At 50.3% G+C, this 115,343-nt stretch carries 103 protein-coding genes, 6 tRNA genes, 1 pseudogene and 1 riboswitch (2 of these 111 cut by a window edge); of the genes and pseudogenes, 77 read left to right on the top strand and 33 right to left on the bottom strand.

The window, feature by feature from the left end:
- The 27 genes and pseudogenes from ilvN to ACO0LN_RS00420 all read left to right on the top strand — a co-directional run.
- A protein-coding gene (gene ilvN / locus ACO0LN_RS00290; protein WP_162059361.1) for an acetolactate synthase small subunit crosses the window boundary here: on the top strand, positions 1–447 show its 3' portion. It extends 45 nt beyond the left edge of the window; 447 of the gene's 492 nt are visible here — the last part of the coding sequence; its start codon lies beyond the left edge, outside the window; its stop codon occupies positions 445–447.
- A 56-nt stretch (positions 448–503) separates the two neighbouring features.
- Complete coding sequence (ilvC, locus tag ACO0LN_RS00295) at positions 504–1,520, top strand: ketol-acid reductoisomerase (RefSeq protein ID WP_110253979.1); 1,017 nt, start codon at positions 504–506, stop codon at positions 1,518–1,520.
- A gap of 441 nt (positions 1,521–1,961) precedes the next feature.
- Positions 1,962–2,831, top strand: coding sequence for a CDP-diacylglycerol--serine O-phosphatidyltransferase (gene pssA / locus ACO0LN_RS00300; protein ID WP_422970438.1), 870 nt, complete (start codon positions 1,962–1,964; stop codon positions 2,829–2,831).
- Positions 2,832–3,226: 395 nt separating this feature from the next.
- Positions 3,227–4,765 (top strand): 2-isopropylmalate synthase, encoded by a 1,539-nt coding sequence (locus tag ACO0LN_RS00305; RefSeq protein WP_422950393.1) that lies wholly within the window; start codon positions 3,227–3,229, stop codon positions 4,763–4,765.
- Between the two features lie 130 nt (positions 4,766–4,895).
- Complete coding sequence (gene rpsO / locus ACO0LN_RS00310; RefSeq protein WP_110253976.1) at positions 4,896–5,165, top strand: 30S ribosomal protein S15; 270 nt, start codon at positions 4,896–4,898, stop codon at positions 5,163–5,165.
- A gap of 225 nt (positions 5,166–5,390) precedes the next feature.
- Complete coding sequence (pnp, locus tag ACO0LN_RS00315; protein WP_422970439.1) at positions 5,391–7,538, top strand: polyribonucleotide nucleotidyltransferase; 2,148 nt, start codon at positions 5,391–5,393, stop codon at positions 7,536–7,538.
- Between the two features lie 125 nt (positions 7,539–7,663).
- Positions 7,664–8,644 (top strand): NAD(P)H-quinone oxidoreductase, encoded by a 981-nt coding sequence (locus ACO0LN_RS00320; RefSeq protein WP_422970764.1) that lies wholly within the window; start codon positions 7,664–7,666, stop codon positions 8,642–8,644.
- A gap of 189 nt (positions 8,645–8,833) precedes the next feature.
- Complete coding sequence (tpiA, locus tag ACO0LN_RS00325) at positions 8,834–9,577, top strand: triose-phosphate isomerase (protein ID WP_422970440.1); 744 nt, start codon at positions 8,834–8,836, stop codon at positions 9,575–9,577.
- 41 nt (positions 9,578–9,618) lie between these two features.
- Positions 9,619–10,011 (top strand): preprotein translocase subunit SecG, encoded by a 393-nt coding sequence (secG, locus tag ACO0LN_RS00330; RefSeq protein ID WP_422970441.1) that lies wholly within the window; start codon positions 9,619–9,621, stop codon positions 10,009–10,011.
- An 85-nt stretch (positions 10,012–10,096) separates the two neighbouring features.
- A tRNA-Leu gene (locus ACO0LN_RS00335) sits at positions 10,097–10,181 on the top strand.
- A 114-nt stretch (positions 10,182–10,295) separates the two neighbouring features.
- Positions 10,296–10,655: an NADH-quinone oxidoreductase subunit A gene (locus tag ACO0LN_RS00340; RefSeq protein ID WP_110253971.1), complete on the top strand. Its 360-nt coding sequence runs from the start codon at positions 10,296–10,298 to the stop codon at positions 10,653–10,655.
- A gap of 6 nt (positions 10,656–10,661) precedes the next feature.
- On the top strand, positions 10,662–11,138 hold the full coding sequence (locus ACO0LN_RS00345; RefSeq protein ID WP_422970442.1) for a NuoB/complex I 20 kDa subunit family protein: 477 nt from the start codon (positions 10,662–10,664) through the stop codon (positions 11,136–11,138).
- Positions 11,139–11,167: 29 nt separating this feature from the next.
- Entirely contained in the window at positions 11,168–11,764 is a 597-nt protein-coding gene (locus ACO0LN_RS00350; protein WP_422970443.1) for an NADH-quinone oxidoreductase subunit C, read from the top strand.
- Positions 11,764–13,017 carry an NADH-quinone oxidoreductase subunit D gene (locus ACO0LN_RS00355; protein WP_422970444.1) on the top strand — a complete coding sequence of 418 codons (1,254 nt, stop codon included), beginning with the start codon at positions 11,764–11,766 and terminating at the stop codon, positions 13,015–13,017. The genes ACO0LN_RS00350 and ACO0LN_RS00355 overlap by 1 nt, the downstream gene beginning before the upstream one ends.
- A gap of 37 nt (positions 13,018–13,054) precedes the next feature.
- Positions 13,055–13,540 carry an NADH-quinone oxidoreductase subunit NuoE gene (nuoE, locus tag ACO0LN_RS00360; protein WP_162041813.1) on the top strand — a complete coding sequence of 162 codons (486 nt, stop codon included), beginning with the start codon at positions 13,055–13,057 and terminating at the stop codon, positions 13,538–13,540.
- A complete protein-coding gene (gene nuoF, locus ACO0LN_RS00365; protein ID WP_422950385.1) occupies positions 13,540–14,835 on the top strand; it encodes an NADH-quinone oxidoreductase subunit NuoF in 1,296 nt (431 codons plus the stop codon). The genes nuoE and nuoF overlap by 1 nt, the downstream gene beginning before the upstream one ends.
- 32 nt (positions 14,836–14,867) lie before the next feature.
- Positions 14,868–17,174: an NADH-quinone oxidoreductase subunit NuoG gene (gene nuoG / locus ACO0LN_RS00370; protein WP_422970445.1), complete on the top strand. Its 2,307-nt coding sequence runs from the start codon at positions 14,868–14,870 to the stop codon at positions 17,172–17,174.
- A complete protein-coding gene (nuoH, locus tag ACO0LN_RS00375; protein WP_422950383.1) occupies positions 17,174–18,238 on the top strand; it encodes an NADH-quinone oxidoreductase subunit NuoH in 1,065 nt (354 codons plus the stop codon). Before nuoG ends, nuoH begins: the two co-directional genes overlap by 1 nt.
- Before the next feature lie 12 nt (positions 18,239–18,250).
- Positions 18,251–18,739: an NADH-quinone oxidoreductase subunit NuoI gene (gene nuoI, locus ACO0LN_RS00380; protein WP_422950382.1), complete on the top strand. Its 489-nt coding sequence runs from the start codon at positions 18,251–18,253 to the stop codon at positions 18,737–18,739.
- 16 nt (positions 18,740–18,755) lie between these two features.
- Complete coding sequence (locus tag ACO0LN_RS00385; protein WP_422970446.1) at positions 18,756–19,403, top strand: NADH-quinone oxidoreductase subunit J; 648 nt, start codon at positions 18,756–18,758, stop codon at positions 19,401–19,403.
- Complete coding sequence (gene nuoK / locus ACO0LN_RS00390) at positions 19,404–19,718, top strand: NADH-quinone oxidoreductase subunit NuoK (RefSeq protein ID WP_162041807.1); 315 nt, start codon at positions 19,404–19,406, stop codon at positions 19,716–19,718. It abuts the gene before it with no gap.
- Positions 19,719–19,823: 105 nt separating this feature from the next.
- Entirely contained in the window at positions 19,824–21,899 is a 2,076-nt protein-coding gene (gene nuoL, locus ACO0LN_RS00395) for an NADH-quinone oxidoreductase subunit L (RefSeq protein WP_422970447.1), read from the top strand.
- A 26-nt stretch (positions 21,900–21,925) separates the two neighbouring features.
- A complete protein-coding gene (locus ACO0LN_RS00400) occupies positions 21,926–23,419 on the top strand; it encodes an NADH-quinone oxidoreductase subunit M (protein WP_422970765.1) in 1,494 nt (497 codons plus the stop codon).
- A gap of 82 nt (positions 23,420–23,501) precedes the next feature.
- A complete protein-coding gene (nuoN, locus tag ACO0LN_RS00405) occupies positions 23,502–24,977 on the top strand; it encodes an NADH-quinone oxidoreductase subunit NuoN (protein WP_232062983.1) in 1,476 nt (491 codons plus the stop codon).
- An 11-nt stretch (positions 24,978–24,988) separates the two neighbouring features.
- Positions 24,989–25,063, top strand: a pseudogene (locus tag ACO0LN_RS00410) (DUF2818 domain-containing protein); the annotation flags it as partial.
- A gap of 123 nt (positions 25,064–25,186) precedes the next feature.
- Positions 25,187–25,447, top strand: coding sequence for a DUF2818 family protein (locus ACO0LN_RS00415; RefSeq protein WP_422970766.1), 261 nt, complete (start codon positions 25,187–25,189; stop codon positions 25,445–25,447).
- On the top strand, positions 25,440–26,006 hold the full coding sequence (locus ACO0LN_RS00420) for an NUDIX domain-containing protein (RefSeq protein WP_422970448.1): 567 nt from the start codon (positions 25,440–25,442) through the stop codon (positions 26,004–26,006). Before ACO0LN_RS00415 ends, ACO0LN_RS00420 begins: the two co-directional genes overlap by 8 nt.
- Before the next feature lie 391 nt (positions 26,007–26,397).
- Here the strand turns inward: ACO0LN_RS00420 and ACO0LN_RS00425 are convergent, their stop codons facing one another.
- Positions 26,398–28,020 carry an electron transfer flavoprotein-ubiquinone oxidoreductase gene (locus tag ACO0LN_RS00425; RefSeq protein WP_422970767.1) on the bottom strand — a complete coding sequence of 541 codons (1,623 nt, stop codon included), beginning with the start codon at positions 28,018–28,020 and terminating at the stop codon, positions 26,398–26,400.
- A gap of 343 nt (positions 28,021–28,363) precedes the next feature.
- Here ACO0LN_RS00425 and ACO0LN_RS00430 point away from each other — a divergent pair, with 343 nt between their 5' ends.
- Both ACO0LN_RS00430 and ACO0LN_RS00435 read left to right on the top strand, forming a co-directional pair.
- Complete coding sequence (locus tag ACO0LN_RS00430) at positions 28,364–29,140, top strand: SDR family oxidoreductase (RefSeq protein WP_422950641.1); 777 nt, start codon at positions 28,364–28,366, stop codon at positions 29,138–29,140.
- Positions 29,137–29,598, top strand: coding sequence for an acyl-CoA thioesterase (locus ACO0LN_RS00435; RefSeq protein WP_422970449.1), 462 nt, complete (start codon positions 29,137–29,139; stop codon positions 29,596–29,598). Before ACO0LN_RS00430 ends, ACO0LN_RS00435 begins: the two co-directional genes overlap by 4 nt.
- Before the next feature lie 80 nt (positions 29,599–29,678).
- On the opposite strand, the gene ACO0LN_RS00440 is transcribed toward ACO0LN_RS00435, so the two are convergent.
- Positions 29,679–30,239 (bottom strand): LuxR C-terminal-related transcriptional regulator, encoded by a 561-nt coding sequence (locus tag ACO0LN_RS00440; RefSeq protein ID WP_422970450.1) that lies wholly within the window; start codon positions 30,237–30,239, stop codon positions 29,679–29,681.
- Positions 30,240–30,420: 181 nt separating this feature from the next.
- On the opposite strand from ACO0LN_RS00440, the gene ACO0LN_RS00445 reads away from it, so the two are divergent.
- A complete protein-coding gene (locus ACO0LN_RS00445) occupies positions 30,421–31,122 on the top strand; it encodes a CoA transferase subunit A (RefSeq protein WP_422970451.1) in 702 nt (233 codons plus the stop codon).
- A gap of 18 nt (positions 31,123–31,140) precedes the next feature.
- Positions 31,141–31,782 carry a CoA transferase subunit B gene (locus ACO0LN_RS00450; protein WP_422970452.1) on the top strand — a complete coding sequence of 214 codons (642 nt, stop codon included), beginning with the start codon at positions 31,141–31,143 and terminating at the stop codon, positions 31,780–31,782.
- Between the two features lie 102 nt (positions 31,783–31,884).
- Here ACO0LN_RS00450 and ACO0LN_RS00455 read toward each other — a convergent pair whose 3' ends face one another.
- Together ACO0LN_RS00455 and ACO0LN_RS00460 are read right to left on the bottom strand one after the other, a co-directional pair.
- Positions 31,885–32,409, bottom strand: coding sequence for a DUF3617 domain-containing protein (locus tag ACO0LN_RS00455; protein ID WP_422970453.1), 525 nt, complete (start codon positions 32,407–32,409; stop codon positions 31,885–31,887).
- Between the two features lie 102 nt (positions 32,410–32,511).
- Positions 32,512–33,306 carry a 3-hydroxybutyrate dehydrogenase gene (locus ACO0LN_RS00460; RefSeq protein WP_422970454.1) on the bottom strand — a complete coding sequence of 265 codons (795 nt, stop codon included), beginning with the start codon at positions 33,304–33,306 and terminating at the stop codon, positions 32,512–32,514.
- A 173-nt stretch (positions 33,307–33,479) separates the two neighbouring features.
- On the opposite strand from ACO0LN_RS00460, the gene ACO0LN_RS00465 reads away from it, so the two are divergent.
- Genes ACO0LN_RS00465 through ACO0LN_RS00475 form a run of 3 tightly spaced genes read left to right on the top strand, consistent with a single transcriptional unit; the run spans position 33,480 to position 36,964 of the window.
- Positions 33,480–34,349: an alpha/beta fold hydrolase gene (locus tag ACO0LN_RS00465; protein ID WP_422970455.1), complete on the top strand. Its 870-nt coding sequence runs from the start codon at positions 33,480–33,482 to the stop codon at positions 34,347–34,349.
- 21 nt (positions 34,350–34,370) lie between these two features.
- Positions 34,371–34,721: a RidA family protein gene (locus ACO0LN_RS00470; RefSeq protein WP_162041795.1), complete on the top strand. Its 351-nt coding sequence runs from the start codon at positions 34,371–34,373 to the stop codon at positions 34,719–34,721.
- Positions 34,722–34,726: 5 nt separating this feature from the next.
- Complete coding sequence (locus tag ACO0LN_RS00475) at positions 34,727–36,964, top strand: RelA/SpoT family protein (RefSeq protein WP_422970456.1); 2,238 nt, start codon at positions 34,727–34,729, stop codon at positions 36,962–36,964.
- A gap of 40 nt (positions 36,965–37,004) precedes the next feature.
- Here ACO0LN_RS00475 and ACO0LN_RS00480 read toward each other — a convergent pair whose 3' ends face one another.
- The gene (locus ACO0LN_RS00480) at positions 37,005–37,940 is read right to left on the bottom strand and encodes a cation diffusion facilitator family transporter (protein ID WP_422970457.1); all 936 of its coding nucleotides are present in this window, start codon (positions 37,938–37,940) and stop codon (positions 37,005–37,007) included.
- A 206-nt stretch (positions 37,941–38,146) separates the two neighbouring features.
- Here ACO0LN_RS00480 and ACO0LN_RS00485 point away from each other — a divergent pair.
- From ACO0LN_RS00485 to ACO0LN_RS00525, 9 genes are all read left to right on the top strand, one after another.
- Positions 38,147–38,223: transfer RNA gene (locus ACO0LN_RS00485), tRNA-Val, on the top strand.
- Positions 38,224–38,450: 227 nt separating this feature from the next.
- A complete protein-coding gene (gene thrS, locus ACO0LN_RS00490; protein ID WP_422970458.1) occupies positions 38,451–40,358 on the top strand; it encodes a threonine--tRNA ligase in 1,908 nt (635 codons plus the stop codon).
- 70 nt (positions 40,359–40,428) lie between these two features.
- Complete coding sequence (infC, locus tag ACO0LN_RS00495) at positions 40,429–40,950, top strand: translation initiation factor IF-3 (protein WP_110253943.1); 522 nt, start codon at positions 40,429–40,431, stop codon at positions 40,948–40,950.
- A gap of 201 nt (positions 40,951–41,151) precedes the next feature.
- Positions 41,152–41,349, top strand: a complete 198-nt coding sequence (gene rpmI / locus ACO0LN_RS00500) for a 50S ribosomal protein L35 (RefSeq protein ID WP_110253942.1) — start codon at positions 41,152–41,154, stop codon at positions 41,347–41,349.
- Positions 41,350–41,377: 28 nt separating this feature from the next.
- Entirely contained in the window at positions 41,378–41,737 is a 360-nt protein-coding gene (gene rplT, locus ACO0LN_RS00505) for a 50S ribosomal protein L20 (RefSeq protein ID WP_110253941.1), read from the top strand.
- A gap of 140 nt (positions 41,738–41,877) precedes the next feature.
- Entirely contained in the window at positions 41,878–42,894 is a 1,017-nt protein-coding gene (pheS, locus tag ACO0LN_RS00510) for a phenylalanine--tRNA ligase subunit alpha (RefSeq protein WP_110253940.1), read from the top strand.
- Positions 42,895–42,968: 74 nt separating this feature from the next.
- On the top strand, positions 42,969–45,395 hold the full coding sequence (pheT, locus tag ACO0LN_RS00515; protein ID WP_422970459.1) for a phenylalanine--tRNA ligase subunit beta: 2,427 nt from the start codon (positions 42,969–42,971) through the stop codon (positions 45,393–45,395).
- 42 nt (positions 45,396–45,437) lie between these two features.
- Positions 45,438–45,851: an integration host factor subunit alpha gene (locus ACO0LN_RS00520; protein ID WP_110253938.1), complete on the top strand. Its 414-nt coding sequence runs from the start codon at positions 45,438–45,440 to the stop codon at positions 45,849–45,851.
- Between the two features lie 8 nt (positions 45,852–45,859).
- A complete protein-coding gene (locus ACO0LN_RS00525) occupies positions 45,860–46,234 on the top strand; it encodes a MerR family transcriptional regulator (RefSeq protein WP_422970460.1) in 375 nt (124 codons plus the stop codon).
- A 119-nt stretch (positions 46,235–46,353) separates the two neighbouring features.
- On the opposite strand, the gene ACO0LN_RS00530 is transcribed toward ACO0LN_RS00525, so the two are convergent.
- On the bottom strand, positions 46,354–48,360 hold the full coding sequence (locus tag ACO0LN_RS00530; RefSeq protein WP_422970461.1) for a methyl-accepting chemotaxis protein: 2,007 nt from the start codon (positions 48,358–48,360) through the stop codon (positions 46,354–46,356).
- Positions 48,361–48,571: 211 nt separating this feature from the next.
- Here ACO0LN_RS00530 and ACO0LN_RS00535 point away from each other — a divergent pair, with 211 nt between their 5' ends.
- The 9 genes from ACO0LN_RS00535 (at position 48,572) to ACO0LN_RS00575 (ending at position 60,599) form a co-directional block, all read left to right on the top strand.
- Complete coding sequence (locus ACO0LN_RS00535; protein ID WP_422970462.1) at positions 48,572–49,336, top strand: CerR family C-terminal domain-containing protein; 765 nt, start codon at positions 48,572–48,574, stop codon at positions 49,334–49,336.
- Positions 49,333–50,751 (top strand): efflux transporter outer membrane subunit, encoded by a 1,419-nt coding sequence (locus tag ACO0LN_RS00540; RefSeq protein ID WP_422970463.1) that lies wholly within the window; start codon positions 49,333–49,335, stop codon positions 50,749–50,751. Before ACO0LN_RS00535 ends, ACO0LN_RS00540 begins: the two co-directional genes overlap by 4 nt.
- Before the next feature lie 31 nt (positions 50,752–50,782).
- Positions 50,783–52,021 carry an efflux RND transporter periplasmic adaptor subunit gene (locus ACO0LN_RS00545; RefSeq protein WP_422970464.1) on the top strand — a complete coding sequence of 413 codons (1,239 nt, stop codon included), beginning with the start codon at positions 50,783–50,785 and terminating at the stop codon, positions 52,019–52,021.
- A 9-nt stretch (positions 52,022–52,030) separates the two neighbouring features.
- The gene (locus ACO0LN_RS00550; RefSeq protein WP_422970465.1) at positions 52,031–55,177 is read left to right on the top strand and encodes an efflux RND transporter permease subunit; all 3,147 of its coding nucleotides are present in this window, start codon (positions 52,031–52,033) and stop codon (positions 55,175–55,177) included.
- 330 nt (positions 55,178–55,507) lie between these two features.
- A complete protein-coding gene (locus ACO0LN_RS00555) occupies positions 55,508–57,814 on the top strand; it encodes a TonB-dependent receptor (RefSeq protein ID WP_422970466.1) in 2,307 nt (768 codons plus the stop codon).
- 93 nt (positions 57,815–57,907) lie between these two features.
- Positions 57,908–59,038: an alpha-hydroxy acid oxidase gene (locus ACO0LN_RS00560; protein WP_422970467.1), complete on the top strand. Its 1,131-nt coding sequence runs from the start codon at positions 57,908–57,910 to the stop codon at positions 59,036–59,038.
- 24 nt (positions 59,039–59,062) lie between these two features.
- Positions 59,063–59,746, top strand: a complete 684-nt coding sequence (locus tag ACO0LN_RS00565) for a Fe2+-dependent dioxygenase (RefSeq protein ID WP_422970468.1) — start codon at positions 59,063–59,065, stop codon at positions 59,744–59,746.
- A 27-nt stretch (positions 59,747–59,773) separates the two neighbouring features.
- On the top strand, positions 59,774–60,055 hold the full coding sequence (locus tag ACO0LN_RS00570) for a PepSY domain-containing protein (protein WP_422970469.1): 282 nt from the start codon (positions 59,774–59,776) through the stop codon (positions 60,053–60,055).
- A 16-nt stretch (positions 60,056–60,071) separates the two neighbouring features.
- Complete coding sequence (locus ACO0LN_RS00575; protein WP_422970470.1) at positions 60,072–60,599, top strand: cytochrome b/b6 domain-containing protein; 528 nt, start codon at positions 60,072–60,074, stop codon at positions 60,597–60,599.
- A 307-nt stretch (positions 60,600–60,906) separates the two neighbouring features.
- Here ACO0LN_RS00575 and ACO0LN_RS00580 read toward each other — a convergent pair.
- Positions 60,907–60,982 (bottom strand) — tRNA-Asn (locus ACO0LN_RS00580).
- Between the two features lie 9 nt (positions 60,983–60,991).
- Here ACO0LN_RS00580 and ACO0LN_RS00585 point away from each other — a divergent pair.
- On the top strand, positions 60,992–61,156 hold the full coding sequence (locus ACO0LN_RS00585; protein WP_422970471.1) for a hypothetical protein: 165 nt from the start codon (positions 60,992–60,994) through the stop codon (positions 61,154–61,156).
- Between the two features lie 17 nt (positions 61,157–61,173).
- Here the strand turns inward: ACO0LN_RS00585 and ACO0LN_RS00590 are convergent.
- From ACO0LN_RS00590 to ACO0LN_RS00600, 3 genes are all read right to left on the bottom strand, one after another.
- Positions 61,174–61,249, bottom strand: a tRNA-Asn gene (locus ACO0LN_RS00590).
- Between the two features lie 99 nt (positions 61,250–61,348).
- Positions 61,349–61,424 (bottom strand) — tRNA-Asn (locus ACO0LN_RS00595).
- A 59-nt stretch (positions 61,425–61,483) separates the two neighbouring features.
- A complete protein-coding gene (locus ACO0LN_RS00600; protein WP_422970472.1) occupies positions 61,484–62,698 on the bottom strand; it encodes an aromatic amino acid transaminase in 1,215 nt (404 codons plus the stop codon).
- A 98-nt stretch (positions 62,699–62,796) separates the two neighbouring features.
- On the opposite strand from ACO0LN_RS00600, the gene uvrB reads away from it, so the two are divergent.
- Entirely contained in the window at positions 62,797–64,887 is a 2,091-nt protein-coding gene (gene uvrB / locus ACO0LN_RS00605; protein WP_422970473.1) for an excinuclease ABC subunit UvrB, read from the top strand.
- A gap of 166 nt (positions 64,888–65,053) precedes the next feature.
- Positions 65,054–65,572 (top strand): hypothetical protein, encoded by a 519-nt coding sequence (locus ACO0LN_RS00610; protein WP_422970474.1) that lies wholly within the window; start codon positions 65,054–65,056, stop codon positions 65,570–65,572.
- A 535-nt stretch (positions 65,573–66,107) separates the two neighbouring features.
- Here ACO0LN_RS00610 and ACO0LN_RS00615 read toward each other — a convergent pair.
- Positions 66,108–67,421: a diguanylate cyclase gene (locus ACO0LN_RS00615; protein WP_422970475.1), complete on the bottom strand. Its 1,314-nt coding sequence runs from the start codon at positions 67,419–67,421 to the stop codon at positions 66,108–66,110.
- A 240-nt stretch (positions 67,422–67,661) separates the two neighbouring features.
- Here ACO0LN_RS00615 and ACO0LN_RS00620 point away from each other — a divergent pair, with 240 nt between their 5' ends.
- Positions 67,662–68,243 (top strand): DJ-1/PfpI family protein, encoded by a 582-nt coding sequence (locus ACO0LN_RS00620; protein ID WP_422970476.1) that lies wholly within the window; start codon positions 67,662–67,664, stop codon positions 68,241–68,243.
- 84 nt (positions 68,244–68,327) lie between these two features.
- A complete protein-coding gene (locus ACO0LN_RS00625; protein ID WP_422970477.1) occupies positions 68,328–68,672 on the top strand; it encodes a ribbon-helix-helix domain-containing protein in 345 nt (114 codons plus the stop codon).
- A gap of 138 nt (positions 68,673–68,810) precedes the next feature.
- On the opposite strand, the gene cphA (ACO0LN_RS00630) is transcribed toward ACO0LN_RS00625, so the two are convergent.
- On the bottom strand, positions 68,811–71,381 hold the full coding sequence (cphA, locus tag ACO0LN_RS00630; protein ID WP_422970478.1) for a cyanophycin synthetase: 2,571 nt from the start codon (positions 71,379–71,381) through the stop codon (positions 68,811–68,813).
- Between the two features lie 173 nt (positions 71,382–71,554).
- The gene (gene cphA, locus ACO0LN_RS00635) at positions 71,555–73,732 is read right to left on the bottom strand and encodes a cyanophycin synthetase (protein ID WP_422970479.1); all 2,178 of its coding nucleotides are present in this window, start codon (positions 73,730–73,732) and stop codon (positions 71,555–71,557) included.
- A 395-nt stretch (positions 73,733–74,127) separates the two neighbouring features.
- Here cphA (ACO0LN_RS00635) and ACO0LN_RS00640 point away from each other — a divergent pair, with 395 nt between their 5' ends.
- Both ACO0LN_RS00640 and ACO0LN_RS00645 read left to right on the top strand, forming a co-directional pair.
- Positions 74,128–76,383, top strand: a complete 2,256-nt coding sequence (locus tag ACO0LN_RS00640; RefSeq protein ID WP_422970480.1) for an ABC transporter ATP-binding protein — start codon at positions 74,128–74,130, stop codon at positions 76,381–76,383.
- 5 nt (positions 76,384–76,388) lie between these two features.
- Positions 76,389–76,859, top strand: coding sequence for a DUF1854 domain-containing protein (locus tag ACO0LN_RS00645; RefSeq protein ID WP_422970481.1), 471 nt, complete (start codon positions 76,389–76,391; stop codon positions 76,857–76,859).
- Between the two features lie 147 nt (positions 76,860–77,006).
- Here ACO0LN_RS00645 and ACO0LN_RS00650 read toward each other — a convergent pair whose 3' ends face one another.
- A complete protein-coding gene (locus ACO0LN_RS00650) occupies positions 77,007–77,519 on the bottom strand; it encodes a GNAT family N-acetyltransferase (protein ID WP_422970482.1) in 513 nt (170 codons plus the stop codon).
- A 299-nt stretch (positions 77,520–77,818) separates the two neighbouring features.
- Here ACO0LN_RS00650 and ACO0LN_RS00655 point away from each other — a divergent pair, with 299 nt between their 5' ends.
- A complete protein-coding gene (locus ACO0LN_RS00655) occupies positions 77,819–79,699 on the top strand; it encodes a methyl-accepting chemotaxis protein (RefSeq protein WP_422970483.1) in 1,881 nt (626 codons plus the stop codon).
- 40 nt (positions 79,700–79,739) lie between these two features.
- Here the strand turns inward: ACO0LN_RS00655 and xth are convergent, their stop codons facing one another.
- Entirely contained in the window at positions 79,740–80,504 is a 765-nt protein-coding gene (gene xth, locus ACO0LN_RS00660; RefSeq protein WP_422970484.1) for an exodeoxyribonuclease III, read from the bottom strand.
- A gap of 257 nt (positions 80,505–80,761) precedes the next feature.
- Here xth and ACO0LN_RS00665 point away from each other — a divergent pair, with 257 nt between their 5' ends.
- Positions 80,762–81,622 carry a substrate-binding periplasmic protein gene (locus ACO0LN_RS00665; protein ID WP_422970485.1) on the top strand — a complete coding sequence of 287 codons (861 nt, stop codon included), beginning with the start codon at positions 80,762–80,764 and terminating at the stop codon, positions 81,620–81,622.
- A gap of 75 nt (positions 81,623–81,697) precedes the next feature.
- Here ACO0LN_RS00665 and ACO0LN_RS00670 read toward each other — a convergent pair whose 3' ends face one another.
- The gene (locus tag ACO0LN_RS00670; protein ID WP_422970486.1) at positions 81,698–83,206 is read right to left on the bottom strand and encodes a leucyl aminopeptidase; all 1,509 of its coding nucleotides are present in this window, start codon (positions 83,204–83,206) and stop codon (positions 81,698–81,700) included.
- A 50-nt stretch (positions 83,207–83,256) separates the two neighbouring features.
- On the opposite strand from ACO0LN_RS00670, the gene lptF reads away from it, so the two are divergent.
- The 4 genes from lptF (at position 83,257) to ACO0LN_RS00690 (ending at position 86,747) form a co-directional block, all read left to right on the top strand.
- Positions 83,257–84,390 (top strand): LPS export ABC transporter permease LptF, encoded by a 1,134-nt coding sequence (gene lptF, locus ACO0LN_RS00675; protein WP_162041765.1) that lies wholly within the window; start codon positions 83,257–83,259, stop codon positions 84,388–84,390.
- Entirely contained in the window at positions 84,387–85,520 is a 1,134-nt protein-coding gene (lptG, locus tag ACO0LN_RS00680; RefSeq protein WP_162041764.1) for an LPS export ABC transporter permease LptG, read from the top strand. Before lptF ends, lptG begins: the two co-directional genes overlap by 4 nt.
- A complete protein-coding gene (locus ACO0LN_RS00685; RefSeq protein ID WP_422970487.1) occupies positions 85,520–85,891 on the top strand; it encodes a sirohydrochlorin chelatase in 372 nt (123 codons plus the stop codon). Before lptG ends, ACO0LN_RS00685 begins: the two co-directional genes overlap by 1 nt.
- Before the next feature lie 88 nt (positions 85,892–85,979).
- Positions 85,980–86,747 carry a substrate-binding periplasmic protein gene (locus tag ACO0LN_RS00690; RefSeq protein WP_422970488.1) on the top strand — a complete coding sequence of 256 codons (768 nt, stop codon included), beginning with the start codon at positions 85,980–85,982 and terminating at the stop codon, positions 86,745–86,747.
- Between the two features lie 19 nt (positions 86,748–86,766).
- Here the strand turns inward: ACO0LN_RS00690 and cobA are convergent, their stop codons facing one another.
- The 7 genes from cobA to ACO0LN_RS00725 are packed head-to-tail and all read right to left on the bottom strand — an operon-like array spanning position 86,767 to position 93,535.
- Positions 86,767–87,489 carry a uroporphyrinogen-III C-methyltransferase gene (gene cobA / locus ACO0LN_RS00695; RefSeq protein ID WP_422970489.1) on the bottom strand — a complete coding sequence of 241 codons (723 nt, stop codon included), beginning with the start codon at positions 87,487–87,489 and terminating at the stop codon, positions 86,767–86,769.
- A 3-nt stretch (positions 87,490–87,492) separates the two neighbouring features.
- On the bottom strand, positions 87,493–88,809 hold the full coding sequence (locus ACO0LN_RS00700) for a sulfate adenylyltransferase subunit 1 (RefSeq protein WP_422970490.1): 1,317 nt from the start codon (positions 88,807–88,809) through the stop codon (positions 87,493–87,495).
- Positions 88,809–89,744, bottom strand: a complete 936-nt coding sequence (cysD, locus tag ACO0LN_RS00705; protein WP_162041759.1) for a sulfate adenylyltransferase subunit CysD — start codon at positions 89,742–89,744, stop codon at positions 88,809–88,811. The genes ACO0LN_RS00700 and cysD overlap by 1 nt, the downstream gene beginning before the upstream one ends.
- Positions 89,745–89,756: 12 nt before the next feature.
- On the bottom strand, positions 89,757–90,470 hold the full coding sequence (locus tag ACO0LN_RS00710; RefSeq protein WP_422970491.1) for a phosphoadenylyl-sulfate reductase: 714 nt from the start codon (positions 90,468–90,470) through the stop codon (positions 89,757–89,759).
- Positions 90,467–90,988, bottom strand: coding sequence for a DUF934 domain-containing protein (locus ACO0LN_RS00715; RefSeq protein ID WP_422970492.1), 522 nt, complete (start codon positions 90,986–90,988; stop codon positions 90,467–90,469). Before ACO0LN_RS00715 ends, ACO0LN_RS00710 begins: the two co-directional genes overlap by 4 nt.
- A 17-nt stretch (positions 90,989–91,005) precedes the next feature.
- Positions 91,006–92,712 (bottom strand): nitrite/sulfite reductase, encoded by a 1,707-nt coding sequence (locus ACO0LN_RS00720; RefSeq protein ID WP_422970493.1) that lies wholly within the window; start codon positions 92,710–92,712, stop codon positions 91,006–91,008.
- Positions 92,713–92,761: 49 nt separating this feature from the next.
- Complete coding sequence (locus tag ACO0LN_RS00725) at positions 92,762–93,535, bottom strand: sulfite exporter TauE/SafE family protein (RefSeq protein WP_422970494.1); 774 nt, start codon at positions 93,533–93,535, stop codon at positions 92,762–92,764.
- Positions 93,536–93,996: 461 nt separating this feature from the next.
- A riboswitch (FMN riboswitch) is annotated at positions 93,997–94,188 on the top strand.
- Positions 94,189–94,297: 109 nt separating this feature from the next.
- Between ACO0LN_RS00725 and ribB the strand changes: the two genes are divergently transcribed.
- The 3 genes from ribB to ACO0LN_RS00740 all read left to right on the top strand — a co-directional run bounded on the left by ribB (position 94,298) and on the right by ACO0LN_RS00740 (position 96,459).
- Positions 94,298–94,990, top strand: a complete 693-nt coding sequence (gene ribB, locus ACO0LN_RS00730) for a 3,4-dihydroxy-2-butanone-4-phosphate synthase (RefSeq protein WP_422970495.1) — start codon at positions 94,298–94,300, stop codon at positions 94,988–94,990.
- Positions 94,991–95,030: 40 nt separating this feature from the next.
- Positions 95,031–95,225 (top strand): hypothetical protein, encoded by a 195-nt coding sequence (locus ACO0LN_RS00735; RefSeq protein WP_422970496.1) that lies wholly within the window; start codon positions 95,031–95,033, stop codon positions 95,223–95,225.
- Positions 95,226–95,535: 310 nt separating this feature from the next.
- Positions 95,536–96,459, top strand: a complete 924-nt coding sequence (locus tag ACO0LN_RS00740; protein ID WP_422970497.1) for a methyltransferase domain-containing protein — start codon at positions 95,536–95,538, stop codon at positions 96,457–96,459.
- 66 nt (positions 96,460–96,525) lie between these two features.
- On the opposite strand, the gene ACO0LN_RS00745 is transcribed toward ACO0LN_RS00740, so the two are convergent.
- Both ACO0LN_RS00745 and yiaA read right to left on the bottom strand, forming a co-directional pair.
- Positions 96,526–97,008 (bottom strand): hypothetical protein, encoded by a 483-nt coding sequence (locus ACO0LN_RS00745; protein WP_422970498.1) that lies wholly within the window; start codon positions 97,006–97,008, stop codon positions 96,526–96,528.
- Between the two features lie 34 nt (positions 97,009–97,042).
- Positions 97,043–97,483, bottom strand: a complete 441-nt coding sequence (yiaA, locus tag ACO0LN_RS00750) for an inner membrane protein YiaA (RefSeq protein WP_422970499.1) — start codon at positions 97,481–97,483, stop codon at positions 97,043–97,045.
- Positions 97,484–97,719: 236 nt separating this feature from the next.
- Between yiaA and ACO0LN_RS00755 the strand changes: the two genes are divergently transcribed.
- Positions 97,720–98,676 (top strand): peptidylprolyl isomerase, encoded by a 957-nt coding sequence (locus ACO0LN_RS00755; protein ID WP_422970500.1) that lies wholly within the window; start codon positions 97,720–97,722, stop codon positions 98,674–98,676.
- A gap of 74 nt (positions 98,677–98,750) precedes the next feature.
- Here the strand turns inward: ACO0LN_RS00755 and ACO0LN_RS00760 are convergent, their stop codons facing one another.
- The 5 genes from ACO0LN_RS00760 to aat form a co-directional block, all read right to left on the bottom strand.
- Complete coding sequence (locus ACO0LN_RS00760; protein ID WP_422970501.1) at positions 98,751–99,149, bottom strand: hypothetical protein; 399 nt, start codon at positions 99,147–99,149, stop codon at positions 98,751–98,753.
- Positions 99,150–99,265: 116 nt separating this feature from the next.
- The gene (locus ACO0LN_RS00765) at positions 99,266–100,309 is read right to left on the bottom strand and encodes an aldo/keto reductase (RefSeq protein ID WP_422970502.1); all 1,044 of its coding nucleotides are present in this window, start codon (positions 100,307–100,309) and stop codon (positions 99,266–99,268) included.
- Positions 100,310–100,324: 15 nt separating this feature from the next.
- Positions 100,325–101,371 (bottom strand): quinone-dependent dihydroorotate dehydrogenase, encoded by a 1,047-nt coding sequence (locus ACO0LN_RS00770; RefSeq protein ID WP_422970503.1) that lies wholly within the window; start codon positions 101,369–101,371, stop codon positions 100,325–100,327.
- 61 nt (positions 101,372–101,432) lie between these two features.
- A complete protein-coding gene (locus ACO0LN_RS00775; protein ID WP_422970504.1) occupies positions 101,433–102,164 on the bottom strand; it encodes an arginyltransferase in 732 nt (243 codons plus the stop codon).
- Positions 102,161–102,877, bottom strand: coding sequence for a leucyl/phenylalanyl-tRNA--protein transferase (gene aat / locus ACO0LN_RS00780; RefSeq protein WP_422970505.1), 717 nt, complete (start codon positions 102,875–102,877; stop codon positions 102,161–102,163). The genes ACO0LN_RS00775 and aat overlap by 4 nt, the downstream gene beginning before the upstream one ends.
- Before the next feature lie 187 nt (positions 102,878–103,064).
- On the opposite strand from aat, the gene ACO0LN_RS00785 reads away from it, so the two are divergent.
- A complete protein-coding gene (locus ACO0LN_RS00785) occupies positions 103,065–104,267 on the top strand; it encodes an ammonium transporter (protein ID WP_422970506.1) in 1,203 nt (400 codons plus the stop codon).
- Between the two features lie 77 nt (positions 104,268–104,344).
- Here the strand turns inward: ACO0LN_RS00785 and ACO0LN_RS00790 are convergent, their stop codons facing one another.
- Positions 104,345–104,914 (bottom strand): NUDIX hydrolase, encoded by a 570-nt coding sequence (locus ACO0LN_RS00790; RefSeq protein WP_422970507.1) that lies wholly within the window; start codon positions 104,912–104,914, stop codon positions 104,345–104,347.
- A 129-nt stretch (positions 104,915–105,043) separates the two neighbouring features.
- Between ACO0LN_RS00790 and ACO0LN_RS00795 the strand changes: the two genes are divergently transcribed.
- Positions 105,044–105,120, top strand: a tRNA-Met gene (locus ACO0LN_RS00795).
- 178 nt (positions 105,121–105,298) lie between these two features.
- On the opposite strand, the gene ACO0LN_RS00800 is transcribed toward ACO0LN_RS00795, so the two are convergent.
- Positions 105,299–106,963, bottom strand: a complete 1,665-nt coding sequence (locus ACO0LN_RS00800) for a methyl-accepting chemotaxis protein (RefSeq protein ID WP_422970508.1) — start codon at positions 106,961–106,963, stop codon at positions 105,299–105,301.
- 312 nt (positions 106,964–107,275) lie between these two features.
- On the opposite strand from ACO0LN_RS00800, the gene ACO0LN_RS00805 reads away from it, so the two are divergent.
- Positions 107,276–107,638, top strand: coding sequence for a VOC family protein (locus ACO0LN_RS00805; RefSeq protein WP_422970509.1), 363 nt, complete (start codon positions 107,276–107,278; stop codon positions 107,636–107,638).
- Positions 107,639–107,721: 83 nt separating this feature from the next.
- On the opposite strand, the gene ACO0LN_RS00810 is transcribed toward ACO0LN_RS00805, so the two are convergent.
- The gene (locus ACO0LN_RS00810; RefSeq protein ID WP_422970510.1) at positions 107,722–108,159 is read right to left on the bottom strand and encodes a hypothetical protein; all 438 of its coding nucleotides are present in this window, start codon (positions 108,157–108,159) and stop codon (positions 107,722–107,724) included.
- Positions 108,160–108,748: 589 nt separating this feature from the next.
- Between ACO0LN_RS00810 and scpB the strand changes: the two genes are divergently transcribed.
- The 5 genes from scpB to infB all read left to right on the top strand — a co-directional run.
- Positions 108,749–109,987 carry an SMC-Scp complex subunit ScpB gene (gene scpB, locus ACO0LN_RS00815; RefSeq protein WP_422970511.1) on the top strand — a complete coding sequence of 413 codons (1,239 nt, stop codon included), beginning with the start codon at positions 108,749–108,751 and terminating at the stop codon, positions 109,985–109,987.
- On the top strand, positions 109,977–112,025 hold the full coding sequence (locus ACO0LN_RS00820) for a pseudouridine synthase (protein ID WP_422970512.1): 2,049 nt from the start codon (positions 109,977–109,979) through the stop codon (positions 112,023–112,025). The genes scpB and ACO0LN_RS00820 overlap by 11 nt, the downstream gene beginning before the upstream one ends.
- A 298-nt stretch (positions 112,026–112,323) precedes the next feature.
- A complete protein-coding gene (gene rimP, locus ACO0LN_RS00825) occupies positions 112,324–112,809 on the top strand; it encodes a ribosome maturation factor RimP (protein WP_186951745.1) in 486 nt (161 codons plus the stop codon).
- Positions 112,806–114,365: a transcription termination factor NusA gene (nusA, locus tag ACO0LN_RS00830; RefSeq protein WP_422970513.1), complete on the top strand. Its 1,560-nt coding sequence runs from the start codon at positions 112,806–112,808 to the stop codon at positions 114,363–114,365. Before rimP ends, nusA begins: the two co-directional genes overlap by 4 nt.
- Positions 114,366–114,412: 47 nt before the next feature.
- Positions 114,413–115,343, top strand: the start of a protein-coding gene (gene infB, locus ACO0LN_RS00835; RefSeq protein WP_422970514.1) for a translation initiation factor IF-2. Its footprint extends 1,976 nt past the window's final position; 931 of the gene's 2,907 nt are visible here — the first part of the coding sequence; the start codon lies at positions 114,413–114,415; its stop codon lies beyond the right edge, outside the window.

The following is a 115,343-nucleotide window of genomic DNA, read 5'->3' on the forward strand; positions in this document are numbered from 1 at the left end:
TTGTCCCGTGTGGTCGGTCTGTTTTCTGCCCGCGGCTATAACATTGAAACCCTGACGGTTGCACCGACTGAAGATGCGACCCTGTCGCGTATGACCATCGTGACTTCTGGCTCTGACGACATCATCGAACAGATCACTAAACATTTGAACCGCCTGATTGAGGTTGTCAAGGTGGTTGATCTGACCGAGGGCGCGCACATAGAACGCGAACTGATGCTGATCAAGGTAAGAGCGGTCGGCAAGGAGCGCGAAGAAATGAAGCGCACCGCAGATATTTTCCGCGGCCGCATCATTGACGTCACCGAAAAGACCTACACCATAGAATTGACCGGCAATAAAGGTAAATTGGATGCTTTCATCGATTCAATCGACCGCACGGCAATTCTGGAAACGGTACGTACCGGTGGTTCAGGCATAGGACGCGGCGAACGCATCCTCAAGGTTTAATATAGTTTCAGGCATACGCCATCCCCTACAAAAATACTTAATTATTAGGATACAAAATGAAAGTTTTCTACGACAAAGATTGTGATCTCTCCCTGATCAAAGGCAAAAACGTTGCTATCATCGGCTACGGTTCTCAAGGTCATGCCCATGCACAGAACTTGAATGATTCCGGCTGTAAAGTCACTGTCGCCCTGCGTAAAGGCGGCGCTTCATGGGACAAGGCAAAAAATGCCGGTCTGAACGTGGCTGAAGTGAACGACGCAGTCAAAGCAGCTGACGTCATCATGATCTTGCTGCCAGATGAAAATATCGCTCAGGTTTACGCTGAAAACGTTGCTCCTCACGCCAAACAAGGCGCAGTGCTGGCATTTGCTCACGGCTTCAATGTTCATTACGGTCAAGTCGTGCCACGTGCCGATCTGGACGTTATCATGATCGCCCCTAAAGCACCAGGCCATACTGTACGTGGTACTTATAGCCAAGGCGGCGGTGTGCCTCACCTGATCGCTGTGTATCAGGACAAATCCGGTTCTGCCCGTGATATCGCCTTGTCTTATGCGATGGCTAACGGCGGTGGCCGCGCTGGCATCATCGAAACCAACTTCCGTGAAGAAACAGAAACTGATTTGTTCGGTGAACAAGCCGTACTGTGCGGCGGCGCGGTTGAGCTGATCAAGGCTGGCTTCGAAACCCTGGTTGAAGCTGGTTATGCACCAGAAATGGCTTACTTCGAATGTCTGCATGAATTGAAATTGATCGTTGACCTGATCTATGAAGGCGGTATCGCCAACATGAATTACTCGATCTCCAACAATGCAGAATATGGCGAATATGTGACTGGCCCTAAAGTTGTTACAGAAGACACCAAAAACGCCATGCGCCAGTGTCTGAAAGATATTCAGACTGGTGAGTATGCGAAGAGCTTTATCCTGGAAAACAAAGCTGGTGCACCGACTTTGATTTCCCGCCGTCGTTTGACTTCCGAGCATCAGATCGAAGAAGTGGGTGCGAAATTGCGTGCCATGATGCCATGGATCGCGAAGAACAAACTGGTTGATCAATCGAAGAACTAATTCTGCAGATCGCCGGGCATCATCTAGCGTGCGCTTGCAGGCGCACGCAGTTCGAAGGCTAAAAGTCGTCCACTTGGACGACTTTTTTTACGCCTTTAAGTGCGCTTGGATTGCTAAAAACAAACTGGTTGATCAATCTAAAAACTAATTTTTAAGATCGCCGGGCATCATCCAGTGCGCGCTAGTAGGCGCACACAGCTCGAACGCTAAAAAATCGCTCGCAGGGGCGATTTTTTACTTTCAGGACCTTATGGTCCCTTACCGGATATGTTTGCATTTAATGTTTAGTTAAATGTGGATGAGGATGTATATTTGATGTTTGAATATGTAGAAGCATGTCCCTGCGTTTGTTTTCATTGCCAATAATCGGGGTTATACTTCGCACACTTTTTCCTTCCTTGCTCTGGCAAGAAATGTACTTCACAGTTTACGATAGCAAGAATGGCACCTATATTAAAACGAAAACCCAAAGGTAGTTTCAAGCTCTTCCCCAAGGGTATGCGCAAGAATACAGCCGCGAGTGTGCAGGAAGTGAGTGATATACGCACCCCAGCCAAACCGAGGCGCGGCATTTATTTATTGCCGAATGCATTTACGACTGCAGCCTTGTTTTGCGGTTTTTATGCGATTGTCATGGCAATGGATCAACGTTTTGACCAGTCGGCCCTGGCAATTTTCGTGGCTATGGTACTGGATAGTCTGGATGGGCGCGTCGCCCGCATGACCAATACCCAGAGTGAGTTTGGGGCGCAATACGATAGTTTGTCAGACATGATTTCCTTTGGTGCTGCACCGGCACTGGTGGCTTATGAATGGTCGTTGAAGGGCATGGGCAAGCTTGGCTGGTTGGCGGCTTTTGTCTATTGCGCCGGCGCAGCTTTGCGTCTGGCACGTTTCAATACCAATATTGGTGTAGTCGATAAGCGGTATTTCCAGGGCTTGCCCAGTCCTGCGGCGGCGGCGCTGGTTGCCGGCTTTGTCTTGCTGATGGAGGACTTGCATTTTCTTCGGCACGACTTGAGCTGGAGTACCTGGAGTATCACCTTGTTCGCTGGTTTGACGATGGTGACCAATGTGCCTTTTTATAGTTTCAAGGACGTGAACCTGCGTAAGTCAGTGCCATTCATTGCGCCTTTCCTCATCGTGTTAGCCTATGTTGCGGTAGTCAGTGATCCGCCCAAGGTTTTGTTTGGTTTGTTTGTCCTGTATGGTTTGTCTGGTTATGTCGTCTTGCTGTGGCGCTGGCGCAAGGGCAGGCCAGTGAGCATAATGCAGACCAGTGTTGATGATCATCACCATGACGATAAATAAGCCGGTATCAAAACTCGCGCTGCCAGATTAAATTCGGTGTTTTTCAAGAAAAGTCGCAATACAGAAAATGTATCGCGGCTTTTTTGCTTTTCTGCCTCATAAAAACAGGATTTTCCTGCTATAAATTCTTGCACTTTTCTGTCTTTAAGCTTATAGTCTTTGGCATGAACTCCGCATCTACATCAATAGCAAAAAACACTATGGCAGGCCTGTCTGGTCTGCTATCGCTATTGCTGGCATCTCTACTAGCGTTCACGCGCTAAATCCCCCTATACCCACATTTCGAGTAGTCTCGCCACCCATGTGCGTCTTGCAAGGGTAGGTCAAAGAATATTCTCAGTTTGCAGTTTTCATCTACAACATTTCAGACTTAAATTCATATCAGGAGCAATAACATGGCCGACAAACTCATCATATTCGACACAACTTTGCGTGATGGCGAACAGTCCCCCGGTGCATCGATGACCAAGGATGAAAAAATCCGTATTGCCAAGCAACTGGAGAGAATGAAAGTTGATGTGATTGAAGCCGGTTTTGCGGCAGCATCTCCTGGCGATTTTGAATCCATCAAGGCGATTGCTTCCATCATCAAGGACTCGACCATCTGCTCTTTGTCGCGCGCCAATGACCGCGATATCGCCCGCGCAGCAGAAGCCTTGCAGGCGGCGCAACGCAAGCGTATTCATACCTTCATCGCAACGTCTCCTCTGCACATGGAAAAGAAATTGCGCATGACGCCGGACCAGGTATTGGAGCAAGCCATACAGGCTGTGCGCTATGCCCGTAACTTTACCGATGATGTGGAGTTCAGCCCTGAAGACGGCAGCCGTTCTGACATGGATTTCTTATGCCGTGTGCTGGAAGCGGTTATTAAAGAAGGTGCAACCACGATCAACTTTGCTGACACAGTTGGCTATGCCGTGCCTGAGCTGTACGGCAATATGTTGAAGTCTTTGCGTGAGCGTATTCCCAATTCCGACAAGGCGGTCTGGTCTGTGCATTGCCATAATGACCTGGGCATGGCGGTGGCCAACTCCCTGGCTGGCGTCATGATAGGTGGCGCCCGCCAGATTGAATGCACCATCAACGGCCTGGGTGAGCGTGCTGGTAATACGGCTCTGGAAGAAATCGTCATGGCCGTGCGCACCCGCAAGGATTATTTTGACCTGCAACTGGGCATAGATATCAGCCAGATCGTCCCGGCGTCCAAGCTGGTATCGCAAATCACTGGCTTTGCCGTTCAGCCTAACAAAGCCGTGGTCGGCGCAAATGCCTTTGCCCATGCATCAGGCATCCATCAGGATGGCATCTTGAAGGCGCGTGACACCTATGAAATCATGCGTGCCGAAGATGTGGGCTGGAGCGCCAACAAGCTGGTGCTGGGTAAATTGTCTGGCCGTAATGCTTTTAAACAGCGCCTGGAAGAATTGGGCATCGCCCTGGAATCGGAAACTGAAGTCAATGCCGCCTTTGCCCGCTTCAAAGAGCTCGCCGACCGTAAGTCAGAAATATTCGACGAAGATATCCTTGCCCTGGTGTCTGATGAAGAGCATGCGCAAAATAACGATGCCTTCCATTATGTTTCTCTTTCGCAGCGCTCTGAAACGGGCGAGTTGCCTTATGCCAAAGTCGTATTTACGTCAGATGGCAAGGAAGTGACTTGTGAGGGGAATGGCAATGGTCCGGTTGATGCCATTGTGAACGCCATCGATTCCAAGGTGCAGAGTGGCGCAGAGCTGTTATTGTTCTCGGTGAATGCAATCACTACAGGTACCCAGTCTCAGGGTGAGGTCACCATGCGTTTGTCTAAGGCTGGCCGCATCGTCAATGGGGTGGGGGCTGATCCTGATATCGTCGTTGCTTCAGTGAAAGCTTATTTGTCAGCATTGAATAAATTGCAATCGAAGACAGAGAAGTTGAACCCGCAGATTTAAAGCAGATTTGATTCTGGCTAAAAACGGTGTTATAGTCACGCGTTCCGTCATTCCGGCGGAATTGTAATGTCACGATAATGATGGTTTGTATGGTTAATATGACTATTGTTATCGCATGTTAAGGAAAATCATGTCTATCGAAAAAAATGCAAAAGCCGCTATCGTAGCGGACAATGCCCGTGGTCAAAACGACACAGGCTCTCCTGAAGTGCAAGTTGCTCTGTTGACTGCACGTATCAATGACCTGAATGGTCACTTCAAGGCACACTCTAAAGATCACCACTCACGTCGTGGTTTGATCATGATGGTTAACCGTCGTAAGAGTCTGTTGTCTTACCTGAAAGGTAAAGACTTGAATCGCTATCGCTCACTGATCGAAAAACTCGGCTTGCGTAAGTAATTCTTGCTGAATTTAGCAAAAGATTTGTAGCAAAAAGCCTGCGTCATTTAACTGTCGCAGGCTTTTTGTCCATCTAGAGTTTTGGTTTTACCTAGTTTTATCCAGTTTTAGCCCGGTTTTTGATGTAAATATTAAAAAACAGGCAAAAAGCAATCCAGGCGGATTGCTCGTGGTGAGGTGAACGACAGCGCCTGAAAATCTGTCGGCAAATAGAAAGGACACATTGTGTTTAATAAAATTACTAAAACCTTCCAATATGGTCAGCACCAGGTAACACTGGAAACCGGCGAAATCGCTCGCCAGGCATCGGGTGCAGTCCTGGTATCCATAGAAGATACCGTTGTATTGGCGACTGTCGTTGCCAAGAAAGATGCAAAACCAGGTCAGGATTTCTTTCCTCTGACCGTGGATTACATGGAAAAAACTTACGCTGCTGGCCGTATTCCTGGCGGTTTCTTCAAGCGTGAAGGTCGTCCATCAGAAAAAGAAACACTGACTTCCCGTTTGATCGATCGCCCAATTCGCCCTCTGTTCCCAGAAGGTTATCTGAACGAAGTTCAGGTCATCATTCATGTCTTGTCCGTCAATCCAGAAATCGACCCTGATATCGCTGCGATGATCGGTGCTTCTGCGGCGATTTCCGTTGCTGGCATCCCATTCAGTGGCCCTGTTGGTGCAGCGCGTGTTGGCTATATTGATGGCCAATATGTATTGAACCCAACTGCAACTCAACTGAAACAATCCAAGCTGGATCTGGTTGTTGCCGGTACTGAGCAAGCCGTGTTGATGGTTGAGTCTGAAGCGCAGCAATTGTCTGAAGAAATCATGCTGGGCGCGGTTGTTTATGGCCACACGCAAATGAAGGCTGTAATTGATGCGATTCATGAATTGGTGCGCGACGGTGGCAAGCCTGAAGTGCAATGGGCTCCTGCTGCAAAAAATGAGCCGCTGATCGCTGCTGTTACAGCAGTCGCAGAGCCTCTTTTGCGCGCTGCGTATCAAACCAAAGAAAAGCAAGCACGTACTGAGCAATTGAAGGCGGCAACTTCTTCTGTTGCTGCGGCACTGGCTGAGCAAGCTGCTGCCAAAGGCGAAGCTGCTCCTGATTCATCTGAAGTTGGCAATATCCTGTTTGATCTGGAAGCGAAAATCGTTCGTTCCCAAATCCTGGAAGGCGAGCCACGTATCGATGGTCGTGATACGCGCACTGTACGTCCTATCACTATCCGCACTGGCGTTCTGCCACGTACGCATGGTACAGCCCTGTTCACGCGTGGTGAAACTCAGGCTCTGGTGATTGCTACTCTGGGTACTGCCCGTGACGAGCAAAAAATTGATGCGCTGATGGGTGAATACTCTGACCGCTTCATGCTGCATTACAACATGCCTCCGTTCGCTACTGGCGAAACAGGCCGTGTTGGCACGCCTAAGCGTCGTGAAATCGGTCATGGCCGTCTGGCTAAACGCGCATTGCAAGCTGCTTTGCCTGATCCGGAAGATTTCAGCTACTCAGTCCGTCTGGTGTCTGAAATTACAGAATCCAATGGTTCTTCTTCCATGGCTTCCGTCTGCGGCGGCTGCCTGGCGTTGATGGATGCTGGCGTACCGATGAAGGCACACGTTGCTGGTATCGCCATGGGCCTGATCAAGGATGGTAACAAGTTTGCTGTTCTGACAGATATCCTCGGTGATGAAGATCACCTCGGCGACATGGACTTTAAAGTAGCTGGTACTGCAGAAGGCATCACTGCCCTGCAAATGGATATCAAAATCCAGGGTATCACTAAAGAAATCATGCAAGTCGCTCTGGCGCAAGCTAAAGAAGGCCGTATTCATATTCTGGGTAAAATGCAAGAAGCCGTACCTGTCGGCAAATCCGAATTGTCTGACTTCGCGCCACGTCTGATCACTGTCAAGATCAATCCTGAAAAAATCCGTGATGTGATCGGTAAGGGCGGTGCGGTGATCCGTGCCTTGACAGAAGAAACTGGCACGCAAATCGATATCAGCGATGAAGGTGTAGTTACCATCGCTTCTGTTGATGCAGCAGCTGGCCAGGAAGCCAAACGTCGTATCGAAGAACTGACGGCAGAAGTTGAAGTTGGTAAAATCTACGAAGGTACAGTCTTGAAATTGCTGGACTTCGGCGCGATCGTACAAATCATGCCAGGTAAAGACGGTTTGCTGCACATTAGCCAAATCGCCAATGAGCGCGTGAATGCAGTTGCTGACTACCTCAAAGAAGGTCAGCAAGTACGCGTAAAAGTGCTGGAAACTGATGACCGCGGTCGCTTCAAGTTGTCGATGAAAGCAGCAGCTTCTGAGTCTGAATCGCCAGCTCAGCCGCAACAACAGCAGCAACAGCAGCAGTAATAAATTCTAAGGTCTTCTGACCTTTCAGAGTTAAAAACGCCCGTCTCGCACGGGCGTTTTTTTATTGGCTTACAATTGCGTAATGTATCGCTGGACCCCTATAAAGGCTGAAGATGAAAACTGAAATGCGCGCAATTGAAATTACCCAATATGGCAAGCCTGAAGTCTTGCAGATTTGCAGCAGGCCTGTGCCAGTGCCGGGTAAGGGCGAACTATTAATCAAGGTTGCCGCGGCTGGCGTGAATCGCCCTGATGTCTTGCAGCGTCTTGGTTTTTATCCTGTGCCGCCAGGTGCTTCAGATTTGCCGGGCCTGGAAGTGGCCGGCGAAGTAGTCGGTGGTGATGTGCAGGGTAGTGGTTTTGAGTTGGGTGACCAGGTTTGCGCATTGGTGCAGGGCGGTGGCTATGCGGAGTATTGCGTGGCACCAGCGGGTCAGTGCTTGAATGTGCCTGCTGGGCTTTCCATGGTGGAGGCGGCTTCTCTGCCAGAAACCTATTTTACAGTCTGGAGTAATGTGTTTCAGCGCGCGCATCTGTCGCCGGGCGAAAGTTTTCTGGTGCAGGGTGGTACTTCGGGCATAGGTGTGGCAGCCATACAAATTGCCAAAGCGTTGGGGCATAGAGTGTTTGCCACGGCAGGCTCGGACGAAAAATGCAGGGCGACAGAAAAACTGGGTGCTGAGCGCGGCATCAATTACAAGACTGAAAATTTCGTCGAGGTCATCAAGGAGTTGACGGCAGGTAAGGGCGTCGATGTCATTCTGGATATGGTTGCGGGCTCCTATGTGCCAAAAGAAATCAATTGTCTGGCAGATGATGGCCGGTTGGCGATTATTGCCCTGCTAGGTGGTAATTCGGCGGAGCTTGATCTGGCGCAGGTCTTGCGCAGGCGTTTGACGGTGACGGGTTCGACACTGCGCCCGCGCTCTGTTGCTTTCAAGGCGAAAGTCGCGGCAGAGTTGCAAGAGCAAGTCTGGCCGCTGCTGGCATCAAAAGAAATAGTCCCCGTCATACATCAGGTTTTTCCTCTGGAGCAAGCTGCTCAGGCGCATGCCATGATGGAAGAAGGCTTGCATATCGGTAAAATCATGCTGGCTCTGGATTAGCTGTTGCTTGTTATTTTTCAATCAAACCTGTGTCTGGATGGGTTAATGTTTGTGGAATTGCCATATTGGTCATAAATTTGATGTGATTATGTCTTTATGGTAACTTCGGAATGTAAAAACTGGTCTTGCTGGTTTGACCCTGTCTGCGGCGAAGGCTACAATAGACGGTTCTTTATATTTTGGCTCACTATGCGACGCACCTTAATAGCCGGTAACTGGAAAATGAATGGTAGTTTTGCCGCCAACCGTTCGTTGTTGTCTGAAGTCAAGGCGGGTTTGCCTGCCAGTTTGCAGTGTGATGTGCTGGTTTGTTCTCCTGCACCTTACTTTGCGCAATGTGCGGAATTGTTGGGCGGTACTGCAGTAACCTGGGGTGCGCAAGATGTATCTGTGCATGCACATGGTGCTTACACGGGTGAAATTTCTGCTTCCATGTTGCAGGATTGTGCTTGTAAATATGCGATTGTCGGTCACTCTGAGCGCCGTGCTTATCATGCTGAAACAAATGAGCTGGTAGCGCACAAGGCGCAGCAATTGTTGAAGCATGGTGTTTTGCCTATCATTTGTGTGGGTGAGACTCTGGAGCAGCGCGAAAGTGGCCAGACGAATGCAGTTGTGGCGGCGCAGTTGAATGCGGTGCTGGATGTGCTGGATAGCCTTAATGGCCTGGTGATTGCCTATGAACCCGTCTGGGCTATAGGTACGGGTAAAACCGCAACACCTGAAATGGCGCAAGAAGTGCATCATTTCCTGCGTCAGCAAGTGGCCGATCGTGATGCGGGTGCGGCAGAAAAAGTGCAGATTTTGTATGGTGGTAGCATGAAGCCGGAAAATGCCAGGGAGTTGTTGGCAATGCCCGATATTGATGGTGGTTTGATTGGCGGGGCTGCACTGAAGTCACAGGACTTCCTTGCAATTATCGCTGCCAGTTAATTGGTTTATTGTAGTACTTAATTTTTACTTGGATGTTTTGAATGCAAACTTTACACACGTTGGTCATCGTTATTCAGATTCTGTCTGCATTGACAATTATTGGTCTGGTTTTATTGCAGCACGGTAAAGGTGCTGATATGGGAGCCTCTTTTGGCTCTGGCGCTTCTGGCAGTTTGTTTGGTGCAACCGGTTCTTCCAATTTCTTGTCCAAGGCAACGGGTATAGCTGCTGCAATATTTTTTGCGGCAACCCTGGGTCTGGCGGTATTCAGTACTGGTGCCCGCAAGCCTTCTGGTGGTGTCATGGAGGGCGTGACTGTAGTTCAGCCTGCGACAAATGCTGCGCCCGCAAGTGCTCCGGCAGCAGCTTCTGCTGCAGCTGCAACATCTGCACCGGCTTCTTCTGCTGGTCAAGCGGGGCAGATTCCAAAATAATTTGATTTTGCTCAGCAAAAAACATTGAATTGCTGCAATTGCGCGTTGAACAATGAGGCTATACATAGTAGAATGCTGGGCTTAAGCCGACGTGGTGAAATTGGTAGACACGCTATCTTGAGGGGGTAGTGGCGAAAGCTGTACGAGTTCGAGTCTCGTCGTCGGCACCAAAAAAATAAGGCCAGTTTTCTTTGCTGGCCCGGTCGAGGAAGTAGTCGTTTCTTGTGGTTTGATCTTAAGAAATGGCTTGCTTCAATCTGGCATTCAATTACAGGTAGCCTAACGTGAACCTCGAAAATTATTTCCCAGTTCTTCTCTTTATTCTGGTTGGTATCGCTGTAGGTGTGGTGCCGCAAATCCTGGGGCGTGTTCTTGCTCCATATAAACCGGATTCACAAAAAAATTCTGCTTACGAATGCGGTTTTGAGGCATTCGAAGATGCGCGCATGAAATTTGATGTGCGCTACTACCTGGTGGCGATTCTGTTTATTTTGTTCGATCTGGAAACGGCATTCTTCTTCCCTTGGGGCGTGGCAATGCGTGATCTGGGCTGGACAGGTTTTCTGATTATGCTCGGCTTCGTGCTCGAGTTCGGCGTTGGATTTTGGTACATCTGGAAAAAAGGCGCTCTGGATTGGGAGTGATGGATTATGGCAATTGAAGGTGTATTCAACGAAAACTTTTTGACGACGTCTGCTGATAAGCTGATCAACTGGACGCGCACTGGCTCCATGTGGCCTATGACCTTTGGTCTGGCTTGCTGTGCGGTAGAGATGATGCATGCTGGTGCGTCGCGCTATGATCTGGATCGTTTTGGGGTGGTGTTTCGTCCCTCGCCACGCCAGTCTGACGTCATGATTGTTGCCGGTACGCTGTGCAACAAGATGGCGCCTGCGTTGCGCAAGGTATATGACCAGATGGCAGAGCCGCGTTGGGTGATTTCCATGGGGTCTTGCGCCAATGGTGGTGGTTACTACCATTATTCGTATTCTGTCGTACGTGGTTGTGACCGTATTGTGCCAGTTGATATTTATGTGCCAGGTTGTCCGCCAACCGCTGAGGCGCTGATGTACGGCATCATACAGTTGCAAAACAAGATCAAACGTACCAATACCATTGCTCGTTAATCGCGCGATCGCTGGGGCAATAATAAATTATGACTACCAAATTGGAAAACCTTGAGGCGGCAGTAAAAAATGTCTTGGGTGAGCGTATTCTGGACTTGAAGAATGCGCTGGGTGAAATCACCATCGTGGTTTCTGCAACTGCTTATCTGGATGTGATGCGCACTTTGCGCGACCATGCAGAAACCAGTTTTGAAGAATTGATCGACCTCTGTGGAGTTGATTATTCTACTTATGGAGATGGTTTGTGGGAAGGTGCGCGTTTTGCTGCCGTTTCACATTTGCTGTCGATTAAGCATAACTGGCGTTTGCGTGTGCGCGTGTTTGCGCCGGATGATGAAATGCCAGTCGTGCCTTCGCTGATTGACATCTGGAATGCGGCTAACTGGTATGAACGCGAAGCGTTTGACCTGTTTGGTATTCTGTTTGATGGTCACAATGACTTGCGCCGTATTTTGACTGACTATGGTTTTATCGGTCATCCATTCCGTAAAGACTTTCCAGTTTCCGGCTATGTTGAAATGCGCTACGACGCAGATCAAAAGCGCGTTGTTTACCAGCCTGTTACGATAGATCCACGCGAAAATGTGCCGCGTGTGATTCGTGAAGAAAATTACGGGATGAAATAATGGCTGAGATTAAGAATTACACCCTGAACTTTGGTCCTCAGCATCCTGCTGCGCACGGTGTGTTGCGCCTGGTGCTGGAGCTTGATGGTGAAGTGATACAACGTGCAGATCCGCACATTGGTCTCTTGCATCGCGCGACTGAAAAACTGGCAGAGCAAAAAACCTATTTGCAGTCCGTGCCTTACATGGATCGCCTGGACTATGTATCCATGATGGCCAATGAACATGCGTATGTCATGGCCATCGAAAAAATGCTCGGCCTGGAAGTGCCTTTGCGTGCGCAGTATATCCGTGTCATGTTTGATGAAATCACGCGTCTGCTGAACCACTTGCTGTGGATAGGCGCGCATGCGCTGGACGTGGGGGCGATGGCGGTGTTTCTGTACGCATTCCGTGAACGTGAAGATCTGATGGATTGCTATGAAGCAGTCTCAGGCGCACGTTTGCATGCTGCTTACTATCGCCCAGGTGGTGTGTATCGTGATTTGCCGGACCAAATGCCTCAATTCACTGTATCGGCCTTGAAGAATGAAAAAGCGATGAAGTTGCTGAATGAAAACCGTCAGGGTTCCCTGCTGGATTTCATTGAAGACTTCACTAACCGTTTCCCAAAATATGTCGATGAATACGAAACACTGTTGACCGATAACCGTATCTGGAAACAGCGTCTGGTTGGTATCGGCGTAGTGTCGCCTGAGCGCGCCATGGCCATGGGTTTTAGTGGTCCTATGTTGCGTGGTTCCGGTATCGAATGGGATTTGCGCAAGAAGCAACCGTATGAAGTCTATGACTTACTGGATTTTGATATTCCAGTTGGTGTCAATGGTGACAGTTATGACCGCTATCTGGTGCGCGTGGAAGAAATGCGCCAGTCCAATCGCATCATCAAACAATGCGTAGAGTGGCTGAGAAATAATCAGGGTCCGGTAATTACTGATAACCACAAGGTTGCGCCCCCACATCGCGTGAACATGAAGTCGAATATGGAAGAACTCATCCATCACTTTAAACTGTTCACCGAAGGTTTCCATGTTCCTACCGGCGAAGCTTATGCCGCAGTTGAACATCCAAAAGGCGAGTTTGGTATTTACTTGATGTCCGATGGTGCTAACAAGCCTTATCGTCTGAAAATCCGTGCGCCAGGTTTCGCGCATTTGCAGGGTTTGGATGAAATGGCAAAAGGTCACATGATTGCTGATGCGGTAACGATCATCGGTACTCAGGATATTGTGTTTGGTGAGATTGACAGATAAAGCGGCGTCCTGAGGACGTCGAATCGAGGCATTAGCTATGGTGTTATCAGAGCAGGCATTTAAAAAAATTGATCGTGAACTTGCGAAGTTCCCGGCTGACCAGCGCCAGTCCGCTGTGATGGCCGCATTGGCTATTGCCCAGGATGAAACTGGCTGGGTATCCCCGGAAGTCATGCAGACTCTGGCTGACTACATCGGCATGCCGGCAGTAGCAGTGCAGGAAGTCGCGACTTTCTACAATATGTACAACACCAAGCCGGTGGGCAAGTTCAAGATTTCGGTCTGTACCAACCTGCCTTGCGCCTTGTCTGGTGGCGAACGTGCAGCACATCACCTGAAGCAAAAACTCGGTATCGATTACAGGGAAACCACGGCCGACGGCCAGTTCACCCTGGTTGAAGGTGAATGCATGGGGGCCTGCGGTGATGCACCTGTGATGTTGGTTAATAACAAGCGCATGTGCAGCTTCATGTCGAATGAAAAAATTGACGGTCTGGTCAATGAATTGAAAGAGGTTAAATAATGACGAGTCTGCATAATCGCCATATTAAGCCTTTGATACTGGCTGGCCTGGATGGCAAAAACTGGCATCTGCAAGATTACGTAGCTCGTGGCGGCTATGAATCCCTGAAGCGTATCCTCAATGAAAAAATCCCTCCTGAGCAAGTCATTGCTGAGTTGAAGGCTTCTTCCTTGCGTGGTCGCGGTGGTGCGGGTTTTCCTACTGGTTTGAAGTGGAGCTTCATGCCACGTCAGTTCCCTGGTCAAAAATATCTGGTCTGTAATACAGATGAGGGCGAGCCTGGTACATTCAAGGATCGTGACATCATCCGCTATAACCCGCATGCCCTGATCGAAGGTATGGCCATCGGAGCTTACGCCATGGGCATCACGGTGGGTTACAACTACATCCACGGCGAAATTTTTGCTGACTACGACCGTTTCGAAGAAGCGCTGGAAGAAGCACGTGCAGCCAATATGCTGGGCGACAAAATTGCCGGTTCTGAATTCAACTTTCAGTTGCATGCATTCCACGGTTATGGCGCCTACATCTGTGGCGAAGAAACAGCCTTGCTGGAATCGCTGGAAGGCAAGAAAGGGCAGCCACGCTTCAAGCCGCCTTTCCCGGCCAGCTTTGGTTTGTATGGCAAGCCAACCACGATCAATAACACAGAAACTTTTGCAGCCGTACCTTTTGTGCTGGCCATGGGCGGTGAGAAATACGCTGCACTGGGCAAGCCAAATAATGGTGGCACCAAGATTTTCTCCATGTCTGGCGACGTAGCAAAACCTGGCAACTACGAAGTACCTATGGGTACACCGTTTGCCACCTTGCTGGAACTCGCTGGTGGCATGCGTGACGGTAAAAAAATCAAGGCAGTGATCCCTGGTGGCTCATCCATGCCGGTATTGACTGGTGATGTGATGATGGCGACTGACATGGATTATGACTCCATCGCCAAGGCCGGTTCCATGCTGGGTTCTGGTGCTGTCATCGTCATGGATGAAACACGCTGCATGGTCAAGTCACTGTTGCGTCTGTCTTATTTCTATTTTGAAGAATCTTGTGGTCAGTGCACCCCTTGCCGTGAAGGTACCGGCTGGTTGTATCGCATGGTGCACAGGATAGAACATGGTCATGGCCGTCCGGATGATCTGGATATGCTGAACTCCATTGCTGACAATATTCAGGGCAAAACAATTTGTGCTCTGGGCGATGCAGCAGCGATGCCAGTACGCGCAATGATCAAGAATTTCCGCGAAGAATTTGAATATCACATCGAGCATAAGCATTGCTTGGTGCCCACTTACATGTAAGCCAGCTTCGGTTAGCACACTTAGAGTAGACCATGGTTGAAATCGAAATAGACGGCAAAAAAGTCGAAGTCCAAGAGGGCAGTATGGTGATGGATGCTGCCAATAAGCTTGGCACTTACATCCCGCATTTTTGCTATCACAAAAAATTATCTATTGCGGCCAACTGCCGCATGTGTCTGGTTGAGGTTGAAAAAGCACCTAAGCCTTTGCCTGCCTGCGCGACACCTGTCACGCCGGGCATGATCGTCCGTTCTTCCAGCGACAAGGCAGTAAAAGCACAAAAAGCAGTGATGGAATTCTTGCTCATTAACCATCCGCTGGATTGCCCTATCTGCGATCAGGGTGGCGAATGTCAACTGCAGGATCTGGCAGTTGGTTATGGTGGCACGGCATCCCGTTACGATGAAGAAAAACGCGTGGTATTCCATAAGGACGTAGGTCCTCTGGTATCCATGGAAGAAATGAGTCGCTGCATACACTGTACGCGCTGCGTTCGTTTTGGTCAGGAAATCGCTGGCGTCATGGAACTGGGCATGCTTAACCGTGGCGAACATTCTGAAATCACTTCTTTCGTTGGCAAAACGGTTGATTCCGAATTGTCAGGTAACATGATCGATCTGTGCCCGGTAGGCGCACTGACATCCAAGCCTTTCCGTTACTCTGCCCGTACCTGGGAATTGTCACGCCGTAAATCAGTCAGTGGTCATGATGGCCTGGGTTCTAACCTGATCGTTCAAGTCAAGAACCACAAGGTCATGCGCGTCGTGCCGCTGGAAAATGAAGAAATCAATGAATGCTGGATTTCTGACAAAGACCGTTTCTCTTACGAAGCCCTGAACAGCACAGAACGTCTGACCAAGCCCATGATCAAGCAGGGCGGCGTATGGCAGGAAACAGACTGGCAGACGGCATTGGAATATGTTGCGCATGGCCTGCGTAACGTCAAGCATGAGCATGGCGCTGATGCCATCGCCGCGGTTGCTGCACCAAGTTCTACTCTGGAAGAACTGACACTGTTGCAACGCGTTGTGCGTGGCCTGGGTTCAGATAATGTCGATTTCCGCCTGCGTCAGTCTGACTTCGCGCTGGATTCTTCTGTCAAGCCTTGGCTGGGTACCAGCATTGCCAGGTTTGGTCAGTTGAAAAACGTTTTCGTCATTGGTTCTTTCCTGCGTAAGGATCATCCTTTGCTGGCAGCGCGTCTGCGCCAGTCAGTAAAAATGGGTGCCAAACTCAGTATCCTGCATGCAACGAATGATGAATTGCTCATCAAGCTGGCGAATAATGCAATCGTAGCTCCATCGCTGTGGACAGCTTTCCTGGCTGAAGTTGCCGTTGCTATCGCAGCCAAAAAAGAAATCGCCAAACCAGCTGGTTTTGAAGCCGTACAAGCATCTGCCAAAGCAGAAGCGATTGCGGCCAGCCTGCTGGCTGGCAATGCAGGCGTATTCCTGGGTAACACAGCGTCTTACCATCCAGAAGCCTCGCAATTGCACGCACTGGCACAATGGATCGCTGAAAACGCAGGTTCAGAATTTGGTTATCTGACAGAAGCAGCAAATACAGTTGGTGGCTACCTGGCAAATGCGATTCCTGCCAATAATGCCAAGCCAGTATTCACTGAAGCCAAAAAAGCTTACATCGTTTTGCACGCCGAGCCTTTGCTTGACAGCGCACATCCGGTACAAGCCAAAACCGCTTTGGATAATGCTGAAATGGTCGTCGTCATGTCGCCATTTAAACACGGTGCTGAATATGCTGACGTCTTGCTGCCAGTTTCTCCTTATACAGAAACTTCCGGTACTTTCGTGAACTGCGAAGGCCGTGCACAAAGTTTCCACGGTGTGGTCAAGCCTCTGGGTGATACCCGTCCTGCATGGAAAGTCTTGCGCGTACTTGGGAATTTGCTGGGCCTGGAGAACTTTGATTTCGAGACAGCAGAAGCAGTGCGTGCAACAGTACTGATGCAAGCTGACCTGACTGCGCAATTGAACAACGCATCCAAGCTGGCTCCGGCAGTTCCTGCCAAGGCTGCTGCTGGCATGGAACGTATTGCTGACGTTGGTATTTACAGCACAGACGCTATCGTACGCCGTGCAGAATCCCTGCAACTGACAGCCGATGCGCGTGCACCGCAAGCATGGATCAGCTCTGCTGACGCCAGCAAGCTCGGCATCGCCGAAGGCGACATGGTCAGGCTGAGCAAAACAGGTTCTACCCTGATCCCTGTCGGAATCGATCGATCTCTGCCTGAAAATGTAGTCAGGATTGCTGCAGGTCATAGCCTGACAAGTAATCTGGACGGCATGTTCGGCGCGATCAAACTGGAGCGTGCATAATGAATTTGCTGCTCTCTATCCATGAATTTGGTCAGCACTACCTGGGCGCTTTTTGGATGCCTTTGTGGACGCTGCTCAAGATCGTCTGCATCACTTTGCCAGTGATGGGTTGTGTCGCCTACCTGACCTTGTGGGAACGCAAGATGATAGGCTGGATGCACATCCGTCTTGGCCCGAATCGCGTAGGTCCGGCAGGTTTACTGCAACCTATCGCTGACGCGCTGAAACTGCTGCTCAAAGAAATCATCATCCCGGCAAAAGCAAACAAAATCTTGTTCGTGCTGGCACCTATCATGACCATCATGCCAGCGCTGGCAGCCTGGTCGGTGATTCCCTTTGGCCCTGAAACTGTCTTGGCAAACGTCAATGCAGGTTTGCTGCTGATCATGGCAATCACCTCGATGGAAGTCTATGGCATCATCATCGCCGGTTGGGCATCAAACTCCAAGTATGCTTTCCTCGGTGCCATGCGTGCGTCTGCACAGATGGTGTCATATGAAATCGCCATGGGCTTTGTACTGGTTATCGTGCTGATGGTGTCCGGCAGTCTGAACATGACGGATATCGTCAATGCGCAAACCAAAGGTTTTGCAGCCAGCTATGGTTTCAACCTGTTTTCATGGAACTGGCTGCCATTGCTGCCTATGTTTGTGGTGTATGTGATTTCCGGTATTGCTGAAACCAACCGCCATCCGTTTGACGTGGTTGAGGGTGAATCCGAGATCGTTGCCGGTCACATGGTTGAATACTCCGGTATGTCTTTCGCCATGTTCTTCCTGGCTGAATACGCCAACATGATTTTGATCTCTGCCATGGCATCTTTGATGTTCCTTGGCGGCTGGTCAGCACCGTTCAGTTTCCTGGATTTTATCCCTGGCTGGATCTGGCTCGGTATCAAGACTTTTGTTGTGGTTTCCATGTTCATCTGGGCACGCGCATCTTTCCCACGCTATCGCTATGACCAGATCATGCGTTTGGGCTGGAAAGTATTTATCCCGCTGACTCTGGTGTATCTGGTGATCGTCGCAGCATGGATGCAAACTCCATGGAATATTTGGAAGTAAGAGGCTAAAAAAATGGAAGCAATCAAGGATTTTTTTGGCAGCCTGATGCTGCGCGAACTGATCAAGGGCCTCGCCCTGACAGGCCGCTATATGTTCGCCCGCAAGATCACGGTGCAATTTCCTGAGGAAAAAACACCACAGTCTCCACGTTTCCGTGGCCTGCATGCCTTGCGCCGCTACCCGAATGGGGAAGAGCGTTGCATCGCCTGTAAATTGTGTGAAGCAGTATGCCCTGCAATGGCCATCACGATCGAATCTGATCAGCGTGCTGACGGTACTCGCCGTACTACCCGTTATGACATCGACCTGACCAAGTGCATTTTCTGCGGCTTTTGCGAAGAATCCTGCCCGGTCGATTCCATCGTGGAAACCCATGTACTGGAATATCACGGTGAAAAACGCGGCGATCTGTATTTCACCAAAGAGATGTTGCTGGCTGTAGGTGATCGTTACGAGCCACAAATTGCAGCAGCGCGTGCCGCTGATGCCACATACCGCTAACTGGACCTGGTTCGATATGGAATTTACTACCGTTTTATTTTATGTTTTCGCAGCGATCATGATAGTCGCTGCGATCCAGGTGATTTCTGCACGTAACCCTGTGCATGCCGCCTTGTTTCTGGTCCTGACCTTCTTCAATGCCGCTGGTATCTGGATGTTGCTGAAGGCTGAATTCCTGGCCATCGTGCTGGTGCTGGTGTATGTCGGCGCGGTCATGGTGCTGTTCCTGTTTGTGGTGATGATGCTGGATATCAATCTCGACAAACTGAGAGAAGGTTTCTGGAGTCATTTCCCATTGGCTGCAGCAGTTGGCGTCATCATCGTGCTGGAAATGTCGGCAGTGTTGCTGCGCGGCTTTTTGCGCCCTGATAACCACACACCAGCAGCATCCGACAAGATAGGTAATACCAAGTATCTGGGTATAGAGATTTTCACGCATTACCAGTTCGCTTTTGAAGTTGCAGCAGCCATTCTGTTACTGGCTATCGTTGCTGCGGTTGCGTTGACTTTGCGTCGTCGTAAAGACAGCAAGTATTTTGATCCTGCTGCTGCGGTCAAAGTAAAAGCCAAGGACCGTATACGTATCGTCAGCATGAAAGCTGAATCCGAGCGCGCTGAGAATAATGCCACTGCTGCGGCAGCTACTGTGAATCCGGAGGCTTAAATGGCTTTGACTTTGAGTTTGACGCACTACCTGATTTTGGGCGCAATCCTGTTTGCGATTTCCATCGTCGGTATTTTCCTCAACCGTAAAAACATCATTGTCTTGCTGATGGCAATTGAATTGATGTTGCTGGCGGTGAATATCAATTTCATCGCATTCTCCCATTATCTGGGTGATGCAGCAGGGCAGGTATTCGTGTTCTTCATACTTACCGTTGCTGCTGCTGAGTCAGCAATAGGTCTGGCGATCCTGGTGGTCTTGTTCCGTAATCTGGATACCATCAATGTCGAAGATCTGGATGCATTAAAAGGTTAATCAGGTTAATGGTGCGGATTGCCGCCTGCTGCGGCAGTCTGGTAGTCCGGTAGTCCGGTATCGGCTGGCGATTTAGAAAAGTAATAAAGCTAACAAAGGGTCATCATGGCGGGGCAACTTAACCCACAATTATTATTGGCAGTACCACTTGCGCCTCTGGTCGGGTCTGCTATTGCAGGTCTGCTAGGAACGAAGTTTTTCGGCAATGTGGTTGGCCGCAAGGTATCCCATACAGTCACCATACTTGGTGTGCTGATTGCATTGATCATCTCCTGCATGACCTTGTCTGCCGTGATGGATGGCGCAACCTATAACGAGACCCTGTATCAATGGATGAAGGTCGGCAACATGAAGCTGGAAGTCGGCTTCATGGTCGATAGCCTGACAGCCATGATGATGTGCGTCGTGACCTTTGTGTCGCTGATGGTGCATATCTACACAATTGGCTATATGGCAGAAGACGAGGGCTATAACCGCTTCTTCTCATACATCTCCCTGTTTACCTTCGCCATGCTGATGCTGGTCATGAGTAACAATTTCCTGCAATTGTTCTTTGGCTGGGAAGCTGTGGGTCTGGTGTCTTATTTGCTGATCGGTTTCTGGTACACCAAACCAACGGCAATCTACGCTAACATGAAAGCCTTTTTGGTCAACCGTGTCGGTGACTTTGGTTTCATCCTGGGTATAGGCTTGCTGGTCGCCAATACCGGTTCCATGAACTATGTTGAAGTATTCGCCAAGAAAAATGAGCTGGCAGCCATGTTGCTGCCGCATACAGACTGGATGCTCATTACTGTTGCCTGTATCTGTCTGTTCATCGGCGCGATGGGTAAGTCTGCACAATTTCCTCTGCATGTCTGGTTGCCAGATTCGATGGAAGGTCCCACCCCGATTTCTGCACTGATCCACGCGGCGACCATGGTTACTGCGGGTATCTTCATGGTGTCACGCATGTCACCATTGTTTGAATTGTCTGACACTGCCTTGTCCTTCATCCTGGTGATAGGCGCGATTACTGCGCTGTTCATGGGTTTCATGGGCATCATCCAGAACGATATCAAGCGCGTCGTGGCTTACTCTACATTGTCACAACTGGGTTATATGACAGTGGCACTCGGTGCTTCTGCCTACTCGGTTGCGGTATTCCATCTGATGACACATGCTTTCTTTAAAGCGCTGTTGTTCCTTGGTGCCGGTTCTGTGATTATTGGTATGCACCATGATCAGGATATCCGCAACATGGGTGGCTTGAGAAAATACATGCCTATCACCTGGCTGACTTCCCTTGCTGGTTCTCTGGCATTGATAGGTACGCCTTTCCTTTCCGGTTTCTACTCCAAGGACAGTATCATCGAAGCAGTGCAGGCCAGCCATTTACCAGGCGCCGGTTTTGCCCAGTTTGCTGTGCTGGCAGGTGTGTTCGTAACAGCTTTCTATTCTTTCCGTATGTATTTCCTGGTCTTCCACGGCAAGGAAAACTTTGGCAAGGCGCATGCGCATGATCATCACGATGATCATAAAACTGCACACAAAGACGACCACCATGCTGCCGATGATCATCATGACGACCATCACCATGGTCTGGCTCCTGGTCAAAAACCACATGAGTCGCCATTAGTTGTCTGGTTGCCTCTGGTTCTGTTGGCGATTCCTTCGCTGTTTATCGGTGCGATTGCAATTGAGCCTATGTTGTTTGGTGGCTTCTTCAAGAACGTCATTTTTGTCAATGAAGCACATCACGCGATGGAAGAACTGCACCACGAATTCCACGGCGCTGGTGCGATGGGTCTGCATTCCTTCATGACGCCACCATTCTGGCTTGCGCTGGCAGGTGTGGTAACAGCCTATGTGTTCTACATGGTCAAACCTGGAATCCCTGCAGCGATCAAGAAGGCAGTCAGCCCACTGTACACCTTACTTGAAAATAAATACTACATGGACCGCTTTAACGAAATCGTATTCGCCGGTGGCGCACGTGTACTCGGTGGTGGCTTGTGGAATATTGGTGACAAAGGCCTCATCGATGGCCTGGTAGTTAACGGCAGCGCAAAACTGGTTGGCTGGGTCTCCAAACTGATACGCCATTTGCAGAGTGGTTATATCTATCACTATGCATTTGTGATGATACTCGGCGTGATGGGTTTCCTGGCTTATACAGTGCTGTTTCCCTTTGCTAAATAAGTGACCACGGCTATAAAAAGATAATTATTATGCAGTCAACTTCTACTCTACTTAGCCTTTCGATCTGGTTACCGATAGCTTTCGGTATCTTCATACTGGCATTCGGGCGCGATAACAATCCAGCCCTGGTGCGCGGTGTTGCGCTGATCGGTTCTATCTGCAGCTTTATCGTGACGCTGCCTTTGATCAAGCTTTTTGACAATACTGCGCACGGTATGCAGTTTGTTGAAAAGTATAGCTGGATAGAACGCTTTAATGTGTTCTATGCACTGGGCATAGACGGTATATCTTTGTGGCTGGTGCCTCTGACAGCTTTCATCACCGTGATCGTGGTCATCGCCGCCTGGGAAGTCATAGAAAAACAGGTTTCCCAATACATGGGTGCTTTCCTGATCTTGTCAGGTTTGATGATAGGCGTGTTCTGTGCGACTGACGGCATGTTGTTCTATGTCTTCTTTGAAGCCACGCTGATCCCTATGTACATCATCGTTGGTGTCTGGGGTGGCCCGAACCGTGTGTATGCTGCATTCAAGTTTTTCCTGTATACATTGATGGGTTCTCTGCTGACGCTGATAGCCATTATCTATCTATACCTGAAAGCAGGTCATTCGTTTGATATTCTGGTTTGGCATAAACTGCCTTTGCCGCTGACTACCCAGATCATGATTTTCTGCGCCTTCCTGATGGCGTTTGCAGTTAAGGTTCCTATGTGGCCAGTACATACATGGTTGCCAGATGCTCACGTTGAAGCGCCGACTGGTGGTTCTGTCGTGTTGGCAGCCATCATGTTGAAACTGGGTGCTTATGGCTTCCTGCGTTTCTCTTTGCCTATCGCACCTGACGCCAGCCATTACATGGCAGGTTTCATGATCACGCTGTCGCTGATCGCCGTTATTTATATCGGCCTGGTGGCACTGGTACAAAAAGACATGAAAAAGCTGGTGGCGTATTCTTCGATTGCGCACATGGGCTTTGTGACTCTGGGCTTCTTCATGTTCAACGACATGTCAGTGCAGGGCTCTATCGTACAAATGATTTCTCACGGCTTTATCTCTGGCGCGATGTTCCTGTGTATTGGCGTCTTGTATGACCGCGTACATTCCCGTGAAATTGCTGACTACGGTGGTGTGGTCAATACCATGCCTAAATTTGCTGCCCTGTTCGTGTTGTTCTCCATGGCTAACTGCGGCTTGCCGGCAACTTCCGGTTTCGTTGGCGAATTTATGGTCATCCTGGGTGCGGTGCAGTTTAATTTCTGGATAGGCATGCTGGCAGCAACGGCTCTGATTTTTGGTGCAGCTTACTCTTTGTGGATGGTCAAGCGCGTTGTGTTTGGCAATATCACGAATGAACATGTAGCCCACCTGAGCGACTTGAACAAACGTGAATTCTTCATGCTGGGTGTGTTGGCAATAGCGGTATTGGTGATGGGTTTGTATCCAGCACCATTTACAGATGCAATGCAGGTGTCGGTAGCTGATCTGTTGCGACATGTGGCAGTCCCTAAGCTGATACCTTGACCGGGAATTTGGATACGCAAGCCACGGCAGTCTGCATCAGATAGTCGTGGCAGCAGATCAATGCTAGTAAAAATTGAATAATATGAACCTGATACCACTTTACCCTGAAATCTTTTTGCTGCTGGCGATTTGCGGCATCTTGCTGACTGATATGTTTTTGCCGGACAGCAAACGCAATGTGACGTATGCGCTCAGCATACTGGCATTGACGATCTGTGGTGTCCTGACAGTGGTATTCGCTGATCCGGTGAAGTCGGAATACGTCAGTAATAATATGTTCGTTTCTGATCCCATGGCCGTATTGCTGAAGCTGTTTTCTTATATCGCAGTAGGCGTGACCCTGATTTATTCCCGTCAATACGTCAGCGACCGAGCAATGACCAATACCCACCTTGGCGGTGAGTACTATGTGCTGGCGCTGTTTGCCTTGCTGGGCCAGATGGTGATGATCTCTGGTAATAATTTCCTGGTGATCTACCTTGGTCTGGAATTGATGTCCCTGTCACTGTATGCCCTGGTTGCCCTGCGTCGTGACCATACCGTTTCTACTGAAGCGGCGATGAAGTATTTTATCCTCGGTGCGCTGGCGTCCGGTTTCATGCTGTACGGTATCTCCATGTTGTACGGTGCTACTGGCTCTTTGCAGTTGAATGAAGTCGTTAAAGTCACTGCAACAGCTACGGCAAATAAAACTATCCTGGTTTTCGGTATCGTTTTCCTGGTTGCGGGTCTGGCATTCAAACTGGGCGTGGTGCCTTTCCATATGTGGGTGCCTGACGTGTATCAGGGCGCACCAACTGCGGTGACTTTGTTACTGGGTGGTGCACCCAAGCTGGCGGCGTTTGCAATTACCTTCCGTTTGCTGGTAGAGGGGCTGTTCCCACTGGCAGTTGATTGGCAACAGATGCTGGTAGTGCTGGCGGTCTTGTCGATGGCGATAGGTAATCTGACGGCGATTGCGCAAACCAACTTGAAGCGCATGCTGGCTTATTCCACCATTTCGCAAATGGGTTTCATGTTGCTGGGCATGTTGTCTGGTGTGGCAAATGGTAATTCTGACCTGGCAGTCGATGCTTACAGCTCTTCCATGTTCTACAGCATCACTTATGTATTGACGACGCTGGGTACCTTTGGCGTCATCATGCTGCTGGCACGTTCAGGTTTTGAAGCAGAAAACCTCGAAGACCTGAAAGGCTTGAACAAGCGCAATCCATGGTTTGCCCTCGTCATGCTGCTGTTGATGTTCTCGCTGGCAGGTATTCCACCTATGATGGGCTTCTATGCCAAGCTGTCAGTTTTGCAGGCGGTTTTATCTACTGGTAAATTGTGGCTGGCTATCGTTGCCGTACTGTTCTCGCTTATAGGTACTTTCTATTATCTGCGTATCGTCAAACTCATGTATTTTGATGATCCAGTAGATAATAGTCCTATCGTTGCCAGTGCTGACATGCGCATGGTCTTGAGCGTGAATGGTCTGATGGTCGTGGTTCTGGGTATCTTGCCAGGTTCGCTGATGACAGCCTGCGTGAACGCCATCTCCAATACACTCAAATACTGATACGGCCAGCAGTGGGTAATTCTGCATCGACCTGGTTGATCATCGTGTTGGCAGTTCTGGCTGCCAACCTGCCTTTTTTGAATGAGCGCTGCTTTGGCATCATTGCTTTGCAGCGTTTTGCTTTCCTTAAATCTATTTTCTTCCGTACTCCTGAACTTGCATCGGGAGTCTATTTAGCCGTTATAGATCCACACGCAGATGGCGAGATAATGTCATCTAGCGATCGTCCGACTTTGAAGAATGAGGTTTTGACTGATGTACCAGCGTTAGTTGTAAAATCATTATGGCTGCGCCTCCTTGAATTGATTATTCTTTATTTCATAGTTGGTGCCATCGCTTTTGTTCTTGAATCTGCCGCTGGTAATCGCTTTCCCCAAGGCTGGGAATTTTATGCGATTAATGCCTGTCTTTTTCTGGTGCTCGCTTTCCCCGGTTTTGTGTACCGTTACCTGAAGCGCAATCATGGCTGAAAAAATCACCAGCAAGCTGGATCTGCAAGAAAACAAGATCAGCAGCGAGCTGGTGTATGAGGGCAGTTTTCTCAAAGTCGATAAAGATGTTGTGTCTCTGCCGGATGGGCAGACTGCTACGCGTGAATACATACGTCACCCGGGTGCCGTGGTTATCATCCCCTTGTTTGACGATGGCCGCATCCTGCTGGAAAAACAGTTCCGTTATCCCTTACATCAGGTCTTCATAGAATTCCCGGCTGGCAAAATAGATGCAGGTGAAGATCCCTTGCTGTGCGCTCAGCGCGAGTTGCGCGAAGAAACTGGCTATACAGCCACTGACTGGTCTTTCGTCTGCACCATACACAACGCCATCGCTTACTCAGACGAGCATCTGAACATCTATCTGGCCAAGGGTTTGACAGCAGGGCAGGCCGCCCTTGATGAAGAAGAGTTCCTCGAAGTATTCACTGCTACACTGCCAGAAATGCTGGACTGGATCAGATCCGGCCAGATCACCGACGTGAAAACTGTCATAGGCACATTCTGGTTGGAGAAAATCCTGGCTGGTAAGTGGTGAGCACAGGTTGGAGTCTTAAAGAGCCTCGAAAAAAAAGCCGCTGATTAGCGGCTTTTTGCACTATGGAGGAGGTGAAGTTTCAATTCATATTGGAGCAGGAGGCGCTGAGTAAGCGTAGCGAGCGGCATCAGTGAACTGTAACAGTTGAAACTGGCATGCCTTACTCTTGCGCAACGATCATTGCAGCGTTGCAAATGCTCGCGATAGCTTAACTATCGCTGTGCTTTGCGCCTTGCCATGATCGCCGGGCAAGAGTCTTTCACTCCCGTTTCAACTATTACAGTCCACCAATTTTAGTTAAGAAGCGAAGTCGTACAAACATACGACGACGAATTTACAAAAACAGCAGGCTAAAAGTAAGGCCGCACAGTAGCTTAATCAGCGTCTCATGCTACATGTTTGGATAATTGGGTCCGCCCCCACCTTCAGGCGTCACCCAGACGATATTCTGCGTCGGATCCTTGATGTCGCAAGTCTTGCAATGCACGCAGTTTTGCGCATTGATTTGCAGGCGGTCTGCGCCTTCTTCAGTTTTTACGAACTCATACACACCAGCCGGGCAATAACGCGCTTCCGGGCCTGCGAATTTGGCCAGGTTGACGGCGACCGGTACATCAGCATTTTTCAAGGTCAGATGTATAGGCTGATCTTCTGCATGATTGGTATTCGAGATGAATACTGACGACAGGCGGTCAAAAGTCAGCTTGCCATCTGGTTTTGGATAAACGATGGGCGTGAATTCAGAAGCAGGGCGCAGGCATTCATGATCTGCCTTGCTGTGATGCAGCGTCCATGGAGCCTTGCCACGCAAGACGACCTGATCCAGCCATACCAGCGGTGAACCATAAGTGCCACGCTTGAGCAGGGGTTTTACGTTGCGCGCAGTATATAACTCTTCATGCAACCATGATTGTTCGAATGCTGTTGAATACGCACTCAGTTCATCATGCTGGCGGTTGGCTGATACTGCCTCAAAGGCCGCTGTTGCAGCCAGCATGCCAGTCTTGATTGCAGCATGGCTACCCTTGATGCGGCTCATATTGAGGAAGCCGGCATCACAGCCTATCAATGCGCCACCCGGGAACACCAGTTTGGGCAGGGATTGCAAGCCACCAGCAGTAATCGCACGCGCGCCATAAGAAATACGTTTGCCGCCTTCAAAGAAGGTGCGGATAGAAGGGTGGGTCTTGAAGCGCTGGAATTCTTCGTAAGGCGACAGGTAAGGGTTTTCATATGCGAGGCCAACCACATAACCAACTGCCACCAGATTGTCTTCGAGGTGGTACAGGAAAGAACCGCTGTACTGATCCATCAGGGGCCAGCCTGTCGTGTGCACGACCAGGCCCGGCTTATGTTGTTTGGGGTCGATTTCCCACAATTCCTTGATGCCTATGCCGTAGGATTGCGGGTCTTTGCCCTTGTTTAAATCGTATTTGGCAATGACTTGCTTGCCCAGGTGACCACGGGCACCCTCAGCAAACAGCGTGTACTTGGCATGCAGCTCCATGCCAAGCTGGAAAGAAGAGGAGGGCTGGCCGTGGCGATCTACACCCATATTGCCAGTTGCAACACCTTTGACGGAACCATCTTCGTTATACAAGACTTCTGCTGCGGCAAAACCGGGAAATACCTCCACACCCAGCGCTTCAGCCTGCTGACCCAGCCAGCGGGTCACATTGGCCAGCGAAACGATGTAGTTGCCATGATTCTCGAAACAGGCTGGCAGCATCCAGTTAGGCGTGCGGTAAGCTTTAGTCTCGGTCAGAACCAGGACGCGGTCTTCTGTCACTTCGGTATTTAATGGTGCGCCCATTTCCTTCCAGTTGGGAAAGAGTTCAGTCAGGGCCTTTGGGTCCATGACCGCGCCAGACAGGATGTGGGCACCAGGCTCACCACCTTTTTCGAGTACGCAGACCGAGACTTCCGTGCCTTTTTCTGCGGCCAGTTGCTTGATCTTGATGGCTGCTGACAGGCCAGCGGGTCCGCCGCCGACGACGACGACGTCATATTCCATCGCGTCGCGTGGGCCGTACTGTTCAAGTATGCTTTGTGTCATGGCTATTTTCACTTTCTGAAGATTTTCGAACGAGCGTGCTTATTTGCTGTCAGCATGTTATCTGCTGTGTATATATTGCGCAAGCGAGGGTGTGCTCAAATTTTTATTGTTGTGGAAGTACAAAATACTCAGAATTATCGCAGAGCCAACTTTGGTGTGCATTAAGATCATGTGAAATGGCAGGAAAATTTCAGTAAATATCCTCAACTAATTCAAATCCATACAACACAAGCATAATCAGTATGTCATCATAGCGGGTGATAGAGTAGTAAGCTTATTCAAATTATTCGTGGAGAATCAGATGGGCATAGAAGTCAATTTCGAAGGCAAGATTGCATTGATTACTGGTGCTTCCAGTGGCCTTGGTGCGCGTTTTGCAAAAGTCCTGGCACAGGCAGGCGCGCAAGTTGTACTGGCTTCGCGCCGTATAGACAGGCTTAAAGAATTGCGTGCCGAGATCGAATCTGAAGGTGGCGCGGCCCATGTGGTTGCTCTGGACGTCACGGATTACGGCAGCATCAAATCAGCGATTGCTCATGCGGAGACAGAGGCTGGCCCTATCGATATCCTGATCAATAATTCTGGTGTGTCGACCACACAACGCCTGGTCGATGTGACGCCGGACGATTATGCCTATGTCATGGATACCAATCAGCGCGGTGCGTTTTTCGTGGCGCAAGAAGCAGCCAAGCGCATGATCGCCCGTCACAAGGGTGATCCTAAAAAACAACATCGCATCATCAATATCGCTTCAGTAGCTGGTCTGCGCGTCTTGCCGCAAATAGGCATTTACTGCATGAGCAAAGCCGCCGTGGTGCACATGACCAAGGCCATGGCAGTGGAGTGGGGCAAGTATGGTATCAATGTGAATGCGATTTGCCCAGGCTATATTTCAACTGAAATCAATTCTGACTATTTCTCTACTGATGCAGGTCAAAAACTGGTCGATATGCTGCCAAGAAAACGTGTTGGTACACCAGAAGACCTCGATGGTTTGTTGCTCTTGCTGGCGGCGGAAGAATCCCGCTTCCTCAATGGTGCCATCGTTACTGCCGATGACGGTATGAGCGTGCAATGATAGAGAACAAGGTCACGGAAAAGAAACTGGTCTATACCGTCACCATTCCTATCCGGTGGGGCGATATGGATGCCATGGGCCATGTCAACAATACCGTGTATTTCCGTTATATGGAACAGGCGCGTATTGAATGGCTTAGCATGATGGGTTGCCTGCCGGATGACAAGGGTAATGGCCCGGTCATCGTCAATGCCTATTGCACCTTCAAGAAGCCCCTGAAATATCCGGGGCAGGTGGAAGTGTGTACCTATATCGGTGCAGCAGGCCGCAGCAGTTTTGAAACCATACAGGAAATGCGTTCAGTCGGTGACGGTTATGCCCTGTATGCCGAAGGTGGGGCCAAAGTGGTGTGGGTATCTGCCGAGACGGGCAAGTCCGAGGCCTTGCCTGAAGCCATCAAGCAAAAGCTCAGCGAAATCAAGGTCGCAAAACGTCAATCCAGGACTGCGAAGATCTGAATTACCTCAGTTGTATGATGTGAATGGATCATGCAAAAGGTCGGCCAGGAACGTCTCTGTATTTGAGCTTGTTGCAACGCTCAACGCATGATGCCCAGCAATTTGTGCACAAGTTCGCTGGATGTCGCTGAATTGAATTTGCGCATGAGTTTGGCCCTGTGCATTTCTACTGTTCTGGGGCTGAGGTCTATCTGGCGGGCAATCAGTTTGCTGGTCTTGCCTTCTACCAGCAGCGCAGCAATTTCTCGCTCCCTTGGTGTCAGCTCGGCGGTGACAGAGCGTTTTGCACTGAGGTCTTCAAAAGTCCAGATGCCGGCAGCATGAGGGTTGTCCTTGTTCAGGCCACGGCCCGAGACGTGGCACCAGAACAGCTCCTGACTGGCGCGTTTCATGATGCGCTCATCAGAGTAATAGCCCTTGGCATTCATGATGGGCGTGATCCTGGCCCCGGTACGTTCAAATTCGTCGTGACTGGGGTAAAGTACCAGGAATGACTGGCCCAGCAATTCATCTTTTTGATAGCCAAACATTTTAGCCAGATCATCATTGCAAGCCTGGATAATACGGTTTTGCGACACGCACATACCGACAGGTGCATGTTGAAATATGGATTCAAAATCGATGGGCTGTGCGGAATTCATTTCTGCGGTTCACTGACAGGTTTCTGGTAAAGGCGTATTTTTACGGTATTGCGCAGTATAACGCAGCATCATATCCTGTAAGACTAATGATTTGCGTGGCTGTTGGTAGTGTGTTGGAAGTGTGTTGTGTACAGCCATTTGACAAAAGAAATATCGATTCACAACCTGGAGAGGGGACAATATGGACAAAGTTTATCCTGACGCAGCCAGTGCTCTGGCTGGCATCATCAAGGACGGCCAGACTATCGCCGTAGGCGGTTTTGGTCTGTGTGGCATACCTGAGGCACTGATCGCTGCCTTGCGCGATTCCGGTGTCAAGGAATTGACTGCCATTTCAAATAACGCTGGTGTAGATGGCTTTGGCCTGGGCCAGTTGCTGACAACCCGTCAGATCAAGAAAATGATTTCATCCTATGTCGGTGAAAACAAGGAATTTGAGCGCCAATATCTGGCTGGTGAACTGGAACTGGAATTCACGCCACAAGGTACGCTGGCAGAAAAATTGCGCGCTGGCGGTGCCGGTATCCCGGCCTTTTTCACCAAGACCGGTGTAGGTACGATAGTTGCCGACGGCAAGGAAATCCGCGAATTTGATGGTCAGAAATATGTGATGGAACGCTCACTGGTATCTGATGTATCCCTGGTCAAGGCATGGAAGGCTGACAAGGCCGGTAATCTGGTATATCGCAAGACTGCGCGTAACTTCAATCCCAATGTAGCGATGGCTGGCAAGATCACCGTGGTCGAGGTTGAGGTACTGGTAGAAATTGGTGAACTGGACCCGGATGAAGTCCACACACCTGGCATTTTCGTGCAGCGTATCGTTGTCAATGCCAATCCAGAAAAACGTATAGAACAGCGTACCGTACGCCCATCGAATTAAGATAGCAGGAGACAAGACATGGCATGGAATCGTGATGAAATGGCTGCACGTGCAGCACAAGAATTGCAAGACGGCTTTTACGTCAATCTGGGCATAGGCTTGCCTACCCTGGTCGCCAACCATGTACCGCAAGGTATGGAAGTCTGGCTGCAGTCAGAAAATGGCTTGCTGGGCATAGGCCCATTCCCGACCGAAGAAGAAGTTGATCCCGATATGATCAATGCTGGCAAGCAAACGGTGACAACCTTGCCCGGCTCATCAATATTTAGCTCGGCTGACTCTTTCGCCATGATACGCGGCGGCAAGATCAATCTGGCTATTCTGGGGGCGATGCAGGTCAGCGAACATGGCGACCTGGCCAACTGGATGATACCTGGCAAAATGGTCAAGGGCATGGGCGGTGCGATGGACCTGGTAGCGGGTGTAGGTCGTGTTGTTGTGCTGATGGAGCATGTTGCCAAGGGCGATGCGCACAAAATATTGAAAGTCTGTAATCTGCCTTTGACTGGCGTGGCTGTCGTGAATCGTATTATCACTGATCTGGGTGTTATTGATGTGACCCCAGCGGGCTTGAAACTGGTTGAACTGGCCAACGGCGTCAGCAAGGAAGAAATCATTGCCAAGACCGAGGCAGCTCTGGATGTCAGTGCGCTAGCCTGATAGCTGAGTATAGCTGAAGGTGATTTAAAACAAAGGCCGGTGCGTATGTACCTGCCTTTTTGCTTTTGAATAAGATAGGAACGCGATAGAAGCGCGATGAATTTATTTCTTCGGCGGCATAGGGAAAGGTTTGGTGTCGCCACAATCACCGCCCAGCCATTTGCCTGTGGTTTCCATATGATGATCAATCGGCTTGCCGTGTGAAACGCCTTTGAAATCATAGACCGAGTTCACGCTATCAGGAGTCATGCTGCCCTTGACGATACCTGTGCCTTTCATGTCCGGGCTGTCGCAGACCATCTCGGCAGTGTAGGTATTGCCAGAGCGGTTGAAACTCTTGTTCTGGCAGTGCTGTTCACGGCCACCGGTAGGTGGTTTTTCCTGATCTACCATTTCTTTGGTGAGGCAGACCTTACTCACCATCGCACCGTTTTGCATGTCAGGCATTTTAATGCCCATCTGCTTCATTTTTTCCAGTTGCTCAGGCGGAATCTTGGGCATGGCCTTCATGGCATCTGACTTGGTCGTCATTTCCCATAGGCCCGGCTTCATCTTGTCAGCCGCAGCGCAGGTGGCGGCATTCAGTAAAATTGCAGAAACCAGGACGATGCGCATTGCAGTTCGCATGGGTGCTCCCTATTCAAATGTGTGATGAAACTATACATCTGAATTCGGGGGCACTACCAGTGAAACAAAATACTTTGACGTACCTTGGCTCTGTTTTGTGGCTTATTGGGCTACCCAGCCACCATCCATATTCCAGGCTACGCCACGGATCTGATCGGCTGCTGCGCTGCAAAAAAATACGGCCAAAGCACCTAATTGCTCTGGGGTGACGAACTCACCTGAAGGTTGTTTTTCGGCCAGCAAGCGTTTTTTTGCCGTTTCATTGTCAACGCCGTCTTTTTCTGCGCGTGCATCTACCTGTTTTTGCACCAGTGGTGTCAATACCCAACCAGGGCAGATGGCATTGCAGGTAATGCCGGTCTGGGCGGTTTCCAGTGCCGTGGTCTTGGTAAAGCCAACCATGCCATGTTTTGCCGCCACATAGGCAGACTTTTGCGCCGAAGCAACCAGGCCATGGACGGAAGCCAGGTTGATGATGCGTCCCCAGTTTTTTTGTTTCATATGCGGCAAGGCCAGGCGAGTGGTATGGAAGCTGGAAGTCAGGTTAATGGCTATGATGGCATCCCATTTTTCCACCGGGAAGTCTTCAATATTGGCAACATGCTGTATGCCTGCGTTATTGACCAGGATATCAACACCACCAAAATTGTCACTGGCGAATGTCATCATGGCTTCGATTTCGGCAGCTTTGCTCATGTCAGCATTGTGATAAGCAGTCTTCACGCCAAATTCGCTTTCCAACGCAGTTTGCATTGCCTGTATCTCTTGTCTGTCGCCAAAGCCATTGAACACGATATTTGCGCCTTCAGCAGCCAGGGAGCGGGCTATGCCCAATCCTATGCCAGAAGTTGACCCTGTAATAAGTGCGGTTTTACTTTTAAACGAAGATACTGACATGCTGTCTCCTGTAGTGTAGTTTTTAGTAAGGGGATAAGTGCAAATAGCAGTTGGTGAAAGCTCTTTTTGTCTAAAAAGCATGCATGCCAACAGTTAACAATGATTTTAAGCGCAACGAACGGTAAAATGTCGGTCATAAGCGCTAGTAAAAATACTGTTCACGAGGAAAATCCATGCAGGCAAGACGCAAATCAGTGCAATGTATCTCGCCTACCGGCTTGCACGCCATGTCATATAAAGAGTGGGGCGACCCGCTCAATCCCAAGGTCCTGGTCTGTGTTCACGGTGTGACACGGGTGGCAGAGGACTTTGATTCCCTGGCCGTGGCATTATGCGATGAGTACCGTGTGGTATGCCCTGATGTGGTCGGGCGTGGCTATTCAGGTCGCTTGCGCAATCCCATGCATTATCAGATTCCGCAATATGTCAGTGATATGGTCAGTTTGCTGGCCAGGTTGGATGCCGAAACAGTGCACTGGTTTGGTACATCCATGGGTGGCCTGATAGGCATGAGTCTTGCAAGTCTGCCTGACAATCCCATCAAAAAGTTGATTCTGAATGATGTGGGTCCAGTGCTTAATCCTGATGCACTTGCCAGGATAGGCGACTACATAGGCCAGGATGTGCGCTTTGACAGTTTTGAGGAAGCGCAAGCCTATATCAAAGCGATCTCGATTTCATTTGGCCCGCACAGTGAGGCTCAGTGGGAAAAACTGGCGCGCGATGTTCTGCGTCAAAATGAGCAGGAGCAATGGGTACGACACTATGATCTGGGTCTCGCGCAGCCTATCAAGGCCAGCACGCCAGAATTGGCGGCAATTGCGCAGACCATGTTGTGGGCAGCGTATGATGCAATAAGTTGCCCTACCTTGCTGGTGCGTGGCGCAGAGTCGGATTTACTGACGGCTGAATCAGCGCAGGCGATGACGCAACGTGGCCCGCGCGCCCGGCTGGTGGAATTTGCCGGCGTGGGACATGCTCCGACGTTTGTGCAGCCTGATCAAATAGCAGTAGCTGTTGATTTTTTATTGAACCAGGAATAAGTTTAAAAATAGAGTCAAAAAATGAGTATCCAAAGATTTCACGTAGGTCCGCGTTTGTCCGAAACCGCCATTTTTAACAAAGTCGTCTATCTGGCCGGGCAAATTCCTGATGACGCCAGCCAGGATATAGCAGGGCAAACAGCGCAAGTGCTGGCCCATATAGACCGTTTGCTGGCCGAGGCAGGCAGCGACAAATCGCGCATACTCAGTTGCCAGATATTTTTGTCTGACATCAGTCTCATCGGTGGCATGAACCAGGTATGGGACGCCTGGGTTGCACAAGGTAATACACCGCCGCGTGCCACGGTAGAAGCCAAACTGGCCAATCCTGCCTGGCTCATTGAAGTCGTTGTCACTGCAGCGCAGATATAAATCATATGGTATCAATCTCGACCACAGCAACTGAAGCGGCTTTGCTGGAAGGCTTGTCTGAAGCCGATGCAGAGCGCGTCATTGCGGCGCTGGAATACGTCACCCCTCTCTATGCCAACAAATGCGTGGTCACAGAGCAAAATGCCCTGCAATTTGTGAATGGCGTGGTGGCGACACTGGCCATGTTGCGTACCGATGTTGATACCCGTATTGCGGCCATCCTGTTTGAATTGCCAGAACTGAACCCGATTGCCGCAGAGCAGATAGAAATTCGCTTTGGCAAAGAAATCGCCGATCTTGTCACTGGCATACGCCGCCTGATGAAGTTGCGCGAAGCCGCTTTGACGCAGCATGATGTAGGCCGTGGTAAAGATGCTGCTGAAAAAGCCGCCAGCCAGATGGAAACCCTGCGCAAGATGGTGCTGGCCATGGCCACCGACATGCGCGTAGTGCTGGTGCGCCTGGCATCAAGGGTAACCACCTTGCGTTACTTTGCTGAGTGCAAGCGCGAAGATGGCGCGGCCCAGCAATATGCCAGTGAAACCATGGACTTGTACGCGCCGCTGGCAAACCGCCTCGGTGTCTGGCAACTCAAATGGGAGCTGGAAGACCTGTCTTTCCGTTTTCTCGAGCCGCAACAATACAAGCGCATTGCCAAGATGCTGGAGGAAAAGCGCCTGGAACGTGAGAGCTTTGTCGTCAATGCGATAGAAAGACTGAACAAGGAATTGCAGATAGCTGGCATCAAGGCCGAAGTATCAGGACGGCCCAAGCATATCTACAGTATCTGGAAAAAAATGAAGGGCAAGTCAGTCAACTTTGATGAGTTGTACGACGTGCGCGCTTTTCGCGTTATCGTTGATGATATCAAGGATTGCTATACTGTCTTAGGCTTGGTTCACAATGCCTGGACACCGATACCCAAAGAGTTCGACGACTATATTTCCCGCCCCAAACCGAATGGCTACAAGTCATTGCATACAGTCGTGGTAGTAGAAGACGGCAGGCCGCTGGAAGTGCAGATACGTACGCGTGAAATGCATCAGTTTGCCGAATATGGCGTCGCAGCGCACTGGCGCTATAAAGAGTCAGGCGGCTCAAATTTCTCCGCCCAGGAATACGACGAAAAAATCGCCTGGCTCAGGCAATTGCTGGCCTGGAAAACCGATGTTACAGATGTCGTCGTTGAGCAGGAAGAGTTGCAGCGCGAGTGGGTGGAAAAACTCAAGGCCGCCAGCCTGGATGACAGAATTTATGTGCTGACCCCGCAAGCCCGTGTCATAGAACTGCCCTGCAATTCCACTCCTGTGGATTTCGCCTATCACCTGCATACCGATGTTGGTCATCGCTGCCGTGGTGCGCGGGTTGATAATGTCATGGTACCGCTGAATACGCCCTTGCAAAATGGTCAGACGGTAGAAATCATTACCTTGAAGGTTGGCTCTTCTCAGGCAGGCCCATCACGCGACTGGCTCTCGCCAGATTACTCTGCCAGCACCCGCACACGTACCAAAATCCGCGCCTGGTTCAATGCCATCGATCAGGAAGAAACCCTGTCGAATGGCCGCGCCCTGGTAGAAAAGACTTTGCAACGCGAAGGAAAGACTGCAGTCAACCTTGAAGAACTGGCGCGCAAGCTTGGTTTTGCTGATGTCAATGATCTTTTCCTGTCCGTTGGTAAAGATGAATTCAGCCTCAGGCAAATAGAAACAGTCTTGCGTGAGAATGTTGTGGAAGTTGAGCCGGATGAACTCAGCTTCACCAACAAAAGCCGTGCATCCAGCGTTACGCAAGGTGCTAAATCTGGCGTGCTGGTGGTTGGCACTGAAGGCTTGATGACGCAACTGGCGCGTTGCTGCAAACCGGCACCGCCAGATGATATTGTCGGCTTTGTTACCCGTGGTAAAGGCGTTTCTATTCACCGCCTGACTTGCAAGAATTTTGCCGAGATGCGCAACAAGGCACCCGAGCGCGTCATACAGACGACCTGGGGCGATCATGGCAAGGACACAGTTTATCCCGTCGATATCTTTGTGCTGGCGCAAGACCGGCAGGGATTGCTGCGTGATATTTCCGAGGTATTTTCCCGTGAAAAAATCAATGTGATAGGCGTCAATACCCAGAGTGCAAAATCACAAGCGCGTATGTCGTTTACTGTGGAGATAGGCGGCACTACACAGCTCCAAAAGGCACTGCATGTGTTGCATGAAGTCAGTGGCGTTCTCGAAGTGCGCAGAAATTAAATTGTTTGCACGGGATGATATTTCATCCCGTGTTTATATTTTAGTCCTGATATTCTTCGCTCTCGGCGACTTCTGCTTGCAGCGTAATATGATCAATCTTGTGCTTACTGAGCAACATGGCCTTGACGCTTTCAAGTATGCGAGGCCAGGCGCTGAGGTCTTCAATTTCCAGGTGGCCAATAAGGGCAGGGTAGCCGGGTGACATTTCCCATACATGCAAGTCATGCACTGACACTACGCCATTGATATCTTCCAGGTCGGCACCGATTTGCACATAGTCTATGTGATGTGGCACACCTTCCATCAGGAAGTGATAAGACTCCTTTAGCACCGAGAATGTAGATTTCAAAATCAGCAGCGAAACAAAAATCGACAGCAGCGGATCGATTTGCATCCAGCCAGTTTTGTAGATCACCGCACCGGAGATGATGGCTGCGACAGAGCCCAGCAAGTCGCCCATGACATGTACCAGCGCAGCTTTGGTGTTCACGCTGTCCTTGTCATGCGAAAGTACCCAGGCAACTACGATATTGATTGCCAGGCCTATGCCGGCCACCAGCATGACAGTGCCGCCTTGCACCGCTTCTGGGGTAGAGAAACGTTGTATCGCTTCTTTGCATATCCAGACGATGACGCCCAGCATCACCAGACCATTGACAAAGGCGGCGAGTGCTTCAGCGCGGCCAAAGCCAAAAGAGTTTTTTGCTGTGGGCGGGCGCTTGGCGATGATTTGCGCGAGCAGGGCCAGGCCCAGGGCGGCAGCGTCAGTCACCATATGCCCGGCATCAGAGATTAATGCCAGGGAGTTGGAGATGAAACCAAACGCGACTTCGACGCCAGCAAAACTCAGGGTCAGGCCCAGAGCCCAGGCGAGAATTTTCTGGCTGCGGTTTTCAAAATAGTGTCTGTGCTCGGCATCGCCGTGCCTGTGGTCATGCAAATGTTCGCTGCTCTGATGATGAGAGGGGGAGGTCATGTAGAGTATGGTGCTGTGTTAAATATGGCATTAGTGTAGCCTAAGGCTGGGTTATATATATACATGGCAATTTTATGGGTGCTGTTTTTTTCAATTGATAGAGCTAAATAGGCAGTCTTGATATTCAGGTTTATACAGGGCGTGGAAATATTTTGCCCGAGGGGGCTAGCAATTTTCCTAAAGGCTCTGCTATACTCTTGTTTCTTAGGCGCGTAGCTCAGCTGGTTAGAGCACTACCTTGACATGGTAGGGGTCGTTGGTTCGAGTCCAATCGTGCCTACCAAAGATTTTAAAATTATTAAAACATTATAGTTAAGAGCGAGAAAGGCATCCCTGGTTATGACACCGCGAACTACCACTAAACTGGTTTGGGAGCGACTCTAGTCGAGGATACTTTTCGTTTGAAACAAACTGAAAAAGCACGGCTAGCCGTGCTTTTTTTTCGTCTGCGTTTTTTAGACTCATCTTTTATCTCAATTCTTTTTGTATTTTTCCGCTTTGGAGAGTGACATGGTTTCAGTAAAACTTCCTGATGGTTCGCAACGACAATTCGATGCGCCGGTAACGGTGGCGCAAGTTGCTGCCAGCATCGGTGCTGGCCTGGCAAAAGCTGCTCTGGCTGGCCGCGTCAATGGCAAGCTGGTCGATACCTCGCATCTGATTGATGCTGATGCGGATCTGGCCATCGTCACGGACAAGGATGCTGATGGCCTGGAAGTGATACGTCACTCTACTGCTCACTTGTTGGCTTATGCCGTCAAGGAATTGTATCCAGATGCGCAAGTCACTATTGGTCCAGTCATCGAAAATGGTTTTTACTATGACTTTTCCTACAAGCGCCCATTTACTCCAGATGATCTGGTGGCGATAGAAAAGAAAATGGCTGAACTGGCAAAAAAAGACGAACCGGTAACACGCAAGGTCTTGCCACGTGATGAGGCTGTTGCCTACTTCAAGTCCATAGGCGAAGCTTATAAGGCCGAGATCATAGAGTCAATTCCTGCTGATCAGGATGTGTCTCTATATACAGAAGGCAATTTCACTGACTTGTGCCGTGGCCCGCACGTACCATCGACTGGCAAGCTGAAGGTATTCAAGCTCATGAAACTGGCTGGAGCCTACTGGCGTGGCGACTCTAAAAACGAGATGCTGCAACGTGTCTATGGTACTGCTTTCGCCAAGAAAGAAGATCAGGAAGCTTATCTGCACATGCTGGAAGAGGCGGAGAAGCGCGATCATCGCAAACTCGGCAAGGCGCTGGACTTGTTTCACTTCCAGGATGAGGCACCTGGCCTGGTGTTCTGGCATGCCAAGGGCTGGACTATCTGGCAGCAGGTAGAGCAATACATGCGCAAGGTCTATCAGGACTGTGGCTATCAAGAAGTCAAAGGCCCGCAAATTCTGGATAAAAGCCTGTGGGGCAAGACTGGTCACTGGGATAACTATAAAGACAATATGTTTGTCACTGAATCCGAGAATCGTGAATATGCCTTGAAGCCGATGAATTGCCCTGGTCATGTGCAGATTTTTAATTCTGGCATGAAGAGCTATCGTGATCTGCCTTTGCGCTTTGGTGAATTTGGTCAATGCCACCGTAATGAGCCATCTGGTGCCTTGCACGGCATCATGCGTGTGCGCGGCTTTACACAGGATGATGGTCATATTTTCTGTACTGAGGAACAAATTCAGGATGAGGTAATGGCTTTCCATCCGCAAGCGATGAAAGTGTATGAAGACTTTGGCTTTGAAAAAATCTTCATCAAGCTGGCTTTGCGTCCTGAAAACCGCATCGGCAGCGATGAAATCTGGGACAAGGCAGAGGCGACCCTGCGTACTGCGCTGAGTTCCTGCGGTGTTGAGTGGGAAGAATTGCCGGGTGAGGGTGCTTTCTACGGTCCTAAAATTGAATATCACCTGAAAGACAGTCTCGGTCGCCCATGGCAGGTTGGTACCATGCAGGTCGATTTCTTCATGCCGGGCCGCCTGGGTGCGGAATATGTCGCAGATGACAATAGCCGTAAAGTGCCTATCATGCTGCACCGCGCGATTGTGGGTTCTATGGAGCGTTTCATTGGTATCTTGATAGAAAATCATGCTGCTGCCTTGCCTGTGTGGCTGGCGCCAGTGCAGGTTTCTGTCCTGAATATCTCGGAATCGCAGGCGGAGTATTCACAATCTGTTGCAGAAATCCTGAAGAAACAAGGGTTTAGAGTAAATACTGATTTGCGTAATGAGAAAATTACCTATAAAATACGCGAGCATTCCATTCAAAAACTGCCATATATCCTCGTGATAGGCGATAAAGAGAGGGATGCCAATACAGTGGCTGTGCGTACGCGTGGCAATCTGGATCTGGGGGTAATGCCTCTGGACGCCTTTATAGCTCGTTTGAAAAACGAAGTTGAAACCAAGGTTTAACAGATTAGCAGCGACCCTGTTTTAAACAGGGCTGCATAGCTTTTTATTATTATTTTCGAAGGAAACTGCAATAGCTACTGACAAGTCACATCGCATCAACGGTGAAATTACAGCGCCAGAAGTGCGCTTATCCGGCGTTGAGAACGAGCCTCTGGGCATCGTAAAACTGGGTGAAGCCTTCCGCTTGGCGGAAGAGGCCAATGTTGATTTGGTGGAAATAGCGCCGACGGCGCAGCCGCCAGTTTGCCGTTTGATGGATTACGGCAAGTTCAAATACCAGGAGCAGAAAAAAGCTCACGAAGCCAAGCTTAAGCAAAAAGTCATTCTGGTCAAGGAAGTCAAATTCCGTCCGGGTACAGATGATGGTGATTACAATATCAAATTGCGTAATCTGACCAAGTTCCTGGATGATGGCGACAAGACCAAGATCACACTGCGTTTCCGTGGTCGTGAAATGGCGCATCAGGAAATCGGCATGCGTATGTTGGAGCGTTTGAAGGCTGATCTGGAACCGTATGGCCAGGTCGAGCAGTTTCCAAAGATGGAAGGTCGTCAGATGATCATGATTCTGGCACCTAAGAAAAAGAAATAATGAGAAGTTACAGAAAGTAAGTTTTGCTTATTTTCTGTGTGTTTCTTGAGCAGGTTTGTGAGGCACGCATTGCGCGCATTACGAAAGACTCATCCTCAGGGTGAGTCACAATAAGTGAGAAGTAGGCATCCAAGAGTAGCGATTGTTGCTGCCACCTACCATCATATAAAAGTGGAGCTGTCTTAAAAGACAGATAGTACTATGCCAAAAATGAAGACGAAAAGCAGCGCCAAGAAGCGCTTCCGCGTCCGTCCAGGTGGTACCGTTAAACGCGGTCAAGCTTTCAAACGTCACATTCTGACCAAGAAAACTACCAAGAACAAACGTCAATTGCGCGGTTCCGTCGGTGTTCATGACACCAACATGGTATCCGTCATGCGCATGATGCCAACAGCTTAACCTCATACTCATTATTTAAGGAGTTATTATGCCTAGAGTAAAACGTGGGGTTACAGCTCGTGCCCGTCATAAGAAAGTTCTCAACCTTGCTAAAGGTTACCGTGGTCGTCGTAGTAAGGTATTCCGTATTGCCAAGCAAGCAGTTATGCGCGCTGGTCAATATGCATACCGTGATCGCCGCAACAAGAAACGTGTATTCCGCGCTTTGTGGATCACACGTATCAATGCAGCGGCTCGCCAGCATGGCCTGACTTACAGCGTGTTTATGAACGGCCTGAAAAAAGCCGCAATTGAACTCGACCGTAAAGTACTGGCTGATATGGCTGTGACTGACAAACCAGCATTCGCTGCGATTGTTAATCAAGTCAAAGCTAACCTGGCTGCCTAATCACATTAGTGATCGCAATCAGTGAGTCGTAGTGACTGGCACAAGCCAGTTGCAAATATCAAGCGGGGCAGAGGTTGAATCCTATGCCCCGTTTTGTTTTCAGATCATTATTTCAGCTTCACAGTAAGCGGGAACAAGGCATGAACCCTTTAGATCAAATCGTCAGCCAGGCACGTGCTGATTTTCTGGCAGCAAATGATGCTGCAGCATTAGAGAACGCGAAAGCGCTTTACCTTGGTAAGAGTGGTCAGATTACAGAACAGATGAAAAGTCTGGGTAAATTGCCACCAGAGGAAAAAAAAGTACAGGGCGCAGTGATCAATGCCGCCAAAGTACAGATAGAAGAAGCCCTGACTGAAAGACGCGATGCCCTGGCGAATGCGCAAATGCAGGCACGCCTGAATGCAGAAGCGATCGATGTCAGCTTGCCGGGCCGTGGCCGTGGCGTTGGTGGTATCCACCCTGTCATGCGTACCTGGCAGCGCGTTGAAGAAATCTTCCGTTCCATCGGTTTTGACGTTGCAGATGGCCCCGAAATCGAAACGGACTGGACCAATTTTACCGCGCTCAATAGTCCTGAAAACCATCCTGCGCGTTCCATGCAGGACACCTTTTATGTCGATGGCAAAGATAGCCAGGGCAAACAATTATTGCTGCGTACCCATACCAGCCCCATGCAGGTGCGTTATGCGCGTATGAACAAACCGCCGATCAAGGTTATTGCACCTGGTCGTACTTATCGCGTCGATAGCGATGCCACGCACTCCCCGATGTTCCATCAGGTTGAGGGCTTGTGGATTGCTGAAGACATCAGCTTTGCTGACCTCAAAGGCGTGTACCTGAATTTCGTCAAAGCCTTCTTTGAGACTGACGATTTGCAAGTGCGCTTCCGCCCATCGTATTTCCCGTTCACTGAACCATCTGCCGAGATCGATATCGCCTTTGGCAGTGGCCCTTTGAAAGGCCGCTGGCTGGAAGTGTCTGGCTCTGGTCAGGTACATCCTAGCGTGGTACGTAACATGGGTCTGGACCCGGAAAAATACATAGGCTTTGCCTTTGGTTCCGGTCTTGAGCGCCTGACCATGCTGCGCTATGGCGTCAATGATCTGCGCCTGTTCTACGAAGGCGATTTGCGCTTCCTGAAGCAATTCAACTAAAAGAATTACACAGCGCATCCCTGAATTTTTGAGTGGCGCATCGCGCCCTGCATCCAACATTAGACGGCTGAATTATGCAATTTTCTGAAAACTGGCTACGTACCATGGTCGATCCGAAGATGACTTCGGATGAGTTGTCCCATCTGCTCACCATGTCGGGATTGGAAGTCGAAGAGGTGGAGCCGGTTGCTCCTCCATTTAATAATGTCGTCGTCGCGGAAATCCGCGAAATTGCCAAGCATCCTGATGCTGACAAACTCAATGTCTGCCAGGTCGATGTAGGTACTGGCAGTCTCTTGAACATCGTCTGCGGCGCACCGAATGTACGCGTAGGCATGAAAGTGCCTTGCGCCATGGTGGGCGCCATCCTGCCACCTGGCGCAGATGGCAAACCATTTGAAATCAAGATAGGCAAACTGCGCGGCGTAGAGTCTTACGGCATGCTGTGCTCTGCCCGTGAATTGAAATTGTCGGAAGACCACGGTGGCTTGATGGACTTGCCATCCGATGCGCCAGTCGGTCAGAACTTCCGCGATTACTATCAACTCAATGACCTGAAATTCACCATCAAGCTGACACCGAACAAGGCAGATTGCCTGTCGCTGCTCGGCGTGGCGCGTGAAGTATCTGCTCTGACTGGCACGGCTATGCAATTACCGGACGCCGTAGTGCTGCCAGTGACTTTGCAAGAAGTTTTGCCTGTTAAAGTCAGCGCACCTGATCTATGCGGCCGTTTTGCCGGTCGTGTTATCCGTGGCGTCAATGCCCGTGCCGCGACACCAGAATGGATGAAGCAACGACTGGAACGCAGTGGTCAGCGTCCTATCTCTGCACTGGTGGATATTTCCAACTACGTGATGCTGGAACTGGGGCGTCCTTCCCACGTGTTCGATCTGGACAAGATCCACGGTGGCCTGGAAGTGCGCTGGGGTAAAGCTGGTGAATCGCTGAAGCTCTTGAATGGCAATACGGTTGAGGTGGATGACTGGGTTGGTGTTATTTCTGATGATAAAGAGATTGAATCTCTGGCCGGTATCATGGGTGGTGACTCGACATCCGTGACATTGGACACGCAAAACATTTATCTGGAAGCCGCTTTCTGGTGGCCGCAGGCGATACAGGGTCGTGCCCGTCGTTTTAATTTCTCCACTGATGCAGCGCACCGCTTTGAGCGCGGCGTCGATTTTGCCTCTATCGTTGAACACATAGAGCGCATCAGCGCCCTGATCGTTGAGATTTGTGGTGGTAGTGAACAAGTCAAGCTGGGCCCGGTGGATGACCAGATCGTCAATCTGCCACAACGTTTGCCAGTCAAGCTGCGTACTGCACGCGCTGTGAAAGTCATTGGTGTGGCGTTGGATGATGCCAGGATTGCTGATATTTTCACTCGCCTTGGTTTGCAATTCACCCAGCAGCCAGGTGAGTTCCTGGTGACGCCGCCATCTTATCGCTTCGATATAGAAATCGAAGAAGACCTGATCGAAGAAGTGGCGCGTGTATATGGCTTTGAAAATATTCCTGCCTTGCCGCCAGTAGCTGCCAATGCCATGCTGATCGCACCAGAAAACCAGCGTTCGCTGTTTGCCGTGCGTCGCCTCGTGGCTGACCAGGATTATCAGGAAGTGGTGAATTACAGCTTCGTTGAAGAAGCATGGGAAAAAGATTTTGCTGGCAATGATGCGCCAGTTAAATTACTCAATCCTATCGCCAGCCAGATGAGTGTCATGCGTACCAGCATGATAGGCAGCCTGGTAGCGAATACCCGTTATAACCTGAACCGTAAACTGAATCGCGTCCGTATTTTTGAAATCGGCGCAGTGTATTTGCAAGATGCTGGCGTGCAGGATGGTCCGCTGGAAGTGGCTGGCTATCACCAGCCTAAACGCCTGGCTGCATTGGCCTATGGCCCGGTAGCAGAAGAGCAGTGGGGACAGGATACCCGCAATGTCGATTTCTTTGATATCAAGGCTGATCTGGAGGCCTTGTTTGCACCTGGCGCTTTGCGCTTCGTCAAGAATGAGCATGTCGCCCTGCATCCAGGCCGCAGTGCAAGCATAGAATTTGATGGCAAAGTCATTGGCTTTATCGGTGAGTTGCACCCACGCCTCCAGCAAAAATATGACCTGCCTTTGGCACCAGTGGTATTTGAAGTTGACGTGACAGCCTTGCAACAAGTGCAAGTGCCCTCATATCAGGAAATATCGAAGTTTCAGGCAGTCACCCGCGATCTGGCGCTAGTTGTCAAACAGACAGTTGTAGTGCAAGATCTGCTGGATGTTTTCAGGCAGGAAGCGCAGCAGAACGAAGCATGTAAAATCGTGCAAGGCTTTGTTTTGTTTGATGAATATCGTGGAAAAGGTCTGGAAGCAGATGAGAAAAGTCTTGCTTTCCGCTTTAGCTTGCAAGATACTCAAAGTACGCTGCAGGACGATAAAGTGGAGGCTGCAATGCAAGCCCTGGTGCAAGCTGCGAGTCAGCAATTTGCTGCCAAACTGCGTTGATCTTGTCTGTAATTGTTAGTATTAATTGAGAAGAGTTTCGAAATGAATGATGTAATTTCCGCCGAGTTCCAATCGGTGCTGGATGCTGATTTGAATCGCGCAATGCAGGAAGCCAGGGCGCGGTCACAGGCGGAAAAGGAATTGCCTACCTTGACCAAGGCAGAATTGGCAGAACTCCTGTTTGAACATGTAGGTTTGAACAAGCGCGAAGCCAAGGATATGGTCGAAACTTTTTTTGATGAAATCCGTGATGCACTGGAAAGAGGCGAAGCCGTCAAGTTGTCTGGCTTTGGCAATTTCCAGTTGCGTGACAAGCCTCAACGTCCTGGTCGCAACCCTAAAACCGGTGAAGAAATCCCTATTACTGCACGTCGTGTCGTCACTTTCCATGCCAGCCAGAAACTCAAAGGCATGGTCGATGATGTCGGTAATCAACCTCTTGCCCATGCTGCCTGATATTTTCCATGACTGAAATCAAGATTGAGTCTTTTGTACTGCCGCCTATCCCGGCCAAGCGGTATTTTACGATAGGCGAAGTTGGTGAATTGTGTGGCGTCAAACCGCATGTCCTGCGCTATTGGGAGCAGGAATTTACGCAACTGAAGCCAGTCAAGCGTCGCGGCAACCGTCGTTATTATCAGCATCATGAAGTGTTGCTGATACGCCGTATCCGCGAATTATTATATGAACAGGGCTTTACCATCAATGGCGCGAGAAACAAACTCAACGTCAATGGTGGTCATGCTGAGTCGGCATCCAATGAGCCTGTTGAAGAACCGGTGAATCTGCATCAGATCAGGGATGAATTGCAATCCATCCTGGTTTTGCTGAAGGTGTGAGAAGGTCGGCAGCAAAATAGACCTGTAAAACAAACCGTCATTCCAAAAAAAGCCACCTGTGCATTTGCCCGGTGGCTTTTTTCATATGCAGCAAATGCCACACAGAAAGTGGCATAGTCTTATGCTGCCAGTTTTTTCTTCTCAGGCACTTTCGTGCCTTGTACAGTCGGCGCCAGGCGATCCTCAGAGTTGCTGGCCAGATGCAGGCGCTGTACTTCTGTGGCAAGCAGTTCCTGGGTTTTAAATACGCTGACGGCAGCGCCCAGCGAGGCTGCCTGTTCTTCCAGCTTTGCAGTAGATTGACTCGCCATTTCAACCAGACGGGTATTATCTTGCGTGATTTGATCAATATCGCCTATCGCCTGGTTCACGTCAGAAATTCCTGTACTTTGTTCCTGGCTGGCCTTAGCGATCTGCTTGATGAGCTCGGTCACCACCTCCACATTGTTGGCAATATTGCGCATGGTTTGGCCTGCAGTGTTAATCATTTTACTGCCAGCTTCCACTGCCTGGCCTGAAGAAGCGATCAGGCCTTTAATCTCTTTTGCTGCATTCGCGCTGCGTTGTGCCAGGTTGCGTACTTCTGCAGCCACTACGGCAAAGCCGCGGCCTTCCTGCCCGGCCCTGGCTGCTTCTACCGCAGCATTCAGCGCCAGTATATTGGTCTGGAAAGCGATGCCGTCCATGACGCCGATGATTTCAGTAATTTTTTTGGAGCTTGCGCTGACTGTTTGCATGGAGAGTATGCTGCTCTCCATGACTTCCATTCCTTGTTGCACGCGCTCTGCGGAGCTATGCATGAGACTGTTCGCCTGTGCCAGGTTGCCAGCGTTTTCGGTAATGGTGGCGGTCAGCTCATCAATCGCCGTGGCGGTCTGTTGCAGGGATGTTGCCTGGCTTTCTGTGCGGCTGGCCAGGTCGGTGTTTTCATCGTGAATTTCCCTCGCAATGATATCCACCGTTTGTGCGCTGTGGCGGATATTGGCGACCAGGTTACTCAACTCCACATTCATCCTGCCTACAGAATTGATTAACTGCGCCAGTTCATCTTTGCCGTGGCTGCTGACGTGATTTTGTAAATTACCGGCGGCAGTTTCTGCGATTGCTTTTGTCAAGGTGTTGACGTCTATTGTTAAGGCCTGATAGATCGCCATCAGAAGATAACTGGCGATCAGCAAGAGCAAGATAATGCCTGCGGACATTTGCCAGGCATATTGATTAGCCTTTTCAATTTTTTGCGCCAGATTGCTTGCGATAAGGCCAGCTATCGCTGTTTTGGTCGCGGCCAGTTTGTTCAGATTATCTGTACCTGCCTGGAGGAATGCATCACCGCTGCTTTGATTGACGGATGCCAGTACTTCATCCTGTGAACGCTCCAGGAATTTTTTTGCGTCAGCAATGCTGGCCTGCATGGTGGCGTTTGTCGATGCATATTCTTTCCCATGCGCGCCCAGGTTTTGCATGCTCAGCGCAAGCTCGGATAAATTCAGCTTTATCAGCATGTGCAGAGAATTGAGCATCACATCTTCACCAGCCTCAAACAAGCCCGTATCTATGTAGGCCGCACCACGACCGGCAATGACGGACAACTTCTCTTCTATCTGCGGCAGGGTATTGTTATAGATGCTGACCAGTTGATGGGTTGTTAAATCACTGTCCAGTGCCAGCTTTGAACTATTGGCAATTTCTGCCATCTCAAGTTCCAGTGAATTTAACAGCTTGGTATATTCAATAAAACTTTCTGCTGACTTGAGTTGTGGCTCTTTTGCCAGTAGCGTAGCCCACAGATTTTTGGTCGGGCTGGCTTGATCAGTTTGTTTTAGCAGGGCGTTTATCTTGCCCTGGTTTTCAGTGATGCTGGCTGTGAGTTGTTTGTTACCCAGCAGTCGCATGTGTTGCAGGGCGCGCTGCTTTTGTATCAGCAGGCGCAGATCATTTTTTGCCGCGATGCTTTTAATGGCAATTTGCTTTGCCCGTGTTTGTAATACATCTTCGCGCAAGTTTTGAAACAGCAACGCCAGTACCACAAGCAGGGGAATGGCAAAGGCAAGGGCGACAAAACTGAGTTTGTGGGCAATTTTAAAATTGCGTAATAGCCGGATGGCAGGGGAGGTAAGCAGGGTCATTTTGAGGTACCAAATGAGTTTGTGAAGGCATTAGGGCGAAGCCTAAACGGGCAATGTGACTATGCAGTGACAGCAGGCAACATCCTTATGAAAAACAAGGATTTGTCTGTTCGTCATATGTAGAGTTTTTGAATTGCAATTTATAAAGGTCTAGTACTCTTGAATGGAATAGTTAAATCAAACGTTTGATTTATATGTTAGTATGCTTCGCATGAAAATACCCAGTCAGAAAAAAACCGCAGCGCAACAAGCTCAGCGGGCCCAGCCAAATAGCCAGGTTTCTACTCCTGATGGAAAGATTTTGCGTGTCGATGGCATGGAGGCGCGTACACGTCTGCTGGATGCAGCCCTGATCTTGTTTGCCGAAAAAGGCTATGCCAAAACCTCGATACGTGAAATTGCCAAGGCGGCCGACGTCAATATTTCTGCCATCAGTTATTATTTTTCTGATAAAGCCGGTTTGTACCATGCAGTGTTCAATGACCCGCGTACCAATCCAAATGTCGATCCTGCGATATTTGAAGCGGACGTTGCAGACATGCGTGCTGTTTTGCTGAAACTGATCTGCACTTTTACCGATTCGCTAAAGCAGGGCGAAATCATGGAAACCTGCATGAAGCTGCATTTCCGCGAAATGCTGGAACCCACAGGCCTGTGGGTGGAAGAAGTTGACACCGTCATCAAGCCTTCGCACCAGGGTTTTGTCAGGCTTTTGTGCCGCTATCTTGGCATCACCAAGGCAGATGATGATGTACACAGGCTGGCGATTTCAATTACCGGCCTGGCGATTTCACTGCTGATCAGCGGTGACGTGATACAGGCGACCAGACCAGCGTTGATCGCCAAACCCAAGGCAATTGATGCTTATGCTTCGCGCTTGGTCGATTACGCTATCGCCATGTGTGAAGATGAAAAGCGGCGCCGCTTGATAGCAAAAACTGACACTGATAAATTAACTTCTCCGACAGCGATATGACTATACGACGTTCCATTTTAATACCTGCCATTGCCGTAGCGCTGACAGCATGTTCGACCACCAGTCCGGTTACATCCAGTAATGGCAGCGTGCCTGCACAATGGCAAGCGGTATTGCCAGCTACCGAAAAAAATACTGATTTGCGCAACTGGTGGCAAGCCAGTGGTGATGCCAGTTTGCTGGAGCTGATCGAGTCGGCACAGAAGGTAAGCCCGACCATTGCACAGGCCTGGTCACGCATAGAAACAGCCAGGGCAGCAAGAGTTGCCAGTGGCGCTACACTGTTACCTTCGCTTGACGCAGTTGCCAATGCAACTCGGGCAAAAAACCAGCCAGGTATGCCAGTTGCCACCACGTCGCAAGCTGGCTTGCAGACAGCTTGGGAAATCGATGTGTTTGGCGCCAACCGCGCCACCAATCAGGCTGCCCAGGCAGAACTGGAAGGTACGCAGGCGCTTTGGCATGATGCGCGGATATCGGTAGCGGCTGAAGTAGCGCAACTGTATTTCTCTGTCATCAGTTGCCAGCAAACGGCAGACCTGTCCTGGCAAGACGCCAAGTCACGCGCAGAAACTGCCAGGCTGACTGAACTCAGTGCCCAGGCAGGCATGTCATCCAGTGCGACATCCGCACTGGCACGCGCCAGCGCTGCTGAAGGTAATAGCCGTGCCATACAACAGGCTGCATTATGTGATCTGGATATCAAAGCCCTGGTCGCGCTGACTGCCAAGCCAGAACCAGACCTCAGGCAATTACTGACAATTGCCCAGGCCAGTTTCAAAAACCTGCTGCCTTTGGCTGTGACCACCTTGCCTGCACAATTGCTGGCGCAAAGGCCAGACGTGTATGCGGCCGAGAAAGAAGTGGCAACCGCCAGTGCCCAGGTCGGCGCTGCAGAAGCGCGGCGTTATCCGCGTCTTACCCTGAGCGGGTCTATCGGCACCATGCGCTATGACGTTGCTGGCAGTACGACGAGGATGGATACCTGGTCTGTCGGTCCACTGGCTTTAACTCTGCCCATATTCAATGGCGGCCAGACCACGGCCAATATTGAAGCTGCCAAGGCACGCTACCTGAATGCCACCAGCAATTATCACGGCAAGGTGAGGCAGGCGGTGCGCGAAGTCGAAGAAGCGCTGGTTAACCTTAACAGCACAGATGCCCGTCGCCTTGATTCTGAAATTTCAGCCAAGGGATATGACCAGGCTTTACAGGCAACAGCGCAGCGTTACAACAAGGGTATGGCCAGCCTGCTGGAGCTCGAAGATACAAGGCGTAGCGCCTTCGCTTCACAGTCTGCCCTGATCGCCCTGCAACTGGAAAGAAATCGTGCCTGGATCGCGCTATACCGTGCACTGGGCGGCGGCTGGGACTTGAATGCGCAAGCAGCTACCCAGCCACAGACAAATTCCTGAATTTAAAAATTAAACAGAAAGCGTAACAGACATGATGAAACTCATATCACGCAAACCATTATCCCTGAGCTTGGCTGGCATGATTGCTGTTGGCGCAGGAGGCGTCTGGCTGTCAACTGCATCCAATGCTGCTGATGAACCGGCCAAGGCAGCCAGTGCCTCTGCACCTGCCGCCAAGGTCAAGCCGGCGTTGACAGTGACGACGACTAAGGCCAGCAGCGGCAATCTCGTCATTAAACTCGCCGCCAATGGCAGTGTCGCTGCCTGGCAGGAAGCCTTGATCGGTTCAGAAGCAACAGGCCTGCGCATACAGGAGTTGCATGCCAATATAGGTGATGTGGTGCAGCGCGGCCAGTTACTGGTCAGCTTTGCCAGCGAAACCGTCAAAGCTGATCTGGCACTGGCACAAGCCAGCCTGGCAGAAGCGCAGGCCAATCTTGCTGATGCCGCAGCCAATGCAGAGCGTACCCGCGCCTTGCAAACCAGCGGCGCACTCAGTGCCCAACAAGTAGGCCAATATCTGACGGCAGAACAAACCGCCAAAGCCAGGGTGGAATCTGCCAAGGCCAGCGTAGAAGCACAGCAATTGCGCATGCGCCATACCCGCGTGCTTGCACCGGACAGTGGCATCATCACGGCACGTGCAGCCACTTTAGGTTCGGTCGTTGGTAATGGGGCAGAATTGTTCCGCATGATACGTCAGGGTCGCCTGGAATGGCGCGCTGAGGTAACGGCCAGCGAAATGGCAAAAATAGTGCCGGGTACGGAAGCCATTGTTACCGCACCAGGTGGCACACAATGGAAGGGCAAGGTCAGAGTGGTGTCACCTACGGTAGATGCGCAAACCAGAATGGGGCTGGTGTATGTTGATCTGGTGCCAGACGCAAACAGTACAGCCAAACCACAGGCAGCCACGGCCTCTCTGGCATTCAAGCCTGGCATGTATGCCAAGGGTGAATTTGTGATGGGTAGCTCACAAGCCTTGACCATACCGCAACAGGCAGTGGTGGTGAGGGATGGCTTCAGCTATGCCTTCCGCCTTAATGCTGATGGTCGCGTGACGCAAATCAAATTGCAGACCGGGCGTAGGGTATCCAATGCACAAGGCGATCTGGTGGAAGTGGTTTCTGGGTTGAATGCAGACAGCACTATCGTTTCCAGCGGCGCAGGCTTCCTCAATGATGGCGATACGGTAAAAGTTGTGGCCGCAACCAAGCCAGCCAATGCTGCTGCAGCCAGCGCAGCCACAGTAGCTGCTGCAAAAAATTAAGGAGTTCATGTGAATTTCTCTTCCCTTTCCATTAAAAATCCCATACCGGCGATCATGCTGTTTATCTTGCTGACGCTGGCGGGGATATTGTCGTTTCGCTCTACCATAGTCCAGGATTTTCCAGATATTGAATTACCCATCGTCACCGTCAGTGCTCCTTTGTCTGGTGCCGCCCCGGCACAGCTGGAAACCGAAGTCGCCCGCAAGATAGAAGATGCAGTCGCTTCACTGCAAGGTGTAAAAAACGTTTACACCAAAGTGCTGGATGGTGATGTTGAAGTCACGGTCGAGTTCGTGTTGGAAAAAGTAATCTCGGATGCAGTCAATGAAGTGCGCGATGCAGTGGCAACAGTACGTGCTGATTTGCCCAGCGAAATGCGTGATCCTACTGTGACCAAGGCATCGACTGCTGGCCGTGTCATCATGACGTACACTGTAGAAGCCGCAGAAGATGGCAAAGACAGCAAAGTCGTCGCTGGCGAAAGCAGCAAGCCAGATGCACAAGAGCTAAGCTGGTTTGTCGATAACACCGTGGCGAAACGCTTGCGTGCCGTACCTGGTGTTGGTGCAGTCAGGCGCATGGGTGGTGTCAGCCGTGAAGTACGGGTTGAACTTGATACTGACAAAATGTCTGCATTGAATGTCGCTGCTGTTGATGTATCCCGTCGTTTGAAGCTGGTGCAACAAGAAGCGCCGGGTGGACGTGGTGACGTCAGTGGCGCCGAGCAATCTGTGCGTACCATTGCCACTGTCAAGACGGCGGCTGAGCTGGCTGTACTGGATATTCCCTTGGCAGATGGCAGACATATACGCCTTGATCAGGTGGCTCGTGTGCTTGATACTGTCAGCGAGCCACGTTCAGTGGCAACACTTGATGGCAAGCCCGTGGTCGGCTTTGAAGTGTTCCGTACCAAGGGTGCCAGTGAAGTTGATGTCGCCAGGGGCTCACATGCTGCGGTCGATGAATTGCAGGCTGAGCATCCGAACATGAAGTTTCATCAGGCCATAGACAATGCACAGCCTGTAGAAGAAAACTTTGATGGCTCGATGGACTTGCTGTACGAAGGCGCTTTCCTGGCCATCCTGGTAGTTTTCTGGTTCTTGCGTGACTGGCGTGCAACACTGGTGGCAGCGGCGGCTTTGCCTTTGTCAGTGATACCCACCTTCCTCGGTCTCAAGTATTTTGGTTATACCCTCAACACCGTGACCTTGTTGTCCCTCGCCCTCGTGGTGGGGGTGTTGGTCGATGACGCGATTGTGGAAATTGAGAATATCGCCCGCCATTTGCACATGGGTAAAACTCCTATGCAGGCTGCCATGGAAGCGGCAGATGAAATTGGTATGGCCGTTATCGCGACCACCTTTGCCCTGGTTGCCGTGTTCTTGCCAACTGCTTTCATGGGTGGTGTGCCGGGTCTGTTCTTCAAGCAGTTTGGCTGGACGGCGGTGATCGCGATTCTGGCTTCGCTGGTAGTGGCGCGTTTGCTGACGCCGATGATGGCAGCTTACATCATGAAGTCACCCAAGCCTGGCAAGTCTGGTGAACACGGCCAGGCTGACGGCTGGCTGATGACGCGCTACATGAAAACCATGCAATGGTGCCTGCGTAACCGCTTCATCACTATGGCGGCTGCTACGGTATTTTTTGTCTGCTCGATTGCCTTGGTAGGTTTGCTACCAACCGGTTTCGTTCCCTCTGCCGACCGCGCACAAACACAGGTCAATATCGAGCTGCCACCAGGCAGTACTCTGGCGGAAACCCGCGCAGTCGCTGAGCAAGCCCGGATCGCCATCATGAAGAACAAAGAGATTATCAATGTCTTCAGTTCTGTCGGTGGTGGTTCCAGCGGCGATGCTTTTGCTCCGGGAGCGGCAGCAGAAGCCCGGCGCGCAGTCTTGACCGTGACCGCAGTGCACAGAAATAAACGCAAAGATTCGATTGCCGATATTGACGCCAAAATCCGTACCGAGATAGCAGATATTTCTGGCGCCAGGTTTACCGTTGGCCCACCGGATAGCGGCGTTAAAATGCAGCTGGTCTTGCAAAGTGAAGACCCGCTGGCCTTGCTTGAAGCTGCACAAAAAGTGGAGAGGGAGTTGCGTACACTCAAAGGTGTGGGTAATGTCAGTTCCAGCGCTTCACTGGTGCGCCCTGAAATTATCGTGCGTCCCGATTCAGCGAGAGCTGCTGACCTCGGTGTGACTGCATCTGCCATAGGTGAAACTGTGCGTGTGGCGACAGCAGGTGACTATGATCAGGCTCTGCCAAAGCTGAATCTGTCCCAGCGCCAGGTGCCTATCCGCGTCAAGTTGCCAGACAGCTTCAGGGCAAACCTGGCCGAGATAGAGCGTCTGACCGTACCTGGTAAAAATGGTCCAGTCATGCTGGGTAGCGTTGCTACTGTCACCATGGAATCTGGCCCTGCGCAGATAGACCGTTTGAACCGCAAACGTAATGTGACGCTGGATGTGGAACTTGGCAGCCGTCAGTTGGGTGAGGTCAATGAAGAGGCACGCGCTTTGCCCAGCATGAAAAACCTGCCACCGTCAGTCAGTATTGCTGAGCTTGGCGATGCGCAGGAGATGCAGGCCCTGTTTGCCAGCTTCGGCATTGCCATGTTGATTGGTGTGCTGTGTATCTATGGTGTGCTGGTTCTGTTGTTTAAAGACTTCCTGCAACCGGTGACCATCCTGGCTGCCTTGCCTTTGAGTATAGGTGGTGCTTTCGTGGCATTGCTGGTGACTGGTCGTGCCTTGTCCATGCCATCAATGATAGGTCTGATCATGCTCATGGGTATCGTGACCAAGAACTCCATTCTGCTGGTCGATTATGCGGTTCTGGCAAGGGATGCAGGCATGAGCCGTTTTGATGCCTTGGTCGATGCCTGCCACAAGCGCAGTCGCCCCATCATCATGACTACCATTGCCATGGGTGCAGGCATGATGCCGCTGGCCCTGGGTTGGGGGGCTGACCCCAGCTTCCGTTCGCCGATGGCGATTGCGGTAATCGGTGGTTTAATTACCTCAACTCTGTTGAGTCTGTTGGTGGTACCCGCAGTGTTCACCTACATTGATGACTTTGAGCATTTACTGGGAAAAATCAGGCACAAATTATCTGGCAAGTCCGCTGCTACCATTGCAACAGAAGCAAGTTGAACTTGTAGTTTGAGGCCGTTTCATCGGAAACAATCAGATAAAACGAGTCAGGAAAAAAGCCCCGCAACCTCAGTGCGGGGCTTTTTTATTGATAAACCATGTGAATTGATCTGGTCATGGGTGGTCAGGAAAAGGTATTTAACAATTGCAAATGTAAATGATATTGATTCTCATTGTCAATAGTTGTATCATTCGTATTAATTTTTAATATACCCGCAGTAAACAAATCTTTCCAATAATTTCCTTAAAAAATCAGGGACTTACATGAAACACTCGCAAGCGCAGAAATCAAAAAGCCTACGTGACACAGATGATCAGGTATTTGGGTCCATGAAAAAAACTACTTTGGCCTTGGGTATTTCCAGCGCGATGCTGATGCCGATGGTTGCGATGGCACAAGACACAACGCCACCTGCTGCCAAGACACAAAAAGAAAAATTGCCAGAAGTAGAAATCCTGGGTAAGCGCGTAGAGTCCAATCCAAATGCAGAAGTTGGTTCCCCATACAAAGCCAGGACTTCTGCTGATTCCCGTCACACACGTCCGCTGGCAGAAACACCACAGACAATTTCTGTGCTGACCCGCGCTGCGCTGGATGATTCTGGCCTGACAGACTTGAAACAAGTGCTCGGTGCACAGCCTGGTATCACACTGGGTACTGGTGAAAACGGTAATGCCTTTGGTGACCGTTACATCATCCGCGGCCAGGAAGCGCGCAGCGACGTGTTCGTCGATGGCTTGCGTGACCCAGGCATGTCCACTCGCGAAAGTTTCGCTGTTGAACAGCTGGAAATTTCCAAAGGTCCAAATTCCAGTTTTGCTGGCCGTGGTACTGCTGGCGGTGCGATCAATGCGATCACCAAACAAGCAACACTGGACCATGACTTTGAACGTGTTTCCATAGGCATAGGCAGCGATTCACAAAAACGTATTTCTGCTGACATCAACAAAGGTTTTGGCGAACATTTCGCATTGCGCACCAACTTGTTGTATGGCGATGAAGATGTACCTAATCGTTCACCAGCCAACCGTTCACGCAAAGGTATTGCATTGTCTGGCTTGTATGAAGTCAGCAAAGACCTGTCTGTGACACTGGACTACTATGGCCTGCGCACCAAAGACACATCACCAGATCTGGGTTACTACCTGGTTGGTACCGTACCAAGCCGCTTCCCTGCGACCAATGTTCCGGTTTATGGCCAGACGAATGACTTCCTGAAATCTGATGTCGATACTGTCACAGCACGCGTTAACTGGACCATTGCTCCAGACATGAAAATCACCAGCCTGACACGTTATGGCAAATCCAGTAACGGCTATGTCACGACAGGTGCATCTTCTGCAACCCGTTACAACGGCACGACAGGTGTGGCATACACAACGGGCGTTCTTGATGGCGGCCACACTGGCTGGCAAGATATCGATTACTTTGCTCACCAGACCAACCTGCGCTGGGACAAGCAAATCGGCGGCATGAAGCATGAATTCATCTTCGGTGCTGAATATGCTGACCACAAAGTCGTGTCCGGTACTTATGGCATCACCAACACAGGTGCGTTCAACTGCAAAACCACAACAGGCATAGGCGCGAATAATGGCTTCTGCTTCACTGACAGCAACGGCACACCTGTTGCCAACCTGAGCAACCTGGCCGGCCGCAATTCTACCCGACTGAGCTGGAACCAGGATTGGCACATCAAGGCGCTGGCCCTGACTTTGATGGATACAGTTGATCTGACTGATAAATTCACTGCATTCGGCGGTGTACGTGCAGACTCGTTTGACCTGAGCCTGACACGTCGTAACAACACCACTGGCGTGATCACTGGTGACTATGGCTACAAAGACACTTTGCTGAACGGTCATTTTGGCCTGAGCTACAAGATCACACCTAAACTGATCGCTTATGGTTCTGTCGCCAGCGCACAAGACATCAATGGCGGTGAAGCTGATGCCGGTACCAGCAGTGGTTACGGCGGCGCAGTGCTGTACCAAAACCAGATCGCCGGTGCCAAGCCAGAAACCTCAGTCAACTACGAACTGGGCCTGAAATGGAACTTGATGGATGACAAATTGCTGGCAACAGCAGCCTTGTTCCAAACTACGAAAAAAGACGTGATGGAAGGTGCCAACTACGATACAGTCGGTACCTTCAATACAGGTAAAAACCGTGTACAGGGTGTGGAATTTGGCCTGAGTGGCAACCTGACTGAAGATTTGTCTGTACAGTTTGGTGCGGCATTCATGGACTCCAAAGTGCTGGCATCGACCACAGTAGCCAATATCGGCAATCCTTTGAGTAACTTTGCCAAGAAGACTTTCTCGGCACAAGCCAAGTACCAGTTGACGAATGCATTCTCGTTTGGCGGCGTTGCCCGTCACGAGAGTGACCGTTGCGGTGGTCAGCCAGATACGGCAGCTGGCTATACAACAACCGGCCTGTGCTCACAACCAGTACCTGGCTTTACCGTGTATGACGTGTTCGCTGCTTATCGCTTCTCCCGCCGTTTTGACGTTCGTGTCAACGTCCTGAATGCGACTAACAAAGACTACTACACAGCGGTATATCGTTCTGGCGCATTCCTGTACAAAGGTGACGCACGCGCTGTTCGCTTCACTCTGAACTACGAAATGTAAACATTTGATGGAGAGCAAGGGCCCATGTCATCTACAGCAGTGGGTTCTTGCGATTCAGCTAGAATACGGGTTCTTTATTCATAATTTTAAGTAATGAAAAACCCTGCTACTCCTGCTAATCTTGTTATCCCGCCAGACATACGCTGTGCCCAGGACTATGAGTTTGCAGCACAGCGTAGCATGGCCGCACCCAGCTACGCCTATGTAGCAGGTGGCAGCGGGCGCGACCTGACTGTTGCTGCCAACCTGGCAGCTTTTTCGCAATGGTCAGTCTATCCCCGCGTTTTGCGCGATGTCACCGCCGGGCATACGCGGCTTAGCCTCGGTAATCAAAGTTTCCTTCATCCCATTTTGCTGGCACCCGTTGCTTTTCAAAAGCTGGCACATCCGGCTGGTGAAATCGACACCGCCCGCGCTGCCAGTGCGACTGACACTTGCATGGTATGTAGCACCTTGTCCTCCAGCTTGCTGGAAGATGTTGCGCAGGCTGCTGGCCCGCATAAATGGTTTCAGTTGTATTTTCAAACCAGTCGCGACGCAACGCGCAACTTGCTGGCAAGGGCAGAGGCGGCGGGCTACAGCGCAATTGTCGTGACGCTGGACGCATCGATACAGGTGGCAAGTGCACGCGCCATGGCGGCAGGATTCCGCATGCCAGCCGACTGCGTTGCGCTTAACCTGCAATCGACAGATGCAGATTTGCCAGTGCAACTTGCCGCTGATGACAGCCGTATCTTCCAGGGGGCGATGCATGCTGCACCAGGCTGGCCAGATATGGAATGGTTGTTGGCTCAAACATCCTTGCCTGTATGGGTGAAGGGCATCTTGCATCCCGATGATGCACTGGCCCTGAAGGCGGCAGGTGTGGCGGGTGTTGTTGTTTCCAATCATGGTGGCCGCAGTCTTGATGGTGCGCCTGCCAGTCTCGTCGTATTGCCTGCAATACGCGCTGCTGTCGGCGAAGATTTCCCCTTGTTGCTGGATGGTGGCATACGTTCAGGCGCCGATATCTTCAAGGCCCTGGCTTTGGGTGCCAATGCGGTATTGGTTGGACGCTTGCAAATGTATGCACTCAGTGTTGCCGGTGCGCTGGGTGTGGCACACATGATCAAGCTGTTGCGGGAAGAGATGGAGATATGCATGGCCCAGGCCGGATGCGCCACTCTGGCTGATATAGACAAGGCCACTTTGCTGCGTAACGAATGTAGCGAACGTAACGAGTGAATAGATGAAAGACGGGATGGATTTATGCTGAATGTGATTGAAGGGGTATTGAGCAAGGATGAAGTGCGACAGTTCCGTAGCTACCTGGATCAGGCTGACTGGCAGAACGGTGCCCGTACCGCTGGTACGCTTGCCTTGCAGGTCAAAAACAATCTGCAGATAGATGATGAATCAGATCTGGCAATTCAGCTTGGTAATCATATCCTGCGCAAACTTGGCGAGCATCCCGTGTTTATTTCTGCCGCCTTGCCACAAAAAATCTATCCACCAAAATTCAATCGCTATCAGGATGGTGGTGGCTATGGACTGCATGTCGATAGTGCCGTCATGATGATGCCCGGCACCCGCCAAAACCTGCGCAGCGATATATCTGCAACCCTGTTCCTGGCCGAGCCTGATGAATATGAAGGAGGGGAGCTCGAAATTGAAACCGACTTTGGCGCGCAGACCGTCAAGCTTGAGGCTGGCGACATGGTGCTCTATCCTTCTTCCAGTCTGCACAGGGTTACGCCAGTGACTGAGGGCGCAAGAGTGGCGTCCTTTTTCTGGATAGAAAGCATGGTCAGTGATGAGGCCGAGCGCAGCATGCTGTACGATCTGGATCAGTCCATACAAAAATTGACGCCCCTGGTAGATGCGCAAAATTCTGCGCTACTGAGGCTGACGGGCGTTTATCATAACTTGTTGCGCCGCTGGGCAATTACTTAATTTACTTTACACTGTCAGGAGTTATCCATGAGATTAAATAAACAAGCTATTTTTGCTGCAATTGTCCCTGTAATATTTGCCATGTCTTCCATCAGCGCCTGGGCGCACGGTGACGTCAAATGCACCACTGAGCCAAAAGAGAAATGGCGTCCACATACAGAATTGGAAGCAAAGCTGACCAAGGAAGGTTGGCAAATCCGCCGCATGGAAAAAACCACCAGCTGCTACGAAGTGTATGCCAAAGACCCTAAAGGCAAGCGTGTAGAAGCCTTTTTCAATCCGGTCACATTTGAACGCGTTGAAGAATAATCCGTCTGTACGGGATATGCCCGTATGGGACTTGCCTGTGCGCCTGATACACTGGGCGCAGCTTATTGCCATCATCGCCGCATGGATCACCAGCGCCATGACCAATTCTGTCCATGAATACGTGGGCTACGGTGCTGGCGTGCTGGTGCTCATACGCCTGTTCTGGGGCGGCATCGGCAACCGTTATGCACGTTTCAGCCAATTCCTTAAGCCGGTTCCGGCAACGCTGCAGTATCTGCGTCTGGTCATTCATTCCAAGGCCCCGCGTTACATAGGCCACAATCCCCTGGGGGGCTGGATGATGCTCGCACTTTTATTCTGCGTGGGTTTGCTGGTTTTGACCGGCTGGGCCATGGGTACGGACTTGCTCTGGGGTTATGCATGGCCAGTACGCGTACATGTCGCTATCGCCTGGACCATGGTCGGCCTGATTGCCCTGCATGTGCTGGGTGCCATCTATACGGGCTGGCTACACCGCGAAAACCTTGTCAAGGCCATGCTGACGGGTAAAAAAGCAGCACCAGAACCTGGCGATGTCGATTGAATGCCGTTTGATAATCGTTTGATAATCGATTATCAAAATCGTCGATAAGAATTTTTCAAAACTTCGTGGGAGTTTGCTGCGAAAGGAAGGGGGAAATACTTGTACGATTTTCTTTGCCCGGGATAGTACGTCAACCGGTATTTGTTTATCTGAGTTCTTGAGTTGTTGCGAGCTGCTATTTACGCCGCGTACATAAAAGCCTGGCCTTTAAAACTCTGAACTCTGTGCTACGTGTCCGTCATACCTTATAAGGGCAGGGCGGAAAAAAAAGAGTTACTGGCCTTGGCAAGTAACTCTTTTCTAAATTTGGCTCCCCGACCTGGACTCGAACCAGGGACCTGCGGATTAACAGTCCGTCGCTCTACCAACTGAGCTATCAGGGAATAGAAGATATGATGATCTTCATTAAACTTGTAAAACTATTCTTCGGCAGTGATTATGGTCAAGTTCACTGCTCACTTCAATCTCTTGCTGCAAAACCCTGTCAGGATTTTACTTTTGATACTTTACCGGACAGTTCCGGTGGAAAAAAAAGAGTTACAAGCTTGAGCAAGTAACTCTGTCTTTATAAACTTGGCTCCCCGACCTGGACTCGAACCAGGGACCTGCGGATTAACAGTCCGTCGCTCTACCAACTGAGCTATCAGGGAATAGAAGATATGATGATCTTCGTTAAACTTTATAAACTAATACTTATTGCTTCGTTCGCAGTGATTTTTTGATAAGTTCACTACTTACTTCGAATTCTGTGGCTCCCCGACCTGGACTCGAACCAGGGACCTGCGGATTAACAGTCCGTCGCTCTACCAACTGAGCTATCAGGGAACAGAGACAAAAATTATATTCTCTCGACCCCTGTTTGTCAATACGCAAGTCAAATCGAATTACAAAACCGCAGTAATTGCCGCAATAACGTTGTTAATATTCTTGTTATTGAGGGCAGCGACACAGATCCGGCCCGTATCAACCGCATAGATGGAATTGTTCTCACGTAATTTGCCAACCTGTTCTTTTGTCAGGCCAGAATACGAGAACATGCCGCGCTGCTGGACCACAAAATCAAAATCATGGCCTGGAGCCTGTTCCTTGAGCTTGCTAACAAAGGCATTACGCATTTCGCGTATACGTACGCGCATACCTGCCAGTTCCTCTTCCCATAATTGACGTAGTTCTGGTGTTGCCAGCACAGTTGCTACTACCTGGCCGCCATGGGTAGGTGGATTGGAGTAATTGGTACGGATCACGCGTTTCAGTTGCGACATGATGCGCGCTGCTTCTTCTGCACTGGAAGCGGCAATGCTCAGTGCACCGACACGTTCGCCATACAAAGAGAAGGATTTGGAGAAAGAATTGGAAACAAACAGGGCGCCGCCAGCTTCGGCAAAGCGACGTACTACCTTGCCATCCGCCTCGATACCATCACCAAAACCCTGGTAAGCCATGTCGAGGAAAGGGATGAGGTTGCGCTGGGTAACAACGGCAATGACGTCTGTCCATTGATCATCAGTCAGGTCAGCACCGGTTGGATTATGGCAGCAAGCGTGCAGCAATACGATGGAGCCTTCAGGCATGGATTTCAATGCATCCAGCATGCCAGCAAAATTGACGCCGCGTGTCGCCGCATCATAGTAAGGATAAGAGTTGACTTTAAAACCAGCAGACTCAAACAGGGCGCGGTGGTTTTCCCAGCTTGGGTCGCTGATCCATACTTCAGAACTTGGTGTAAAGCGTTGCAGAAAGTCTGCACCCAGTTTCAGCGCGCCAGTACCGCCGATAGCCTGGGCAGTAATTGCACGTTTTTCCTTGACGACATCGCTGTCAGCACCGAACACCAGCTCCTGTACCGCTTTATCATAGGCAGCCAGGCCTTCGATGGGCAGGTAAGTGCGTGGAGCGAATTTTTCCATCAAAATAGCTTCAGCTTTTTTGACGCATTCCAGCAATGGCACCTTGCCATTGTCATCATAATAAACGCCGACACCCAGATTGACCTTGGCAGGGTTCTGGTCAGCATTAAAGGCTTCAGTGATACCCAGGATAGGGTCGCGGGGGGCCATTTCTATGGCGGAAAACAGGGGTGAAGATGTGGAAGCAGTCATCGTGATAATATGGAAATATTTGTCGTTGCCGACAGTAATGGTTGGAATGAGGCAGATTGCATAGTACAGCCACCTATTTTAGCAAAGGTAATCGCATCATGGCCGTAGCACCAGTTAATTCAACAGCTTTGTCAGAACAGCTGGACGAATCAAAATTTATCAGTTTCCCTGATTCACCTTATCAGTTGTATCAAATGTTCCAGCCAGCGGGTGATCAGCCAGCGGCAATTGCACAATTGGTCGAGGGTATCAGTGACGGTTTGTTTTTTCAGACACTGCTGGGAGTGACGGGGTCGGGTAAGACTTACACGATGGCAAACGTGATCGCCAGGACAGGTCGGCCGGCTATCATTTTTGCACCTAATAAAACCCTGGCAGCACAGTTGTACAGTGAGTTCAGGGAATTCTTTCCACGCAATGCGGTAGAGTATTTTGTCAGTTATTACGATTACTATCAACCAGAAGCGTATGTGCCACAGCGCGACTTGTTCATTGAGAAAGATTCTGCCATCAATGAACATATAGAACAGATGCGTCTGTCCTGTACCAAATCGCTGATGGAAAGACGGGATGTCATCATTGTGGCAACAGTCTCTGCCATCTATGGTATCGGTAACCCGAATGAATACCATAAGATGATCCTGACCCTGCGTGCCAGGGACAAGGTCAGCCAGCGCGATGTCATCGCCCGCCTGATACAGATGCAGTACAAGCGCAATGAAGTTGATTTTGGACGCGGTACTTTCCGTGTGAGGGGTGACACTATTGATATCTTCCCGGCAGAACATGCCGAGATGGCTGTACGTGTTGAAATGTTTGATGATGAAATCGAAAACCTGCAATTGTTTGATCCGCTGACCGGGCGCATCAAGCAAAAGATACCGCGCTTTACTGTCTATCCAAGTTCTCACTATGTGACACCGCGCGAAACAGTCTTGCGTGCCATCGAGACCATTAAGGAAGAATTGCGTGAGCGCCTCGATTTCTATCGCCGTGAAAACAAACTCATCGAAGAGCAGCGTATAGAACAGCGCACGCGCTTTGATCTGGAAATGATGGCCGAGATTGGCTTTACTAAAGGTATTGAAAATTACTCGCGTCACCTGAGTGGTGCTCAGGCTGGTGAGCCGCCACCAACTCTGGTCGATTATCTGCCGCCAGATGCCCTGATGTTCCTGGATGAATCACATGTGCTGACAGGCCAGTTGAATGGCATGTACAACGGCGACAGGGCGCGCAAAACCAATCTGGTGGATTACGGCTTCCGCCTGCCATCAGCACTGGATAATCGTCCACTGAAGTTTGCAGAATTCGAAAGCAAGCTGCGCCAGACGGTATTTGTCTCAGCCACACCAGGTGATTATGAAGACCAGCATTCTGACCAGACAGTAGAGCAACTGGTCAGGCCTACCGGTCTGGTCGATCCAGAAATCGAAGTGCGCCCAGCGCTGACGCAGGTCGATGATTTGATGAACCAGATTATCGAGCGTGTAAAAAAACACGAGCGCGTACTGGTTACGACACTGACAAAGCGCATGTCAGAACAGTTGACTGAATTTCTCAATGAAAATGGCATCAAGGTGCGCTACCTGCACAGTGATATCGACACGGTAGAGCGGGTGGAAATTATCCGCGATCTGCGCCTCGGCACCTTTGATGTGCTGGTCGGTATCAACTTGCTGCGCGAAGGTCTGGATATACCTGAAGTGTCACTAGTGGCTATCCTCGATGCAGATAAAGAAGGTTTCCTGCGTTCTGAACGCAGTCTTATTCAAACTATAGGCCGTGCTGCGCGTAACCTGCATGGTAAAGCTATCTTGTATGCTGACAAAGTGACAGACTCCATGCGCCGCGCCATGGGTGAAACCGAGCGCCGCCGTAATAAACAGTTAGCCTTCAATCTGGCCAATAATATTACGCCGGTGGGCATACGCAAGCAGATCAAGGACATCATCGACGGCGTCTATAATCCGCAAGAAGCGAAGGAAGAATTGGCAGTAGCGCAAGAGCAGGCGCGTTATGAAGTCATGAGCGAGAAACAGATCAGCCGCGAAATCAAGCGCCTGGAAAAACTTATGCTGGATCATGCGAAGAATCTGGAGTTTGAGAAAGCCGCTCAGGTCAGGGATCAGTTAGCGCATGTCAAGGAGCAGTTGTTTGGGGCGGGTGGGCATGATTCTGTGCTTTGATGCTGCTTGCCTATGCTGGAACAGCGCGTAGGTTGGGCTACGATTTATCAGCCCAACACTCGGTGGTTAAATTAGGTATGCGTTTGTTGAGACCCAGTGCCGGGATGGCGAAACGTATAGGTAGCTGTAGCCAATTTAAATAGTTGCATCAAATAGAGGCGCAGGTATGAGTGTTAGTTCTTCAGAGTTGATGTGGTGGATCTTGTTTCCTGTAATTACTTCACTCGTTTTGTTCATTCTAATGATTGTAGAGGGAAGAGGTGGCAAAGCTTTTTTCTCGTTATTGATTATTTCATTTTTATTTTATGTGGTCAGTGCTAGTTTTCAAGATGGTAGGGGTGTTTTTCTGTGTTTGATGTTTGGGCCATGGTTAGTTTGTATTACTATGTTTCTCACCTATTTATTTAAAACAAAGAAAAAGCCAGATATTGTTTTAGAAGGCGAGAGTCATCCAAATTATTACTACGCCAGACGTGTTTTGGATCCATGCTTGTTCTATGGTAAAAATGGCAGGCGACTTACATATGAAGATTCTTTGGATCACCTGTCTTTGTTTGATATAAATGATTGCAATGAATTCTTAAGTTCAATTGGTTATCCGCTTGCAAAAAAAGGTGAGTCACTTGACCAATCCAGGCAACGCTGCATTGATGCTTATAAAAAAGAGTACATAAAATACTCGTAAACTGATTTTTGATACTATTTACGTATGCTGAAACAGCGTGAATTCCGGCCTGTACTGCCTTGGAGAAAGCCAGTCGTGCGCATCGGCAGGATAGAATTAAAACACCAATTGACCAGAGTATTGATACTTGAGTGCAGGAACGCAATGAAGAAACTCTTTCCCCATTGGGGATGGGAAAAGCCAGTATCAATGCACCAGTTGCGCTGGAGGCGATTGCGTCTCGCGAGACAGTATGTTTTGCTGTATGAACCTGTAAGCGCGCTGGTTTTTAAAAAAGATCTTCCACGTGGAAATGAGTGGCCAGGGACGGGCAAATTACTGTCATTGCCTGCTTTTTTGTGAAACGTGAATGCGTGGGCTTATATTGCAGGTTGGGCCGGGCCTCGCTAGGTTATGCTTCACCAGTCCAACACTGGGCCTCAACAAACGCATAACTTATTTAACCGCCGAGTGTTGGGCTGATAAAACGTAGCCCAACCTACGAGGTTAATCCACCCTACGATTCTGGTAATAAGCTTGATGGCTTTGAGTTGTATTATTTCCCACTAACACAAACCTGATTCCGTCCACCTTGCTTGGCCTGATACAACATGGCATCCGCCTGCAAGAACATGGCATTCTCGGTATTCCAGGTTGGGAAGTCGGCGATGCCTCCGCTGAAGCTGAAGTTTTTATTTTCACCAGGTTTGACTTCGAAGACGATTTTGCCAAAGGCTTCGCGCATGGCGTCGAGTTTTTGTTTTCCTTGTGCTGGTGTGCAATCCCAGAAAACCACGACAAATTCTTCGCCACCAAAACGGCTCAGCAAATCCTGCTCGCCCAGTTGTGCGGACAAGACCAAAGACAAACGCTTGATGACGATGTCGCCAAAGTAATGGCCCCAGGTGTCATTGATGTTCTTGAACTTGTCGATGTCGATGATGCCGTAGGCCAGCGGTTTGTCTTCGCGGCTGGCGCGGCGTATCCATTCCTGGGCCTTTTTTTGCAACCCGACCTTATTCAACAAGCCAGTGGCGCGGTCGCGGCTGATCAGGTCTTTGCTGGCGCGGATTTTATTGACGCGGTTCAGTAGCTGGCGTGTCAGTACATCAGCGTCGCTGGGTGTCAGGATTTCATCAAAACCGCTATCAAGTGCGCGCCTGGCCATGGCCGGGTCAGGGCGGCTTTGCAGCAGGATGATTTCGCGGCCAGGGTCAAATTCTATATTCTTTTTGAGTACACGCACCAGGGCTTCGGTCTGCAAATATTGTGCTTCATCAATGAGCACGATATCTGGTTGGGCTTCCTTGACGCGCACATGCAAAGAGCGGGCATCAGGATTGTGCAGCAGTTCTATATGGTTTTCTGCCAGCATGGCAGTATCCAGTGAAGACAGTTCGCCGCAAAGCACAATGGTATTGTTCTCGCCACGCTTTTGGCGGGCGAAGATGTTGAATAGCTTATCAACCAGCACCTCATTGGTGATGGGTTTTTCTGCGTATGCCATGCAATTGCTATCGACCAGTTTTTGTTGCAGCAAGAAGCGCTCACCCTGGCGCACGGTCTGCAGGTAGATATAGTTTTGATCATCTGGCAGGCGCTGCAGCAAATCGCTGAGGAACATGGTCTGGCGGCGGGTGTGCTGCATGTCATCCTGCATGTTGTACAGCACATCAAGGTCTATCACGAACAGGTCATGACCTTCGGAAGTCTGTACAGCCTTCACAAAGTCACTCATCTGGTCAAAAAACAGGATGTCGAAGTCGTACTTATGGGCACCGATCAACAATTCCTTCTTGTTATCGATGATGAAAAAGGTTTGCGTGAGCAGCAATACCCGATTTTTATACAGCGGTCCTGCTTCTGCCATGTTGTCTCCAGGCTATAAACGATACCCGCCCCGTATGATCGAATTCCAGAGCATGATTTGATTTTATACGAGTTCCTGTTACTGTTTGATTAATACGTCGCAAAATATCAATAAGAATGCGCAAAATATAGTTAATTTCCAGGTGGAAATTTCCTCATGCATGTAGTAACCCGTCATTACCTGCGATGCTGAAATTTGCTCAACAATGGGTCTCTTTCAAACCAATATTCAGGAGACATCATGGCAGCCAAAAAAATTCTTATGCTGGTCGGTGATTTTGTAGAAGATTATGAGGCCATGGTGCCTTTCCAAAGTCTGCTGGCTGTTGGACATGCAGTACACGCAGTTTGCCCTGACAAAAAGCCAGGTGACTATGTGGCTACCGCCATCCATGATTTTGAAGGCCAGCAGACTTATACCGAGAAACCAGGTCACCGATTCAGCATCACCCATGACTTCGCCAGCATCAAGGCGCAGGATTATGATGCCTTGTTGATACCTGGTGGCCGCGCACCTGAATATTTGCGCCTGAACCCGCAGGTGATTGCTATCGTGCAACATTTCGCGCAAACAAAGAAGCCGATAGCAGCCGTTTGCCATGGTGCACAGATTTTGGCTGCCGCCAAGGTGCTTGAAGGTATCAAATGCTCAGCTTACCCTGCCTGCCAGCCTGAAGTAGAGGCGGCCGGTGGCCATTACGCAAATATTGCTGTTACTGATGCAGTAACGGACAAGAATTTTGTCACGGCACCTGCATGGCCTGCACATCCGGCCTGGATAGGGCAGTTCCTGCAATTGCTGGGAACTGAAATCAAGTTGTAGTCAAATGATAGCTTGGCTTGCAAATCAGGCAAGTGCCGTATAATCGTCAGGAAATCTTTTTCTTGACGATATGCGGGAGGAAAAATGTGCGAGATTTTTATCAAAGCCGACCCTGGCCTGTATGAATCCAGGGCGCGTTCCCTGCGCCTGCATGGCGTGGTGACTTCCATCAGACTGGAAAATATATTCTGGAATGTGCTGGAAGAGATTGCCCAGCGCGATAGCATGAATACCAATCAACTCATCACCAAGCTGTATGATGAGTTGATTGCCTACCGCGGCCAAATCGACAATTTCTCATCCTTCCTGCGGGTTTGCTGTTTGCGCTATACCTCGCTGATGCTGGATGGCGAGATCACCACTGACAAACATCTGCCGCTGGCAGGTTTGCACAATGTCAAACCTGAGCCCAAGGGTTTCATAATTTGACGGGCAAGCGTGTAACAGGCAACTGGTAAGCGGGTCTGTGCTGCATGAGGGGCAGGCTGCAATAGCTGAAGACGTCATTAATTAAAAAAGCCGGGCCAGTCGTAAACTGGTCCGGCTTTTTAATGTATGCAGCGAGTTTTAGCCTGCTGCAACACGCTTGGCGATATGCGCCAGTGCTTCTTCTACCTGGTCAATCAGGATCAGGCACAGGTCGCCTGCCTCGAGTCTGTCCATGGCCAGGTCAATTGCGATGAATTCACCATTGATTTCATCTATGCGCGAAGTTTTTGTTGCCTGCTTCAGGCCTTCACGCAGGAGGGCGACAACTTCACCGTCTGCGCGGCCACGCTGGCATTGATCTTGGTATAGCACTACGTCGTCAAACGATTCACCGAGGATTTCAGTCTGCTGGCGTATGTCCTGGTCACGGCGGTCACCGGCACCGCTGATGACGACAGAGCGGCGTTTGGCAGGCATGGTTTCTACTGCGCGTACCAGTGCCAATATCGCATCCGGGTTATGGCCATAATCAGCAATCAGTGTCGCACCGCGGAAGTTGAAGACATTGAAGCGGCCAGGCGCATTGTCGGCTTCATTGGCAAACGACAACAAGCCTACGCGTATGCTGTCCCAGTCAATATTGATTGCCCAGGCTGCGGCGACGGATGCCATGACGTTCTCGACCTGGAAGCCTATGCTGCCATTACGGGTGATAGGGATATCAGCCAGCGGTACGCTATGGCGTGTCTTGCCTTCAGCAGCGATCAGATGGCCGTTTTCTACATATACCACGCGCTTGCCCTGAGCCCTGTGTGTTGCCATGACAGGATGCTGGTGATCAGCCGCGAAGAAGATGACGGCAGACGGGCAATTGCTGGCCATGGCCGCAACGATAGGGTCAGCCGCATTCAGTACGGCATAGCCGTTATCAGCAACGTTTTGTACGATGACGCGTTTCAATACGGCGAGATCTTCTACCGTGGTGATGTAATTCAAGCCAAGATGGTCACCAGAACCAATATTGGTGACGACTGCAACCTGGCAACGGTCATACGCCAGACCTTCACGCAAGACACCACCGCGTGCTGTTTCAAACACGGCTGCATCAACATCAGGGTGGGACAAGACATTGCGGGCACTGCGCGGGCCGCTGCAATCGCCGCTATCGATCTGGCGGCCTGCAACATACACGCCATCTGTATTGGTCATGCCTGTACGCAGGCCGCTGGCTGTCAACAGATGGGCAATCAGGCGTACGGTCGTGGTTTTGCCATTGGTGCCGGTAACCGCAATGATAGGGATGCGGCCATCGTCATTGTCATCAAACATCGAGGCGATAATTGCTTCACCAACCTGGCGGCCTTTGCCAAAAGACGGGGAGAGGTGCATACGCAAACCTGGCGCAGCATTGACTTCAACGATGCCGCCATTTTGTTGTTCTATCGGTTTCAAGACGCTGTCACAGACCAGATCGACACCGCAAATATCGAGCCCCACCATTTGTGCTGCAGCTACTGCGCGGGCGGCAACCTCTGGATGCACGTCATCTGTCACATCGGTCGCTGCGCCACCGGTAGAGAGATTGGCATTATTGCGCAATACCACGCGCTGGCCTTTTGGTGGGATGGAGTCAGCCACAAAACCCTGCTTGGCCAGGCTGGCCAGGGCAATATCATCAAAACGTATCTTGGTCAGGGACGTGGAGTGACCACTGCCACGGCGCGGGTCTTTATTGACTTGCTCAACCAGTTCACGCACGCTTTGCTTGCCATCACCCACCACTTGCGGCGGGTCACGGCGGGCAGCGGCAACCAGCTTGTTGCCCACCACCAGCAGACGGAAGTCATTGCCTGGCAAGAAGCGCTCGACCAGAATGTCATCACGGAATTCGCTGGCGGCATGGAAACCTGCATCCAGTTGCTCACGCGTGGTGACGTTGACAGTCACGCCTTTGCCCTGATTGCCATCCTTGGGTTTGACTACCACAGGCAAGCCGATTTCAAGAGCGGCTTTCCAGGCATCATCGGGGTCGGAAACCGAACGTCCCAAAGGTACGGGTACGCCTGCAGCATGCAAGAGTTTCTTGGTTAGCTCCTTGTCTTGTGCAATGGCTTCTGCAATGGCGCTGGTGCCATCCATTTCTGCTGCCTGTATCTTGCGTTGACGGCTACCCCAGCCAAAAGCAACCAGACTGCCATCTGTCAAACGCCGGTAAGGAATATTGCGAGCGACGGCCGCATTCACGATAGAGCCTGTAGATGGCCCGAGGCGCACGTCTTCATCCAGATCGCGTAATTGTTCAAGCGCAACTGGCAGGTCAAAGGCCTGGTCTTTCAGTGCTGCATTAATGATTTGCTCTGCCAGTTCAACGGCCAGGCGGCCAACGGCTTCTTCTGAATATTCAGCCACGACCTGGAAAATGCCTGCCTCCAGGGTTTGCGTAGTGCGGCTGAAAGTGACTGGGCAACCGGCTTCTGCCTGCAGGCCAAGGGTCAGCAATTCAAACACATGGGCCATGGGGATGGCATCATCATGACCGGTGGGTTGCAAAATGCTGAGTTGCGGGAAAAGGGCGCGCAAACGGTCTTCAAATCCGTTCAGGCTGGCAATTGACATCTCTTCATTTGTGCAGGCAACAATCGCTTCTACGGCCGTATGGTGGCTCCAGAGATTGGGACCGCGCAGGGCACGGATGCGTGATACTTCCATAAAACTTAATCCTGTTGAAAAGGGCGTCAAACGAGGGTGTACCGATATTTACAGCCTGAGCATGCAAGCACCAGAAATCACACCATCAGATAAATAGCAAATTCTAAGAGTAAACAATATATCTTGTATTTGTACGGATGCCAGATTTGACATCCGCACTATGCTTAAAGCAATCAGTAAGGAGCTTTCTTGCTTGAGTCAAAAGTCCTGAGACCAGCACCTATCAGTTCTGGGGTGATGTTCAAGGCCCATGCTGCTGCAACTGCTGCCAGTACACTTTCCGCCTGGGCGACTTTTGCAGGTTTCAAGGCGCTCAGGGGCAGCAGGGCGGTTTCAGTTTCGCCATCTGCCAGCACGATATTGTCATCACGCAAAAATACCACCCGCTCACCGAGAGCGCGATGATTGACTATCGCTTCCAGTGACGGGTCCTTGGCGTAAAAAATCACCTTGCCATCGCAGAGCTCGGCCAGGTCGGCCACGTCTGGGTCGGCAGCATTCAATACTGCAACGCCGTCAGGCAAAATCACATCAACCTGAGTACGCAAGACTTTGCGCATCTGGTCCGGGCTATCTATGTAATAGGCGCCCAGGCCGGCGTAGCCATCCAGATCGGTGACGACGCCAACTGCGCATTTGTCATAGGCCAGACCGTCGCTGAGCATGGCCTTGGCATTGGTTTCAAATACGGCAGCTTGCACTGAGCGGTTGATTAACAATCTCTGGCCAGCTTCCCAGTTGGCGCAATCGCCATCGGTAACCAGGCGTTTGTTCAGAAACAGGCCCTGGGCGCAAGCGACGCCGGTTTCCTTGCCGCTGATATTGATCAGTGCACCGATCAGGCGGGCAATCAGGCTGCAACCTTTGGTGCCAGCTACACCGACGATGCTGATGCGGCCACTTTCTTCAGGCGCAAACAAATGATTGATGATGGCCTTGCCAACCGGGCGACCTTCACCATTGGCGGGCTTGATATGGGCCAGCAAGCCTGGGCTGGCATTGACTTCAATAATCGCTGCGCCTTGCTCAGTCATGGGACGGGAAATGTCTTCTGCTACCAGATCAACACCGGCGATATCCAGGCCGACGATACGCGCGGCCAGTGTTGCTGCATAGGCGATATCGGGATGAATTTTATCGGTGACGTCCAGAGCGACATTGCCGTTAGGCTGTATCAATACTTTTTGTCCAGCGAGAGGGATGGAATTGGCATCCATGCCCTGGCGCTTCAATTCGAGAATGATTTCTGCACCTGCTGCCGGGTCCAGCGCATTCAGCGGGCAGTCTTCTGTCGTACCACGGCGTGGGTCAGTATTGATCTGGTCATCGACCAGCTCAGTAATATTCGATTTGCCATTGCCAGTCACCCACAGCGACTCACCTTTGCCGACTGCAACGACCTCGTTACCGACGACCAGCACACGATGCTCGTCACCAGTGACAAAACGCTCAACGATGACACTCTTGCTATCACCCTTGCGTGCAGCCAGCTCATAAGCAGCAATCACATCTTCCTTGCTCATCAGGTTCAGTGAAACACCGCGGCCATGGTTGCCGTCATAAGGTTTGATGACGACGGGTAGGCCGATGTCCTGCGCTTCTTCCCAGGCTTCTTCAGCACTGCGCACTAATGAGCCTTCTGGAACAGGCACGCCGCAAGATTGCAGCAAGGTCTTGGTCAGGTCTTTATCGCTGGCAATGCTTTCAGCAATGGCGCTGGTGCGGTCAGTTTCTGCTGTCCAGATACGGCGCTGCGCTGCGCCATGGCCCAGTTGCACCAGATTGCCATCTGTCAGGCGTATTGATGGGATGCGGCGTTCAGTGGCGGCATCAACGATGCTGGCCGTACTTGGGCCCAGGCAACGGTCATCCACCAGTTCGCGCAATTCTGTCACTCTGGTTTGCAGGTCAAAAGGCTGATCTTCAATCGCCGCCATCAACAAATCACGGCCAATTTGCAGCGCTGCCCGGCCTACCTGCTCTTCACGGGTACGGAAAGCCATTTTATAAACGCCAGCCACATTGGTAGAACGGGTCTGGCCAAAACCAGTGCGCATGCCTGCCAGGTTTTGCAGTTCGAGTACAACATGTTCAAGAATGTGACCAGACCAGGTGCCTTCACGCAGGCGTTCCAGAAATCCGCCACGCTCACCGACACCACAGCGATGTTCTATGATGCCGGGCAACCAGGTCGTCAGGCGTTCATACAGACCAGGGATTTTATTCGATGGAAATTCTTCCAGCTCACCTATGTCCAGCACTGCTTCAATGACAGGGCGATAAGTCCAGATATTCGGGCCCCGCAAGTGCGTTGCGCTGAGAATGCGGATGTCTTTCTTGTTTGTTGTCATGTATGTAAACTTTTATAAGCCAGGTTTATGCAGACCAGGTCTTGTCATTTTAGAGCGTTTCTTCGTTTTTCCTGAATGCACGACATCTTGGGCTGGCTGGCCATGCAAAATTTTCTGGTGCCTTGAAAATCTTGTCATCGCTACAACGTTACTTTGTATATCATATTGAAAGCGGCTGTGAAAGGCGCGCCTGCTGATATACTTGCGCGCCAGCGCAAAAGCAGTTCATCCTCTTGATCAGAGTTATCTGATTATTTTTCTTTCGATAGAATACCGTAAATTGCTGCTTCCGTGACATGGCTTATGCCGGAAACGGAAACCAAGTGATCTCTTTTACTAAAATTTATGTCCTGATTTGATTCGGGACCAGCTCTTGAGCAGGAGTTCATTTTACGATGACTACAACACAATTCAGCCCCGAACAGCCTGTTACATCACTCCCAGTATCCTGGCAGTCTGACCTCAATAGTCAGATCGCCAAGGGCGAGAACGTTTTAGCTGCCCTGGAGGTTGACCTCGACAACAAACTTCGCTTCCGCAAGGGCTTGCTGGTGGTGACAGAGCAGCGCCTGCTGACCAAATCCCCCGGCGAAACTGAGTGGAAAGAATGGCGTTTTCGCCAGGGTTTGCAACTAAGTCATCATGATCATGCCGGTGTCGGCCATCTGGAACTGGTGGATGAAAAGGGCCTGCAGGCCAGCTGGCGCTTTACCCTGGGCCAGAATTTGCATGCCATACGCCTGCTGGACCATTTCAAGGAGCAATTATTAAGCCATGTTACCGGCATGCCTGTAGTACGTGCTGAGCAGAATATCTGCCCCAGCTGTAAAGCCGTGCTGGAACCGGACCAGGAAGAATGCCCAGTCTGCACCAAAGTAACTTACACACCACCTTCTACCTGGACATTATTGCGCCTGTGGCGGTTTGCCCATCCCTACCGCTTGCAACTGTTCATTGGCTTCTCGCTGATGTTGCTGGGCACGGCTGCGCATATGATCCCGCGTTACCTGACCAAGCCGTTGACGGATGAGGTGCTGATTCCCTATCAAAACGGTGCGCATGTCGATCCTAAACTGGTGGTATTTTACATCGGCGGGCTGCTAGGTTCTGCAGTTGTTGCATGGCTGCTAAGCTGGGGCAAGACGTATATCCTCGCGCTGGTGTCAGAGCGCATAGGTGCCGATTTGCGTACCGCTACCTATGAACATCTGTTGAAATTGTCTCTCGAATATTTTGGCGGCAAACGCACTGGTGACCTGATGTCGCGCATAGGGAGCGAAAGTGACCGCATTTGCGTTTACCTGTCCCTGCACCTGCTGGACTTTGCAACTGACGTGCTGATGTTCATCATGACGGCTGGTTTCCTGTTGCAGATCAATACAAAGCTGGCCCTGGTGACTTTGCTGCCATTGCCATTCATTGCCTGGATGATCCACCTGGTGCGCGACAAGTTGCGTACCGGTTTTGAAAAGATAGACAGGGTATGGGGCGAGGTCACCAATGTTCTGGCCGATACCATCCCAGGGATACGTGTGGTCAAGGCTTTTGCCCAGGAAAAACGCGAGGCAGGGCGCTTCCGCGAAGCCAACAAGCATAATCTGGCGGTTAACGACAAGCTCAACAAGGTCTGGTCGCTGTTTTCACCAACCGTGTCATTCCTGACGGATCTCGGTATTCTGGTGGTCTGGGGCTTTGGTATATGGCAGATTTCCAAGGGTGATATTACCGTTGGTTCTCTGGTGGCTGCTGTGGCTTTCATCAGTAACTTCTATGGTCGTATTGATTCCATGAGCCGCATCGTGTCTGTTACGCAGAAATCTGCTTCGGCTGCCAAGCGTATTTTCGATATTCTTGATCATGTATCGAGCGTGCCTGATCCGCAAAATCCGGTGAAGGTAAAAGAAGTCAAAGGCCAGATAGAATTGCGCGAAGTGGGCTTCCGTTACGGTAACCGTGCGGTCAACCGTGGTATCAATCTGAACATCAAACCAGGTGAAATGATAGGTCTTGTCGGTCATAGTGGCTCTGGCAAGAGTACGCTGGTGAACTTGATTTGCCGTTTCTATGATGTCTCGGAAGGTGCCATTTTGCTGGACGGTGTCGATATACGCTCATTTGCCGTGTCTGACTACCGCCAAAATATCGGGCTGGTCTTGCAAGAGCCCTTCCTTTTCTTTGGCACCATTGCCGAGAATATTGCCTATGGCAAGCCAGAAGCCACGCGTGATGAAATCATCGCGGCGGCGCGTGCTGCTCATGCCCATGAATTCATCTTGCGTCTCCCGCAAGGCTATGATTCCATGGTTGGTGAACGTGGCCAGGGCTTGTCGGGTGGTGAACGTCAACGTATCTCGATTGCTCGTGCCCTGCTGATTGATCCACGCATTTTGATCATGGATGAAGCGACATCTTCCGTCGATTCGCAAACTGAGAAAGAAATCCAGAAAGCGCTTGATAACCTGGTACAAGGCCGTACCACCATAGCGATTGCGCATAGATTATCTACCCTGCACAAGGCCGACCGTCTGGTGGTGCTGGACAGAGGGCAGGTAGTCGAGGTGGGCAGCCATGATGAGTTGATGGCCAAAGAAGGTGCTTATTTTAAACTGTACCAAGCGCAAGCCCGTAATGCAGAACTGGTTGAGGAGTAAAAAAGATGACAACAACAAAATTTACCCTGACCCGCAATTCTTTCGGCAAACTGATACTCAGCAATGAAGCTGGTGAAGTATTTGAAGGCGTCAGCCCGGTCCGTGCATTTCCTATCCAGTCGCCCTTGGTAGGTATCTCGCTGGTCATGACAGACGGGCGGGAAGTTGCATGGATAGATCAGCTTGATGATCTGGCCGCAGATGCACGTGAACTGGTCATGGAAGAGCTGGAAGGGCGCGAATTCATGCCTGAAATCAACAACATCATCAGCGTCACCAGCTTTGCCCTGCCATGTACCTGGAAGGTAGCAACCGACCGCGGCGAGACTGATTTTGTCCTCAAGGGTGATGAAGATATACGCCGCATCGGCAAGACATCTTTATTGATTACCGATAATCACGGCATACAATTCCTGATACGTGATATGTATGAGATAGACAAGCATAGCCGCAAGATACTCGACCGCTTCTTGTGAGGCGGACTTGCATAAAACCGCCCCAGCTGCGTTGCAGCTCCCGCGTTTAGCAAATTCGGTACTAAAGTACTGTCTTCGTCGCTGGTGCCTTGCTGGGACAATTTTGTGCAAGTCCTATTTTAAAAAAAAACTGCCAAGACATCCAATTTAAAACTCATAGCCATATAAATTGGTATCTCTGCTTTCACCTGCCAACACCACCACATCTTCCAACTGAAAACCCAAATCTTGCAATAATTGATTGGAGGGGCCATTGACAGGTGAAGTAATGCCGGCCAGTTTGCTTATACGCAGATGCGTATGCGCGTAATGCAGGGTTGCCCTGGCGGCCTCCCTGGCATAGCCCTGTCCTGTAAATTGCGGTAACAGGGCATAGCCTATATCCACATTCTTCAGAGTTTCCCGCTTGACCAGGCCACACAGACCAATTGCCTGTCCATCTTCCTTGCGTTCCATCACATACAGGCTAAAACCTATCTTTTCCTGGTTGGCCATGGGGCCATTGATGATATCTGTCCTTGCTTCTTCCAGCGTGCGTATGCCCTTGTCACGTATGTTGGTGATAAAGGCAGGATCATTCACCAGTGTCAGATAAAACGCCGCATCATCTGTTGTGATGGTGCGCAGATTGAGTCTTTCTGTCGTGATGATGATGGTCATTCTTGACTCCAGGGAAATGCACAGTGTAAAGCGGCAGCTTTAAAAAGCCTAGTCGCATTTCCTTGTCTGTGAGCAAGAATTGAATCAAGTTGATTTAAGCCGGATTGATGTTGCAAACCGACAGACTTGTGAACTTGTTTTACAAAGTGGCAAATAGGGAAAAATTTTTTTCACATTGCGTAATCTGCGGCGTAATATTGTTGTAGGGCATTAAGCTTTTCTATGTGCGTGCTTGTGTGCATCTGGATTTGCTTGAGCAAAGTCTTGTTACTTATTCATATCCGTACTCAGGGGAAACTATGAAATCACTCAAGGCCAGACTCATTGTTGTTATAGGATTATTGATCGCAATTTGTACCATAGTCCTGACTATAGGCAGCTATCTGAGGATGAAGTCGCAGATAGAGAATGACCTCAACAATGAAATGCGCGGTGTTGCAGCAGGTTATAACGCGGTATTGAGTAACTGGATACAAACCAATTTGTCCATGATGGACAGTTTGTCGCAAGGCCTGGGTAACGGCGCTGATCTGCAGGCCAGCCTGACCATGATGCGGGGTGGCGGCAGTTTTCTCAGCGTTTATCAAGGCCAGCCCGACAAGCAATTCACCAATATCCCGCCTGACCCACCACCTGCAGGTTTCGACCCTACTGTGCGCCCCTGGTATAAAGCCGCGATGGAAGCCAAAAAGCCCATCGTCACTTCTCCCTATTTGGGCGTCGCACCTCCTGGACTGATGATTACGTTTGCCGCACCTGTCAAAGGTGGCGAGGGAGGCGTGGTTGGTGCTGATGTGTTCCTGACCAAGATTGTTGACCAGATACTGAACATCAAACTGGCGGGCGGCGGTTATGCCTTCTTGCTGGACAAGAGCGGCCAGGTGCTGGCACATGCTGATCAGGCCAGGGTCATGAAAATGGCCAAGGAAATTACCCCTGATCTGGCACTCGATAATCTGGCGAACCTGTCCAAACAAAAAGACCCGATACTCACTGAGATAGGCGGCAAGCAGCATTTCATGCTCTTGCAGCAAATTACCGGTTCTGATATTTACCTGGCGTTGGTCATCGACAAGAAAAAAGCGCTGGAAGCCCTGGATCAGTTGCTGATACTCTCCGCCGTTGTCCTGCTGGTTTTGCTGGGCGTGATCATGCCTTTGACCACCTTGCTGGTGGGCCGCATGCTGGCTGGCTTGCAAAGAGTGCGCGATGCGATGTCAGACATCGCTGCTGGTGGCGGTGATCTGAGCCGTAAGATAGATGTCGAGGGCGATGATGAAGTAGCCCAGACCGCGTCGGCCTTCAATCGCTTCCTGGAGCAATTGCGCGTCATGGTTGTCGATGTACGCAAGGCGACTGATTCCATTACTGTGGGTGCGACAGAAATTGCCACTGGCAATATGGATTTGTCTGGCAGGACCGAGCAACAGGCTTCATCCCTCGAAGAAACTGCTGCAAGCATGGAGGAGCTGACCGAGGCCGTACGCAATAATGCCGACAATGCCCGCGAAGCCAACAAGATGGCCGTGAACGCATCTGATGTCGCAACTCAGGGCGGTGAGGTGGTAGGCAAGGTGGTCACGACCATGCAAGGTATCAGTGACAGCTCACGCAAGATTGTCGATATCATCAGCGTCATAGAAGGTATCGCCTTCCAGACCAATATCCTCGCTTTAAATGCGGCGGTGGAAGCGGCCAGGGCAGGTGAGCAGGGGCGCGGTTTTGCGGTGGTTGCCAGTGAGGTGCGCACCCTGGCACAACGCAGTGCTGCTGCGGCGCAAGAGATCAAGAACCTGATTGAAGATTCGGTCAATAAAGTCAGCGAAGGCTCAGAGCTTGTCGATAAAGCTGGTGCAGCCATGAACCGCATCGTCTCTGCGGTTGATCAGGTTGCTGCCATCATCAATGAAATTACCACTGCCTCGGTAGAGCAAAGCGATGGTATTCAGCAGGTCAATGTGGCGCTGGCGCACATGGATGAGGCAACCCAGCAAAACGCTGCCTTGGTAGAAGAAGCTGCTGCGGCGGCAGGCTCACTGGAAGAGCAGGCCAACTTGTTGAAAACTGCAATGTCGGCCTTCCGTATGGAAGATTCAGCTTCTGGCCCACGTATAGCACCTGCTAAATCAAGCTGGGCGAAGAATAAGGCTTCTGCACCCAGTCTGGGATATGACGATTAAACATGTTGACGAAAAATTTGTTGAATTTGTTGACTAAAGCTCAAGCCAGGGTAGCAATCACCGGGGCATGATCCGATGGTTGCTCCCACTTGCGTGGTACGCGGTCGATAACGCAGGAGGTGCACTGCTTAGCCAATTCTGCGGATAGCAGGATATGGTCTATGCGTACACCTTTATTCAGACGGAAACCGAGAGCACGATAATCCCACCAGCTAAAGGATTTTTCTGCCTGCTCAAACTGGCGGAAGCTGTCACTCAGCCCCAGGCTCATTAGGCTTGTTAGCGCCGCCCTTTCTTCTGGTGATACCAGGTTCATGCCCACCCAGGCGGCAGGGTCATGTACATCCCGGTCTTCCGGGGCGATGTTATAGTCGCCCAATACCGCCAGTTTTGGATGGCGCGTCATTTCTTCCCTGACCCAGTTTTCCAGTGCTGCAAACCATTTCAACTTGTACTGGAACTTGTCGGAATCTGGCGCCTGTCCATTTGGCACATAAGCACAAATGACGCGTATGCCTTCTATGGTGGCGGCAATGATGCGTTGCTGTTCATCTTCAAACTGTGGATTATTCTTTTGAATATCCGTCATCGCGTGCTTCGATAAAATCGCCACGCCGTTATAGGTTTTTTGGCCAGTAAAAGCGACTTGATAACCTGCCGCTTCTATCTCTGCCTGAGGGAACTTGTCGTCGGTGAGCTTGGTTTCCTGTATGCAAAGCACATCGACAGGATTGGTTTCCAGCCATTGCAAGACTTGTGGGAGCCTGACTTTCAGGGAGTTTACGTTCCAGGTGACTAATTTCATGGGGGCTTTTACTTATTCTAGTTTGAGGTGTCATTCAATTTGCCGGGAAGCGGATCTGAGGGATTGAACGAGTTTATACGTATGGTATTTTATACGATGTTGTGAGTTTGGAATTCACGGGATATTTGCTGCCATGCAAACCTGCTTACCAGAGGGTGATAAGACTTTTCAATTTTTGACTTTTTAATCAGGCACGTAACTTATTTCATCATGGAAAGAGACTAAAATGCAGCAACAAGCTTTCTTTTAGACACAATATGCGCAAGTGCTCAGTAATACTGATTATTGTCATGTTGATCTTTGGCTCCCAGGTTGTCTATGCAGATATCACCGTCATACGTTACCCACGTCCGGCGGCCAAGACAGATAGTCATTTTGATTATATCCACGAATTACTGGCTGAGGCCCTGTCTTCGTCCGCCAATAAATACCAGCTATTGCCAAGCAAGGCGACGATGCAGCAAGGCAGGGCCGTGCATGAGATGAAATATGGTACGGGTGAAGTTGATCTTTTGTGGAGCATGTCCACGGATGAAAGAGAAAAAGCGCTGATCGCCATTAAAATCCCGATAGACAAAGGTTTGCTGGGTTGGCGCATACCTTTTGTCATCAGTGAAAACCGCCAGATGTTCAAGCCTATCAGAACTTTGCGGGATATGGAGAATTACTCCGCAGGGCAAGAACAGGATTGGCCAGACGTCAAAATCCTGGAGCATAATGGCCTCAAGGTGAATACAGCTAATTCTTATGAAGCTTTGTTCAGCATGCTGGAGGCGGGGCGCTTTGATTACTTCCCAAGGTCTATCATGGAAATCTGGAGGGAGCAGGATTTGCATGCAGGTAAAAATCTTGTCATCAGCCAGGACATCGCCCTGCATTATCCTGCTGCCTACTACTTCTTTGTCACTCCCAGCAAGCGCCGGTTTGCCGAAGACCTGAACAATGGGCTGGAAAATATGGTGCGGAATGGTCAGTTCCAGAAAATTTTTCTCAAATATCACCAGGTCGCCATACAACGAGCCGCCCTGAAACAAAGAACGGTGCTGGAATTGCAAAACCCTTTTCTCAATCCTGCAAACATGCCTCTCAGCCGCTCTGAGCTTTGGTTCCAGCCCTGATGACAGCAAAAATAAAGCCGGGGTCTGAATAGATCAGACCCCGGCTTTTTCATTTCATCTCAACACGGACAAATATCAGCCTGCGCGATTGATCAGGAATGTCGTCAACAAAGGCACTGGACGGCCAGTAGAGCCCTTGGCTGCACCAGATTTCCAGGCTGTGCCGGCGATATCCAGATGAGCCCAGGTGTATTTCTTGGTGTAACGCTCAAGGAAGCAGGCTGCCGTAATACTGCCGCCAGCCGGGCCGCCAATATTTGCCATGTCAGCAAAATTGGATTTCAGTTGCTCGTTATACGCTTCTTCGATAGGCATGCGCCATGCTGTATCGCCAGTTTGCTTGCCCGCTGCCAGCAATTCTGCTGCCAGTTGGTCATGCGCTTCATCATGGCGGGTGAACAGGCCAGAGTTGTGGTGACCCAGGGAAGTCACGCAAGCACCTGTCAAAGTTGCGACGTCAACTACGGCTGCTGGTTTGAAACGTTCTGCGTAAGTCAGGGCGTCACACAGGATCAGGCGGCCTTCGGCATCCGTATTCAGGATTTCGATAGTCTGACCAGACATGGACGTGACAATGTCACCAGGACGTGTTGCGCTGCCAGAAGGCATGTTTTCGCAAGTAGGGATGACGGCAATGACGTTCAGCTTCAGCTTCATTTCACCGATGGCACGCATGGTACCCAGCACAGAAGCTGCACCGCCCATGTCGTATTTCATCTCATCCATGCCAGCACCAGCTTTCAGCGAGATGCCGCCGGAGTCAAAAGTAATGCCTTTGCCGACCAGAACAACTGGGGCATCCTTGACTTTGCCGCCATTGTGCTTGAGCACGATGAACTTCGGTGGCTCTACCGTACCATTGGTGACAGACAGGAAACTACCCATTTTGAGGGCTTGTATCTGTTTGCGGTCCAGCACTTCAGCGACCATTTTGTAGTCGGTAGCGATTTTCTTGGCCGTATTGGCCAGGTGCGTTGGTGTGCAAATATTAGGTGGCAGGTTGCCCAGTTCTTTGGTCAAATCCATGCCATTGGCCAGGGCTACGCTCTGTACCAGTGCATTTTTGGCAGCAGTTGCGTCTGCTGCATCAACAACGATGGCGACTTTCTTGACGCCAGCAGTGGATGTGTCTTTTTTGCTCTTCATGCCATCGGCGCGGAAAATGCTTTCACGGAAAGCCAGCACCGTAGCTCGGACAGACCAGCCCAGGTCACGGTCTTTGACCGCAGGCAGGGCGATCACTGCATCATTGGCACCCAGACCAGCCAGGGTACGGGCAGCAGCCTGTACCGCCTGGTTGTAGGCTTTTTCGCCAACAGTAGCTGCTTCTTCACCCAAACCTACCAGCAATACGCGCTCTGCAGCGACATCAGCCAGTTTGCGCAACAGCAGGGATGTACCGGCTTTGCCTGTGATATCACCAGATTTCAGGGCGGTGGCGATGTCGCCGGACTTGTCCAGACCTGCTGCAGCGGCAGAAAGTTTCTTGTTTTCATAGACGCCAACGACGATACAGCCTGTCTTAATTGCTTTATGGGCAGTCGAGGCACTTTTTGCGTCGATTGTTTTTATGCTAAAGTCCACGTATTACTCCTCTTTGTAAGTCTCGTAAAACAGACATTATAATCCTACTCATGATTTTTCAGCGCGCGCTTCGACGTGAATTAAACAGTGCCGCCGGCGCAGTCTTCACAACTCTGTTCACCATCACGATATCCGTGATGCTTATTAACATCCTTGGAAAAGCAGCAGGAGGCAAGGTTGCGTCTGCTGACGTGGTTGCCCTGATCGGGTTTACCGCATTGATGAACATGCATATCTTGCTGCTGCTGACTGGTTTTATCTCGGTCTTGCTGGTAGTCACACGCAGTTACCAGGATTCTGAAATGGTGGTCTGGTTTGCCTCTGGCCTGAGCCTTACCCAATGGATAAAGCCGGTTTTGCGCTTCGGTGGCCCGCTGGTCATTCTGACTGGCTTGCTGAGTTTTATTGTCACGCCCTGGGCCAATCAACAAAATGTGGAGTTCCGTGAGCGGTTTGAAAAACGCTCTGATATTGCCAAGGTGGCACCAGGCAAGTTTCAGGAATCGGCCTCTTCTGACCGCATTTTCTTTGTCGAAGAAGTGGCCGGGGACCTCAGTAAAGTACAAAACATTTTCATCAATACCTATAAAGATGGCCGTTCCAGCATAGTCGTTGCCAAAGAAGGCATGGTAGAAATCGACAAGGCTGGCGACAAGTTCCTGGTCATGAGTAAAGGGCGGCGCTACGATGGTTTGCCAACTGCGCCTGATTTCCAGATGATGCAGTTCGAGAAATATGGCGTGCTGATATCCAGCCAGAATGCCAGTATCGCCGGGGACAAATCAGCTAAATCCATGCCCTTGACAGCTTTGGTGGAAAATCTGGACAGTACCAAGTTCGGCGAGCTGTTGTGGCGTATATCTTTGCCTTTGATGTGCGCGGTGCTGTTGCTGCTGGCTATCCCTCTGGGCTATGTTAATCCGCGTGTCGGGCGCTCTGCCAATCTGATCGTTGCGCTGCTGCTGGTAGTGATCTACCTGTCAGTCACGAATATCCTGCAGGCGCTGGTGGTACAGGAGCGTAGCAGTTTCGGCATGGCCTGGTGGCCACATCACTTGTTTGTGGCTGTCCTGACTCTCTGCATGTTTTTATGGCGGTTAAAAGTGAATAGCCGCTGGCACCCTTTAATGTTGTGGGTACGTTTTAAATCAGGTTTGCGCGGTAAGGAAAAGTGCCCAGCATGAAAATTTTACAAAGATATTTTGGCGTTGAGATATTACGCTCAGTCCTGTTCGTCATGCTGGCTTTGCTGGCCTTGTTTTCCTTCTTCGACCTGGTCAACGAATTACAGTCTTCGGTGAACAGGGGCGGCTATCAGCTCAAGCACGCAGTGATTTATGTGTTGCTAGGCTGGCCTGGCCGTATCTATGAATTCATGCCTATTGCGGTGTTGATCGGTACGATTTATGTACTGGCGCAGTTTGCTTCCAATTCTGAATTCACAATCATGCGTGCGTCCAGCATGTCCACCATGATGGCGGGTAGTATCCTGCTCAAGATAGGCATGATATTTGTTTTGCTGACCTTCTTGTTTGGCGAGGTCATCTCGCCGGTTTCCAGCAAGTTTGCCGAGAAAATGAAACTCAGCGCTATCGGTGAATCACTGGAGCAGGAATTCCGCACCGGCTTGTGGACCAAGGACCTGGTGCGGGAAAATGGTTTGACTGGCGACATCATCGGTTCCCGTTTTTTGAATGTCAAAGAAATCCTGCCCAACCGCCATTTGAAGAGCGTCAAGATATTCGAGTTTGATAAAAACTTCCACCTGTCGCGCGAAATGACAGCGACGGATGCTGAATACATGGGCAAGAATATCTGGCGTCTTTCTGACGTGATAGAAACTTCTTTCCCCAAAACCCTGACCAGTGAAGATATTGCCGCTGTCAAGAGCGAGAAGCTGGCAAGCCGTGACGTCGTATCAGAAGTCACACCAGATATCTTGTCAGTACTGTTTGCTGATCCTGACCGCATGTCGGCAACCGATCTGGCCGCGTTCACCAAGCATCTGGCAGATAATAAACAGGATGGTGAGCGCTATGAAATCGCCTTCTGGAAAAAAATCACTTATCCATTTGCGGCGCTGGTCATGATGGCGCTGGCGCTACCGTTTGCTTACCTGCATGTGCGCAGCGGTGGTGTCAGCCTGAAGATTTTCAGCGGCATCATGATAGGTATGACTTTTTACCTCATCAATGCCTTGTTCTCGCATGTGGGATTGCTCAATACCTGGCCTGCGCTGGTGACTGCGGTGGTACCGAGTATCCTGTTCCTTATTATTGCCTCATTGGGCCTACGCTATGTTGAAAGAAACTGATGGCAAATAAATCATCCCTGATCCTGTTTGCCCACGGCGCCCGCGACCCGCGCTGGGCTGCGCCTTTCCAGCGTCTGCAAACGATGACGCAAGCCAGTTTGCCGGATGTCACCGTAGCCCTGGCATTCCTCGAATTCATGACGCCGTCATTGCCAGAGCTGGCCGCGCAACTGGTCGCAGACGGATGTACAAGTATCACTTTGGCCCCCGTGTTTTTGGGGCAGGGTGGTCATGTCCTGCGGGATTTGCCAGTACTCGCTGAGACAATACGTGCAAGCCATCCTGATTTGCAATTCAAGATAGTAAATGCTGTTGGCGAAGATGAAACGGTTCTGCAGGCGATACGTGATTATTGCCTCAATGTGCTATAAAGGCTGTTGCTATTCCTGGTAAATGAGTGCAAGGTTATTGTTCATCAATAATGCTGTTTCTGTGCTGACCCCGAATGCAGGAAAAAGTATGATTCAGTTGAAAACAGTATTTTCAATTGCCTTGCTGGCACTCGTTTTCGCACTGCCTGTCACTGCCGCTAACGCTGGCCAGGTATTGGCTGTCGGAACAGAATTCGCCAATGTATTTGAACGTACTCCCACTGGCGAATTCACTGGGCTGGGTGCCGACATCATACGTGTGCTTGCCAGGCAAAATGGGGATGAAGTCAAATTCGAAATTTATCCCTGGGCCAGGGCGCAATGGATGGTTGAACATGAGCAGGCGCAGATACTGATTGGCCCGTATAAAACCTCAGAAAGAGAAGCTAAATACGGCTTTGCCAAACGTGCGTTCTATCGCGACATCATGGCCTTGTATATACGCAAAGGTTCAGACCTGAACTGGGATGGCAATTATGCCAGCATGCCAGGTCTCAAACTTGGTGTCATCAATGGCTGGGTATATGGCCCCCAGTTTGAGAACCTGCGTACCATCATCAAGCCTGTGGTTGCCAACACCCTGACCAATGGCCTCAATATGTTGCTGGCAAAGCGCGTCGATTATCTTGCCAGTAATATGCGCAATACCGAAGCGACCATGAAAACCATGGGCATCAGCAATGAATTGCTGATGATAGAACCCTTCATGGATATGCAGGATGGTTATCTGGCTTACTGTAAAAATGCCAATTGTGAGCAATTACGCCTGCGCTACGACGAATTGTATGAACAACTGCGAGATGGTGGGATATTACAATTAATGGCACGCAGACTTGGTGTAAGGTTGCCACCTTAGTCTTATTCGAGCGTCATTGTCACGATGATTTGACAGTACGTGCCCGCATTGCTTCACCCATCATCACTAATACCGGCCCTGTGCTGATGGGCAGACCTTTGGATAATTCAACCAGACTCAAGGCCTGGCTGCATTCATTCGGGCGACTGCAATTTTCTATGATGACCACAGGCAAATTGCCAGGGAAATTGGCCGCCAGCATGCGTTGCGCTGTCAGTGTGGCTTCTCTGCCACCCATGTATTGCACCAGGGTGTCGCATTCAGGTATGCGGGTATCTGACCTTTCGCCAGGGGCTGTGCTGGAAGTGAACAAGGCAACGCTGCGTGCCACGCCACGCTTGGTCAGCGGTTGTCTGACACTGGCTGCCGCTGCAAGTGCAGTGGTGATGCCGGGTACGATTTCGTAGTCTATGCCTGCAGCTTCCAGCGCAGTCAGTTCTTCATCAGCACGGCCAAACAGCATGGGGTCACCGCCCTTGAGGCGAACGACGAGGGCATATTGCGCCGCGCATTCCAGCATTTGCTGATTGATGTGCTCTTGCGCAGCAGAGCGTTGTCCGCTGCGTTTGCCTACCGAAATTTTGACTGCCTGAGGGCATAGATCCAGCATCTCTGCCGTGACCAGGGCGTCATACAGCACCACGTCTGCCTGTGCCAGTAAGCGGGCACCACGTACCGTAATCAGGTCGGCAGCACCCGGGCCCGCACCTATCAGATAAACCTTGCCCTGAGTTTGCGACATAACTCAGGCCAGATGTATCATGCCTGCAGCCACGGTCTGGTGCGTGACTTCATCAATGAGGATGAAGGCGCCGGTAGAGCGCAAGTCTTGATAATCATCGACTGCCAGCGCTTGAGCCACATTCAGCGTCACTGTGGCGATGTCATTCAGTTTCAGGATTTCGGCTGGACGACGCTCTTGAGTATTGATGTCAAGCAAAGTATCTATGCCTGTGACCCTGGCAGCGACTTGTCTGGTGGTGTGTTTGAGCCAGTATTTACGACGGATATCCAGCGCATCTTCTGACAACCAGCACAAATCCGCCTTGACGGTTTTCAACAGCGTAGCCGGGCGGTCTGCGCCTACCAGCATATCGCCGCGTGAAATATCAACATATTCATCCAGCAAGATCGTGACTGACTGACCGACGACGGCGGTGTCCAGTGAAGTATCCAGCGTCAGAATGTCTTTGACGGTGGCTGTCTGACCACCAGGCTGCACCAGCAGTTTGTCGCCTTTGCTGACTTTACCTGCTTCAATACGGCCCATATAACCACGGAAGTCATTCGCTTCATGGCCATTATGGCGCGCCACCAGTTGTACCGGGAAGCGGAAAGGTTCGTCGTGACAGGCATCATAGACGTTTAAGGATTCCAGTAACTCTATCAGCGTCGGGCCCTTGTACCAGGCCAGTTTTTCGCTCGCTGTGACGACATTGTCACCCGCCAGGGCAGACAGTGGGATAGGGCGTATGTCTTTCAGGCCCAGTTGATCAGCAAACTCCTGGTAGGCGCCAATGATGCGCTCATATACCGTCTGGTCGTAGTTCACCAGATCCATCTTGTTGACAGCGACGATGACATGTTCAATCTGCAGCAAATGGGCAATGGTGGAATGACGTTTGGTTTGCGTCAGCAAATCGACACTGCCATCATCATTGAGTTTGACCTTGGACACGTCGATCAAAATGATGACTGCATCGGCAGTCGATGCACCAGTCACCATATTGCGCGTGTATTGTTCATGGCCAGGTGTATCGGCGATGATGAACTTGCGTTTTGGCGTCGCGAAATAGCGATAGGCCACATCGATGGTGATGCCTTGCTCGCGTTCTGCTTCCAGGCCATCAGTCAGCAGGGACAAGTCTATGGTATCGCCAACGGTGCGCTTGTGCTTGGCGCGTGAGATGGCATCAAGCTGGTCAGCAAAAATACCCTTGCTGTCAAACAGCAGGCGACCAATCAAAGTGCTCTTGCCATCATCCACTGAACCCGCCGTGATGAAGCGCAACAGGCCACGTTCTCTACCAACGGCGGCAGTCAATTGTTCTACGGCATTCATTAGAAATATCCTTCTTTTTTACGTTTTTCCATCGATGCTTCTGATGTCTGGTCATCCATGCGTGTGGCGCCACGTTCTGTAATTTGGGTAATCGCTGTCTCAGCGATGATGGCTTCTACTGTTGCGGCATCAGACGATACCGGGCAGGTGCATGAAATATCACCAACAGTACGGAAGCGCACGACCTGCGTCTCTACCGTTTCACCATCACGTGGTGGCGTCAAATCTGTCAGCGGTACCAGCAAGCCATTGCGTGGTATGACCTGACGTTCATGGGCAAAATAAATTTGTGGCAATTCCAGTTTTTCACGGGCGATGTATTGCCAGACGTCGAGCTCGGTCCAGTTCGATATAGGGAAGACGCGCATGTTTTCACCGGCGTGCACGCGGGTGTTATACAGGTCCCACAATTCCGGGCGTTGGGCTTTCGGGTTCCATTGACCAAATTCATCACGGAAAGAGAATATCCTTTCCTTGGCACGGGCTTTTTCTTCATCACGACGGGCACCGCCTATGCAGGCATCAAACTTATGTTCAGCGATGGTTTCCAGCAAGGTTACGGCTTGTGCGGCATTGCGTGAATCGGTTGCCGGGTTGCGCAGGCGTACTGTGCCACGGCGTATGGATTCTTCTACCGACCCGACGATCAGGCGTTCACCGAGCTGTGCCACGCGCTTGTCGCGAAAGGCGATAACTTCTGGGAAGTTATGACCAGTATCAATATGCACCAGCGGGAAAGGGAATTTACCCGGGCGGAAAGCCTTTTCTGCGAGGCGTAGCAAGACGATGGAGTCTTTGCCGCCAGAAAACAGCAGGGCAGGGTTACTGCATTCAGCCGCGACTTCGCGCATGATATGGATGGCTTCGGATTCCAGCCAATCCAGGTGGCGATTGCTCGCAGCATCAATAAAATGGTTTTCCACGACAGTATTCATGATTTTTCTTCTTCAGACAGCTTGTTTAATTCGGATCAGCTTGCCATCCACCACATGCAGGCCACATTCCTTGGAATCGGGGTTTTCCCACCACCATCGTCCAGCCCTGACATCTTCACCTGGTTGTATGGCGCGGGTGCAGGGTTCACAACCTATTGATGGATATCCTTTGTCATGCAAAGGATTGTAAGGCACATTGTTGCTCCTGAGATAGTGCCAGACATCATCTTCTGACCAATCTGCCAAAGGATTAAACTTTTGCAGGCCATGTGTTGCATCATCTTCCTGTATCGCCAATTCAGTACGTGTTGCAGACTGCGCACGGCGCTGGCCTGTGACCCAGGCCTTGTTGCCTGCCAGTGCACGTTTCAGCGGTTCTACCTTGCGTATGCGGCAGCATTCCTTGCGCATTTCTACACTGTCATAAAACGCATTCAGCCCATGCTGGCTGACATAATTTTCTACTGCAGCAGCATCCGGCTTGAACAGCTTGATTTCTGTGCCATAGGTTTCCTTGACTTTATCCAGCATGCCCAGGGTTTCTGCATGCAGGCGTCCGGTTTCCAGCGAGAAAATCGTGATATTCAATTTCTTGCGCAAAATCAGGTCAGTCAACACCATGTCTTCTGCCGCCAGGCTGGAAGCAAATACCGCTGGCTCAAAGTCATCAGCGATTCTTTCCAATATAGCCTGTGTTGCGGCAAGGCGCTCCTGAAAATCACTCATGCCTGTGCTCCGGTGCGCTCCGCACGGCGGAACAGGGGATTTTTTTCATCCCATGAAGTCTGATATTTTTCTGAAAAATCAGTCAGGCCCTTGATAGCATCATGGATATTCTTGTCTTCACGAGTGGCAAAAGCATTGAAGCCCACGCGCTGCATGTAAAACAACTGGTCGCGCAAGACATCACCAATAGCGCGCAGTTCGCCAGTGAAGTTAAGGCGTGAGCGCAGGTTATAGGCGATGGAATAACCACGGCCATCTGCAAATTTAGGGAAATCCACTGCCAGCAGACTAAAGCGACTGATATCTTCTTTCAATTCTTTTGCCTGCTCATCGCTGCTGAACCAGACGGCAATATCAGTACGGTTCAACAGGCTTTCGCGTTGCAGTAACCATACTTTCAAAGGGATGATGACTTTGCCTGCGGGTACGCCGACGGCATCCGGTGTTTCATTTTCGGTGAGACGCAATACTGTCCAGTCGTCGGCTACGATGGCTTTGTCTTTAATAATTTCTCGCATGATGCACTTTCTTAATTTCAGTAGCTGACAGCAGTGCCGGCGTCTTCACCATGATGCTCATTGGTACGTATCGGTGTTGCATACACAAATTCCTTGAATGGCGCTATACCCAGACGTTGTGCTGTATCGATGAAGCGTTCGTTTTCGAGACGGTCGCGCACATACACCTGGATGATGCGGTCTATCACTTCCGGCATTTGTCCAGCAGCAAAAGACGGGCCTATGATCTTGCCTATGGCGGCGCTATTGCCTTGTGCGCCACCGATGGACACCTGGTAAAACTCGCTACCGTCTTTATCTACACCGAGGATGCCGATATTGCCAACATGGTGGTGACCGCAGGCATTGATACAGCCAGACATATTGAGTTCTATGTCGCCAATATCATGCAGATAATCAAGGTCGTTGAAGCGATCCGTGATATCCAGCGCGATAGGGATGGACTTGGCATTTGCCAGCGCGCAGAAGTCACCGCCAGGGCAGCAGATCATGTCCGTCAGCAAACCGATATTTGGTGTCGCCAGGCCATGGGCCTTGGCTTCTTGCCAGACGGTGAACAAGTCGGCTACTTTGACATCAGCCAGTACCAGATTTTGCTCATGCGTGACACGCAGTTCGCCAAAACTATATTGGTCAGCCAGATCAGCGATAAAGTCTAGTTGTTCGGAACTGGCATCGCCAGGTGGCACACCCGGTTTTTTCAGCGACAGCACCACTGCAGAATAACCAGCCACTTTATGTGGTTTGACATTACGCTTGACCCAGTTGGCAAAGGATTTATTGTCCTGCAAGTGCTGTTCATAAGCGGCATCTTGCGCAGGCAGATTTTCATAATCTGGCGTTGTGAAGTAACTGGCGACACGTTTCAATTCTGCTTCTGTCAGGGTGGCTGGGCCGTCCTTGATGTCTTGCCATTCTTCTTCTACCTGACGGGCAAAGTCTTCAGCACCTATGGCTTTCACCAGTATCTTGATACGTGCTTTATAGATATTATCGCGACGACCGTACTGGTTATAGATACGCAGTATCGCTTCGAGGTAGGTCATGACATGCTTCCATGGCAGGAAATCACGTATCACACTACCGAGGATAGGCGTACGGCCCATGCCACCGCCTACCATGACCTTGAAGCCGACTTCGCCAGCTTCATTGTGTACCACAGTCAGGCCAATATCATGCACTGCAATCGCGGCACGGTCTTCTTTTGCACCATTGATGGCGATCTTGAACTTGCGCGGCAAGTAGGCAAACTCAGGGTGGAAGGTAGTCCATTGACGCAGGATTTCTGCATAGGCGCGCGGATCTATCACTTCATCCGCAGCAACACCAGCGAATTCATCCGATGTGATATTGCGCATGCAATTGCCAGAAGTCTGGATGGCATGCATTTCTACTGATGCCAGTTCTTCCAGTATGTCTGGTGTATCTTCCAGGTTAATCCAGTTGTACTGGATATTCTGACGAGTCGTAAAATGACCATAACCACGATCATATTTGCGGGCAATATGAGCAAACTTGCGTACCTGGTTCGACGACAGCATGCCGTATGGCACTGCCACCCGCAGCATATAGGCGTGACGCTGCATGTACAGGCCGTTTTGCAGACGCAAAATACGGAATTCATCTTCACTCAATTCATTCGAGAGCCGGCGGCTAACCTGGTCACGGAATTGTGCAATACGTTCCTTGATGATTTGGTGATCGTGCTGGTCGTAACGATACATCTTTAATTACCCATAAAATGCGTCTGTAAGTACGCGTTTGCAAACAGAGTCAAAGGACAAGCTTGGCAGCAACCAAAGTCAGAGTGGTTGCCAACAGGCCACGTAAAAATTTTTCTGGTACTGCACGCGCTGCCATCGAGCCCAGAGTAATGCCTGGCAAAGAGCCAATCAGCAGGCTGCCCAGCAAAACCCAGTCTATCGAGCCCAGCCACCAGTGACCAAAAGCTGCAATGGCCGTCAGAGGTACTGCATAGGCGATATCCGTGCCAGCGATGTGCGCGGCAGACATGCGTGGATACAGCATGACCAGCAAAGTTGCACCGATCGCACCGGCACCAATAGAGGAGATAGTCACCAGCGTACCTAACACTGCGCCTGAGATGATCGTGGCCGCGGCCAATTTTTTGCCTTGTAGTTGTTTTTCAGGGTGCTTGTTGAGCCAGTTCAGCATTTTGCCCTTGAACAGCAAAGCAACCACTGTCAGCAAGACCGAGACAGCGATGGAGTAGCGTATGAGCTGACCAATTTCCTTGTCCAATGCACCAAACTGCTTAAGAAACAGGGTGGCGACGACGGCGGCAGGCAAAGCGCCGTAGCACAGCAGTCGTACTACATGCCATTCAACCGTACCACGCAATCTATGGGTAAAAGTACCTGCGGCCTTGGTGATGGAGGCAAAGGCGAGGTCGGTGCCTACTGCCACTGTCGGTGAAACACCAAACAGCAGGGTCAACAGAGGAGTCATCAGCGAGCCACCACCTACCCCGGTCAGGCCGACCAGAGTGCCCACTGCAAATCCTGAAAATATATAGGTTAACGTCATGTCGCCTCGCGCAAAGTAAGTGCATCGTAATGAATACAGGCTTTATTCCAAACTACTTAGTATTCATTTGCTTATATACGTATTTGATATATGCAAAATCGCTGGACTGATATTGCCTTTAGTTTAATTCGTAAAAAATAAATAAATTATATAAGAGACAATTTATGCAGGAAAGCTTGCGCTTTTGATGTGTTTTTATTGGTTGACGTAGCGTGGTTTGAAAAAATCATGTGCTTTTGAGCAGACTGCCGTCAAACCGGAAAAGCATAAACGCGAGGAAGCTTCTCAAAAACAAGCATAGATGTTGCCCTGTGGAAATGCGAGGCAATTCCAATAATATTTTCAATAATTCTCATGTTGATATATGTTTTTCGTATTTAGTGAAAATTGTCGATTAAAGCATGTTCAAGCAGTCATTTTATTTTTGCGTATAATTCAATGGCCGAATATCTCGGCAGGTTGTACGTCTTCAGGGCGGGGTGTAATTCCCCACCGGCGGTAAATTCACAGTATTGCCCTGGCAATGCGAGTGAACAAGCCCGCGAGCGCTTGCAGTAAAAACTGTTGCAATGAGTTTGTATCAGTTTGCAAGGTCAGCAGATCTGGTGAGATTCCAGGGCCGACGGTCATAGTCCGGATGAGAGAAGATGCGCCTTATACAAAATTCCCGTGGTGAAAACCATGGGCGTTGGTGTTTGGCTATTCGTTTTTTTACTCCCTGAAACGTCTTTTGCACATTCACTTTTGCCGGAGCGTTTCATTATGTTCAATACTATTAGTAATACCGTCCCATCCTCCAATTCCGCCCAGCCGGAAATTTTATCCCTTAGTCCTTTTGAGCAGCGCCTGTCCAGAGCGTTGGCAGATTTGCGCAATGGCCGTCCTGTTTTGCTCATGGATGACTTTGACCGCGAAAACGAGGCAGATCTCATTGTTGCCGCAGAAAAAATCACCGTTGAATCCATGGCCAGGCTGATACGCGATTGCAGCGGTATTGTCTGCCTGTGCCTGACAGACGACAAGTTGCAGCAACTCGATCTGCCGCCCATGGTCAGCCACAATGAAAGCCGCTACGGCACCGCTTTCACAGTGTCTATAGAGGCCAAACAAGGCGTGACTACCGGCGTTTCTGCGACTGACCGCGTCACCACTATTCTGACCGCCATCGCAGCAGATGCTAAACCTGAGGATTTGGCCCGGCCTGGCCATGTCTTTCCTTTACGGGCTGCACCTGGTGGTGTACTCAGCCGTCGCGGACATACTGAAGGTTCTGTTGACCTGGCTATCATGGCAGGGTTGTCTCCTGCAGCTGTATTATGTGAATTGATGAACCCGGATGGCAGCATGGCCAAAGGCGCACAAATCATAGAATATGCAGTGACTCACGATATCGTGATCTTGACGATTGATGAACTTGCAGCTTATCGTACATTATCAACTACAGCGCTAAGCTAAGCCTTTATTAACCACAAAACCGGGGGTGACAAGTATGATCATGTTCAGAAAGATAATTGTACTGAGCATGGTATTACTCGTCACTCCGGCGTATGCTGCGCCAGCCGCCTGGTATAAGTGGCGCAGCAAACTCAATGCCCATGTGGTCTGCTCCCAGACTTCTCCAGGCGAAGGCTGGGAGCAACTGGCCCAGGCATATCAGGATGGGCGCTGTGAACGTCCAAAATCAAACTGATTGTCAGTCCATCTGTTATTTAAATCCTGTTACTTGTTTTTTTCAAAACTGGCATTGCGCGTATCCGTTTCTTTGCATAAAGTTAATTGGCAAGCATGCTTTGCATGCGGCCATCTTTCGCATACGCAAGAATTGATACAGTTTCGCTGCTTAGCTCTGTGCATCACTTCCTGATAAGCCAAGGATAATCATTCTCTCAAGCCATACACTCAGCGAAGTTGGCGTTGTGTGTTGTTGGCGAAAAATCGACTGTCCTGCAGAGCTCTTCAGATGGCAGCCACATGATGAAAATAGAAATGAAGGAGTGAACATGTTGATAGAGCGCGAGGCTGAGAGTTGCTACCTGGGCCAGTTTATCCCCCTGCAATACCATCACAATATGTTGATGGACCTGAACCGAATGGACAACTTCAAGGCGGCGATACGCCGCCAGGTATTTGAGGGAGCCAAGGTGCTGGAGTTGGGTGGGGGCACAGGCGTTTTGTCGTGGTTTGCTGCACAGGCGGCGTCCAAGGTGTATTGCGTAGAATTTAATCCTGACATGGTCGATGAAGCACGACGCTTGCTGGCCATGAACCGCGATGGTGAAAAAGTCGAAGTCATCCACGCCGATGCCTTTGAATACCTGCCACCAGAACCTGTCGATGTCGTCATTTGCGAAATGATCCATGTCGCGATGCTGCGTGAAAAACAGGTGGAAGTAATCGAGAATTTTAAAAAGCGCTATGCCGCAAAATTTGGCGGTCCATTGCCCCTGTTCATACCAGAAGCCGTCGTCATGGCAGTGCAGCCTTTGCAGCAGGCTTATGATTTTTCTGGCTATCAGGCGCCGATTATCCAGTTTCAGCAGGCTGGTGTTTTTTCTGCCGACACGATAGAGTTGGCGCAACCGGCCTTGTACAGCATTATTGATTTCAGTCAACCCAATGACTTGCAAATCAAATGGGAGGGCAGTTTTACCATAGAAAAATCGGGAACGGTCAGTGCCTTGCGTTTTGTGACCAAGAATATACTGGCGGTATTGATGGAAACCTCATCCACCATAGACTGGTTGAATCACTATATGGCCTTGCCATTGGCCCAGCCAGTTGCGGTGAAAGAAGGTGATCTGTTGCAAGTCAGTTTCCAGTACCGTGCTGGTGGTTCTATCGCTTCACTGCAAAACTCCATGCAGGTGGAAGTGAAATCCACTGCAAGTGTCCGTGCAGGGCATTTGTCACTGGCTTACGGCTGATCCCAGTAAAATGTAAACAGCCTGCATTTTTTCAAATACAGGCTCTTTTTCTTTGTGACGACTGTTTTAGTCTGGTGAGCTATCTTCCCCATCTGCTGGTTTAGCCATTGCCTGTTGTATCAATTCTTCTTCAGAGATTGGCGGTAGCTCATTCAGTTCTTCTGGTCTGGCTTGATGTGCCAGGTTCAAGGCGTGCTCACCCAGAAATGCCAGGGCATCCCGCTCGTCTTCTGGCTCCTCCTGCGGACTGGTCTGCGCATTCAAGTCTTCATTGTCAGCATCGTCACCAGCCTCTGCATCCATGCCATATTCAAGCCCATCTCCAGCAGTTGCCAGCGCTTGCGTCAATAAATCATCGTCTGCTACAGGTGGAAGTTCAGCAAGTTCTTGCAGGTGCAATTTTTCCTCGAAAGTCAATTCTTGACTGGCTTGAAAAGCGGGCAAGACATAGTCTGGCTCAGGATGTTGTGGCGCACCTGCTGTGCTTTGCTTGCCCAGACTTTCCAGATAAGCGGCAAAGTCACCGTTTTTGGGAACATCATTATTCACGATGAGTTTTTCGTTCTATAGTTTTAGCCAGGAATCAGTTTTCGTGGCCATCGTGCATGGGCAAGGTATCTGGATCAGGTTTGAGCAGCTTGATATCGCGCACATTTTTTTGTACTGCAACAGCAGCAAACAGGCTCAGCAAGAATGCCATGGCAAAGAAGCCTTTTTCGCTCCAGCCCAGTGTTGCATTGAACAAACCTACAGCCAGTAAAAGTATCGATAAACCCAGCGACAGCCAGCACAGGCCAAAGTAGATGCCGGTAACAGGAATGCCTTCGAGTTTGTCACGTACCGATTTTTGCAAGGAAACGGCAGCAAACAGGCCATACATCAAGACGGCAAAGTAATAACCTTTTTCATTCAATTGCATCTCTGCATTCCAGACGCCAGCAAAATAAGTGGCTGCACCTATAAACAATGCGGCCCATGATGCGCCCACAAATGCACCGGTAGGTGCGTGAAGTTGAGGTTTCAAACAAGGACTCCTTGAAATAAAAGATTGAATCAGGTTTTACCGGATTCGCCGGAATTTTGCAATATTACAATGAGAAGAGCCAGGAAATAGCATATTTGACCCAAATAATAAGCCAAGTAGCTAGTTAGATATATTGGGGGTATATGGACAAAATTAATTCATTCGCGTAAGGTCACCCCTTCTTGCCTGAGCGGCAATGGTCCTCTGTTTTTTGTGCACTTTACCGGAGTCGAATAATGTCTTTACGTTTTGTTGCTGTGCCCGCTGGAAAATCCTTGATAACTTGCCTGGTCGCAGGCCTGTGCTTGTCTGCTACCGTACAAGCTGCACCAGCTAAAGCCAAGAACCCGCCAGTCAAGGCAGTGCAGGCATCCAAACTGAATCTTGGTGATATCCTTAAAGATTCCAAGGCCACGGACTGGAGGCCGCTTGATCCTGAAAATACGCTGTACCTGAATCTGGACAAAGGCCGTGTCGTCATAGAGCTGGCCCCCAATTTTGCCCCCAATCATGCACAAAATATCAAGGCACTGGTACACGAGGGTTATTTTGATGGTTTGGCTATCGTACGGTCGCAAGAGAACTATGTCGCGCAATGGGCAGACCCGGATGAGAAGCGTGAAGTTAAAACGGCCAAACGCAAGCTTGACGGTGAATTCACCGTCAAATACCCTGCCAATTTACCGTTTACGCAGTTGCCTGATATCGATGGCTATGCGCCGCAAGTGGGTCATGCAAACAGTTTTCCGGCGGGGCGTGATCCCAGGACCGGCACGGCCTGGCTAGCGCATTGTTATGCCAGTGTAGGCGTTGCCCGTGGCACTGATGCGAACAGCGGCAACGGCACATCTTTGTATGTGGTGACCGGGCATGCGCCAAGACAGCTGGATAGAAATATCACGGTAGTTGGTCGTGTTGTGCAAGGCATGGAATTACTGACCACGTTGCCACGTGGTACAGGGCCTTTGGGCTTTTATGAAAAAGCCGAAGAGCGCACTCCCATCAAGAGCATGAAAATAGCTGCCGATGTGCCCGAGTCCGAACGCAGCAAACTGGAAATCATCCGCACTGATACTGCAACTTTCAAATCAATTATCGATGCGCAAAGAAATCGCGGCGGTGACTGGTATAAGGTGCCGGCAGGGTATATAGACCTGTGTAATGTGCCACTGCCAGTCAGGCCGCAAAAATAACCATAAGTATGGGGGGCAGATTGGCGCGTGGCGCTTACTCCCGTGTTACGCGTATCTGCCCTAACGGAAATTTACTAATTGCTCCCGCTGTCCATACTTGATGTCTGGCAAGAGCTTGCCATGTCAACACTGCAAGCGATACTTGTAGCTGAGCTGGTATCAATGGCATCTTGTGACATTGCTGCTGGAGTATTGTTGTTGGTGATGGAATCCAGCCCCGGTGGGTTTGTAGCAAACCACAGCCATGCAGGATCAATAGCTCCCTTATTGATACTCCACTGATTAAAACCACCCCTGATGATGATAGTCAGGTATAGCGCAAAGGCAAATACAAAAATGCCCAGCGCAATATAAGGGAATACACGTAAGGGGGAAATATTTGGAACCAGGCTGCGCAGAAAAACAATCAGCAACGCAGAGATGGCAAAAAAGCAGATGAGGGATTTGATAATATTAATACGCAATTGGGACATCTCGGTTCTCCGGTAAAAGGATCAATAGGCATTTGTTGCAATTGCACTTATATTTTATGCCAGTTGAAAACTTCTTGCCGAAGGCATCATTTTATTGATGTCCCATCGCAATAACATTACTGCCCGGGGTTGTTCAGCTCTTCATGAATGCGATTGATGCCCTGCATGAGTTCATCATTGAGTTGCACATCCAGCGCATCAATATTCTCCTTCAACTGCGTCACATTAGTCGCACCTATGATGGTACTGGCGACAAAGCTGCGCGAATAACACCAGGCCAGTGCCAGTTGTGCTGGCGTCAATCCATGTTCACGCGCCAGAGCCGCATAACGTTTGCTGGCTTCAAATACGCTGGCACGCATGTAGCGTGGACTCCAGGTCGGCGGGAATATCGTCAGGCGGCCATGGGCTTTGGCATCGTCGATGTATTTGGCGGTCAATTGCCCGAATGCCAGCGGGCTATACGCCAGCAAGCCTACATTTTCGCGGAAGCACGTTTCATCCAGACCCTGTTCAAATGAACGGTTCACCAGGTTGTAGGCATTTTGTATGCTGGCGATGTTCGCTGCGCCTTGCAGTTCTGCCTGCTTGATAAACTCACTGACACCCCAGGATGTTTCATTTGATACGCCAAAAGCGCGTATCTTGCCTTCCTTGACGAGGGCATTCAATACCGCCACTGTTTCGGCGATATCTGTACAGGGTCTTTCCAGTGCTGGATCAAATTGTTTTTGTCCAAAGATGGGGGCATTGCGGCTGGGCCAGTGCAATTGGTAGAGGTCGATGTAGTCTGTTTGCAGGCGTTGCAAGCTGGTTTCTATGGCAGCACGAATATTCTTTTCATTCAAATCATTTTCGCCATTGCGTATCCAGCCCATGCCGCGTGAGGGGCCGGCTACTTTAGTCGCCAGCACAATCTCGCTACGCTTGCCGGATTTTTTTATCCAGCTGCCTATGTATTGTTCGGTCTTGCCTTGCGTAGCTGCACGCGGCATGACCGGATACATCTCTGCCGTATCAATAAAGTTAATGCCACGCTCCAGCGCATAATCCAGCTGCTCGTGCGCTTCTGCTTCTGTGTTTTGCTCGCCAAAGGTCATGGTGCCCAGGCAAATGGTGGTTACATTCAGTTGGCTATTGCCAAGTAAAATTTTCTTCATGATGATAAGGATAAATTATTTATGTCCGCGCAAGGCATCTGCGCAGTCTTTGACTAATGCCGGGCCTTGATAAATCAGGCCAGAATACACTTGTACCAGCGCTGCTCCCGCCTGCATTTTAGCCACAGCATCGGCACCAGAAAAAATCCCTCCGACACCGATGATGGGTAACTCATTACCCAGTTCTGCCTTCAGGGCACGGATGACACGATTCGATAATTCAAAGACGGGTTTGCCAGACAGGCCACCCGTTTCTTCTGCATGCGGCAAGCCTTGTACGGCATCGCGGGTGATGGTGGTATTGGTCGCAATCACTCCATCTATCTTGTGACGCAGCAGGGCTTCAGCTATGGTCTTGATCTGTTCTGCGTCGATATCAGGGGCGATCTTCAGGGCAACTGGCACATAACGTTTATGTTCATCCGCCAGTTTTTGCTGCGCCTCCTTGAGTTGTGACAGCAAGGCATCAAGCTCGGTTGCACCTTGCAACTGGCGCAGGTTCTTGGTGTTGGGAGAAGAGATATTCACTGTGACATAACTGGCATAGGGATAAACCTTGGCCAGGCAAAGCAGATAATCTTCAGCGGCGCGTTCTATTGGCGTATCGGCATTCTTGCCTATGTTGAGGCCAAGCACGCCTTGTTTGTCCTGGTAAAAACGCGAAGCCTGCACATTTTTGACAAAGGCATCGACGCCGCCATTATTAAAACCCATGCGATTGATAATCGCATCAGCCTGCGGCAGGCGGAACATGCGTGGCTTGGGGTTGCCCGCTTGCGCACGCGGCGTGACCGTGCCAATTTCTATGGAACCAAAACCGATTGCCGCCAGACCATCAATATACGCACCGTCCTTGTCCAAGCCAGCAGCAAGACCTACCGGATTGGGAAAGCGCACACCCATGACAGTGCGCGCATCTTCTGCAGGCTTATTGCCCAGCAAGCCACCCAAGCCCAGTTTATTGGCGCGCTGCAGAGCAGGTAAAGTCAGGTGATGGGCATTTTCCGGATCCATGGCAAACAGGGCAGGGCGGATCAGGGAGTAAAGAAGTTTTGCAGGCATGTAAATAGGATGGGAAGAAAAGTTGAAAATAAAATTTGAGAGACAAACAGGGCGGAGCGTTTCACAGCTCCCGCAAAGTTTGCCAGCGCCCCTGCATCAAGGCATCCAGGGGGCGGAAATTGGTTTTGTAAGCCATCTTGGGGCTAGCTGCAATCCAGTAACCCAGATAAACATAGGGCAGCTTTAATAAGCGTGTTTGCTCTATCTGCCACAAAACATTGTAGGTGCCATACGATGCCGTCGCATCATCCGGGTCATAAAAGGTATATACCGACGACAAGCCATCTGTGAGTACATCAATGATGCTGACCATGCGCAGGATATTGTTGCCATCCCTGAATTCAACCAGGCGTGTATTCACACGGCTTTGCAGCAGGAATTGAGCATACTGGTCTCGGCTGTCATTGTCCATGCCACCGCCAGAATGACGCTCACCCTGGTAGCGCTGGTACAGCTCATAGTGTTCATGCACATAACTGAGGCTGCTGACGCGCGCATGCAGATTGCCATGTTTTTTCCAGGCGCGGCGCTGGCTGCGGTTGGTTTCAAACTCATTGACGCGTACGCGCACTGGTGTGCAGGCCTGGCAGTTATCGCAATGCGGCCGGTAAATAAAAATTCCGCTGCGGCGAAAACCACTCTTTACCAGCTCCGAGTATGCATCCGCATTAATCAGATGTGCAGGCGTTGCCACTTGAGAACGCGCCTGCAAGCCTTCCAGATAACTGCAAGGATAGGGCGCCGTTGCATAAAACTGTATGCTGGCGAAGGGGAGTTCGTTAAGCTGGGTCACGGGCTGATCTTGTTGACTATGGTCCAATTGCTAATCGCTGGCAAGGCACTGGCATGTTCTACCCAGCGCAAAAACTCGGTTCTGCTGATCGCTTTTGCGCCCAGAGATGCCAAATGTGCCGTCTCTTGCTGGCAGTCTAACATTTTCACCCCATGTTCACGCAAGAAAAATACCAGATGTGCCAAGGCTATTTTTGATGCATCCGTGACCCTGGCAAACATCGATTCACCATAAAACATCCGGCCTATGCAAACGCCATAGGCGCCTCCTACCAATTTGCCGTCCAGCCATACTTCGGTGGAATGGGCATATCCCAGTTTGTGCAAGTCACAATAGCCCGCAACGATGTCGTCAGAAATCCAGGTGCCATGCTCTTCACCGCGCGGCGCTGCACAAGCCCGCATGACATCTTCAAAGGCAGTATCAAAGCGCACTTCCCAGCGCGGGTCTTTGCTGACCTGGCGCAAGCGCTTTTTCAGACTGAGTGACAGCTTGAAGTCTTGTACCTGCAAGACCATGCGCGGATCGGTGGACCACCACAAAATAGGTTGCCCATCAGAAAACCAGGGAAAGATGCCATTTCTATAAGCATACAGCAAGCGTCCCGCTGACAGGTCGGCACCCGCTGCCAATAAGCCTGCGGCACCGTCTTTTTCAGTAAGTGCGGTGCTGGGATGAGGGAAGGGACTATCGGTTTCCAGCCAGGGGATCACGCAGCCCCCAACATAGCTTGCACTAAAAAGATGCCATATTTTAGTGCATTAAACTTCTGCATTAAATAACCAGGTTTTAAAAATCGCATTAAATCAATCACTTATCGTTTGCACCAAATTGGAATGCATTTTGCTTTATCAGTGCATCTTTAATTCGGATTTGCACTTTAATTGGGAGATATTTTGCATGAATGCACAAAATAGCAGCGCTGACGCCTTGTTTATCTTGCTTGGCGCAATCATGATTTTAGCAATGCATGCGGGGTTTGCGTTTTTAGAATTGGGTACTGTGCGCAAGAAAAACCAGGTCAATGCCCTCGTCAAGATACTGGTTGATTTTGCCGTATCGACCATCGCCTACTTTTTTGTCGGTTACACCATTGCTTACGGCGTGCAGTTTTATTCAGGTGCCGAGGTGCTGGTCGCCAAAAACGGTTTTGAAATGGTCAAGTTCTTTTTCTTGCTGACCTTTGCCGCCGCCATTCCCGCCATTATCTCAGGCGGCATTGCCGAGCGGGCAAAATTTCACCCTCAGTTGATTGCTACTGCCTTGCTGGTCGGTGTGTTGTATCCATTCTTTGAAGGCATAGCCTGGAACCAGCGTTTTGGCATACAGGCATGGCTGAAGGCAATGTTTTCTGAAGAATTTCATGACTTTGCCGGTTCCGTAGTCGTACATGCCTTTGGTGGCTGGGTCGCCTTGCCTGCAGTGCTGCTACTGGGTGCACGCCGTGGCCGCTATATGAAGAATGGCGCAATTGCCGCCCACCCGCCATCGAGCATCCCTTTTCTGGCATTGGGAGCGTGGATCCTGACTGTTGGCTGGTTTGGTTTCAATGTCATGAGTGCACAAACCATGGACAAGATGAATGGTCTGGTTGCCATGAACTCGCTGATGGCCATGGTCGGCGGCACGCTGGTCGCCTTCATCCTTGGCAAGAATGACCCCGGCTTCGTCTATAACGGCCCCCTGGCTGGCCTGGTTGCGGTGTGTGCCGGTTCTGACCTCATGCATCCTCTCGGAGCGCTGATCACTGGTGGTATGGCTGGTGCGATCTTTGTCTGGATGTTCACCTGGACGCAAAACAAATGGAAAGTCGATGATGTACTCGGTGTCTGGCCCCTGCATGGGCTGTGTGGTGCCTGGGGTGGCATTGCCGCTGGTATCTTTGGCTTAAAGTCTCTGGGTGGTCTTGGTGGCGTCAGCTTGATGTCGCAATTGCTGGGCACCGTCACGGGTGTTGCGATTGCCTTCATCGGTGGCTATATCATCTACGCCAGTTTGAAAAAACTCGTAGGTATACGTCTTGATCCTGAAGAAGAATTTGAAGGCGCAGATTTGGCTATACATAAAATCTCATCGACTGCTGAGCGCGAGACCAGTTGGTAGTGACGCAAATAATGACGAAAAAAATGGGCGATTGAAAATGTCGCCCATTTTTTGATGCAAGTCCAGCCAGTTTCATTTCAATCATGCAGCATTGGCTTGAAAATATCATGCTCATGCGTCTGGAAACGCCCACCGGCCTTGACCTTCGCCAGGTCTTCAAAGAAAAACTTCAGCGTATGGCCTATGGTAGGGAAGGCGATGTCATCCCAGGGGATTTGCTCTTCAGAGAATAACGCAACTTCCAGGCTCTCGACTCCCGCTGCGTAATTCAAGTCCAGCAAGGTGGCGCGGTAAAATAAATGCACCTGATGCACATGTGGCACATTCAAGATAGAAAACAGCTCATGCAATTTGATATTGGCACCAGCTTCTTCCTCGGTCTCACGTTGCGCAGCCTGTGCCGTTGTCTCATTATTTTCCATGAAGCCAGCAGGCAGGGTCCAGAAGCCCAGGCGCGGTTCTATCGCCCGCTTGCATAATAATATCCTGGTGACACCATTTTCCTCCCAGACGGGAATAGAACCCACGACCATCTTGGGATTTTGATAATGGATAGTGCCACAAGCCGGGCAGACAAAACGCTCGCGGGTATCATCAACAGGAATTTGCAAGACCACCGGGGACGCGCATTCAGAGCAGAATTTCATGGGCAAAAAAGAGTCAAAATTGGCGAATCTGCAGAGTGTAACACCTGTCCGTAAAAGCGCGGCAAAAGTCCATGTCCTATAAAAGAATTGCGCGGAGCAGCAAAATCATGTATAGTTTCATTCTTCAGACGCGGGGTGGAGCAGTCTGGCAGCTCGTCGGGCTCATAACCCGAAGGTCGTAGGTTCAAATCCTGCCCCCGCAACCAAGTATTCAAGTCCTTGATCAGAAATGATCATGGACTTTTTGCTTTTCTATGATCTTCTTTTTCTTTCGCTTCTTCTTCCATAGTTTCAATGTGTGATGCTTGTCCGTGTTGCTCCTGGACTTGTGGTGTCACAGCTTGCGTGGCTCAATTCTATGGGGGGGGGCGTTCCCTGCGATGCTTATTTCTCTCTTGCTGAGGCAGATATCTGTAGCGGAATGACTTGTCGTGCATTCGTTTGCCTTGCGGCTTTTGGGTGTTCGGAAATATTGTGTAATCTGGCAGCGGTGGCGGGTGTGTTGTCGTCGGTTTTGAATACGCTGACGACATCGGCTTGTCTTCTTGCCTGATCCTGCAGGGATTCGGCGGCTGCGGCTATTTCTTCTACGAGGGCAGAGTTTTGCTGGGTGGTATTGTCGAGTTCCACAATGGCCCGGTTGATCTGTTCTATACCGGCAGTCTGTTCGGCGCTGGCCGAGCTTATTTCTGCAATGATATGAGTCACATGTCTGACGCTGCTGACGACTTCACCCATGGTCAGGCCCGCTTCATCAACAAGCTGAGTTCCTGCATTCACCTTCTCTACAGAAGTGTCAATCAAGAGTTTGATCTCTTTTGCTGCGGTTGCAGAACGCTGGGCAAGATTGCGTACTTCAGTGGCAACCACGGCAAACCCCCGGCCTTGCTCGCCAGCGCGCGCAGCTTCGACTGCGGCATTCAGTGCCAGAATATTTGTCTGGAAGGCGATGCCATCAATGACACTGATGATATCGACAATCTTCCTGGATGATTCGCTGATGGATGACATGGTATCGACCACGCGTGTGACGACATTGCCGCCTTTGACCGCCACTTCAGACGCATTTTTTGCGAGCTGATTTGCTTCGAGGGCGTTATCGGAATTTTGCTTGACGGCGCTCGTGAGTTCTTCCATGGATGATGCAGTTTCTTCCAGGGCGCTTGCCTGTTTTTCCGTGCGTGCGGAAAGATCCTGGTTGCCTGATGCGATTTGTGTGGATGCGGTGGCAACGGTGTCTGTGCCATTGCGTATTTGTCCGACAATGTCTATCAGGTTGTTGTTCATTAATGCCAGTGCGCGCAGCAGGGAACCCATTTCATCTTTGCCGGTGACATCGATAGTACTAGTCAAATCGCCGCTGGCAACGGTTTTGGCGATCTCTACTGCACTGTTGAGAGGAGTGACTATGCGCTGTGTAATTGACCAGGCGATAAAGCTGCTGATGATCGCCGCAAGTATGCCGGTAGCGATCATCAGTTGAGTCGCAGATTCAGCTGTTTCCTTGGTTTCTATGGCTGACTCTGCCATCAATCCTTCTTGAAACTTGATGAGTGACTCCATCGCTTCCAGGTAGCTGAGTTGTTTGGGGCGGACTTCCTTAAACAGAAAATCTTTTGCTTCATCTTTATTGCCATCCGTCACTAGCTTGATCATTTTGTCTCTGACGGGAATATATTGCGTGCGTTGTTCTATAGTGAGCCTGAGTAATTCCTTAGCTTTTGGGTTGTGTATTGTGGCGATCAGTTTGTCGAGTTCAATGGTAATTGCCTGAGAGGATTTTTGCACGCTGTCGATTTCCTTTTTAATTTCAGCTTCATCGCTCATGAGCAAGATATTGCGTAAATTCCTGGCTTGCAGATTCAGGTTTTTGATAGCGTCGTTCAGTACATATATTTTTTGATAGCGATCATTGACGGTCAGGTTGATCTCGCTATCGAGTAAAGTCAGGCGGGAAGCACCTATGGCGACAACGGCGATCAGCATCAAAATAACTAAGCCAAAGCCTGAATACAGACGCTGGCTGATTTTGAGGTTTGCAATAAACATTTTTATCCCCTGAAAGACTGTGCTGCTGGTCGGATGCGATTGACAATGAGCGGCGGCTGAAGCGGGTCGTCCTTGAAGGCAGTACTTCAAAAAGTGGTGTGGCGAGTTTGCTGTCAATTGCTAATGCCAGTTATTGGGTTTCTTGCCGAGGTATTGATGTGCAGATATGGCTTGCTTTAATGGCATTGAATTGCATTTTACGCATCATCTTTGATTGAAGTCCATGTGAAAAATCAAAGTGTATGTTTTATGCAAAAATTGAAATTTATTGTAAATTCAACCAATTTTTGCATATTTTCCTGATTACTTAAAATGAGTAAAATGCAAGCTATTATTGTAAATCCTGAATTTGATCTGGCAAGGAGAAATGTCGTGAATATCGAACTCGATCACACTATTGTTCTTTCGCATGACAAGCTGGCTTCGGCAAAACTGTTGGCTGAATTGCTGGGTGTGCCTTGGTCGCCGACAACCTTGGGTCCGTTTGCACCGGTATTTGTGAGCGAAGGCTTGACGCTGGACTTCATCCGGGCGAATGAGGATTTCCCCGTTTATCATCTTTGCTTTCGCGTCAGCCAGCAAAAGTTTGATGACATACTCAGTCGTATCAAGCTGGCTGGCATTTTTTATCGCAGCTCTGTGTGTGGGCCTGTGGATATGCGAATAAACACTTAATATGGCGGGGAAATGATTTACTGGAATGAGCCGGATGGTCATCAGTGGGAAATGCTGACGGTCAGTTATGCACGGCAGTCAGCTTAAGGCTTGATCGTGAAAGTAAATCGGTATTCCCCAAAAAAACGGAATGCGGCGTCGCTGACCTCGGTCAGATCGACTTCAATGTCGTTGATTGGCGCTGCTGCATCGCTTTGCCCATGTGCCCATGCATCAAAGCAATCTACATTTGCTCCTTGTTGTATCAGTGTACGTATGCTTGCTGCAATTTGACGTGTTGCTTCAATAGTGTCGTGATCTTCTTGAAACCATGCTTCTGGTTCGCCAAATCCGATCTCTATGCTGTCACCAGATAAATGCCTGAAATTGCAACTGCATCCGGCATTTGAGGCTAGGAACCATTTATTCTCGAAGCGTAGATATTTTTCTTCTGGAATGCCAGGTAGCTTTTTTACGAACTGAATCAGCTCATTGCTGGCAAGAGAAAGGTCAGAGTCTGAACTGGTGCTCAGGATGGTCATGAAGCACATGGCTTGTCATCAGGTTGATTGAAAATCACATGGTCATTGTTTCATAAAATCTTATTTGATGTTGTTGATGTAAATGCAATTTGATCTTTGTTTTACTTAAATCGTATGTAATCTGCCCAGATTTTTCCGTGCGGACTTCTTGAATGCATGGTACTCTAGTATTCCTGCAATTATATGCAGGGTGTTGTTGGAACGCTTGTGGTTGGCTTTCCAGTTTGGGTTCAGAAGTGGGGATGCGAGCGGTTAATGTGCTTGATTTTCCGCTTGCAGACGGAAATAATGAGTTAAGCCACGTTTTAGCGTGGCTTTTTTATTGTTTGTTGACGATATTTTTTGATCGTCTGCGAATTTCTGGACTACAATCCAGTGTCTACTAATTTTAGGGATTGTGCGCTGCTAAGTTCTTTGCGCGCTCCATGCAGTCCCAGCCGCCCGCATAAAGGGCGTTGCTACCAGGTTGGTGGCAACAAATTTAATACAAAACTGGTGTGAGTAATGGCAAAGATGGTAACTGGTATATCAGTTGCCCTGCTGCATGACATCAATTAAAAACAAATAAACCCGTGTACTTTAATATTGCATGAATACTGCTGAGGCAAAGCGAGTCCTCGAAACAGCCTTGTTATGCGCGCCTGAGCCGCTGACAGTCAATACCATGAAAAAGCTGTTCCAGGATGCGGATGATCAAGGTGATGTGGTCGGCGCAGATACTATCAAACTGATGCTGGAAGGCTTGCGTCAGGACTGGTCCGACAAGGGCATAGAGCTGGTGGCTTTATCTACTGGCTGGCGCTTTCAAAGCAAGCCAGAGATGCGCGCCTATATCGACAGACTGAACCCGGAAAAGCCACCTAAGTATTCAAGAGCAACGCTGGAAACTCTGGCGATTATTGCTTATCGCCAGCCAGTGACGCGTGGTGATATAGAAGAAATTCGTGGTGTGACCGTGGCTTCGCAGATGATCAAAACACTTGAAGACCGTGGCTGGATAGAAACCATAGGTCACAGGGATGTGCCAGGCCGCCCATCCTTGTTTGCCACTACCAAGCAGTTTTTGGATGACCTGGGTCTGTCTTCGCTGGATCAGTTGCCGCCCCTGCAGCAAGTGAAGCGGGATGCTGAAGAGGAACTGGTTCCTGAATTGGCAGCTCTGGATGGTGGTATGTTTGCCGCTGTTGAGGCCGATGCATTGGTGGCGGAGCCTGTAACTGGTGGCGAAACTGTTTCTGAGCAAGTTGCGGATGTGGTTTTGCCTGATGCGGATACCCTTGATACTGAGCCGGCAGCAATGGTGGATTCAGGCAATGAACTAGCGCAAGAGTCAGCGGATATCACAGAGACAGAGGTGCTTGCAGATGCTGAATTGGAGCCGTTGCCGCAAGAAATAAATGTTGCACAAGATTCACAAGATGCGCAGCAGCAACCGCAGACTGAGGCTGCACAGGATGCGAAAATTGCATTCGGGCAAGAGTCGCGAGAGGGAGTTGACGTTAGCGCCGAGCCAGATGCTGTAACTGTTGATGTTGTGATGGATAACGCGCCGCATGCAACTGATGAGGCTGCAGATATTGCTGAAGGGCTAGTCGAGACCGCAGGCGAAACAAAAATGGTAAAAGTATCAGAAGTGATAGTGAAAGAAATTACCGAAGATATAAGCGAAGAAATAAGTGAAGAAATAAGTGAGGTTGGGGGAGATTCTCAGCCTGTCACGCAATTGAGTGATCAGGTAGCCGATACTGCGGCACCGGATAGTGTACCGGGCGCTGCAGCGAGTCAGTTGCCTTCAATAGAACTGAAGAATGAATCCAATGAATCCTGAAGATGTAAATGCTGACCAAGCTGATGGTGCGGGCGCAAATGATAATGGCCCTACTGGTGGTGATGACGCAAAACCGGCAAAGCGCGCTGCGCGTGCCACGCGTACTGGTGTAAGCCGATCCAAGCCTAAGCAAGAGAATGCAGAGCAATCAGCAGGGGCTGCAGAAGTAGTAGTGGAAAAAGTTGCAAAAAAGGCAAAATCGGAAAAGGCGGCAACTGTAGCGGTGACAACATCAGCCGATGATGTTGCAGAGGCGCCAGTTAAAAAAGCACGTGCGCCGCGTATGCCTAAAGAGCCTGGGGCAGCGCCACGCGCCAGCCGTGCAAAAGCCAAGCCTGCGGAAGTTGTCGAGGAGCATGTAGCTGTCGCTCCTGAAGCCCATGAGGCTCCTGTAGTTGCTGCGCAGGTTGTGCGTACTGAGCAAGTAGCCGAGCGCAGTGAGCGTCCGCCACGCGGCGAACGACCACCCCGCACAGAACGTGCGCCAAGGGCAGATCGTGCAGAGCGAACGGAGCGCACAGATCACGGTGAAAAAACTGAAAACGGCGAAAAAACTGAGCGCCCAGTCCGCGCTGATCGTGGAGAGCGTACCGACCAGCGTGCCGACCGCGCAGAGCGTCCAGATCGTAGTGAGCGCAGTGAGCGTACCGATCGCGGTGACCGCAATGATCGTGGCCCACGTCAAAATGCTGGTCAGGCAGGTGCCAATAAATCCAAGCGTCCGCAACAGCAAACTCGCGGTGGCCGCCCTGGTGCAGGCAACAATGCCGATGACGTGTTTTCTTTTGTTACTTCCGAGGCATTTGATTCGGGTGTTGCTGATGATGTCAAAGGCAAGGTCCGTGGCAAGCCAGTGCGCCGTGATCTGACTGCAGATGATGATGCGCCTAAGTTGCATAAAGTACTGGCTGAAGCAGGTCTGGGTTCGCGTCGCGATATGGAAGAACTGATCGTTGCTGGTCGTGTCTCTGTGAATGGTGAGCCAGCCCACATTGGCCAAAGAATTCTGCCGACTGACCAGGTGCGTATCAATGGCAAGCCCATTATGCGCAAAGTCAGTAAAAAACCGCCACGCGTATTGATTTATCATAAGCCTGCTGGCGAAATCGTCAGCACCAATGATCCTGAAGGCCGTGCATCCGTATTTGAAAGCCTGCCAAGCATGAAGGTTGGTAAATGGCTGGCAGTAGGGCGCCTGGATTACAACACTGAAGGTTTGTTGTTGTTCACCACATCTGGTGATCTGGCAAACCGTCTGATGCACCCACGATACGGTATCGAGCGTGAATACGCTGTGCGTACCCTGGGTGAGCTGGAAGAGGGTATGCGTCAGCGCCTGTTGGCTGGCGTTGAGCTGGAAGATGGTTTGGCGCAATTCTCCAAAATCACTGATGGTGGTGGTGAAGGTGTTAATAAATGGTATCGCGTCATCATTGGCGAGGGCCGTAACCGTGAAGTTCGTCGTATGTTTGAGGCGGTCGGGTTGACAGTTTCACGCTTGATACGTACTCGTTATGGTGCCATGACCCTGCCTGCCAACCTAAAGCGTGGCCGTTGGGAAGAGCTTGAAGAAGATGCAGTCCGCGCCTTGTTGAAACTCAGTGGCCTGGAAAAAGCCGGTGGTGATAAGCCGACTGCGCCAACCAGGGGTGGCAAGCCATTTGGTAATAAGGCGCCTGGTTTTGGTACTGGCCCATTTAGCCAGAAGCAAGTTGGTTTCCCTATGTCCAGTGGGCGTAGTGAGCGTGCTGAATATGGTGCTGGCCGTAGCGGTAATGCCAACGGCAACAATGCATATGGCAACAAAACTGGTGGTAATGCTGGTAGTGGGCGTAATGGTCCGGGTAATGGGGCAGGCAACGGTGCTGGTAATAATGCCAATAACGCTAATGGCAAAAAACGCAGCCGCCAGCCAGATCCTTTGCAAACTGCATTGGGCTTCCCTGATGCCGGGCAGCGTCGTGGGCCTACATCCCGTGGTAGTGGTCAGGCCATAGGTCAAGGAATTGCAGCGCGCAGGCGCTCACGTGGCGCATAATGTTTTTCGATCGTTTTAAGCGTTTTGCAGTAGCGGGACGTGTTGAAATTACCTCGTTTTCCATTGCGACGAGGTAATTTATCGTTTATAATCTTGTAGTTAGCAGATTTAGCCTTTATTTGAATTTAAAATCGAGGCGCTACAAAAAAAGATGGGCAGTTGCCCATTTTTTTTTGGTTTTAGCGATTGATATCGTGTTGAGTGAGTTGCGGCGCAACGCTCAATAGCCCGAATCGCCAGGCCTGTAGCGGGTTTTGCCCGGTTTGCAAATTGTCAGTGTGTTTTTCGGAGAATAAGTTTGGCTTTGTTGGATTTGATAGAAAAGACCGTCAACGGTACCGGATATGATCTGGTAGATTTTGAGCAGGCCGAGCGCGGCTTGTTCAGGGTTTATATTGATTATTTGCCGGAAGATCTGGAGCGCGGCAATATCACGGTGGAAGACTGCGAAAAAGTCAGTCACCAGTTATCGCATGTGCTGACGGTTGAGAACGTCAATTACAGTCGCCTGGAGACTTCTTCTCCTGGTCTCGACAGACCACTCAAAAAAATCGCTGATTATGTGCGTTTTGCTGGCGAGAAAGCCAATGTGAAATTGCGTATGCCCATGCCGGGCACGCCAAATCGCAAAACTTTCGAAGGCATCCTGCACGAACCTGAAGGCGAAAATCTGAAGCTGGAATTTGAAGTAAAAGATGGGTCGGCCATGCTGGAGTTTACGCTCGCCGATGTGGATAAGGCACGTCTCGTGCCGCAAGTGGATTTTAGGAGTCGCAAAGCATGAGTCGTGATTTGTTGTTATTGGTGGATGTGCTGGCGCGTGAAAAGAACGTCGATGAAGAGGTTGTTTTCGGATCGCTGGAGCATGCTTTGGCGCAAGCGACAAAAAAACGTTTTCCCGGTGAAGTCGATATTCGCGTAGAAATCGACCGTGATACTGGTGAATTCAGGTCTTTCCGACGCTGGCATGTAGTGCCGGATGAGGCAGGTCTGCAATTGCCTGACCAGGAAATCCTGCATTTTGAAGCAGTGGAAGACGATCCTGAAATTCAGGTTGATGATTACATCGAAGAAGAAATTGAATCGGTCGATTTTGGCCGTCGTTTTGCCCAAGATACCAAGCAAGTCGTTTTGCAACGTATCCGTGATGCAGAGCGTGAACAAATCCTGGCTGATTTCCTGGAACGTGGTGATTCCCTGGTAACAGGTACCATCAAGCGTATGGAGCGCGGCGAGGCCGTGGTTGAGTCAGGCAAGATTGAAGCACGTTTGCCACGTGACCAGATGATCCCTAAAGAAAATCTGCGTGTTGGTGACCGTGTACGTGCCTATATCTTGCGTATTGATCGCAATGCACGTGGCCCGCAAGTTATCTTGTCGCGTACAGCGCCAGAATTCATCATGAAACTGTTTGAACTGGAAGTGCCAGAAATCGAACAGGGTTCCCTGATCATCAAGTCTGCTGCGCGTGACCCTGGTGTGCGTGCAAAAATCGCGGTGTTTACTGCCGACAAACGCATTGACCCTATCGGCACTTGCGTTGGTATGCGTGGTTCGCGCGTCCAGGCTGTGACTGGCGAGTTGGGTGGCGAGCGTGTCGATATCGTGCTTTGGTCTGAAGACCCGGCGCAATTCGTGATCGGCGCACTGGCACCAGCCAATGTTTCATCCATCATGGTGGATGAAGAAAAACACGGCATGGACGTGGTAGTGGATGAAGAAAACCTGGCGATTGCTATCGGCCGCAGCGGACAAAACGTGCGCCTGGCAGCTGAATTGACAGGCTGGCAAATCAATATCATGACTGCTGAAGAGTCTGCGAATAAAGCCGAGCAAGAAACTGCCGGCATCCGCAGCCTGTTCATGGAAAAACTCGACGTAGATCAGGAAGTCGCTGACATCCTGGTAGATGAAGGTTTCTCCAGTCTGGAAGAAATCGCTTACGTACCTATCAGCGAAATGCTGGAAATCGAAGCCTTTGATGAAGATACCGTCAATGAGTTGCGTAACCGCGCTCGTGACGCTTTGTTGACAGAAGCAATTGCTTCTGAAGAGGGTCTCGAAGGTATGGAAGATGAATTAGTCAATCTCGAAGGTATGACCCGCGTGACGGCAGGTAAGCTGGGTTTGGCTGGTATCAAGACCCTGGCGGCTTTCGCTGGATTGGCTTATGACGAGTTTGGTGCGATTCTGGCATTGTCTGCCGACCGTACACGTCAATTAATTAAAGATGCATTTGAAGATGTGACCGATGATGAGATGAAACTCATCGACGCTAAATATGATGATCAGGCCAAGGCTTTGTTAGCCAAAGCCTGGAAACTCGTAGAAGCTAAGTAATTCACGGGTTTCAATCTCATAACGCGCACATAGAAAAAGAGGACTGAATGGCGAGTAACAATGTAGCCCAATTTGCCACCGAGCTAACGATGTCAGCAGATTTGCTGCTCACGCAATTGCGTGCAGCGGGCGTCAGTAAGAGCTCGACGTCAGATTCGCTGACAAAGGAAGACAAAGATAAGCTTTTGGAGCATCTGCGTCGTTCCCACGGCGTTTCTGCGGACACCGAAAAGAAAAAAATAACCTTGACTCGTAAGGAAACGACCGAGATTAAGCAAGCCGATGCGACTGGGAAGTCTCGTACCATTCAGGTTGAAGTTCGTAAAAAACGCACTTTCGTTAAACGTGATGATGCTCCCGCAGATGAAGCGCAGGCTGCTGCACCAGTGGATGCGGCAGAACAGGCGCGTCTTGATGAAGAAGCCCGTCGCGAAGCGGAGTTGATCGCACGTCAGGAAGCTGAATTGCTGGAGAAGCAGGAACGCCTGGCCAAGCTCGAAGCTGAAAAAGAAGCTCAGGCACAAGCCATGCGTGAAGCCGAGTTGGCAGAAGCCGCCAAAGCTGAAGCTGAAAAAGCCAAAGCCGAGCAAGCGGCTGCTGCCGCCAAGGCACTCAATGCTAGCGCTAACGCCAAGCCTTCCGATGCTAAACCTGCAGAGGTAAAACCTGTGCAGGCAGCTCAAACCGCTCAAACTGCCGCTGATGAAGATAAAAAACGTGTCGAAGCAGAAGAAGCGAAGAAAAAAGCGGTAGCCGACGCCAAGGAAGCAACTGAGCGCGCTGCTGCTACTGAAAAAGCCAGAAAAGCTGTGGCTGACGAAGTTGCGCAAATCAAAGAAATGATGAACGCAGCACGTCGCCCTGCCAAAGCTGCGGAGCCTGCTCCTGTAGCGGCTCCTAAGGTGGCTGAAGGTACCTTGCACAAGCCTGCTGATAAAAAAGTGGCTGAGAAAAAGCCTGGCGCAGCAGTAGAGAAAA

The sequence above is a fragment of the Undibacterium sp. TC9W genome (assembly GCF_049339865.1).
Taxonomy (GTDB): domain Bacteria; phylum Pseudomonadota; class Gammaproteobacteria; order Burkholderiales; family Burkholderiaceae_D; genus Undibacterium.

Bases quoted from the DNA above. Each gene is read 5' to 3' on its own strand.
- ACO0LN_RS00690 (WP_422970488.1), top strand. From the start codon at position 85,980: ATGATTCAGTTGAAAACAGTATTTTCAATTGCCTTGCTGGCACTCGTT.
- ACO0LN_RS00425 (WP_422970767.1), bottom strand. From the start codon at position 28,020: ATGGAATATGACGTCGTCGTCGTCGGCGGCGGACCCGCTGGCCTGTCA.
- ACO0LN_RS00710 (WP_422970491.1), bottom strand. From the start codon at position 90,470: ATGAGTGATTTTCAGGAGCGCCTTGCCGCAACACAGGCTATATTGGAA.
- ACO0LN_RS00760 (WP_422970501.1), bottom strand. From the start codon at position 99,149: ATGTCCCAATTGCGTATTAATATTATCAAATCCCTCATCTGCTTTTTT.
- scpB (WP_422970511.1), top strand. From the start codon at position 108,749: ATGAATACTGCTGAGGCAAAGCGAGTCCTCGAAACAGCCTTGTTATGC.
- ACO0LN_RS00545 (WP_422970464.1), top strand. From the start codon at position 50,783: ATGATGAAACTCATATCACGCAAACCATTATCCCTGAGCTTGGCTGGC.
- ACO0LN_RS00565 (WP_422970468.1), top strand. From the start codon at position 59,063: ATGCTGAATGTGATTGAAGGGGTATTGAGCAAGGATGAAGTGCGACAG.
- ACO0LN_RS00735 (WP_422970496.1), top strand. From the start codon at position 95,031: ATGTTCAGAAAGATAATTGTACTGAGCATGGTATTACTCGTCACTCCG.
- ACO0LN_RS00560 (WP_422970467.1), top strand. From the start codon at position 57,908: ATGAAAAACCCTGCTACTCCTGCTAATCTTGTTATCCCGCCAGACATA.
- ACO0LN_RS00720 (WP_422970493.1), bottom strand. From the start codon at position 92,712: ATGTATCGTTACGACCAGCACGATCACCAAATCATCAAGGAACGTATT.
- rplT (WP_110253941.1), top strand. From the start codon at position 41,378: ATGCCTAGAGTAAAACGTGGGGTTACAGCTCGTGCCCGTCATAAGAAA.
- ACO0LN_RS00650 (WP_422970482.1), bottom strand. From the start codon at position 77,519: ATGACCATCATCATCACGACAGAAAGACTCAATCTGCGCACCATCACA.
- ACO0LN_RS00415 (WP_422970766.1), top strand. From the start codon at position 25,187: ATGTCATCTAGCGATCGTCCGACTTTGAAGAATGAGGTTTTGACTGAT.
- ACO0LN_RS00800 (WP_422970508.1), bottom strand. From the start codon at position 106,963: ATGTTTATTGCAAACCTCAAAATCAGCCAGCGTCTGTATTCAGGCTTT.
- ACO0LN_RS00640 (WP_422970480.1), top strand. From the start codon at position 74,128: ATGACTACAACACAATTCAGCCCCGAACAGCCTGTTACATCACTCCCA.
- ACO0LN_RS00350 (WP_422970443.1), top strand. From the start codon at position 11,168: ATGACTACCAAATTGGAAAACCTTGAGGCGGCAGTAAAAAATGTCTTG.
- ACO0LN_RS00625 (WP_422970477.1), top strand. From the start codon at position 68,328: ATGTGCGAGATTTTTATCAAAGCCGACCCTGGCCTGTATGAATCCAGG.
- ACO0LN_RS00455 (WP_422970453.1), bottom strand. From the start codon at position 32,409: ATGCGAACTGCAATGCGCATCGTCCTGGTTTCTGCAATTTTACTGAAT.
- pssA (WP_422970438.1), top strand. From the start codon at position 1,962: ATGGCACCTATATTAAAACGAAAACCCAAAGGTAGTTTCAAGCTCTTC.
- ACO0LN_RS00575 (WP_422970470.1), top strand. From the start codon at position 60,072: ATGCCCGTATGGGACTTGCCTGTGCGCCTGATACACTGGGCGCAGCTT.
- pheT (WP_422970459.1), top strand. From the start codon at position 42,969: ATGCAATTTTCTGAAAACTGGCTACGTACCATGGTCGATCCGAAGATG.
- ACO0LN_RS00805 (WP_422970509.1), top strand. From the start codon at position 107,276: ATGAGTAAAATGCAAGCTATTATTGTAAATCCTGAATTTGATCTGGCA.
- ACO0LN_RS00655 (WP_422970483.1), top strand. From the start codon at position 77,819: ATGAAATCACTCAAGGCCAGACTCATTGTTGTTATAGGATTATTGATC.
- ACO0LN_RS00790 (WP_422970507.1), bottom strand. From the start codon at position 104,914: ATGAAATTCTGCTCTGAATGCGCGTCCCCGGTGGTCTTGCAAATTCCT.
- ACO0LN_RS00645 (WP_422970481.1), top strand. From the start codon at position 76,389: ATGACAACAACAAAATTTACCCTGACCCGCAATTCTTTCGGCAAACTG.
- ACO0LN_RS00600 (WP_422970472.1), bottom strand. From the start codon at position 62,698: ATGACTGCTTCCACATCTTCACCCCTGTTTTCCGCCATAGAAATGGCC.
- nuoE (WP_162041813.1), top strand. From the start codon at position 13,055: ATGGTGTTATCAGAGCAGGCATTTAAAAAAATTGATCGTGAACTTGCG.
- ilvC (WP_110253979.1), top strand. From the start codon at position 504: ATGAAAGTTTTCTACGACAAAGATTGTGATCTCTCCCTGATCAAAGGC.
- ACO0LN_RS00810 (WP_422970510.1), bottom strand. From the start codon at position 108,159: ATGACCATCCTGAGCACCAGTTCAGACTCTGACCTTTCTCTTGCCAGC.
- rpsO (WP_110253976.1), top strand. From the start codon at position 4,896: ATGTCTATCGAAAAAAATGCAAAAGCCGCTATCGTAGCGGACAATGCC.
- nusA (WP_422970513.1), top strand. From the start codon at position 112,806: ATGAGTCGTGATTTGTTGTTATTGGTGGATGTGCTGGCGCGTGAAAAG.
- ACO0LN_RS00715 (WP_422970492.1), bottom strand. From the start codon at position 90,988: ATGCGAGAAATTATTAAAGACAAAGCCATCGTAGCCGACGACTGGACA.
- ACO0LN_RS00620 (WP_422970476.1), top strand. From the start codon at position 67,662: ATGGCAGCCAAAAAAATTCTTATGCTGGTCGGTGATTTTGTAGAAGAT.
- cobA (WP_422970489.1), bottom strand. From the start codon at position 87,489: ATGTCGCAAACTCAGGGCAAGGTTTATCTGATAGGTGCGGGCCCGGGT.
- ACO0LN_RS00530 (WP_422970461.1), bottom strand. From the start codon at position 48,360: ATGACCCTGCTTACCTCCCCTGCCATCCGGCTATTACGCAATTTTAAA.
- pheS (WP_110253940.1), top strand. From the start codon at position 41,878: ATGAACCCTTTAGATCAAATCGTCAGCCAGGCACGTGCTGATTTTCTG.
- nuoI (WP_422950382.1), top strand. From the start codon at position 18,251: ATGGAAGCAATCAAGGATTTTTTTGGCAGCCTGATGCTGCGCGAACTG.
- ACO0LN_RS00430 (WP_422950641.1), top strand. From the start codon at position 28,364: ATGGGCATAGAAGTCAATTTCGAAGGCAAGATTGCATTGATTACTGGT.
- nuoH (WP_422950383.1), top strand. From the start codon at position 17,174: ATGAATTTGCTGCTCTCTATCCATGAATTTGGTCAGCACTACCTGGGC.
- thrS (WP_422970458.1), top strand. From the start codon at position 38,451: ATGGTTTCAGTAAAACTTCCTGATGGTTCGCAACGACAATTCGATGCG.
- uvrB (WP_422970473.1), top strand. From the start codon at position 62,797: ATGGCCGTAGCACCAGTTAATTCAACAGCTTTGTCAGAACAGCTGGAC.
- ACO0LN_RS00585 (WP_422970471.1), top strand. From the start codon at position 60,992: ATGATGATCTTCATTAAACTTGTAAAACTATTCTTCGGCAGTGATTAT.
- ACO0LN_RS00320 (WP_422970764.1), top strand. From the start codon at position 7,664: ATGCGCGCAATTGAAATTACCCAATATGGCAAGCCTGAAGTCTTGCAG.
- ACO0LN_RS00475 (WP_422970456.1), top strand. From the start codon at position 34,727: ATGGTATCAATCTCGACCACAGCAACTGAAGCGGCTTTGCTGGAAGGC.
- secG (WP_422970441.1), top strand. From the start codon at position 9,619: ATGCAAACTTTACACACGTTGGTCATCGTTATTCAGATTCTGTCTGCA.
- ACO0LN_RS00540 (WP_422970463.1), top strand. From the start codon at position 49,333: ATGACTATACGACGTTCCATTTTAATACCTGCCATTGCCGTAGCGCTG.
- ACO0LN_RS00480 (WP_422970457.1), bottom strand. From the start codon at position 37,940: ATGACCTCCCCCTCTCATCATCAGAGCAGCGAACATTTGCATGACCAC.
- lptF (WP_162041765.1), top strand. From the start codon at position 83,257: ATGATTTTTCAGCGCGCGCTTCGACGTGAATTAAACAGTGCCGCCGGC.
- ACO0LN_RS00665 (WP_422970485.1), top strand. From the start codon at position 80,762: ATGCGCAAGTGCTCAGTAATACTGATTATTGTCATGTTGATCTTTGGC.
- rpmI (WP_110253942.1), top strand. From the start codon at position 41,152: ATGCCAAAAATGAAGACGAAAAGCAGCGCCAAGAAGCGCTTCCGCGTC.
- ACO0LN_RS00470 (WP_162041795.1), top strand. From the start codon at position 34,371: ATGAGTATCCAAAGATTTCACGTAGGTCCGCGTTTGTCCGAAACCGCC.
- ACO0LN_RS00685 (WP_422970487.1), top strand. From the start codon at position 85,520: ATGGCAAATAAATCATCCCTGATCCTGTTTGCCCACGGCGCCCGCGAC.
- ACO0LN_RS00740 (WP_422970497.1), top strand. From the start codon at position 95,536: ATGTTGATAGAGCGCGAGGCTGAGAGTTGCTACCTGGGCCAGTTTATC.
- ACO0LN_RS00420 (WP_422970448.1), top strand. From the start codon at position 25,440: ATGGCTGAAAAAATCACCAGCAAGCTGGATCTGCAAGAAAACAAGATC.
- ACO0LN_RS00555 (WP_422970466.1), top strand. From the start codon at position 55,508: ATGAAAAAAACTACTTTGGCCTTGGGTATTTCCAGCGCGATGCTGATG.
- cysD (WP_162041759.1), bottom strand. From the start codon at position 89,744: ATGAATACTGTCGTGGAAAACCATTTTATTGATGCTGCGAGCAATCGC.
- ACO0LN_RS00765 (WP_422970502.1), bottom strand. From the start codon at position 100,309: ATGAAGAAAATTTTACTTGGCAATAGCCAACTGAATGTAACCACCATT.
- ACO0LN_RS00570 (WP_422970469.1), top strand. From the start codon at position 59,774: ATGAGATTAAATAAACAAGCTATTTTTGCTGCAATTGTCCCTGTAATA.
- cphA (WP_422970478.1), bottom strand. From the start codon at position 71,381: ATGGAAGTATCACGCATCCGTGCCCTGCGCGGTCCCAATCTCTGGAGC.
- ACO0LN_RS00525 (WP_422970460.1), top strand. From the start codon at position 45,860: ATGACTGAAATCAAGATTGAGTCTTTTGTACTGCCGCCTATCCCGGCC.
- ACO0LN_RS00305 (WP_422950393.1), top strand. From the start codon at position 3,227: ATGGCCGACAAACTCATCATATTCGACACAACTTTGCGTGATGGCGAA.
- ACO0LN_RS00385 (WP_422970446.1), top strand. From the start codon at position 18,756: ATGGAATTTACTACCGTTTTATTTTATGTTTTCGCAGCGATCATGATA.
- ACO0LN_RS00610 (WP_422970474.1), top strand. From the start codon at position 65,054: ATGAGTGTTAGTTCTTCAGAGTTGATGTGGTGGATCTTGTTTCCTGTA.
- ACO0LN_RS00435 (WP_422970449.1), top strand. From the start codon at position 29,137: ATGATAGAGAACAAGGTCACGGAAAAGAAACTGGTCTATACCGTCACC.
- ACO0LN_RS00520 (WP_110253938.1), top strand. From the start codon at position 45,438: ATGAATGATGTAATTTCCGCCGAGTTCCAATCGGTGCTGGATGCTGAT.
- ACO0LN_RS00820 (WP_422970512.1), top strand. From the start codon at position 109,977: ATGAATCCTGAAGATGTAAATGCTGACCAAGCTGATGGTGCGGGCGCA.
- nuoF (WP_422950385.1), top strand. From the start codon at position 13,540: ATGACGAGTCTGCATAATCGCCATATTAAGCCTTTGATACTGGCTGGC.
- lptG (WP_162041764.1), top strand. From the start codon at position 84,387: ATGAAAATTTTACAAAGATATTTTGGCGTTGAGATATTACGCTCAGTC.
- ACO0LN_RS00770 (WP_422970503.1), bottom strand. From the start codon at position 101,371: ATGCCTGCAAAACTTCTTTACTCCCTGATCCGCCCTGCCCTGTTTGCC.
- ACO0LN_RS00450 (WP_422970452.1), top strand. From the start codon at position 31,141: ATGGCATGGAATCGTGATGAAATGGCTGCACGTGCAGCACAAGAATTG.
- ribB (WP_422970495.1), top strand. From the start codon at position 94,298: ATGTTCAATACTATTAGTAATACCGTCCCATCCTCCAATTCCGCCCAG.
- cphA (WP_422970479.1), bottom strand. From the start codon at position 73,732: ATGACAACAAACAAGAAAGACATCCGCATTCTCAGCGCAACGCACTTG.
- ACO0LN_RS00785 (WP_422970506.1), top strand. From the start codon at position 103,065: ATGAATGCACAAAATAGCAGCGCTGACGCCTTGTTTATCTTGCTTGGC.
- nuoK (WP_162041807.1), top strand. From the start codon at position 19,404: ATGGCTTTGACTTTGAGTTTGACGCACTACCTGATTTTGGGCGCAATC.
- ACO0LN_RS00465 (WP_422970455.1), top strand. From the start codon at position 33,480: ATGCAGGCAAGACGCAAATCAGTGCAATGTATCTCGCCTACCGGCTTG.
- ACO0LN_RS00615 (WP_422970475.1), bottom strand. From the start codon at position 67,421: ATGGCAGAAGCAGGACCGCTGTATAAAAATCGGGTATTGCTGCTCACG.
- ACO0LN_RS00535 (WP_422970462.1), top strand. From the start codon at position 48,572: ATGAAAATACCCAGTCAGAAAAAAACCGCAGCGCAACAAGCTCAGCGG.
- ACO0LN_RS00755 (WP_422970500.1), top strand. From the start codon at position 97,720: ATGTCTTTACGTTTTGTTGCTGTGCCCGCTGGAAAATCCTTGATAACT.
- ACO0LN_RS00725 (WP_422970494.1), bottom strand. From the start codon at position 93,535: ATGACGTTAACCTATATATTTTCAGGATTTGCAGTGGGCACTCTGGTC.
- nuoG (WP_422970445.1), top strand. From the start codon at position 14,868: ATGGTTGAAATCGAAATAGACGGCAAAAAAGTCGAAGTCCAAGAGGGC.
- ACO0LN_RS00345 (WP_422970442.1), top strand. From the start codon at position 10,662: ATGGCAATTGAAGGTGTATTCAACGAAAACTTTTTGACGACGTCTGCT.
- ACO0LN_RS00445 (WP_422970451.1), top strand. From the start codon at position 30,421: ATGGACAAAGTTTATCCTGACGCAGCCAGTGCTCTGGCTGGCATCATC.
- ACO0LN_RS00460 (WP_422970454.1), bottom strand. From the start codon at position 33,306: ATGTCAGTATCTTCGTTTAAAAGTAAAACCGCACTTATTACAGGGTCA.
- nuoL (WP_422970447.1), top strand. From the start codon at position 19,824: ATGGCGGGGCAACTTAACCCACAATTATTATTGGCAGTACCACTTGCG.
- ACO0LN_RS00700 (WP_422970490.1), bottom strand. From the start codon at position 88,809: ATGAATGCCGTAGAACAATTGACTGCCGCCGTTGGTAGAGAACGTGGC.
- xth (WP_422970484.1), bottom strand. From the start codon at position 80,504: ATGAAATTAGTCACCTGGAACGTAAACTCCCTGAAAGTCAGGCTCCCA.
- tpiA (WP_422970440.1), top strand. From the start codon at position 8,834: ATGCGACGCACCTTAATAGCCGGTAACTGGAAAATGAATGGTAGTTTT.
- ACO0LN_RS00440 (WP_422970450.1), bottom strand. From the start codon at position 30,239: ATGAATTCCGCACAGCCCATCGATTTTGAATCCATATTTCAACATGCA.
- ACO0LN_RS00355 (WP_422970444.1), top strand. From the start codon at position 11,764: ATGGCTGAGATTAAGAATTACACCCTGAACTTTGGTCCTCAGCATCCT.
- nuoN (WP_232062983.1), top strand. From the start codon at position 23,502: ATGAACCTGATACCACTTTACCCTGAAATCTTTTTGCTGCTGGCGATT.